General features: G+C 35.4%; 150 protein-coding genes and 1 pseudogene (2 of these 151 only partly in view). 75 read left to right on the forward strand and 76 right to left on the reverse strand.

Going from position 1 to position 109,156, the window contains the following annotated elements:
* Together ACXAEY_RS21915 and ACXAEY_RS21920 are read right to left on the reverse strand one after the other, a co-directional pair.
* A protein-coding gene (locus tag ACXAEY_RS21915; protein ID WP_474815144.1) for an acyltransferase crosses the window boundary here: on the reverse strand, positions 1-330 show its 5' end (the start). Its footprint begins 654 nt before the window's first position; 330 of the gene's 984 nt are visible here — the first part of the coding sequence; its start codon is at positions 328-330; its stop codon lies beyond the left edge, outside the window.
* Positions 331-496: 166 nt separating this feature from the next.
* Entirely contained in the window at positions 497-1,222 is a 726-nt protein-coding gene (locus tag ACXAEY_RS21920) for a nuclease-related domain-containing protein (protein ID WP_474815146.1), read from the reverse strand.
* A gap of 648 nt (positions 1,223-1,870) precedes the next feature.
* Between ACXAEY_RS21920 and ACXAEY_RS21925 the strand changes: the two genes are divergently transcribed.
* Positions 1,871-2,266, forward strand: a complete 396-nt coding sequence (locus ACXAEY_RS21925) for a hypothetical protein (protein WP_474815148.1) — start codon at positions 1,871-1,873, stop codon at positions 2,264-2,266.
* Positions 2,267-2,337: 71 nt separating this feature from the next.
* Here the strand turns inward: ACXAEY_RS21925 and ACXAEY_RS21930 are convergent, their stop codons facing one another.
* Entirely contained in the window at positions 2,338-2,571 is a 234-nt protein-coding gene (locus tag ACXAEY_RS21930; protein ID WP_474815149.1) for a hypothetical protein, read from the reverse strand.
* 152 nt (positions 2,572-2,723) lie between these two features.
* Between ACXAEY_RS21930 and ACXAEY_RS21935 the strand changes: the two genes are divergently transcribed.
* The gene (locus ACXAEY_RS21935) at positions 2,724-3,365 is read left to right on the forward strand and encodes a hypothetical protein (protein ID WP_474815151.1); all 642 of its coding nucleotides are present in this window, start codon (positions 2,724-2,726) and stop codon (positions 3,363-3,365) included.
* A gap of 305 nt (positions 3,366-3,670) precedes the next feature.
* On the opposite strand, the gene ACXAEY_RS21940 is transcribed toward ACXAEY_RS21935, so the two are convergent.
* Positions 3,671-4,015, reverse strand: coding sequence for a hypothetical protein (locus ACXAEY_RS21940; protein WP_474815153.1), 345 nt, complete (start codon positions 4,013-4,015; stop codon positions 3,671-3,673).
* A gap of 316 nt (positions 4,016-4,331) precedes the next feature.
* Here ACXAEY_RS21940 and ACXAEY_RS21945 point away from each other — a divergent pair, with 316 nt between their 5' ends.
* The 5 genes from ACXAEY_RS21945 to ACXAEY_RS21965 all read left to right on the forward strand — a co-directional run bounded on the left by ACXAEY_RS21945 (position 4,332) and on the right by ACXAEY_RS21965 (position 6,505).
* On the forward strand, positions 4,332-4,619 hold the full coding sequence (locus tag ACXAEY_RS21945; protein ID WP_474815154.1) for a hypothetical protein: 288 nt from the start codon (positions 4,332-4,334) through the stop codon (positions 4,617-4,619).
* Positions 4,620-4,878: 259 nt separating this feature from the next.
* Positions 4,879-5,091: a hypothetical protein gene (locus tag ACXAEY_RS21950; protein WP_474815156.1), complete on the forward strand. Its 213-nt coding sequence runs from the start codon at positions 4,879-4,881 to the stop codon at positions 5,089-5,091.
* A 143-nt stretch (positions 5,092-5,234) separates the two neighbouring features.
* Positions 5,235-5,576: a hypothetical protein gene (locus ACXAEY_RS21955; protein ID WP_474815157.1), complete on the forward strand. Its 342-nt coding sequence runs from the start codon at positions 5,235-5,237 to the stop codon at positions 5,574-5,576.
* A gap of 130 nt (positions 5,577-5,706) precedes the next feature.
* Positions 5,707-6,147, forward strand: coding sequence for a hypothetical protein (locus ACXAEY_RS21960; protein ID WP_474815159.1), 441 nt, complete (start codon positions 5,707-5,709; stop codon positions 6,145-6,147).
* 124 nt (positions 6,148-6,271) lie between these two features.
* The gene (locus ACXAEY_RS21965; protein ID WP_474815161.1) at positions 6,272-6,505 is read left to right on the forward strand and encodes a hypothetical protein; all 234 of its coding nucleotides are present in this window, start codon (positions 6,272-6,274) and stop codon (positions 6,503-6,505) included.
* Between the two features lie 627 nt (positions 6,506-7,132).
* Here ACXAEY_RS21965 and ACXAEY_RS21970 read toward each other — a convergent pair.
* Positions 7,133-7,759 (reverse strand): hypothetical protein, encoded by a 627-nt coding sequence (locus ACXAEY_RS21970; protein WP_474815163.1) that lies wholly within the window; start codon positions 7,757-7,759, stop codon positions 7,133-7,135.
* 245 nt (positions 7,760-8,004) lie between these two features.
* Between ACXAEY_RS21970 and ACXAEY_RS21975 the strand changes: the two genes are divergently transcribed.
* The 3 genes from ACXAEY_RS21975 to ACXAEY_RS21985 all read left to right on the forward strand — a co-directional run bounded on the left by ACXAEY_RS21975 (position 8,005) and on the right by ACXAEY_RS21985 (position 9,780).
* Entirely contained in the window at positions 8,005-8,661 is a 657-nt protein-coding gene (locus tag ACXAEY_RS21975) for a hypothetical protein (protein WP_474815165.1), read from the forward strand.
* A 174-nt stretch (positions 8,662-8,835) separates the two neighbouring features.
* Positions 8,836-9,177, forward strand: coding sequence for a hypothetical protein (locus tag ACXAEY_RS21980; protein WP_474815167.1), 342 nt, complete (start codon positions 8,836-8,838; stop codon positions 9,175-9,177).
* Positions 9,178-9,399: 222 nt separating this feature from the next.
* On the forward strand, positions 9,400-9,780 hold the full coding sequence (locus ACXAEY_RS21985) for a hypothetical protein (RefSeq protein ID WP_474815169.1): 381 nt from the start codon (positions 9,400-9,402) through the stop codon (positions 9,778-9,780).
* A 220-nt stretch (positions 9,781-10,000) separates the two neighbouring features.
* Here the strand turns inward: ACXAEY_RS21985 and ACXAEY_RS21990 are convergent, their stop codons facing one another.
* Positions 10,001-10,735, reverse strand: a complete 735-nt coding sequence (locus ACXAEY_RS21990; RefSeq protein WP_474815170.1) for an ATP-grasp domain-containing protein — start codon at positions 10,733-10,735, stop codon at positions 10,001-10,003.
* 345 nt (positions 10,736-11,080) lie between these two features.
* Here ACXAEY_RS21990 and ligA point away from each other — a divergent pair, with 345 nt between their 5' ends.
* The 6 genes from ligA to ACXAEY_RS22020 all read left to right on the forward strand — a co-directional run bounded on the left by ligA (position 11,081) and on the right by ACXAEY_RS22020 (position 16,710).
* A complete protein-coding gene (gene ligA, locus ACXAEY_RS21995; protein WP_474815172.1) occupies positions 11,081-13,120 on the forward strand; it encodes an NAD-dependent DNA ligase LigA in 2,040 nt (679 codons plus the stop codon).
* A gap of 121 nt (positions 13,121-13,241) precedes the next feature.
* Positions 13,242-13,553 (forward strand): hypothetical protein, encoded by a 312-nt coding sequence (locus tag ACXAEY_RS22000; protein ID WP_474815174.1) that lies wholly within the window; start codon positions 13,242-13,244, stop codon positions 13,551-13,553.
* Between the two features lie 486 nt (positions 13,554-14,039).
* The gene (locus ACXAEY_RS22005) at positions 14,040-15,059 is read left to right on the forward strand and encodes a hypothetical protein (RefSeq protein WP_474815176.1); all 1,020 of its coding nucleotides are present in this window, start codon (positions 14,040-14,042) and stop codon (positions 15,057-15,059) included.
* Between the two features lie 80 nt (positions 15,060-15,139).
* Positions 15,140-15,340: a hypothetical protein gene (locus ACXAEY_RS22010; protein WP_474815178.1), complete on the forward strand. Its 201-nt coding sequence runs from the start codon at positions 15,140-15,142 to the stop codon at positions 15,338-15,340.
* A gap of 194 nt (positions 15,341-15,534) precedes the next feature.
* Positions 15,535-16,455: a hypothetical protein gene (locus tag ACXAEY_RS22015; RefSeq protein ID WP_474815179.1), complete on the forward strand. Its 921-nt coding sequence runs from the start codon at positions 15,535-15,537 to the stop codon at positions 16,453-16,455.
* Between the two features lie 45 nt (positions 16,456-16,500).
* Positions 16,501-16,710, forward strand: a complete 210-nt coding sequence (locus tag ACXAEY_RS22020) for a hypothetical protein (RefSeq protein WP_474815181.1) — start codon at positions 16,501-16,503, stop codon at positions 16,708-16,710.
* Between the two features lie 295 nt (positions 16,711-17,005).
* Here ACXAEY_RS22020 and ACXAEY_RS22025 read toward each other — a convergent pair whose 3' ends face one another.
* Both ACXAEY_RS22025 and ACXAEY_RS22030 read right to left on the reverse strand, forming a co-directional pair.
* Entirely contained in the window at positions 17,006-17,320 is a 315-nt protein-coding gene (locus ACXAEY_RS22025; protein ID WP_474815184.1) for a hypothetical protein, read from the reverse strand.
* A 52-nt stretch (positions 17,321-17,372) separates the two neighbouring features.
* Complete coding sequence (locus tag ACXAEY_RS22030) at positions 17,373-17,546, reverse strand: hypothetical protein (RefSeq protein WP_474815186.1); 174 nt, start codon at positions 17,544-17,546, stop codon at positions 17,373-17,375.
* Between the two features lie 396 nt (positions 17,547-17,942).
* On the opposite strand from ACXAEY_RS22030, the gene ACXAEY_RS22035 reads away from it, so the two are divergent.
* The 8 genes from ACXAEY_RS22035 (at position 17,943) to ACXAEY_RS22070 (ending at position 22,218) form a co-directional block, all read left to right on the forward strand.
* Entirely contained in the window at positions 17,943-18,422 is a 480-nt protein-coding gene (locus ACXAEY_RS22035) for a hypothetical protein (protein WP_474815187.1), read from the forward strand.
* Positions 18,423-18,494: 72 nt separating this feature from the next.
* Positions 18,495-18,680 carry a hypothetical protein gene (locus tag ACXAEY_RS22040; protein ID WP_474815189.1) on the forward strand — a complete coding sequence of 62 codons (186 nt, stop codon included), beginning with the start codon at positions 18,495-18,497 and terminating at the stop codon, positions 18,678-18,680.
* A 149-nt stretch (positions 18,681-18,829) separates the two neighbouring features.
* Positions 18,830-19,012: a hypothetical protein gene (locus tag ACXAEY_RS22045; RefSeq protein ID WP_474815191.1), complete on the forward strand. Its 183-nt coding sequence runs from the start codon at positions 18,830-18,832 to the stop codon at positions 19,010-19,012.
* Positions 19,013-19,432: 420 nt separating this feature from the next.
* Positions 19,433-20,131, forward strand: coding sequence for a hypothetical protein (locus tag ACXAEY_RS22050; protein WP_474815193.1), 699 nt, complete (start codon positions 19,433-19,435; stop codon positions 20,129-20,131).
* Between the two features lie 76 nt (positions 20,132-20,207).
* Entirely contained in the window at positions 20,208-20,459 is a 252-nt protein-coding gene (locus ACXAEY_RS22055) for a hypothetical protein (protein WP_474815194.1), read from the forward strand.
* Positions 20,460-20,638: 179 nt separating this feature from the next.
* Positions 20,639-20,845, forward strand: a complete 207-nt coding sequence (locus tag ACXAEY_RS22060) for a hypothetical protein (RefSeq protein WP_474815195.1) — start codon at positions 20,639-20,641, stop codon at positions 20,843-20,845.
* 2 nt (positions 20,846-20,847) lie between these two features.
* Positions 20,848-21,357 carry a hypothetical protein gene (locus ACXAEY_RS22065; protein ID WP_474815197.1) on the forward strand — a complete coding sequence of 170 codons (510 nt, stop codon included), beginning with the start codon at positions 20,848-20,850 and terminating at the stop codon, positions 21,355-21,357.
* 45 nt (positions 21,358-21,402) lie between these two features.
* Positions 21,403-22,218, forward strand: coding sequence for a hypothetical protein (locus tag ACXAEY_RS22070; protein ID WP_474815199.1), 816 nt, complete (start codon positions 21,403-21,405; stop codon positions 22,216-22,218).
* 223 nt (positions 22,219-22,441) lie between these two features.
* Here ACXAEY_RS22070 and ACXAEY_RS22075 read toward each other — a convergent pair whose 3' ends face one another.
* Positions 22,442-22,963: a hypothetical protein gene (locus ACXAEY_RS22075; protein WP_474815202.1), complete on the reverse strand. Its 522-nt coding sequence runs from the start codon at positions 22,961-22,963 to the stop codon at positions 22,442-22,444.
* Positions 22,964-23,221: 258 nt separating this feature from the next.
* Between ACXAEY_RS22075 and ACXAEY_RS22080 the strand changes: the two genes are divergently transcribed.
* From ACXAEY_RS22080 to ACXAEY_RS22110, 7 genes are all read left to right on the forward strand, one after another.
* Complete coding sequence (locus ACXAEY_RS22080) at positions 23,222-23,401, forward strand: hypothetical protein (protein ID WP_474815203.1); 180 nt, start codon at positions 23,222-23,224, stop codon at positions 23,399-23,401.
* 314 nt (positions 23,402-23,715) lie between these two features.
* Positions 23,716-25,005 (forward strand): GntP family permease, encoded by a 1,290-nt coding sequence (locus ACXAEY_RS22085; protein WP_474815205.1) that lies wholly within the window; start codon positions 23,716-23,718, stop codon positions 25,003-25,005.
* A 37-nt stretch (positions 25,006-25,042) separates the two neighbouring features.
* On the forward strand, positions 25,043-25,819 hold the full coding sequence (locus ACXAEY_RS22090; protein ID WP_474815207.1) for a 3-hydroxybutyrate dehydrogenase: 777 nt from the start codon (positions 25,043-25,045) through the stop codon (positions 25,817-25,819).
* A gap of 293 nt (positions 25,820-26,112) precedes the next feature.
* A complete protein-coding gene (locus ACXAEY_RS22095) occupies positions 26,113-26,295 on the forward strand; it encodes a hypothetical protein (protein ID WP_474815209.1) in 183 nt (60 codons plus the stop codon).
* 51 nt (positions 26,296-26,346) lie between these two features.
* Positions 26,347-26,634: a hypothetical protein gene (locus ACXAEY_RS22100; protein WP_474815211.1), complete on the forward strand. Its 288-nt coding sequence runs from the start codon at positions 26,347-26,349 to the stop codon at positions 26,632-26,634.
* Between the two features lie 386 nt (positions 26,635-27,020).
* Positions 27,021-27,326 (forward strand): hypothetical protein, encoded by a 306-nt coding sequence (locus ACXAEY_RS22105; protein WP_474815213.1) that lies wholly within the window; start codon positions 27,021-27,023, stop codon positions 27,324-27,326.
* Positions 27,327-27,383: 57 nt separating this feature from the next.
* Positions 27,384-27,560, forward strand: a complete 177-nt coding sequence (locus tag ACXAEY_RS22110) for a hypothetical protein (protein ID WP_474815215.1) — start codon at positions 27,384-27,386, stop codon at positions 27,558-27,560.
* Positions 27,561-27,659: 99 nt separating this feature from the next.
* On the opposite strand, the gene ACXAEY_RS22115 is transcribed toward ACXAEY_RS22110, so the two are convergent.
* Both ACXAEY_RS22115 and ACXAEY_RS22120 read right to left on the reverse strand, forming a co-directional pair.
* Positions 27,660-27,953, reverse strand: coding sequence for a hypothetical protein (locus ACXAEY_RS22115; RefSeq protein WP_474815217.1), 294 nt, complete (start codon positions 27,951-27,953; stop codon positions 27,660-27,662).
* Positions 27,954-28,203: 250 nt separating this feature from the next.
* Positions 28,204-29,127: a DUF6612 family protein gene (locus tag ACXAEY_RS22120; protein ID WP_474815219.1), complete on the reverse strand. Its 924-nt coding sequence runs from the start codon at positions 29,125-29,127 to the stop codon at positions 28,204-28,206.
* 343 nt (positions 29,128-29,470) lie between these two features.
* Between ACXAEY_RS22120 and ACXAEY_RS22125 the strand changes: the two genes are divergently transcribed.
* The 11 genes from ACXAEY_RS22125 (at position 29,471) to ACXAEY_RS22175 (ending at position 36,003) form a co-directional block, all read left to right on the forward strand.
* Positions 29,471-29,911, forward strand: coding sequence for a hypothetical protein (locus ACXAEY_RS22125; RefSeq protein WP_474815221.1), 441 nt, complete (start codon positions 29,471-29,473; stop codon positions 29,909-29,911).
* A 330-nt stretch (positions 29,912-30,241) separates the two neighbouring features.
* Positions 30,242-31,045 carry a DUF6843 domain-containing protein gene (locus tag ACXAEY_RS22130; RefSeq protein ID WP_474815223.1) on the forward strand — a complete coding sequence of 268 codons (804 nt, stop codon included), beginning with the start codon at positions 30,242-30,244 and terminating at the stop codon, positions 31,043-31,045.
* Positions 31,046-31,218: 173 nt separating this feature from the next.
* Positions 31,219-31,872, forward strand: a complete 654-nt coding sequence (locus ACXAEY_RS22135; RefSeq protein ID WP_474815224.1) for a hypothetical protein — start codon at positions 31,219-31,221, stop codon at positions 31,870-31,872.
* 53 nt (positions 31,873-31,925) lie between these two features.
* Positions 31,926-32,603 (forward strand): helix-turn-helix domain-containing protein, encoded by a 678-nt coding sequence (locus ACXAEY_RS22140; protein ID WP_474815226.1) that lies wholly within the window; start codon positions 31,926-31,928, stop codon positions 32,601-32,603.
* Between the two features lie 196 nt (positions 32,604-32,799).
* A complete protein-coding gene (locus tag ACXAEY_RS22145; RefSeq protein ID WP_474815228.1) occupies positions 32,800-33,351 on the forward strand; it encodes a hypothetical protein in 552 nt (183 codons plus the stop codon).
* Between the two features lie 84 nt (positions 33,352-33,435).
* Positions 33,436-33,984 carry a hypothetical protein gene (locus ACXAEY_RS22150; protein WP_474815230.1) on the forward strand — a complete coding sequence of 183 codons (549 nt, stop codon included), beginning with the start codon at positions 33,436-33,438 and terminating at the stop codon, positions 33,982-33,984.
* 108 nt (positions 33,985-34,092) lie between these two features.
* Positions 34,093-34,440 carry a hypothetical protein gene (locus ACXAEY_RS22155; protein ID WP_474815232.1) on the forward strand — a complete coding sequence of 116 codons (348 nt, stop codon included), beginning with the start codon at positions 34,093-34,095 and terminating at the stop codon, positions 34,438-34,440.
* A gap of 88 nt (positions 34,441-34,528) precedes the next feature.
* The gene (locus ACXAEY_RS22160; protein WP_474815235.1) at positions 34,529-34,780 is read left to right on the forward strand and encodes a hypothetical protein; all 252 of its coding nucleotides are present in this window, start codon (positions 34,529-34,531) and stop codon (positions 34,778-34,780) included.
* 408 nt (positions 34,781-35,188) lie between these two features.
* On the forward strand, positions 35,189-35,371 hold the full coding sequence (locus ACXAEY_RS22165; RefSeq protein ID WP_474815237.1) for a hypothetical protein: 183 nt from the start codon (positions 35,189-35,191) through the stop codon (positions 35,369-35,371).
* Positions 35,372-35,384: 13 nt separating this feature from the next.
* Complete coding sequence (locus ACXAEY_RS22170) at positions 35,385-35,552, forward strand: hypothetical protein (protein ID WP_474815239.1); 168 nt, start codon at positions 35,385-35,387, stop codon at positions 35,550-35,552.
* Between the two features lie 175 nt (positions 35,553-35,727).
* A complete protein-coding gene (locus ACXAEY_RS22175) occupies positions 35,728-36,003 on the forward strand; it encodes a hypothetical protein (protein ID WP_474815242.1) in 276 nt (91 codons plus the stop codon).
* A gap of 23 nt (positions 36,004-36,026) precedes the next feature.
* Here ACXAEY_RS22175 and ACXAEY_RS22180 read toward each other — a convergent pair whose 3' ends face one another.
* Positions 36,027-36,779, reverse strand: a complete 753-nt coding sequence (locus tag ACXAEY_RS22180) for a WecB/TagA/CpsF family glycosyltransferase (protein ID WP_474815244.1) — start codon at positions 36,777-36,779, stop codon at positions 36,027-36,029.
* 169 nt (positions 36,780-36,948) lie between these two features.
* Here ACXAEY_RS22180 and ACXAEY_RS22185 point away from each other — a divergent pair, with 169 nt between their 5' ends.
* The 3 genes from ACXAEY_RS22185 to ACXAEY_RS22195 all read left to right on the forward strand — a co-directional run bounded on the left by ACXAEY_RS22185 (position 36,949) and on the right by ACXAEY_RS22195 (position 38,446).
* Complete coding sequence (locus tag ACXAEY_RS22185) at positions 36,949-37,440, forward strand: hypothetical protein (protein ID WP_474815246.1); 492 nt, start codon at positions 36,949-36,951, stop codon at positions 37,438-37,440.
* 429 nt (positions 37,441-37,869) lie between these two features.
* On the forward strand, positions 37,870-38,097 hold the full coding sequence (locus tag ACXAEY_RS22190; RefSeq protein WP_474815248.1) for a hypothetical protein: 228 nt from the start codon (positions 37,870-37,872) through the stop codon (positions 38,095-38,097).
* A gap of 7 nt (positions 38,098-38,104) precedes the next feature.
* A complete protein-coding gene (locus ACXAEY_RS22195; protein WP_474815249.1) occupies positions 38,105-38,446 on the forward strand; it encodes a hypothetical protein in 342 nt (113 codons plus the stop codon).
* Between the two features lie 18 nt (positions 38,447-38,464).
* Here the strand turns inward: ACXAEY_RS22195 and ACXAEY_RS22200 are convergent, their stop codons facing one another.
* From ACXAEY_RS22200 to ACXAEY_RS22245, 10 genes are all read right to left on the reverse strand, one after another.
* Positions 38,465-38,776: a hypothetical protein gene (locus tag ACXAEY_RS22200; RefSeq protein ID WP_474815250.1), complete on the reverse strand. Its 312-nt coding sequence runs from the start codon at positions 38,774-38,776 to the stop codon at positions 38,465-38,467.
* 192 nt (positions 38,777-38,968) lie between these two features.
* A complete protein-coding gene (locus ACXAEY_RS22205) occupies positions 38,969-39,280 on the reverse strand; it encodes a hypothetical protein (RefSeq protein ID WP_474815252.1) in 312 nt (103 codons plus the stop codon).
* 206 nt (positions 39,281-39,486) lie between these two features.
* Positions 39,487-40,557, reverse strand: coding sequence for a tyrosine recombinase XerS (gene xerS / locus ACXAEY_RS22210; protein WP_474815254.1), 1,071 nt, complete (start codon positions 40,555-40,557; stop codon positions 39,487-39,489).
* A 91-nt stretch (positions 40,558-40,648) separates the two neighbouring features.
* Positions 40,649-40,927 (reverse strand): hypothetical protein, encoded by a 279-nt coding sequence (locus tag ACXAEY_RS22215; protein WP_474815256.1) that lies wholly within the window; start codon positions 40,925-40,927, stop codon positions 40,649-40,651.
* 189 nt (positions 40,928-41,116) lie between these two features.
* Positions 41,117-41,383, reverse strand: coding sequence for a hypothetical protein (locus ACXAEY_RS22220; RefSeq protein WP_474815258.1), 267 nt, complete (start codon positions 41,381-41,383; stop codon positions 41,117-41,119).
* A gap of 21 nt (positions 41,384-41,404) precedes the next feature.
* Positions 41,405-41,638: a hypothetical protein gene (locus ACXAEY_RS22225; protein ID WP_474815260.1), complete on the reverse strand. Its 234-nt coding sequence runs from the start codon at positions 41,636-41,638 to the stop codon at positions 41,405-41,407.
* A 353-nt stretch (positions 41,639-41,991) separates the two neighbouring features.
* A complete protein-coding gene (locus ACXAEY_RS22230; RefSeq protein ID WP_474815261.1) occupies positions 41,992-42,402 on the reverse strand; it encodes a hypothetical protein in 411 nt (136 codons plus the stop codon).
* A 148-nt stretch (positions 42,403-42,550) separates the two neighbouring features.
* Positions 42,551-43,564, reverse strand: coding sequence for a hypothetical protein (locus tag ACXAEY_RS22235; RefSeq protein WP_474815263.1), 1,014 nt, complete (start codon positions 43,562-43,564; stop codon positions 42,551-42,553).
* Between the two features lie 74 nt (positions 43,565-43,638).
* Positions 43,639-43,932 carry a hypothetical protein gene (locus ACXAEY_RS22240; RefSeq protein ID WP_474815264.1) on the reverse strand — a complete coding sequence of 98 codons (294 nt, stop codon included), beginning with the start codon at positions 43,930-43,932 and terminating at the stop codon, positions 43,639-43,641.
* A gap of 49 nt (positions 43,933-43,981) precedes the next feature.
* Positions 43,982-44,185, reverse strand: a complete 204-nt coding sequence (locus tag ACXAEY_RS22245) for a hypothetical protein (RefSeq protein ID WP_474815266.1) — start codon at positions 44,183-44,185, stop codon at positions 43,982-43,984.
* Between the two features lie 289 nt (positions 44,186-44,474).
* On the opposite strand from ACXAEY_RS22245, the gene ACXAEY_RS22250 reads away from it, so the two are divergent.
* The gene (locus tag ACXAEY_RS22250; protein WP_474815268.1) at positions 44,475-45,725 is read left to right on the forward strand and encodes an RNA-guided endonuclease InsQ/TnpB family protein; all 1,251 of its coding nucleotides are present in this window, start codon (positions 44,475-44,477) and stop codon (positions 45,723-45,725) included.
* 65 nt (positions 45,726-45,790) lie between these two features.
* Here ACXAEY_RS22250 and ACXAEY_RS22255 read toward each other — a convergent pair whose 3' ends face one another.
* Positions 45,791-46,195, reverse strand: a complete 405-nt coding sequence (locus tag ACXAEY_RS22255) for a hypothetical protein (RefSeq protein ID WP_474815270.1) — start codon at positions 46,193-46,195, stop codon at positions 45,791-45,793.
* A 160-nt stretch (positions 46,196-46,355) separates the two neighbouring features.
* Here ACXAEY_RS22255 and ACXAEY_RS22260 point away from each other — a divergent pair, with 160 nt between their 5' ends.
* The 3 genes from ACXAEY_RS22260 (at position 46,356) to ACXAEY_RS22270 (ending at position 49,850) form a co-directional block, all read left to right on the forward strand.
* Positions 46,356-47,528: a hypothetical protein gene (locus ACXAEY_RS22260; RefSeq protein ID WP_474815272.1), complete on the forward strand. Its 1,173-nt coding sequence runs from the start codon at positions 46,356-46,358 to the stop codon at positions 47,526-47,528.
* A gap of 173 nt (positions 47,529-47,701) precedes the next feature.
* Complete coding sequence (locus ACXAEY_RS22265) at positions 47,702-48,808, forward strand: hypothetical protein (RefSeq protein ID WP_474815274.1); 1,107 nt, start codon at positions 47,702-47,704, stop codon at positions 48,806-48,808.
* A gap of 460 nt (positions 48,809-49,268) precedes the next feature.
* A complete protein-coding gene (locus ACXAEY_RS22270) occupies positions 49,269-49,850 on the forward strand; it encodes a 3'-5' exonuclease (protein WP_474815275.1) in 582 nt (193 codons plus the stop codon).
* A gap of 203 nt (positions 49,851-50,053) precedes the next feature.
* Here ACXAEY_RS22270 and ACXAEY_RS22275 read toward each other — a convergent pair whose 3' ends face one another.
* The 8 genes from ACXAEY_RS22275 to ACXAEY_RS22310 form a co-directional block, all read right to left on the reverse strand.
* Entirely contained in the window at positions 50,054-50,227 is a 174-nt protein-coding gene (locus ACXAEY_RS22275; RefSeq protein WP_474815277.1) for a hypothetical protein, read from the reverse strand.
* Between the two features lie 116 nt (positions 50,228-50,343).
* On the reverse strand, positions 50,344-50,583 hold the full coding sequence (locus ACXAEY_RS22280) for a helix-turn-helix domain-containing protein (RefSeq protein WP_474815279.1): 240 nt from the start codon (positions 50,581-50,583) through the stop codon (positions 50,344-50,346).
* 39 nt (positions 50,584-50,622) lie between these two features.
* Positions 50,623-51,159, reverse strand: a complete 537-nt coding sequence (locus ACXAEY_RS22285; RefSeq protein ID WP_474815281.1) for a hypothetical protein — start codon at positions 51,157-51,159, stop codon at positions 50,623-50,625.
* Positions 51,160-51,412: 253 nt separating this feature from the next.
* Complete coding sequence (locus ACXAEY_RS22290) at positions 51,413-51,673, reverse strand: hypothetical protein (protein WP_474815283.1); 261 nt, start codon at positions 51,671-51,673, stop codon at positions 51,413-51,415.
* Positions 51,674-51,755: 82 nt separating this feature from the next.
* Positions 51,756-51,965 carry a hypothetical protein gene (locus ACXAEY_RS22295; protein WP_474815285.1) on the reverse strand — a complete coding sequence of 70 codons (210 nt, stop codon included), beginning with the start codon at positions 51,963-51,965 and terminating at the stop codon, positions 51,756-51,758.
* Between the two features lie 32 nt (positions 51,966-51,997).
* Positions 51,998-52,345, reverse strand: a complete 348-nt coding sequence (locus tag ACXAEY_RS22300) for a hypothetical protein (protein WP_474815287.1) — start codon at positions 52,343-52,345, stop codon at positions 51,998-52,000.
* Between the two features lie 216 nt (positions 52,346-52,561).
* The gene (locus tag ACXAEY_RS22305; protein WP_474815289.1) at positions 52,562-52,825 is read right to left on the reverse strand and encodes a hypothetical protein; all 264 of its coding nucleotides are present in this window, start codon (positions 52,823-52,825) and stop codon (positions 52,562-52,564) included.
* Positions 52,826-52,854: 29 nt separating this feature from the next.
* The gene (locus tag ACXAEY_RS22310; protein WP_474815291.1) at positions 52,855-53,208 is read right to left on the reverse strand and encodes a hypothetical protein; all 354 of its coding nucleotides are present in this window, start codon (positions 53,206-53,208) and stop codon (positions 52,855-52,857) included.
* A 207-nt stretch (positions 53,209-53,415) separates the two neighbouring features.
* Between ACXAEY_RS22310 and ACXAEY_RS22315 the strand changes: the two genes are divergently transcribed.
* Both ACXAEY_RS22315 and ACXAEY_RS22320 read left to right on the forward strand, forming a co-directional pair.
* Positions 53,416-54,213: a nucleotidyltransferase domain-containing protein gene (locus ACXAEY_RS22315; protein WP_474815292.1), complete on the forward strand. Its 798-nt coding sequence runs from the start codon at positions 53,416-53,418 to the stop codon at positions 54,211-54,213.
* Positions 54,214-54,406: 193 nt separating this feature from the next.
* The gene (locus ACXAEY_RS22320) at positions 54,407-55,498 is read left to right on the forward strand and encodes a hypothetical protein (RefSeq protein WP_474815294.1); all 1,092 of its coding nucleotides are present in this window, start codon (positions 54,407-54,409) and stop codon (positions 55,496-55,498) included.
* 187 nt (positions 55,499-55,685) lie between these two features.
* Here ACXAEY_RS22320 and ACXAEY_RS22325 read toward each other — a convergent pair whose 3' ends face one another.
* The 4 genes and pseudogenes from ACXAEY_RS22325 to ACXAEY_RS22340 form a co-directional block, all read right to left on the reverse strand.
* Positions 55,686-57,668, reverse strand: a complete 1,983-nt coding sequence (locus tag ACXAEY_RS22325; protein WP_474815296.1) for a hypothetical protein — start codon at positions 57,666-57,668, stop codon at positions 55,686-55,688.
* A 931-nt stretch (positions 57,669-58,599) separates the two neighbouring features.
* Positions 58,600-58,746, reverse strand: a pseudogene (locus tag ACXAEY_RS22330) (RDD family protein); the annotation flags it as partial.
* 62 nt (positions 58,747-58,808) lie between these two features.
* Positions 58,809-59,255: a hypothetical protein gene (locus tag ACXAEY_RS22335; protein ID WP_474815298.1), complete on the reverse strand. Its 447-nt coding sequence runs from the start codon at positions 59,253-59,255 to the stop codon at positions 58,809-58,811.
* Between the two features lie 617 nt (positions 59,256-59,872).
* Complete coding sequence (locus tag ACXAEY_RS22340) at positions 59,873-61,204, reverse strand: poly-gamma-glutamate hydrolase family protein (RefSeq protein WP_474815300.1); 1,332 nt, start codon at positions 61,202-61,204, stop codon at positions 59,873-59,875.
* Positions 61,205-61,403: 199 nt separating this feature from the next.
* Here ACXAEY_RS22340 and ACXAEY_RS22345 point away from each other — a divergent pair, with 199 nt between their 5' ends.
* The 4 genes from ACXAEY_RS22345 to ACXAEY_RS22360 all read left to right on the forward strand — a co-directional run bounded on the left by ACXAEY_RS22345 (position 61,404) and on the right by ACXAEY_RS22360 (position 62,510).
* Positions 61,404-61,715: a hypothetical protein gene (locus tag ACXAEY_RS22345; protein WP_474815302.1), complete on the forward strand. Its 312-nt coding sequence runs from the start codon at positions 61,404-61,406 to the stop codon at positions 61,713-61,715.
* A gap of 189 nt (positions 61,716-61,904) precedes the next feature.
* A complete protein-coding gene (locus ACXAEY_RS22350) occupies positions 61,905-62,039 on the forward strand; it encodes a YodL domain-containing protein (protein WP_474816515.1) in 135 nt (44 codons plus the stop codon).
* The gene (locus ACXAEY_RS22355) at positions 62,023-62,211 is read left to right on the forward strand and encodes a YodL domain-containing protein (protein ID WP_474815303.1); all 189 of its coding nucleotides are present in this window, start codon (positions 62,023-62,025) and stop codon (positions 62,209-62,211) included. Before ACXAEY_RS22350 ends, ACXAEY_RS22355 begins: the two co-directional genes overlap by 17 nt.
* 137 nt (positions 62,212-62,348) lie before the next feature.
* Entirely contained in the window at positions 62,349-62,510 is a 162-nt protein-coding gene (locus tag ACXAEY_RS22360; RefSeq protein WP_474815306.1) for a hypothetical protein, read from the forward strand.
* A gap of 247 nt (positions 62,511-62,757) precedes the next feature.
* Here ACXAEY_RS22360 and ACXAEY_RS22365 read toward each other — a convergent pair whose 3' ends face one another.
* From ACXAEY_RS22365 to ACXAEY_RS22380, 4 genes are all read right to left on the reverse strand, one after another.
* Positions 62,758-63,150 carry a hypothetical protein gene (locus ACXAEY_RS22365; protein ID WP_474815308.1) on the reverse strand — a complete coding sequence of 131 codons (393 nt, stop codon included), beginning with the start codon at positions 63,148-63,150 and terminating at the stop codon, positions 62,758-62,760.
* A gap of 139 nt (positions 63,151-63,289) precedes the next feature.
* A complete protein-coding gene (locus ACXAEY_RS22370) occupies positions 63,290-63,556 on the reverse strand; it encodes a hypothetical protein (RefSeq protein ID WP_474815310.1) in 267 nt (88 codons plus the stop codon).
* Positions 63,557-63,730: 174 nt separating this feature from the next.
* On the reverse strand, positions 63,731-64,090 hold the full coding sequence (locus tag ACXAEY_RS22375) for a hypothetical protein (protein ID WP_474815312.1): 360 nt from the start codon (positions 64,088-64,090) through the stop codon (positions 63,731-63,733).
* A 214-nt stretch (positions 64,091-64,304) separates the two neighbouring features.
* Entirely contained in the window at positions 64,305-64,559 is a 255-nt protein-coding gene (locus ACXAEY_RS22380) for a hypothetical protein (RefSeq protein ID WP_474815314.1), read from the reverse strand.
* Between the two features lie 264 nt (positions 64,560-64,823).
* Between ACXAEY_RS22380 and ACXAEY_RS22385 the strand changes: the two genes are divergently transcribed.
* Positions 64,824-65,165 carry a hypothetical protein gene (locus tag ACXAEY_RS22385; protein ID WP_474815316.1) on the forward strand — a complete coding sequence of 114 codons (342 nt, stop codon included), beginning with the start codon at positions 64,824-64,826 and terminating at the stop codon, positions 65,163-65,165.
* Positions 65,166-65,258: 93 nt separating this feature from the next.
* Here the strand turns inward: ACXAEY_RS22385 and ACXAEY_RS22390 are convergent, their stop codons facing one another.
* Positions 65,259-65,876 (reverse strand): M15 family metallopeptidase, encoded by a 618-nt coding sequence (locus ACXAEY_RS22390; RefSeq protein ID WP_474816517.1) that lies wholly within the window; start codon positions 65,874-65,876, stop codon positions 65,259-65,261.
* Positions 65,877-65,999: 123 nt separating this feature from the next.
* On the opposite strand from ACXAEY_RS22390, the gene ACXAEY_RS22395 reads away from it, so the two are divergent.
* Complete coding sequence (locus ACXAEY_RS22395) at positions 66,000-66,419, forward strand: hypothetical protein (RefSeq protein WP_474815317.1); 420 nt, start codon at positions 66,000-66,002, stop codon at positions 66,417-66,419.
* Positions 66,420-66,518: 99 nt separating this feature from the next.
* On the opposite strand, the gene ACXAEY_RS22400 is transcribed toward ACXAEY_RS22395, so the two are convergent.
* From ACXAEY_RS22400 to ACXAEY_RS22420, 5 genes are all read right to left on the reverse strand, one after another.
* Entirely contained in the window at positions 66,519-66,788 is a 270-nt protein-coding gene (locus ACXAEY_RS22400; RefSeq protein ID WP_474815319.1) for a hypothetical protein, read from the reverse strand.
* A gap of 120 nt (positions 66,789-66,908) precedes the next feature.
* A complete protein-coding gene (locus ACXAEY_RS22405; protein WP_474815321.1) occupies positions 66,909-67,448 on the reverse strand; it encodes a hypothetical protein in 540 nt (179 codons plus the stop codon).
* Between the two features lie 200 nt (positions 67,449-67,648).
* Positions 67,649-67,819 (reverse strand): hypothetical protein, encoded by a 171-nt coding sequence (locus ACXAEY_RS22410; protein WP_474815322.1) that lies wholly within the window; start codon positions 67,817-67,819, stop codon positions 67,649-67,651.
* A gap of 39 nt (positions 67,820-67,858) precedes the next feature.
* Positions 67,859-68,104 (reverse strand): hypothetical protein, encoded by a 246-nt coding sequence (locus ACXAEY_RS22415; RefSeq protein ID WP_474815325.1) that lies wholly within the window; start codon positions 68,102-68,104, stop codon positions 67,859-67,861.
* 49 nt (positions 68,105-68,153) lie between these two features.
* Positions 68,154-68,366 carry a hypothetical protein gene (locus ACXAEY_RS22420; protein ID WP_474815327.1) on the reverse strand — a complete coding sequence of 71 codons (213 nt, stop codon included), beginning with the start codon at positions 68,364-68,366 and terminating at the stop codon, positions 68,154-68,156.
* A gap of 295 nt (positions 68,367-68,661) precedes the next feature.
* On the opposite strand from ACXAEY_RS22420, the gene pruA reads away from it, so the two are divergent.
* The 4 genes from pruA to ACXAEY_RS22440 all read left to right on the forward strand — a co-directional run bounded on the left by pruA (position 68,662) and on the right by ACXAEY_RS22440 (position 72,195).
* Positions 68,662-70,260: an L-glutamate gamma-semialdehyde dehydrogenase gene (pruA, locus tag ACXAEY_RS22425; protein ID WP_474815329.1), complete on the forward strand. Its 1,599-nt coding sequence runs from the start codon at positions 68,662-68,664 to the stop codon at positions 70,258-70,260.
* Positions 70,261-70,328: 68 nt separating this feature from the next.
* The gene (locus tag ACXAEY_RS22430; protein ID WP_474815331.1) at positions 70,329-70,541 is read left to right on the forward strand and encodes a hypothetical protein; all 213 of its coding nucleotides are present in this window, start codon (positions 70,329-70,331) and stop codon (positions 70,539-70,541) included.
* A 107-nt stretch (positions 70,542-70,648) separates the two neighbouring features.
* On the forward strand, positions 70,649-70,831 hold the full coding sequence (locus ACXAEY_RS22435) for a hypothetical protein (protein WP_474815333.1): 183 nt from the start codon (positions 70,649-70,651) through the stop codon (positions 70,829-70,831).
* A 182-nt stretch (positions 70,832-71,013) separates the two neighbouring features.
* Positions 71,014-72,195, forward strand: coding sequence for a NupC/NupG family nucleoside CNT transporter (locus tag ACXAEY_RS22440; protein ID WP_474815335.1), 1,182 nt, complete (start codon positions 71,014-71,016; stop codon positions 72,193-72,195).
* A gap of 119 nt (positions 72,196-72,314) precedes the next feature.
* Here the strand turns inward: ACXAEY_RS22440 and ACXAEY_RS22445 are convergent, their stop codons facing one another.
* Positions 72,315-72,560, reverse strand: coding sequence for a hypothetical protein (locus ACXAEY_RS22445; protein WP_474815337.1), 246 nt, complete (start codon positions 72,558-72,560; stop codon positions 72,315-72,317).
* Positions 72,561-72,651: 91 nt separating this feature from the next.
* Positions 72,652-74,367 carry a competence protein CoiA family protein gene (locus ACXAEY_RS22450; protein WP_474815339.1) on the reverse strand — a complete coding sequence of 572 codons (1,716 nt, stop codon included), beginning with the start codon at positions 74,365-74,367 and terminating at the stop codon, positions 72,652-72,654.
* Positions 74,368-74,833: 466 nt separating this feature from the next.
* On the opposite strand from ACXAEY_RS22450, the gene ACXAEY_RS22455 reads away from it, so the two are divergent.
* Positions 74,834-75,250, forward strand: coding sequence for a helix-turn-helix domain-containing protein (locus tag ACXAEY_RS22455; protein WP_474815341.1), 417 nt, complete (start codon positions 74,834-74,836; stop codon positions 75,248-75,250).
* Positions 75,251-75,327: 77 nt separating this feature from the next.
* On the opposite strand, the gene ACXAEY_RS22460 is transcribed toward ACXAEY_RS22455, so the two are convergent.
* From ACXAEY_RS22460 to ACXAEY_RS22475, 4 genes are all read right to left on the reverse strand, one after another.
* Positions 75,328-76,287 carry an HNH endonuclease gene (locus ACXAEY_RS22460; protein ID WP_474815342.1) on the reverse strand — a complete coding sequence of 320 codons (960 nt, stop codon included), beginning with the start codon at positions 76,285-76,287 and terminating at the stop codon, positions 75,328-75,330.
* A gap of 25 nt (positions 76,288-76,312) precedes the next feature.
* A complete protein-coding gene (locus ACXAEY_RS22465; protein WP_474815343.1) occupies positions 76,313-76,654 on the reverse strand; it encodes a hypothetical protein in 342 nt (113 codons plus the stop codon).
* Positions 76,655-76,917: 263 nt separating this feature from the next.
* The gene (locus ACXAEY_RS22470) at positions 76,918-78,378 is read right to left on the reverse strand and encodes a hypothetical protein (RefSeq protein WP_474815345.1); all 1,461 of its coding nucleotides are present in this window, start codon (positions 78,376-78,378) and stop codon (positions 76,918-76,920) included.
* A 508-nt stretch (positions 78,379-78,886) separates the two neighbouring features.
* Positions 78,887-79,066, reverse strand: coding sequence for a hypothetical protein (locus ACXAEY_RS22475; protein ID WP_474815346.1), 180 nt, complete (start codon positions 79,064-79,066; stop codon positions 78,887-78,889).
* Positions 79,067-79,275: 209 nt separating this feature from the next.
* On the opposite strand from ACXAEY_RS22475, the gene ACXAEY_RS22480 reads away from it, so the two are divergent.
* Positions 79,276-80,643 (forward strand): phage lytic cycle repressor MrpR family protein, encoded by a 1,368-nt coding sequence (locus ACXAEY_RS22480; protein ID WP_474815348.1) that lies wholly within the window; start codon positions 79,276-79,278, stop codon positions 80,641-80,643.
* A 14-nt stretch (positions 80,644-80,657) separates the two neighbouring features.
* Positions 80,658-80,882, forward strand: coding sequence for a hypothetical protein (locus ACXAEY_RS22485; protein WP_474815349.1), 225 nt, complete (start codon positions 80,658-80,660; stop codon positions 80,880-80,882).
* 518 nt (positions 80,883-81,400) lie between these two features.
* Here ACXAEY_RS22485 and ACXAEY_RS22490 read toward each other — a convergent pair.
* From ACXAEY_RS22490 to ACXAEY_RS22500, 3 genes are all read right to left on the reverse strand, one after another.
* A complete protein-coding gene (locus ACXAEY_RS22490; protein WP_474815351.1) occupies positions 81,401-81,679 on the reverse strand; it encodes a hypothetical protein in 279 nt (92 codons plus the stop codon).
* Between the two features lie 857 nt (positions 81,680-82,536).
* On the reverse strand, positions 82,537-82,881 hold the full coding sequence (locus ACXAEY_RS22495) for a hypothetical protein (protein WP_474815353.1): 345 nt from the start codon (positions 82,879-82,881) through the stop codon (positions 82,537-82,539).
* 156 nt (positions 82,882-83,037) lie between these two features.
* Complete coding sequence (locus ACXAEY_RS22500) at positions 83,038-83,358, reverse strand: thiol-disulfide oxidoreductase DCC family protein (protein WP_474815354.1); 321 nt, start codon at positions 83,356-83,358, stop codon at positions 83,038-83,040.
* Positions 83,359-83,665: 307 nt separating this feature from the next.
* On the opposite strand from ACXAEY_RS22500, the gene ACXAEY_RS22505 reads away from it, so the two are divergent.
* Positions 83,666-83,827: a hypothetical protein gene (locus tag ACXAEY_RS22505; RefSeq protein WP_474815356.1), complete on the forward strand. Its 162-nt coding sequence runs from the start codon at positions 83,666-83,668 to the stop codon at positions 83,825-83,827.
* A gap of 307 nt (positions 83,828-84,134) precedes the next feature.
* Positions 84,135-84,401 (forward strand): hypothetical protein, encoded by a 267-nt coding sequence (locus tag ACXAEY_RS22510; protein WP_474815358.1) that lies wholly within the window; start codon positions 84,135-84,137, stop codon positions 84,399-84,401.
* A 111-nt stretch (positions 84,402-84,512) separates the two neighbouring features.
* Here ACXAEY_RS22510 and ACXAEY_RS22515 read toward each other — a convergent pair whose 3' ends face one another.
* Complete coding sequence (locus ACXAEY_RS22515; RefSeq protein WP_474815359.1) at positions 84,513-84,797, reverse strand: hypothetical protein; 285 nt, start codon at positions 84,795-84,797, stop codon at positions 84,513-84,515.
* 248 nt (positions 84,798-85,045) lie between these two features.
* Here ACXAEY_RS22515 and ACXAEY_RS22520 point away from each other — a divergent pair, with 248 nt between their 5' ends.
* Both ACXAEY_RS22520 and ACXAEY_RS22525 read left to right on the forward strand, forming a co-directional pair.
* Positions 85,046-85,702, forward strand: a complete 657-nt coding sequence (locus ACXAEY_RS22520) for a hypothetical protein (protein WP_474815361.1) — start codon at positions 85,046-85,048, stop codon at positions 85,700-85,702.
* Between the two features lie 100 nt (positions 85,703-85,802).
* Positions 85,803-87,257, forward strand: a complete 1,455-nt coding sequence (locus ACXAEY_RS22525; RefSeq protein ID WP_474815363.1) for a cell wall-binding repeat-containing protein — start codon at positions 85,803-85,805, stop codon at positions 87,255-87,257.
* 69 nt (positions 87,258-87,326) lie between these two features.
* Here the strand turns inward: ACXAEY_RS22525 and ACXAEY_RS22530 are convergent, their stop codons facing one another.
* From ACXAEY_RS22530 to ACXAEY_RS22545, 4 genes are all read right to left on the reverse strand, one after another.
* Positions 87,327-88,487, reverse strand: a complete 1,161-nt coding sequence (locus ACXAEY_RS22530) for a hypothetical protein (RefSeq protein ID WP_474815365.1) — start codon at positions 88,485-88,487, stop codon at positions 87,327-87,329.
* Between the two features lie 183 nt (positions 88,488-88,670).
* Positions 88,671-89,282 carry a hypothetical protein gene (locus ACXAEY_RS22535; RefSeq protein ID WP_474815366.1) on the reverse strand — a complete coding sequence of 204 codons (612 nt, stop codon included), beginning with the start codon at positions 89,280-89,282 and terminating at the stop codon, positions 88,671-88,673.
* A 35-nt stretch (positions 89,283-89,317) separates the two neighbouring features.
* The gene (locus ACXAEY_RS22540) at positions 89,318-89,515 is read right to left on the reverse strand and encodes a hypothetical protein (RefSeq protein WP_474815367.1); all 198 of its coding nucleotides are present in this window, start codon (positions 89,513-89,515) and stop codon (positions 89,318-89,320) included.
* 221 nt (positions 89,516-89,736) lie between these two features.
* Positions 89,737-90,246, reverse strand: a complete 510-nt coding sequence (locus ACXAEY_RS22545) for a hypothetical protein (protein WP_474815369.1) — start codon at positions 90,244-90,246, stop codon at positions 89,737-89,739.
* 666 nt (positions 90,247-90,912) lie between these two features.
* Between ACXAEY_RS22545 and ACXAEY_RS22550 the strand changes: the two genes are divergently transcribed.
* On the forward strand, positions 90,913-92,193 hold the full coding sequence (locus tag ACXAEY_RS22550) for a ribonuclease H1 domain-containing protein (RefSeq protein ID WP_474816520.1): 1,281 nt from the start codon (positions 90,913-90,915) through the stop codon (positions 92,191-92,193).
* A 141-nt stretch (positions 92,194-92,334) separates the two neighbouring features.
* On the opposite strand, the gene ACXAEY_RS22555 is transcribed toward ACXAEY_RS22550, so the two are convergent.
* From ACXAEY_RS22555 to ACXAEY_RS22580, 6 genes are all read right to left on the reverse strand, one after another.
* Complete coding sequence (locus ACXAEY_RS22555; RefSeq protein ID WP_474815371.1) at positions 92,335-92,586, reverse strand: hypothetical protein; 252 nt, start codon at positions 92,584-92,586, stop codon at positions 92,335-92,337.
* 41 nt (positions 92,587-92,627) lie between these two features.
* Entirely contained in the window at positions 92,628-93,272 is a 645-nt protein-coding gene (locus ACXAEY_RS22560) for a hypothetical protein (protein WP_474815373.1), read from the reverse strand.
* 195 nt (positions 93,273-93,467) lie between these two features.
* Positions 93,468-94,367: a hypothetical protein gene (locus ACXAEY_RS22565; RefSeq protein WP_474815374.1), complete on the reverse strand. Its 900-nt coding sequence runs from the start codon at positions 94,365-94,367 to the stop codon at positions 93,468-93,470.
* 232 nt (positions 94,368-94,599) lie between these two features.
* Positions 94,600-94,962: a hypothetical protein gene (locus ACXAEY_RS22570; RefSeq protein ID WP_474815376.1), complete on the reverse strand. Its 363-nt coding sequence runs from the start codon at positions 94,960-94,962 to the stop codon at positions 94,600-94,602.
* Positions 94,963-95,037: 75 nt separating this feature from the next.
* Positions 95,038-95,442 carry a GNAT family N-acetyltransferase gene (locus ACXAEY_RS22575; protein WP_474815378.1) on the reverse strand — a complete coding sequence of 135 codons (405 nt, stop codon included), beginning with the start codon at positions 95,440-95,442 and terminating at the stop codon, positions 95,038-95,040.
* Positions 95,442-95,657 carry a hypothetical protein gene (locus ACXAEY_RS22580; RefSeq protein WP_474815380.1) on the reverse strand — a complete coding sequence of 72 codons (216 nt, stop codon included), beginning with the start codon at positions 95,655-95,657 and terminating at the stop codon, positions 95,442-95,444. Before ACXAEY_RS22580 ends, ACXAEY_RS22575 begins: the two co-directional genes overlap by 1 nt.
* A gap of 446 nt (positions 95,658-96,103) precedes the next feature.
* On the opposite strand from ACXAEY_RS22580, the gene ACXAEY_RS22585 reads away from it, so the two are divergent.
* The 3 genes from ACXAEY_RS22585 (at position 96,104) to ACXAEY_RS22595 (ending at position 98,282) form a co-directional block, all read left to right on the forward strand.
* Positions 96,104-96,421, forward strand: coding sequence for a hypothetical protein (locus ACXAEY_RS22585; RefSeq protein WP_474815382.1), 318 nt, complete (start codon positions 96,104-96,106; stop codon positions 96,419-96,421).
* A gap of 562 nt (positions 96,422-96,983) precedes the next feature.
* On the forward strand, positions 96,984-97,469 hold the full coding sequence (locus ACXAEY_RS22590; RefSeq protein ID WP_474815384.1) for a hypothetical protein: 486 nt from the start codon (positions 96,984-96,986) through the stop codon (positions 97,467-97,469).
* 102 nt (positions 97,470-97,571) lie between these two features.
* Positions 97,572-98,282, forward strand: a complete 711-nt coding sequence (locus ACXAEY_RS22595; protein WP_474815386.1) for a DUF6060 domain-containing protein — start codon at positions 97,572-97,574, stop codon at positions 98,280-98,282.
* Positions 98,283-98,456: 174 nt separating this feature from the next.
* Here ACXAEY_RS22595 and ACXAEY_RS22600 read toward each other — a convergent pair whose 3' ends face one another.
* On the reverse strand, positions 98,457-98,879 hold the full coding sequence (locus ACXAEY_RS22600) for a hypothetical protein (protein ID WP_474815388.1): 423 nt from the start codon (positions 98,877-98,879) through the stop codon (positions 98,457-98,459).
* A gap of 175 nt (positions 98,880-99,054) precedes the next feature.
* Here ACXAEY_RS22600 and ACXAEY_RS22605 point away from each other — a divergent pair, with 175 nt between their 5' ends.
* From ACXAEY_RS22605 to ACXAEY_RS22615, 3 genes are all read left to right on the forward strand, one after another.
* Positions 99,055-100,197 (forward strand): hypothetical protein, encoded by a 1,143-nt coding sequence (locus tag ACXAEY_RS22605; protein WP_474815389.1) that lies wholly within the window; start codon positions 99,055-99,057, stop codon positions 100,195-100,197.
* 258 nt (positions 100,198-100,455) lie between these two features.
* Positions 100,456-101,745 (forward strand): MBL fold metallo-hydrolase, encoded by a 1,290-nt coding sequence (locus ACXAEY_RS22610; RefSeq protein WP_474815391.1) that lies wholly within the window; start codon positions 100,456-100,458, stop codon positions 101,743-101,745.
* A gap of 1 nt (position 101,746) precedes the next feature.
* Positions 101,747-102,007, forward strand: coding sequence for a DUF3006 domain-containing protein (locus tag ACXAEY_RS22615; RefSeq protein ID WP_474815393.1), 261 nt, complete (start codon positions 101,747-101,749; stop codon positions 102,005-102,007).
* 90 nt (positions 102,008-102,097) lie between these two features.
* Here the strand turns inward: ACXAEY_RS22615 and ACXAEY_RS22620 are convergent, their stop codons facing one another.
* From ACXAEY_RS22620 to ACXAEY_RS22665, 10 genes are all read right to left on the reverse strand, one after another.
* Complete coding sequence (locus ACXAEY_RS22620; protein WP_474815395.1) at positions 102,098-102,367, reverse strand: hypothetical protein; 270 nt, start codon at positions 102,365-102,367, stop codon at positions 102,098-102,100.
* Between the two features lie 590 nt (positions 102,368-102,957).
* Positions 102,958-103,383: a hypothetical protein gene (locus ACXAEY_RS22625; RefSeq protein WP_474815397.1), complete on the reverse strand. Its 426-nt coding sequence runs from the start codon at positions 103,381-103,383 to the stop codon at positions 102,958-102,960.
* Positions 103,384-103,547: 164 nt separating this feature from the next.
* Complete coding sequence (locus ACXAEY_RS22630) at positions 103,548-104,405, reverse strand: LysM peptidoglycan-binding domain-containing protein (RefSeq protein WP_474815398.1); 858 nt, start codon at positions 104,403-104,405, stop codon at positions 103,548-103,550.
* A gap of 157 nt (positions 104,406-104,562) precedes the next feature.
* Complete coding sequence (locus tag ACXAEY_RS22635) at positions 104,563-104,754, reverse strand: hypothetical protein (protein WP_474815400.1); 192 nt, start codon at positions 104,752-104,754, stop codon at positions 104,563-104,565.
* Positions 104,755-104,769: 15 nt separating this feature from the next.
* Entirely contained in the window at positions 104,770-105,621 is an 852-nt protein-coding gene (locus ACXAEY_RS22640) for a hypothetical protein (protein ID WP_474815402.1), read from the reverse strand.
* 345 nt (positions 105,622-105,966) lie between these two features.
* Complete coding sequence (locus ACXAEY_RS22645; protein WP_474815404.1) at positions 105,967-107,349, reverse strand: hypothetical protein; 1,383 nt, start codon at positions 107,347-107,349, stop codon at positions 105,967-105,969.
* Positions 107,350-107,463: 114 nt separating this feature from the next.
* Positions 107,464-107,841: a hypothetical protein gene (locus ACXAEY_RS22650; RefSeq protein ID WP_474815405.1), complete on the reverse strand. Its 378-nt coding sequence runs from the start codon at positions 107,839-107,841 to the stop codon at positions 107,464-107,466.
* Positions 107,842-107,972: 131 nt separating this feature from the next.
* On the reverse strand, positions 107,973-108,347 hold the full coding sequence (locus ACXAEY_RS22655; RefSeq protein ID WP_474815407.1) for a hypothetical protein: 375 nt from the start codon (positions 108,345-108,347) through the stop codon (positions 107,973-107,975).
* Between the two features lie 17 nt (positions 108,348-108,364).
* Positions 108,365-108,541 carry a hypothetical protein gene (locus tag ACXAEY_RS22660; protein WP_474815409.1) on the reverse strand — a complete coding sequence of 59 codons (177 nt, stop codon included), beginning with the start codon at positions 108,539-108,541 and terminating at the stop codon, positions 108,365-108,367.
* Positions 108,542-108,551: 10 nt separating this feature from the next.
* Positions 108,552-109,156, reverse strand: the end of a protein-coding gene (locus ACXAEY_RS22665; protein WP_474815411.1) for a hypothetical protein. 613 nt of this gene lie beyond the right edge of the window; the window shows 605 of its 1,218 coding nt (coding positions 614-1,218); its start codon lies off the right edge, out of view; its stop codon occupies positions 108,552-108,554.

Below are 109,156 nucleotides of genomic sequence, written 5' to 3' on the forward strand. Positions count from 1 at the left end.
AAGAAAAGTTCGTAAAAAGTCTTTGAAATTAAGGTCTTCTAGGACGAAATCCCGTTTGAACATATAGTAAAAAATGCTCCAAGCGACAAATGGAAGGACTATTTTAGATGTTCTTTTTGAAAGGAATCTATTAATGGACTCATCTTTATTAAGAAGTAATGCGCCACTTATCATTAAAAATAAAGGTACGCAAAATCTCGATATTGAATCAAAAAAATTGCCTACATACCAATCATAGTTAAATGGTTCATGTAGGAAAGGGGCTGATACGTGGATCATTAACACGCCGAGTATTGCTAAAAACCTTAGTTTTATTATAGATGCGCTCATGTATATATCCTCCAATTCATTAGCTGCAGTTCTTTTTTTAGTGCTAATGAATTGAGAATATAATCAATAAGTCCTTTTTTATTTCTTAACCTTGGTTATGCAAAGAGGTGAAGCCACTAAGCGCTTCCCTACCGGATAAAGTAATAAAAAGTGCTTTGTTTTTTAGTTATCTCTTATATTGGTTTATTGCATTAGTAATAGATTGTACTTCATTTCGATTCAAACGCCTTTTTGGATTAATTCCGTTTAACAGATAGTCTAACAAGTCCTCTGAACTCGCGTACAATGGATAATTCTCATCCTTAACGTGAAGTTCTGTATCTCCGCTTGAAAAGTAAACACAACCTTGCACCCATACGTTATGACCCGACTTTTTCAACATAGAAGCGAGGCGATAAACATGAGTAGAAACTTGTCTAGAAGGGTGATAGTGTTCCTTCGATTTACCTGAACGACTTACCTTTAGAACAGTTTTTCCTGAAGTAGAAGGGCGGATCTCTCCATTCCAGTATTTTGTTTCAACTATAAATATACCTGTGGGACCTACTACTATATGGTCAATTTGGCTTGCTCTATCTTCAAAAGTAATTGTGGCATCAGAGATAACCCGATATGTATCAGGTAAGGTCTGCAGAACATTTTGTGTTAGCAGCTCGCCCAACTTGCCAGCCTCTGATATTTTCAACTTCTGTTTAAATTTGTTCCTCTTAGAGGTAGTTACAAAATTAAATAGATACCAGGGTATAAGGAGGAGTAGGTTCGATGTAATAAGGACAGCAATGACGCTGATGAACAAAAAAACAAATGAATACCAAAAGTACCTTTTTATCTTTCTCTTGATTCTGTTTATTTCACTTTCGAGTGAATTTCCGCCTTTTTCGAATGTAGCCAAATTTTGATCACCTCCATAAGAAAAATTTGAATAATAATATCTTTTGCAAAAACAGTTTAGTGAAGTAAACGAACAAAGCAAATTTATTCACTTTACTATACTAACGCAAGATAATCTCTTATTATCGTGCGTTTAAATAATGAAGTATAAATTGTTTAACATCTCTGCAAAAAATAGCAAGCGTAATGGAAATTTCTTACTAATGTATGTTTTTGTTTCGAAATCCGAAACTCTTGAAGGGGGTTTATAGACGCTTTACCACCTTGTCTAATGGTATTAGTCATGAAGGAGTTATTTTTTAATACAGAGCTCACAAATAGCTTCTAAAGACATCGAGCATAATCCATCCATGAAGTGATTAGATTTTTTGCCCAACATGGACCTTTTTGAATCGTTTCTTGTAAAGTGAACTTCCAACTGGTTGTTTGGGAGGTAGGTTCGTGTCTTAATTAAACAAAAGAGGTTTATTTGGAGATTCAACATTTTCGCCTGAATTTTCCCTCAATTACACTTATACACTAATCTGATGTTTATCCTATATAAAAAAATGAAAGTGCTGCGCAATAATAAAGAAACATATTTTAATTCAATATATATCTGTAGGATGTATAATTTAATAAAAGATGAATAGACATTGGAGGATATTTAATGATAACTAAATTGAGTAAGAAACCATCAGAACACAATATTGAAATGGAGTATTCAGTAATTGACAATGATCCTAATGTATTCGTGGATATTAACGGGAATGTTTTAGGGTATATTTGGTTCAACATAATTGATAAGGATATGTATGTTGAAATGATTGAGATGGTGAATAAGGAAGAAGGTTTGGGAACTGAAGCCGTCCGCTTCTTATTTGAAAACTTTGATATAGAAGTAATTAGCGGGAATGTCTTAGGAGAATCAGGGATGAGAGCGTATTGGTTCTGGGAGTCATTGGGCGGAAAAATGTCGTATCCAATGGATGAGGTAGAAAACAATATTGTGACCGAATGTTACTTTAGGTTAAATAGAAATGAGTGTTCTCTTAATCTTAGATAAAGAAAAAAGGTCAGTAATCGTAAAAAGACACCTTTATATATTAAGGTGTCTTTAATCATTTAATATCTTGACTAGAATCTTCTTCTAGGCAAAGAGAATGCGGGGAATACCAGAGAAGACCCTACTATAACCTGACATTCTTTGCCGTCTATCTCTGTCTTTTTCAACTGTCCACCAGATTGTTCGACTATTGATTTCAAACTAACTTGGGATTCGCCTTTCTGTTTCATATTCACTTCTTTATCAATATCGGGGTAGTCTCTGTAACCGGATTCGATAAATTTTTCAAATGCTCTTTTGCTCATTTCAATCACTACTTTCGTTTTTTTTAATATACTTGCATTTAGTGTTCTGTCAAATCAGAATTTTGGGATGTTACTTTCCTGTTCACTTCGTTCTATTAAAACAAAAAGGGTTGGTATTCTAGTTGTTTAAGTGAAAAAAGAGGGGGTAATTTATGAAGATAAATGAAGTAATTGAAGCGGGTAAATTTTCTATTACTGAAGTGTACCATAATTTCGTAATACCTGGGGATATTTTAGGGACTGCTACAGGGTTTTTAGGGGTGGCATTAATGAATATGTTGTGTTTTGCACCTTATATTCTTATATTAATCATTATAAGAGACCTTAAAAAAGATGATGATGATAATTTTAATCCACGTATTCTTGGATCTGTAATGTTCATTTTATCTATAACATTGGTAATATTACTGCAGTTTATGTTTATAAAACTTCCACCACTTGTTGAGAACGGTATAGAAATGGAGAAATGGAAAGAGCAAAGCATATATCCTTTCATTGAACAACTTCCTGTTCAAAAACAAGAATTAGAAGCGATAAAACGTATTGATTCTGCTAACAATCGCTATTTCAGTGAAGTGAGTAATGCAAATTTCATTCCAGTTAGTGTCATATATGCAGATAGTGAAGGGAATGGAAGAACATTTGAATCTGAAGTATTGATTAAATATGACGTAACAAATGGGACTCCTTATATGACATTTAAAGAATTCAATAAAAGTTTGGGTAATGGAATTGAGCAAGGTATAGTCAATCCTGTGATTCACTTGCCAAAAGGTTACTACTTCAATCAGTAATACTTTACAAATTTAAAAAGGTTACCCAAAAAATAGTTTACATAATAATTTTATGGTGTATTTGATGTAATTTGAAATTTTTAATCTTAGATAAAGAAAGATATATATATAAACCATAAAAAAGACACCCTAATTGAAGGTGTCTTTAATCTTTATAAAATTTTGTCTAGAATCGTCTTCTAGGGTTCCATTACTTGATGAAGGTTACCTATTCTATCAATTTTATGTACTGAAATTACCTTCTAGTGACGAAAAGGTTAGGTATCAAGGGACCCTACTATATCCAGTCACTTTCGTCATTCAATTTATAAGTTTTCGGTGTAGTCTGGTAAAAAACCTAATATCATCAAGATCTCTTCTGCACGCTCAATAATATTCTCCAAAGAACCCCATAGCTTTTCGTCTACGCTGTAGCTCTCAATTAAACCTAGTGCGCCATACGAAGCTTGATGAACCGTATAGAAAGTATAGCCAAGCGGCTTAAATTGCGTTTTGTTTTTTTCTCTCACTTCGAGTTGATAAACAAAAAAATCCTCTTTATCAAGATGGCTTGCTAATTTATGAGGAATCGCTTTCTTATGAATGCGGAATACAAGGTTATCATGAATTGCTGCAGCGTCATTTCCAGCATAATACCAATCTAGCTCCATAGAAACCCTCCTTTATCAATTACTTTAACACTATAGTAGTCCATATTGATTTGCAATGGAATTTCATTCTTTCATATGTCAAAAACGAATGCGAGAGAAGAAGAAGGATTGATTATTAGCCATAAGATTTTCATATTTTGAAGGGGAATTCTTACTATTGTTTGTTAAATTGAGTTCCTTTAAAAAACAACTTATGGGTAATAAGATTAATCATACTCATTAATTTATCACAATGGATATTGTATAATGTTGTTAATTAAATATTTTTATCGCATGTTCAAATTCATTAATTATTTAACAAAGGGGGAGTACATAGATGTTGGAAGGAAGATCATTCCCATGTACAAAGGAAGTTTGGCAAGGGGAAGAATACATTAACATGGAGACTAAGGATTTTGTAGATCTGTTTAAAACCTATTGTAGCTATACTAGAATTCCTGAGACTGTTGTAGATGAATGTTTTAATCGCTACAACAAAGCAGTAAGTATTAAAAGGACAAGAATTAAAAACAAGAAAGCAAAGCAAGCCTTGAGAATCATGATTAATGTGATGCTTGGAGCAGATAAATACAATGAGCGCAAAGAAGTTAAAGTTGTATTTTAAACTAGTATAATGGTCATTTAATACAAAGGTGGGTGGCACTGAAAGAAATGCTCCCAAATTTTTTGGGAACTGGATATAGCCATACATTTTAGCTCTATGTGATCTTGCCAGGTGATGATAGTTGGTGAAACGGCTTTAGACAGGATGAAGGTTTTAAAGTATTGTGTGGGTGTTCGTTATATAAAAAATTATTGTCGGATGGAGTTATTGGACTGTAGAAATGCATAGGTTTCCCAACTGGAATATAGGAGTTTTGCATATGATAAAATTTAAAAACTCAAAAGAAGTCGCTCTAGCCTTTACGATAACATCTATATCTAAAATCATAAATGCAGAAGAAAAAGAGGTATCGTCTAGATACTCAACGCATTTAGATAAGTTAACTGTAGTTCAATTGCAGCATTTAGTTAGAGATATACAAAAAGAAGATACCATAAAAGAGATTGATCACTTGATCAAAAATAATAATTAATAGATATATATATATATATTGTACGGATGCAGGTGCTAAGGCACTTTGTATCCGTATTTATTATTAGGAATTGTTTCCCGCAATTTAAAAAATGATATTAAAATAAATATAGATAATAAAAAAAAGTTCTAGGAGTGAGTTGTGTGGAACAATTTGTAGCTTTGATTAGAGAAAGGTATTCTGAAAATGCTAAATGGGTAGATTACTTTGTTGTGAATAATTCTAATAATGCGGAACAAGACTTTAGAAACGCGGTCAAAGAGTATTTGCATACGAAGGAAGGTCAAAAAGATATCAAGATGACCTCTGAAGATTTTAACTGGGGAGATGCTATGATGCACGTTCCCGATAATATATGGAGAAACCACAATATCAAACCGGTCTATCAAGGTGATAAGGTTGTTATAGGTGAACAGTTGGAAATCATTGTTGACCAAGACGAAATTCTAATACCAGAAGATTACTATGATAAAGAAGAAGAATAAATGTAACCTTTTAGCCAAATCGAACAATATGGATTTGGCTATTAAAATGCTAAAACCATATTTCCTGGTGAATCTTTTCCTTATTAAGCTGTAACGTTTATAACTATTAAAAAGCAGGGAGCGATTTTGTATGGGTTCAATGTCAAGGTATAGTGCATTAGAACAGGTGAAAGAAAAATATGGTGAGGAAATAGTAAGTTCTTACAAACCAAAGCTTATTGGGAAGACAATTACTCAAATGGCTAACTTCGAGATCGATCTTCATCTTAAGTACGATGTAGAGTTAGATGATGGAAGTGGTTATAATGTACATGATAGATGGGCTACAGAAGAAGAAGCGCTTACGAATCAAGAAGTTTTAGAGGATGAAGAAGACATGACAGTAAGAGAATATTTTACTCACCGTCTACAAAATAAGGTAATAGAAAGTTTGAAAGTTGATTTTGAGCGAGATGATGAGTTGTATTTAATGGCGTTTGTAGAGGGTGGGGGATGTCTTCAAATCCCTTTAGGGTATAACCCTGTACTAGGTGAGGTTAGTGGATTCTTGGAAGAGTTTATTAGCTCTTGAAGAGAAGATGCCGTATTATATTTTTGCTATATTGATTAACATGATTTGTTGATTGAATTGGATTATTCGTTTTGATACAATTATTGAGGTATTGAATTACGAGGAAATTTAAGGGGTGTACAAGTTGGAATTAAAGGCTAGATTTACTGAGTTAAATCAAGAGTACGGTTACGGTTATGTGATTGGAGAAAAAAATTTCGGTGATATTGAAGAGAGTGCTGCACATCAAAAAGCGGCTGAATACAGAGATATGCTTGCTGAAGTAAGAAATACTGAAGTGTCCTACGTTTTAGAAAGTGAAAACAAGACAGTATTGGCTTATTTAGATCTAAAAGATAAGAAGAAAGTAACTGTGTAGAGGCGAATTTCATTCGCTTCTTTTTTTTCAAATGCACGCAAATGTTAGAAGTGATTTTGAGCTCTGATTCAAAAATCACCATAGGTCATAAAAAAGAAATTAATTTCATTTTTGTATGGAAAAAGATGAATACTTTCAGATAATCAACAATATACAATTCAAATTAATGAAAAGCTTATTTATATCTAAAAAAATGACTTTCAAAACTACGAAAATGTGACTTCAAATGTTTGTGTTTTGGATAATAGAAAAGACGCCTCGTCGGAGGCGTCTTATTTCTATTTGCTGAGACATCAGCTGGGCGGTTAAGGAAGGATTTCTTAATCCGTAAGACCGTTAATCCCAGGTTTTATAGATACTTAATTTTTGAATCCTATCCATACAGGATTAGGTTTTTTGAACTTTTAAAGTAAGAAGTCTGACCTTTGATGGATGAAATTTAATTGTTGATTTTTAAGCTTTTCAAACAATTTATCTCCTATAAGTACATTTAGCCAATGTGCTAAACTTACCATACGAATGTTATCCTCTAAGGATCTGTAATTAGTTGCCGAGGAGATGCCCGCTCCTCGGTTCGGGAAGAAAGTTCTCTTATTCAATGCCCCAGCAAATACTATTCAACTCATATTAATCAACAATTGTAATCTTAGTAACTGAGTTGCTTTCGCTTAGAACTGTATCTACTTCCTCTTCAAATGTCTCAATATCTCTTTCCATTTCATCAATAACACTGATTACACCAATGGGATCAATGATGGAAGTCTTCTCATCTTCCCAGAAATGTTCCTTGTACTGGTCGATGAATTTCATATCGCTTTTCCCTTCTTTTGAAAGGATTTGATTGAGATTAGACTGAAGTTTTTCTGAAGCGTACTCGTTATTTCTATGAGTTCTATTCTCAGCTGTAGAGTAGTCATATTTAAGCTTTTGAAGTAGAGCCTTTTCGAACCCAATATAGTTTTTTCTCTCAATGGCATCGGCAACTGTCATTTTGATACCTGAAATTTCTACAGGAGTTTTAGCATTAGATTCTACAATAGCAGTCTTAATACTTTTTCTTCTGCTCATAAGATCGTTTATGGATTGAAGAGTTTCTTTGGCGTTGTTCTTAAACTCATCTTCGTTCTTAAATTGGCGCGGTAATCTGTCGTCCTTTTTCATTGCATGGACAAAGAGACCATCATTGATTTTCTTAGTTACTCTCGCATCGAGAGTCTTAAGCTCACGTAATCCTTTGGTAATCGAAATTTCCATAACAATCACTCCTAGAAGAAATTTTAAAGTCGCTAATAAATTTTTCGTATGCATTAACAAGGTGATAAAATGAACTTTGTTAATCTGATAATTGTTAATTACTAAGAAGTATCGATAATCCTTTTTACAAATTATTTTTTTCATATACGGTATTTAATAAACCTTATCGTTTTAATGGCAACAGCTTCTTTTTTCACACAAATCTCTTTATCAGAACTACACTATTTTAAAAGGGGGATAAAGACATGGATAACAAAATAAAAATCAATGAACTAACAACAGCATACGAGGTAGTGGTCGTAAATGACTCTTTTTCAAGAAGGGCTCTGTTCGGTGACACTAATAACGTAGGATGGGTTATTGTAGACAACCCTTATGAAGCATCAGTGTTTGAACTATATGCTGAGTGTGAAGGGTTCAATGGGATGTATTTTTTAAGCGATAGTCGCATGAAAGGGAGTTCTTTAGACCTTGTAGAAAGTATGATTATAGCTGAAGCTGGAGAAGAAAGTATTGATAAAAGCAAGAGAATCGAAGGGATATTCGTTATGCGCGGGATTGCTGCATTTGATGATTTGTTGCTGAAAGACCAAATAACCCTTAAAGAGTTGTATGGCGAAAAAGTACAATTATCATCCATCCTAAACCAACTTATATTGGAAGAGAGTTTTTCTAACCAAAAAGGTGATTCAGGTTCTGTTAACATTGATCTTTCTGTTTCTGTTGAAGGGGAGTACACTGATCTTAAAACCTATTCTTCGTATGTTCGATATAATGTTGTTAGAGAAGAAGAGGGGCATTGCGAAGAGCATTTATTTGAGTATAGTTTGACCGGGTTAATAGAAGCGTTAAAGAAATATAATGAGTTGGTCCGTAATTTCACTTTCGAAAAAGCTAGCTAATAATAAGGATTCGAGACTTCCTGTAAATGGGGAGTCTTTTTGTTTAGATGCGATGGTTAGCAGATCCTTGCTCCTAATGCGCATAGAAGATAACATAGATGTATAGAAACTTTTGAACAGATTTTATAAGTAATCAAATTGTTTGATAGATAAAGGGTAAAGGGGACAAAACATATGGGGATCGTAAGTTTTAAGGAGTTAAAAGAGAGAACTGAAGCTAAAGAATACGGACTAACTTTAGAACAATATAAGCTTTCAAAAGTGGTTTTGACTGCTGTAAAGAAGGTGACTGGGAAAGATATAACAGATTATCAGCAGAGCACAAAAGAAATTTTCGAGAATGATACTGAGAAGTTTAGACTAGTGATGGGAACTATCCAGCATAACGAAAAGGTGTTCTTATGGGAAGAAGAAATAGGATTAGGCAAAGAATTTGAAAAGCACCCTACCTTATTCTCCATTTATAATTTGTTTTATAATAAATACCTAGATGGGGATAAAGAAGTTCAAATATAACCTTATAATAGTATTTTTCAATTTCTAATGAGTTGGTGGACATTAATAACCATTTTTGTATAAATGCAAAAATGGTTAAACTTTTGTGACTTTACTGGAGTAATTACAATTATGTAATTACTCTTTTTTGTTTCTACTCAATGTCTAATACAAAACTAGTATTATTAACCCCAAATTTGTCCTTTTATATTATTATTTTAAAAAATGAGAGGGGTTTAGTAATTGAAAAATATACTAATCAATGGACTAAATAAGCACGCACAAAGGGATGAAAAAGAAGTAGAGGAACTCAAGATTGAGCAGGCTATGACTATCGAGGAATTAGATAAGTCATTTAGAGAAACTCCTGGACAAAATGTTCAATACTTCGCTTATTTAGTAGATCGGGGCTTCATTAGGTCTGATTTAAGGAAGTTGTATATAGGCAATCAAGAAATTGAGGATAAATCGATTGAAGTGCAAACTCTTAAAATGAAGAAATCAGGGCACAAAGATGACATGATAGCTAAAGTTCTCTGTCATCAACTAAGAGATAAGGTGCATGTTTCTATTCTTAATACACCTCTCATTGAAATGTATGATGAATTTAAGAAAGTTGTCTGAAGTTGTAATTGTAAGGCAGTCTGTAGAGAGTAAGCTAGATATGAAAATAAGTAGAATTAAAGAGGCTAATTGTGTATTAGTCTCTTTCTTTAATGTTTTTATCAATAGTGAATTCTAAATAAGGTGTTTTTGTAGATGATCTAAAGAGGTTTTGAGAGAGCGAACCTAGATAAGAAAAAACCTATCGAACAAGGATAGGTTTTTATAGGTGTTCTATATCTTAGATATTAATAGAAGCGTGATAAGCATTTAAGAATAATTCTTTTCCTAGTTTTTCCGATTGTGCATCTTGAAGAGAGAAGTTTTTGTAGTTTGGAACGCTTAGTTCTAAAACTTTAAACCCTTCGTCAGTTTCTAAAAAATCTACTCTACCGAATCCCATGCCAAATACATCATATAAAGAATTAGTTATATTTTGTAGTTCTGAGATAAGTTCGGGATTTGTTTCGGGTATCGCGACCGCTCCAGTTGATAAATTATGAGTTCCTGTAATAGGACTTTTGCTTTTAGATATTAAGAGTTTAATTTCGCCTTTGACCGCAAATGCCGAAAGTTCGTTAGGGTAATCTGAACGTGGAGATACGAAAGGTCTAATGGGTCCATCGTGATTATGGATCATGTTTCTAATGATTAATGGGATGGACCTTTCAAGTTCTGGAAAATATGTATGAGAGCCACATGTTGCTTGATTCCCTCTTAAGACAATCTTGCCGTTGTATAGCCTATATAGTCTTAACGCTTCTTCGCCTGCAAACTTCTCATTCATAGTACAATCAAATCCTTCAATGTGAGGGATGTTAAAAGTTTTAAGGATTTCTAACACAAGCAACTTCCTACTATTTGCTTTATTGAATAGTTTAGAATTCAGACCCAAATCAACCTCTTCGGGATTCGGTAAATCAATTCCCTCTTCAATAGCCCACTTCTGATTTAAATGTTTTTGTTCAATTCTCAATGTTATCACTCGCTTCCATTTAGTTTGGTACTACATCTTTATAAAGTTTAGATTGAATATGTCAAACATCATTTAAGCGGAAAACTCTATTAACGGTTGCTGTATAAACGTTTATATAAGAGACAAAACGGTATAATGATTAACACCCATTAAGTCAAAGGGGATAGAATTTTGATAGACAATATAAATAATTTAGACAGCCTAGATAGAAAGAACATACTGGGCGAAGTGCTATTTGTTCAGAGGAACTTCTGTATTAGAATGTTAAAAAGTCACTAAGTTTTTTACTAACATGAATAATACGCATGTATAATTGTTCAAATAAACAATAAAGGGGAATTTACTATGAATATTGAAAACCGCTATCGTGAACTAGTTAAGGAAATTACAGATCTGGATTACCATTATTACACGTTGGATAATCCTAAGGTGACGGATAAAGAGTACGATGATCTCTATAATGAGCTACTTGAAATTGAAAAGGATAATCCAAGTATCGTGGTTCAAGATTCACCTTCTGCACGAGTTGGTGGACCTGTTTTAGAAGGGTTCGAAAAGAAAGAGCATACTGTTCCTTTGTTGAGTCTTGATAAAGCGAACTTCTTTGAGGAAGTCTATGATTTTGTTGCTAAAAGACAAAAAGGTATTTCGTTGCCTTTGAGTTTTTCGTTGGAACAGAAAATGGATGGACTAGCGATAGTTTTAAAATATGTAAACCGTAAGTTTGTTGAAGCGCGTACCCGTGGTACTGGGGATATTGGGGAAGTGATTACTGATCAAGTAAGAACCATCCGCTCTATTCCGATTACTATTCCATTTGACGGCGTAGTCGAAGTACAAGGTGAAATTTTCATGGATAAGAAACGGTTAGAAGTGTACAATGCTTCCTTGTTAGAGCAATTCCAAGTTGCAAAAGAAGAACTAGAACAAGATGGAATTGTTGTTGAAGGAAAAGTCTTAGAGAGGTTACGAGAAAAATATAAAGCTCTTAATGCTAGAAATGGTGCTGCAGGAGCTGTGAGAAACCATGATCCAAAGGTCACTTCAAAGAGACCTATCGATGCTTTTTTCTACGGTGTGCCATACATTGAAGGAAGAGACTTTAATACGCAAGAAGAAGTGATGGAATTCTTAAAAGAACAAACCTTCAAGACTAATCCATATTTCTATGTTTGCAAAAACGCTGATGAGATCGTAGAGAAGTTGGAAGAAATGACTAGTATTCGACCAAACCTGAATTATGAAATCGATGGAATGGTTATTAAGGTGAATGAAATGGGTGTGCGTGACGAAATCGGTTGGACTTCTAAGCACCCCAAGTGGGCTGTTGCCTTTAAATTTGAAGCTGCTGAAAAAGTAACAGTCGCTCTAGGTGAAGAGTGGTATGTTGGTAGAACAGGGAAGCAAACTCCTGTATTCGAAGTAGAACCCGTTGAGTTTGACGGAGTAGTTGTACGGAAAGTAACAGGTAACAATATGGGTGACATCATCCGTAAAGGTATCTTAGTCGGTGGAGAAGTAGTCATTAGAAGAAGTAACGATGTGATTCCTGAAATATTACATGCGGTTCCTGGTACTGAAGGGAGACAAGTAGTAGCTCCTGAGGTATGTGGCTCTTGTGGTTCTCCTGTAATTGAAGATGGAGCTCATCTATACTGTTCGAACCAAATCGACTGTCCCGCTCAAACTATGGGTCGATTCATTCACTTTGCTTCGAGGGAAGCTATGAATATCGATACACTGAGTAAGAAGACAATCGAACAATTGTATGAGGCTGGATTAATCGTTCGATTGCAGGATCTGTACAATCTTCAAGAAGAAGATCTGCTAAAATTAGACCGCTTCGGGAAGCGTAAAGCTGAGAAGTTATTAGCAGCTATTGAGAAGTCGAAAGAAACTCCTTTCCAAGCTTTCATCTATGCTTTAGGTCTTCGGAAGGTTGGAAAAGGTACTGCGGAAAGATTATTGAGGTATTACGATAACATCGATGAGATCCAAAGTGCTACAAAAGAAGAATTGATGAACATCGAAGATATTGGAGAGTTTGTAGCTCAATCCCTTGTTAGCTACTTCCATAGTGAAGCCGCTAGAGAAGAGATTGAAGAATTTAGAAAGATTGGTATTAAGTTAGAGCAAGAAAAGAAAGAAGTTACTAGTAATGCTTTTGAGGGTCTGACGTTTGTTATTACTGGTAGTTTCGAAGGTAGAAACAGAAATGACATTAAAACCTTTATTATTGATAATGGAGGTAAGGCTACTGGTAGTGTGAGTAAAAACACTGATTACCTGGTTGCTGGTGAAAAGGCAGGTTCTAAGATGAAGAAAGCAGAGGATTTAGGAGTATCTGTAATCTCTCTAGAACAATTAGAAAGTACAAACATTTAATGATCGAAGTGAAGGTGCTACACCTTCACTTTTTTTGTGTTCCAGAAGGAATGAAATAGTCCATTATTTACTTTACAATCCTAATAATTGTGAAATAATATTAAAAATTTGGAGGTAGAGCATGGATAATAAACACAATCAAATAATGAATTATAAAAGTGGCGATGTACGATTGCAATTGGAACATCAAGGAGTGGAAGATGAAAGAGCTAAATACAATTTCGAAGTTACTATCATTAATAGTGATGTTACGTTCTCTTCTACAGATGGATATGAATGTCCGGAATTTTGGACTGAAGAAAAAATTGCTGCAGATATAATAACGTGGGCGTTGTATAGTTCAGATGATGCTGAAAAATTCTTTGATGCTGTTGTTCAGGACGAAAAGAATACTAATGATGATATTGTTTTAGTAGAAAAGTTAAGAGACTAAGAAATTGAATTAGAATGGGTTGGGGGCATATCGCTTCCAACTATTTTATCGTGTTTTTTTAAAAAAGTTTTTTATTTATTACTCATGACATCGTCAAAATGCATCGTTTTCTATTTATTATCTGTTAATTTAATAATAAAGCGATATACAAAATAACCCATGCCACTCAGACCAACAATACCGGTATATGGAGAATAGATATATTCGTCTAAGTAGAACATGCTATATACAAAGGTAAAGTAACAAGTAAGTAATCCAAAGATAATTTTTCCCAGAAGATACCCTCCATTCTTTTTTTATATAGATTAAGTTGCGAAAATGAATCATTTCTCCTCTAGAATCGAGAATACAGAGGAATATAGATATTTATCTATTGGTTTTGAAAACGATAAAATTCTACTATTAACTTAAAAAAGTCTTTATAAATTTCCCGCTCCTCGAACTAGGTATTAGAATAAGGACAAATACAAATAAAGGGTGATTATAATGGGACACAACATGTACATTAAAGCAAAAGAAGAAGCGAACTTGGTTGATTTAAATAATAAACTGGAACAGTTAGATAGTGAAAATCGTTTCTTACTAGAAGAAGACAACCAGTTATGGTTAGATGATATTAATAACAATAAAAAGAGTCCGCAAAGGCATTTGAAACCTCAAGACAGAGACCTGTCAATGGAAGAGTTGAAAAGTAGGTTTAAATCATGGACTGAAGTAGGTGTGTTATCTACTGACCTATACTTCGGAAGGACTAGCGAGAAAGAGATGAAGCTGTTAGCGAAATTCATCTATAACAATGAAAGAGATATTGAATACATTACTTCAGCTGATATGCTCATTGAAAGAGGTCATGTAGATAAAAAATATCATCGCTTGTTAATCGATAAAAACTACCAGGAAGATGAACCAGAAAAGCTGCCTATGGAAGAACAAATAGTCCCCACCATTAAAGGCGGGATATTACTTTGCAAATCATTTAGCACTAAACCGTTTTACGTAACGTTTGGGAAGGTAGATAAACCTGCATTTTTGAAAACGAAGGTCTACAAGAATGACCTTTATAATGAAATTTATAAAGACCCTCAAGGGTTCTCATATCTACTATTACCGCTCAATGACTTTTCAGAAGGATTTGGGGAAAAAGTATATGAGTACGCTTGGGAGTTAGGTTTAAGAGAGGAGCCTCATTTCTTCTTAAGCTATGTATATAACTACTCATTTTCTTCAGTAGAGTACGTAAGTGAAAGGTTTAAGTCCTTCTACTCAACAAAAGAGAGAGAGGAAAGACTTGAAGATACGGTGAAAATATTAGATCCGCATTTAAATTTGGTTGCAAGTAGTAAAATTAAGGCAAAAAAGGGCAAACTAGTATTAGAGGGTCACGAAGATAATCAGGTCATTACTACAAAATTAGACCTAATTAATGCATTGATACTTAGTCTTAAGGAAGAAAAAGGTACGTTATTTGGATATGATCCTGACAAAAGAAAATTGATGTTTTTATAAAAATAAGAAGACATGGGGAAAATATAGAGAGAACCAGCAGTTGGTTCTCTTTTAGTTTTCATCTTAGGGTGGGTGATAATATGAGGTTAGACACTATACTTATTAATAACAACTATGAGATTCCAGCGAAATGGACAGCTATGGAGCAAAGAGTATTAAAGGAATCAATGGTTAAACATATGTCTGATAAAAAAGACTTTGAGGAATTTAATTATCAGATGGCGATCTGTACTGATGTCCAATTCGGAAAAATGTGTTCCAGGTTAGCTTTGAGAAAATAGTAAGATAAATAATCTTTTTACAGGAGATATACTTGTAATTAGTGTGCGTGAGTTCGGTAAAAATGGTGGATTATCGTTCTCTTTTTTTATTTTTAGGGAGTTTTGAAATGATGATTTTGAAGAAAAAAATCCTGTTAAAGCAGATGGCTGATAGAATAGATAAAACGATTTGGTTGAAATAGGAGAGGATACACATGACGAAAATAGAAACATTGATGAACAGAGTGGAAAAAGCTAAGCAGAGAGTGGAAAAGAAAAAAGCCACAACCCAGAAATACAAGAAGCAGATTGAAAAGAAAAGGCAAATGTTAGAGGACAAGGGGATTGATATAGAACGTCTTAAAGAGTTTAAATCAAACCCTGATGGTGGACCGAGTCAACACTATTGGGATATTAGTGAGTACGAGTATAAAGTTAGGGACGCTGAAGAAGCAGAGAAAAAACTGTTAGACGAAGAGCTTACTCTAAGTAATTGGCAAGAGAAGCTAAAGAAGGAAGAAGAGAAAGAAAGATTTATTTACGTTCAAGCGCCACAGGTATTATTAGATTTTCTACAGAATTGGAAAGCTTATGCTTTTGATTGGTACATCAAGAGGTATAGTGACTACCAAGAATTAAAAATGAACATTAAAAAGGAAGTGCGCGAAGCTAAGATTGAATGTATCAAAACAACGCCTGAATACGCATATTATTTAGATGATAAAGGGAGCGTCAGCGAGGATTTCGTTCGTGGATTTGTGATTAAGGGTCCTATGGAAGAATATTTGCGTGAACGTGAACTTGATTCGACTAGCATAGGAGAAAGAAAGTTTAAATTCGCAGGTGCAGCAGTTCTGCAAATGGATAGTATAAGAAAAGAAGAAAAAAGGTTAGAGTGGCTTGAAGATACACTGGAGAAAGAAAGAGAAGTGAAACTATTCAACCTGATTAGCCGAATAAATAAGACGGTAGGAACGATAATAGACGCTTCTCATTTGGAAGTAGGTGCAGATGGTGATTTGAATGGAGTGATAACTGGAGAAAAGGGAAAGGTTAGAGTCCAGACCATAAGTGCAGGTGGATTCAATATCCAATGTTTTCACTTTAGAACGCTTGTGCATAAAATTAAAGAGTGAGCCACTCTCTATTTACTATTAAAATCTTTATAGGAGGGGAAAAATGTGAAGATTGTTCCTAGTCCATATTACAAATGTGATTATTGCGATACTACTTCTGAAAAGCCTGATTTCAAGTACACTGATAACTCAGGGGTCGATAACCAATGTTACGATATGTGCTCAGAAAGATGTAAAGATAAGCATGTTGAGTATCTTAAAACACAATTGACAGAAGGTGAATTAAAAGACCATTTAGAGCATTGTTGGTTTTAAGTGGGTGAAAAGACACCAAAAATTTATGACGTTAAGAAGACCTTTTAGGTCTTCTTTATTTATCGGCGTAGCCATCTAGTTTAAAGCCTTTTTTAATATTTCGTAGGTTGTCTCGTCTAGGGGGATAATTCCGGACTCTATCTCCATTAAAGTGTCGATTGGAATGTTTGTCTTATTAGAAAGTTGATACAGGGTTAATTGAAGAGCTCTTCGTTGTCTCTTTATACTTGCTGCGTAGAACGCTTGCTTTTGGATAAACTCAGTTCTATTAGAACCGAAAATTTCGGTATGTTTCTTAGACGCATCGTCCATTTGCATGATTCTCCCTCTCTAAGTCTAAGATTTCGATCTTCTTTTTCGCGCCACTCATTGACTCATAGTCATCTAGCACATGAGTGTAATCGTAACCGTCTTGATAAGGATGGAAGCTACTTGGATGACCGGAGTAACTAAAAGCAAGGCGATCGTATTTATCCAATTTATAAAACATTGTTCTGTTGTCTGTTACTTTTATTATTTTTTTGCTAAAGAGAGCGTTGATCCTGTCTTCTCTCGATGGGTTTCCTTCAATGACAGTAAAACGTTCTTTAATTACTTCTTTTTTCTTCATCGAACCGCTCCTTTATAAGAGTCTGTCCTCACAAAATGTAAACTAGTGGGTCTTATTCATCAGGGTCCTTCCTATACCTCACGGACTGCATAGCCATATTCATTCCTTTTGGCAAGAAGTCCATAACATAATACCCTTTTTCACTCATTACTTTTCTGTGTTCATTGTATTCCTCCCAATCCTCATACGAATATATCTCCATTTCCATGCGGTCTAATAATTTCATAATATTTCCCTCCTAAAAAATCTATCTCGATATCTTTCTCTTCCCTTGGTTCCTACTAAGTCCTTAATCATAGTTAATATCCTAAGGACCTTCTTTTTGGTATACATTCTTCTTCAGCTAGCATAATGTAGACCTGGAGGAAGACCTTTATATACATTTATAAGAAGTTCCCTCCTTATTGTACCTTAGTCCTTACTCCTTATCGCGCTCAACGTATAGCAACCTTTACGAACACTCTCTAATTCATTGTTTTTATGTCTGAATCTTTTAAATACATCTCCCGCTATCCTGGTTCTATACATGGTTTAATTGTATTCTTATATAAAGACCTTTTAGTTTTAACCATTTACATAGGAGCATTGTATAATGGAAAAAATATGAAGGAGTGGTACTCAAATGACCATTACAAAACACAAACTATCAGAATACGTGACTAAGACAGATATCGTGATATGTATAGGAGATCACACGATGGCTAGCCATACTTTTTATGAATATAAGAAGAATGCTATTAAGGAATTGCATGCAGAAGTGAAAAAACTCGCTAAAGGAATGAAGAAGCTGAATCCAAACCTTATTGTCGGAAGGGGCTATACAAAAAAGGAAATAGACTATTTAAATTTCAAATTAGAAACCGCATACAAAAGGGAAATAGATGAATATAAAGATATAGTCGAGACGCTCACTTTTCTAAAAAATGAACAAGTGACAAACATTCAAATGAATAGCTTCACAAGCATTTCTAATCGCTATGGTAGGAATGGCTCCGATAGTTTTCTTAAGTTCAAGGATGTCAGAGATACTGTATATGACTTAGAAAGGCTTAAAGAAACTTTATTAAACGAGGGAGGGGAACTTCGGAGAATTGTCGTTTAAGAAAGTTATTTAGAAGTGAATTCAATTCTATGTATTCGTGTTGTAATCTGACATTGAAGGAGATTGTTCGAATTGTTTAGAGTAAATTATATGGACACACTTTCACCAAAACAAATTGAGGTTTTAGAAAAATACGGATTTAATAGAGATTATCATTCATTCAACATGTTTTCAGATGCTCATGATAGGATGTACGAAAATAGATTTGAAAACGGAGATTATTTCTTATATAGGGAATTGATGAAAAGTGGAAAGTAAAGTTATATAGGGTGACTTGATTCACCCTTTTTTATTTTGATTTTTTAGGGAATTCGTTTTTATCAGTAAGAGTGATAAAATAGCAATTGTGTTTAATTTTAAAAGGTAAAATTGCACGATGAAACGCTGTTAGTTAGGGGAGTTCCGAGATGAAAGAAATGATATTTATTGATAAAGGTACTGAAGAGGTATTAGTAATTGATGGGGTTGTCATACGGGTTGATCAGCTCACAGCCGGTCGTTTACTAGAACTCCTGAAAGAACATAATAAAATTGATATTTCTTTGGTTTCTTATGATGAATACGTTAAGTCAAATGAAGATGTTCGCTAATAAAAAAATAACTCAACCCTGCTAAATGAAAGCTGGGGAGAGTTATTTTTTAAATACACTCAGCATCGCTAATCGTAAGCGAAGAAAAATGTATCCATGTACTAGTTTAACCATATTCCAATCATAGCGTGTATTTGTTCCGTGTCAAGATTGTAAGGATCATACAGTGTGTATTTAGCAAAGTTCATTATGGAGATTCATAGGTAGTAGCTAGAAGGTTCTAACTTCACCAGAGGAGGAAAGTGCATTATTGAAATAGAAATGTAGAACATAGGTGAGTTAGCGCAATAATAATAACTATACATGGTCAATAAAAGGAGATGGCGAAGAATACTACTCAAGTTTTTATTATCAAAGTTGGATGGAGAAAATGAGACAAAACGCAAAAAGTTAGAACGTAACTTAGCGGGATATATCTTATTGTGTTTTTCTTTTTACCAGCTGTACTTCACCTTGTTTGGAGACTATACAGGATACGAAAGTTATTCTCTTTTGTTAAAAATCATCTTTACGCCTTTAGCGTACTGTATGCTAGTTGCCGGGGTAATCATTCTTGCTAGGAATTCATTGGACAAGCGCCCTATTTATGCATTTGTACGTGCGCTAGTATTCTTTACAGAGCCTTTCGTTTTTATATACCATATCTATGCCGTAATTTCTTTAATTCTCATTCCTCCAATGTATTTGCTCTTTATTTATCCTCAAAAGGTTCTATACAATTTTGAAACCATTTCATTAGGGACGTACACTATGATTTCCTATTTATTGTTGGTGGTGGGATTATCACTCTTCTCTTATTTTATGAATCATCCGATTAAGTTTGTAGTGTTGCTTCTCGTTAAGAATACAGAGAGGAAACATAGAATTGCCTCGTTTCTTGAAGATACTAAAACTACCAGGGTTGCGTCGTATTTGTTCATGGTCGTTGTGTACATCACATATAATATTCAAACCTTTTTATCTCTCGACTATGAAGGGGTAAAGATAATTCCATTTGATTTTTGGGTAAACTTAGATAATGTGATCAAAGAGGCATTAGTTACTTTTGTTGCCATCGATGCGATCTATCAATTATTGATTAGTTCAAAGGGGAAGCGGGTAAAAGGGGGTAGGGTGTAAGTTAGCTCATTGCCTAGCTTGCTCTTAAAGGTGTGAAATTACGAGTACATATGATATCAAAAGAGGGGTGTTATTAATGAGTGTAAAAGAATATGAAGTAGTAGAGATGGATATATATAATCAGGATAAATTTATTAAGAATGTTCCTCATAAAGTGGTCACCACTCCATCAGGTACCATAGAGTATCGACATTCCCTTGAAGTTGTTTATCGGATAGCTGCTATATGTGATCATTTAAACCAAGTTGGGAAGAACGAATTTGATTACAAAGAAATAGAAGATTACCCAGAAGTTATAAATAAATTAAAAGAAGCGAAGTACATTTAATTATGATATTAAATCACTGGATAGTTAGTCCATTATAGGGCTGATTATCCTTTTTTTATGTCATAATTATGTTATTCGGATATGCACAATCGTTTGGTGTAGAGGAGGTTTCTAGTATATTTTCAACCGCTCCTGGTGAGGCGAGTTATAATTGGAAAAAATCTAGGAGTGGATGATCTATGCGAACAAAATCTGGTTTCGTAAAACGTGTGAAATTATTTGTTGGGAAAGCAATATGTAAATTGAAGAAGAGGCACAAGATTTCGGAAAGTGCCCACGAATGTAAGCGTTGTTCATATGTTCGAAAGGCTGTAAAAGAGAATACAGTTGGGGAATCGAACAAGAACTTCACTCTTTACCACCAAGATAAGAAGAAAGGGTTGTAACAATGAATAAGGTAATGATTTTTGTAGCTGCTATTTCTATCCTAGTAATTTTGGGATGTAGCGGAGGAACAGAGGAGAAAATTGAAGAATTGAGAAACGAAGCGGACCAACTTAGGTCTGAAGGGAAGATCTTAGAAGCTACGGAAGCATTGAAAGAAGCGAATGCTTTGGCTCGTGGTGAAGAATATGAGCGGGATGAAGATCCCCAAGCAACGATGGAGCAAAAGTATGAAGACAATTTCTCTTACATTGATATCACGAACACATCTGTAGAGTACGGGGATATAAATGGTAAGGTTGTTGGCACTATGAAGAATAACCACTATAAGAATTTGAAAGGGTATTTCGGTATCATCTTTTATAAGGATGGTGAAGTGATTGAAACCTATACCGCTCCTATCCCTGGTGAAGAAGGGTTGGTGCCAGGTGTAGAGGCTGAGTTTTCTGTTTCTATTAACCAATTCGAATATGATTCATACGAAGTCAAGGGTAGGACGGTAGTAGAGAACTAAGTACACGTTGTACTGAAACACTAAAAACAAAAAAGGAGAGTGTTCATGGCACAAGATGCGATGTACCACATCACAAAGGATATTTCATTGTCCGAACAACTATTCACTCCTCGTATTCCCGCTAATCGGAGGAATGATGAAGATGCGACTATCAAACGAATTTGTGTTGCTCCTGCTATTGGTGATTGCATTAAAGCTTTCCCAGGCAGACATGACATAGTGTATCACCTTCGTTATAACAATACACCTCTGTTTATTTCTGTATTTCCCTTCAAGAATTATAACGCTGACTCGGTACGTTCCCCGCACGATATTCTTCCTTCAGTCCCCGATGCGATAGAAAACAATGAGCATTGGCTTCTCGAAACAATCACCAGCATGCCATTCTTATGCAAAATTAAATCATTGAGTTTTGAGCACTGGTCGAAGACAACTTGGACTGCTGTTGGTGACATTATTGACCTTCAATTGGAACGAGATATAGAAGGTTACGATCGTATCGAAACCGCTACTTTTTATCATAAGCAGTATTATAGGGAGTTCAAAACAGCCTGTATGGAAAACGGAATTCAAGTCTTAAATACCCAAACAAGAAAAGAGAGAATGCGATATTCTGTGGGTTATAATGGCACACGAAAACTCTCAAGCAAGGTTTATGCTGTTAAGAAAGTGAAATATCAAATCCCTGCCGGAAGAACAGCAAAACGTGTATGGAACGCAATATTTAAAGAGATGAAAAAGAACGAAAAAAAACACATTGTATATCCTTACGATGCATTTCGTGACAGAGACCATAGGAGAGAGTCAACTGAAACGAATATAGGATCGTTTGTTTTAAATGAAGACGAAATGCCATTTTAGAACAAAAGTAATTTCATGGATTTTTCACCATATCTGTACTTGGATGAAGGTAAATATAGGTTATATAGATTAGAAGAAGACAATCAGTAAGAAATTATAATAGATGAGAACCTGACTTTGTTAGGTTCTTTTATAAAACGTTAAATGTTAGGGACGAAGCAATTCTATTTTTGATTAAAAAAGATCTCTAAATGAATAGAGATCCTTAATGACTTATTTGCATTTATTTGTTCGCAGGGATGAAGCCAATATTCTTGTAGAGGTGATCGTGTAACTCATCGGTCATGACATAAACATCTTCTTCTTCACCTTTGTCATTAACTCTTTTGTTGCCGGTATTAATAGCATTTTTCTTAGAGGTATATACATCCACGTTTTCCCCTTTTTCATTCTTTCCGACTCCGGCATAAACAGCAATTTCTTTTAAGTCATTTAGTTCTTTAAGGACTTCTTTCTTGTATTCTTCCGCTTCTTTTTCCGTTTGGAAGAAGAGGAAACGATACTTTTCATCATTGCTTATGTCTTCTATTAGCAATTTGAACTTTTCAAAGTCATCCATTGTGTCCCAATCAAGGTCTTCTTCACGAAGCTCTACGACCTCTTTAAAGCCAATATAGTCTACTAACTCTTGGAATGTATATGTATCAATGAATTCATCGAAGTTCGTTTTATTATTGAATTCCTCGCCTACAAATGCTTTGTCATCGAAGTAACCACCTACAAATACCTTCTTGTTGTTGTTCATTATTACATACCTCCGAATTTTTCATTATTATAACATCTATTCTGTCTTTGTAATGTTTAATAAATACATATATCAGTAGTATTATAAAATTATTGGTAATGAAGAAGACAGTTGTGCTGTGTATGCTGCTTATAAGAAAAACAGAACCCATGATATTGAATATAAAGAAGGCTGTTAATTAATGATTTTAAACAAATCTCAACTTTCAATGGTACACTTTATAAAACAACAAACGTTGGAATAGGAAGGGATCTTATAATGAACCAAACAATCAAAAAAGCTGTTGTCTATGCTCGCTTTCAAAAGAATAAAGAAATAGAAATGGTGGAAATGAATTTAGAAACGAAGCCTTACCCAAAACAACAAAGGATTAATTTAGAACTTAAGCTAGAGCAGCTTAAAGAAGAGTTAGAAGAGTTTAAATCCATTCAACTATAAAGAGAATGCACGGTTCTGATTTAATATTTTATTACCGTAAGGGATTCTTTCTCGAATGGGCTCTCTGATGTCATTATGAGATTAAGAAAATAAGATTACTAAGTGGTGCATATGCATCACTTTTTATTTTGTTAAAAATTATGAAATTTCTAACAAAAATTTAATTCTTTACAATCTTGAAATTTGCTTTATACGAGGTGAAGCAACAACAAAGAGGTGCGAGTGAAAAATCTTTTAAAAATAGAGCGGATAAAGAGGAAATTATTTTTCAGTATGCAAAATGAATAAGGCTCGCCATTTTTAGGAGGTATACCATGTTAATTATTGTATTTGGACTTATTTTACTTATGGTGTTGGCTTACTACGGTATGTCAATTCTATGGATCGCGCCTCTGGTCGCTGGAATCGTAGCGTTCTTAAGCGGACTAGATGTGCTATCTACATTTACAGAAACATATATGGGTGGATTCGTAGGGTTCACCAAAAGTTGGTTCCCAGTATTCTTACTAGGTGCTATTTTCGGTAAAATCATGGAAAACACGGGTGCTGCGAAATCTGTTGCATCCAAAATAACAGCGTTAATCGGTGGTAAGAGAGCGATACTTGGAGTTCTCGTTGCAGGTGCAATTTTAACTTATGGTGGGGTAAGCCTGTTCGTCGTTGTATTTGCTCTATATCCTATTGCACTATCCTTATTCAGAGAAGCAAATATCTCTCGTAAGCTATTGGTTCCTACGTTCGTATTAGGGTTGTTTACATTTACTATGACGGCTGTACCAGGTACACCTCAAATTCAGAACCTAATTCCAATGGAATCGTTTAAAACTACACCAATGGCTGCACCAATTATCGGTATTGTTACCGCTCTAATTATGGCTGTAGGTGGATATTTGTGGCTTAAGCGTAGAGAACGTATCTTGACTGCGAAGGGCGAGGTATTTATAGAACCGCAAAGCGGTCCTAATGACAAGGAAGATGAAGAGGAAGTTAAGCTTCCGCATTGGTTGGTTTCTCTTCTTCCGCTAGCGACTGTGGTTATCTTCCTGAATCTATTTAAGGTAGACGCTGTTGTTGCGTTGCTTGCGGGTATTATCGCGGCTATGGCACTTAATTTCAAAGCATACAAGACCTTTACTGGAGCCATCAACGATGGAGCAAAAGGTTCTGTACTAGCAACGATCAATACTAGTGCTGCAGTTGGTTTCGGAGCGGTTGTAACTGCTTTACCAGCTTTCCAGAACGTAACAGACATTCTATTGGGTATTTCAGATAACCCGCTCATTTCTGAAGCGTTAACTATTCAGATCCTAGCGATGATCACTGGTTCTGCATCTGGAGGTATGGGAATTGGGCTTGAAGCTCTAGGTAGTACATATTACGAATTAGCATTGTCGACCGGTATGAGTCCAGAGGCGTTCCATAGAATCGCATCTGTGGCAGCCGGAGCTTCGATATTGCCACATAACGGCGCATTATTAACTCTGTTTGCCGTAACAGGTATGACGCATAAAGACAGCTATAAGGATGTAGCGGTGGTTGCACTAATCATTCCATTCATCGCTGTAGTAGTCGGTATCATCATGGCGTCTGTAGGTATTCTTTAATATCAAGAATTTTTAATTATACATGGGAGGGATTTATTTGGTTAATGATCAAGTAGTAGTGATTACTGGTTCTGCAAGAGGAATCGGTTTTGAAATTGGGAAGCGTTTTGCGGAGAACGGTGCTCGTGTTGTTCTCTCTGATATTAATAAAGAAGGCGTTGAGGCTTCAGCTAAGGAACTAGTTGACCTTGGTTATGAATCGATTGGGATTAAGGCTGATGTTACAAAAGAAGATGAAATTAAAAACCTTATCGAAACAGCTAAGTCTTATTATGGTAGAGTCGATACCCTAATTAATAATGCGGGTCTTCAACATGTTTCTCCTATTGAAGAGTTCGCGACTGAAAAGTATGAGCTCATGATTAAGATCATGCTTACAGCTCCATTCATTGCAACGAAGCACGCATTCCCTATCATGAAAGAACAAGGCTTCGGACGTATTATTAACGTATCGTCTATCAATGGTCTGATTGGATTTGCAGGTAAAGCTGCTTATAACAGTGCGAAACATGGTGTGATCGGTCTAACGAAAGTAGCGGCTCTTGAAGGAGCGGCTGAAGGTGTGACTGTTAACGCAATCTGCCCAGGTTACGTTGATACTCCACTCGTTCGTGGTCAAATGGAGGACTTAGCTAAAACGCGCGGTGTAGCTCTAGAAGATGTTCTTGAGGAAGTTCTTTACCCGCTCATCCCTCAACGTCGTCTCCTACAGGTGAATGAAATTGCTGATTATGCAATCTTCCTTGCAAGTGAGAAAGCGGCTGGAGTTACTGGTCAAGCAGTTGTTATGGACGGTGGATATACAGCTCAGTAATTTAATAGCTTAATCTAATAAGTAGTTCAGTTTTGGAGTGCAAAATCAATTTGCGTCCTTAATTGGGCTACTTATATTTTTTTACATTTAAAATAATCATACTCATTCGCTATATAGATGAAAGGTTATAAGGAAGGATGGAGAAAAATAAAATCACATTACTCTATTTAAAAGTTTCAGAATGTCGGAGCTGCTATGATGCAAATTTTAACCAATCATCTTTTGTTCTGCTATACTTTTGGAGATTAGAAGAGATTGATAAATCATAAGAAGAATTTGAGGGGAGAAAAAGGATGAGCTTTAAACAAGGAGATATTATACAATATTGCGATGAACTATTTGAAGTTGAGCAAAACTACGGAAGAAGTGGTTCTGTTTGGGAAGTGGATTCAGATTATAAAAGAACAGGTGTAAAAGTATCTAACTTTAGATGGGCTTGTTATGGAGAAGAATGTACATTAGTTAGACCTGCCTAAATAGCATAGAGAGAAGAGATCAATATTGTGCAAAAAAAGGAGTATGTTCAGATGATAAAGTATTTCAATGGTATCCCAATTATGATAGAAAACACAATTACAACAGACAATAAAGAAGAAAAGTATTACATCAGCTACAATCCTTCTAGAAGAGATTATGGAATAGATACAACAGCTTTAGTGATAAACATTGGAGATAATGAAAGACAGGTATTTTATATACTAAAGGGTAATCATTCAGAACAATATGAAGCCTGTAAAGACTTAAAAGAATGTATTAGTTATTTCGTTAATAATAAAGAGTCTATACATCAATTTAGTGATGCACTTGAGCATTAATGTTTCAATGTGTTACTGAACAATCCGAAGAGAAAGTTAAGCAAATTAAAAACCACAAAGAACATAATTTCTTTGTGGTTTTCTTGTTGTTTCGCTAGTCATTTTAGGTGGTGAAAGCGTAGCTATTTCATTTACTATAACTTCATTGGTGCCATATTACATTTATCATTGGGTGGAAAATGACCCACCTTGGTCCGCATTGATAAGAGGCTTGGTGGGTTCTGTTAAATTAATAATATTTATTTGCGTAAATAATGTCAATAAAATTCAGAGTGTGAATCAACATTTTATAAGAATTCGTACTTACAGCAAGGTGTGTTTTCCCGTCAAATGAAATTTCTAGTATACTTGTGAAGGAAACAAAAACATTATTGGGGGGACCAAGTATGTCAACGATTAGCGGTACCAAGGAAATTCCACTTACAGAGGGGTTATTACACCTTATTATATTGGTGCAGGATTATGATAAGTTCCAATTATCAAAACGAATTTATAATAAAGCTCACGGGAAAGAAATTCCTCAAACGGATAAGGAGACGGAGCTATTCTTTTATTCTCTAGATAAAGAAGTATTGAATAAGTATGGTCTATCAAAAAACATTAGTTCTTACCGAAAAGTTATGAATTATGTAGTTACACCTGAAATGCAAGCTACGCTATTTGAAGATTTGCCTAAGCATTTTACTTTTTAATTTCTAAATCGAAATAATGTCTTAGCGAAATCACAAACAAGGTTTATGGAGGCTAAAATGAGTAATTCGTTCAGGTTGGATTTGGTAGCGAAAACGTTAAAAAGAAATGGGGAGAAGGGTTTAGAAGACCTTCTAAGTCAAAAGACAGATAAAGAGTTATTAGAGTTTCACAAAGCAATAAACATACCTAAAGAGCTAGTAAATAAAGAGATTAACAAACGCGATATTCTTTAGCATAAAAAAGTCTACTACTAAGTAGACTTTTTATTTTGAAGAAAAAATCCTGTTGTACAGAATGTATATTCTTTGGGCTCTCCTCTTCATCATTGTTACCTACCATATCGTCTTTTCTTTTTCTTTCCATAGTAAGATTTTGTTATAGATTCCTAAGAGAACAAAAATAATACCAAGTGGAAGCAAAACATATTTCAGCATAACTAACCCTAAATAATCATCCATTTCAATCATAAAGCACATTGCTGTTATACTAATAAACAGTAGCATTGTTACAACTTTAAAAAGTAAAATCCCTCTAACTTTTTTCAATTCAAAAAACAAACAAATATTTAGGATCAGGTTTACAATTCCAAAAACATAAAATGGTGTATATTCAATTATAGTATACAAGTTTTGCCTCCCTAGATCTGATTAATGAGAATGAATCCTTCTAGATTAACGATTCCTCTGACTGAATTGATTCTCATTCCATCTTATCATATTAATTGCAGGCAAAAACGAGTATTGATTATGATGTCCGTTTAAGTACCATTTTGCTTTAACCATGTGAAGAGAATGGGTCTTTCTATCCCTGTTAAGTCCACAAAAAACGCACCGATATCCCATTGGATTTGATGCGCTTTTTGCTTTTTTTAGTTTATTAAATATGGGCTTTCCGTCTATTGATTACTAATATGCTACCTCCGAGAGCGATTAATGCTAATCCACTTAAGGCGAGGGTAGGGTATTGTGTAGCTGTATCAGGCAACTTATCGCCTTCTTTCATTGGTTCCAAGGGCACTGCTGAATCAAGCACCTCTTGAGGGATGGTGATTGTACCAACTTGGTTGTAATTGCTAATCGACATCTCCAATGATTGTTTCATGCTCATAGTTTCATCTTCGATTTTCAATTCCATATCTATATCCATCATTACCTGTTTTACATAATACGTTTCTTTATCAATGGTTACTTTATAGTTAAGGGTGTTAACCGTGATCTGTTCCATGAGACCTTCCATAGGAGCAGAACCTTCATTCCCTGACATGTTCTGTGTAATCATCTTCATAGACGCTTCTAATAATGTTTTCCCATCTCCTTCATACGTCAACACGTATGAATCAGCTGCTTCTTCTACCTTCATATCTTTTCCAAGTTCTTCTGCTTGAGCCATTTGTCCTTTTACAGTCGACATTCCTTGGAGTTGCTCTAGATCCTGGGTGAGTTCTTCGGGCATTTTAATCCAACCTTTTTCAGGATCTTCTTGATAAAAGCCTTCTTCGGTCCAGTAGGACTCAAGTGAAACTTCTCCTTGTTTAGGTGATGTAGTCGTCATAGTTTGATGCATTGCAAAAGGTTTTAACGTGATGTCTGCTTCTGTTTGGCTGGATATCATCATTGATTCTCCCTCAATAGGGCTAGACTGTTTTGTGTTCGTCTCAGTAGAATAACTCTCCACTTTCGTCATCGCATCACTAGACTTTGCTAGGATATCCGAGGCGCTCATTTCGTTCGCAGAAGTGTGAAACGGAGCTCCTACAAAAACAATGGCTGCTACTGATAGAGGGGCTAGCTTCTTTAACATCCAAACACTCCAATTCGGTTATTTGGTAAAAGAAAGACAGAGAAATAATGTGGCAATAAGATATGTATGGTGCTACCGGATGAGGCACTTTAATTTCCAGTCCCTTTGACCTATTCCTTATTTTCCCAAGTGGTTCAAAACCAAACATTTTTTTACAATTCATTATTAAATGAAGCTAGTAGACTGTCTCTTTTACGCCGAAAATCCCGCTCTAACAATTATAATAAAGTGTTTTAGTGACCGGTTCTCTTCTGGTGAATAAAAGGGTCTGAAGGTATTTTTACTATGCTTCGGATTTTCAAGTATAGTTTCTAAGAGTAATAGGAGAAGAGGGGGGGAATTTATGAGAAGTGATTTAATAAGAATAGCTGGGATCTATGGAATGCTTTTTATTATCAGTTTTCCTGTTTTATGGATCTTATATCTCTTTGTATTTACTATGGCATTAGGAGGAGATGAAGGTAGCGGCAACTTCACAGGTTTGTTTGTAATGCTGGTGTTCCTTGAACTCTCTATGATTGTTATAGCTTTTGGTTTGGCTAAGTTAATTACACACGGGAAGAAAATGATTTTACTACTTGTATCTATAGTGGGGGTTTTTTTCTTCCAGGTGTTATTGGTTGCTCTGCTTGTTGGGTATTTAAATCATTTGCTTAAATCCTATAACAAGAAATGGTTGACCATATTATATGGAGTGATGGCTTTTGTTCCGCCAATAGTATTAGCTTTATTAATGTATGACACAGGGAATGAAGGGTATTTCATGTCGTTTTTAGGTATGTAAAAAAGGGGAGTAGAAGTAATTTCCTTTGCAATTTCTCATCTAAAAGTATTTGAACCGTATGTTTATTAGCAGACTTTCACTATATCTAAGTCTGCTTTTTTATTGGTCAGGAAGGTCGTTACAGAAATTGTATAAAACTGTTTTTATATATGATAAAATTAATGTGAAGTAATTCACATTCTTTCATAATACAAAAGGTTAAACGGGGGGAGAAAGCTTATTAAATCAAAATTAATAACCGCAATGTATTCTATTTCTATTTTAGCAGTTTATTTAATAATCTCGAAAATACTAATCGGGGATACCTCTTTTTTCGAAGTTATGTTGCTCGTGCACATTGTAGTTGCTAGTGCGGTAGGTATTATTATCTTTATTGTGCCGCTATCTCTATTGTCTGATTGGGTTTCTGAAAAAGTGCCTACATATCGTTTTATAATAGCTTCTCTTATACACCTGTCATTAGCTGTTACTACACTCTTTTTGCTAGAGGGATTCTACATTTATGCGCTATTGGCGGTGTTAGTGTTCTTCGCATGTGATGAGTGGCGAAACCGAAAGGATAGGGTATTAAATCGTAAATCGTTAGTAAGAAATGGCTTGTCTGCAATCGTTATGGTGGTAGGGTTATTGGGGATTTATCAGATGGATTGGCTCTCTGGGGTTTATCAAGCTGATCTCGAAAAAACGACAGACAGGAAATATCTAATTCCAGAAGGTTATCAAGGGGCTATTCTAGTCAATTATGATGTATCAGGAAAACCTAGTTTGCCACAAAAGAATGGTGAGACAATTGTTCGCATTTCAATAAAAGAACATGAAAGTTTCGATTTTAATGAGGATATTGTGTATGGTGAGGCTACTACATCTTCCTCAGAACCTAAAGGAAAATTACAAGATACCTTCTATTACGTTAATAGCAAAGGGGAACAAAAAAGAATTGATAATATCTGCATCCACCGAAGTGGAGCGGGAGGGTTCCAGTCTAATAGCGACCAGGAAATGAATTTCGAAACACTTCAGGTGACAAAGACTGAATGTGGTGAAGAGTTTATCATTAACGGCAATGAGTTTTATGGTAAACAAGAGTCAGAAGTTGTTGACAGTCTCTTTTCCCGCTTTTTAAGTAAAGAGTAGCTAAATAGGAGTGATTTATTTCCTACCTGAAGTAATGATAAATTAAGTGATTAATGAAAGTGTTTTCTGGTGCGGGAAACACTTTTTTTAGTTCCATGAGAAGTTGCTATTCCATGAAAGGAATAAAATAGTATGATGAATATGAGTTAAACTATATGAATCGGGGTGCTTGCATGGAGCGGGAACAATATTTTAATTTAATTACTACATTATCAAATTTATCAAGAGAGATGGTCGTTGACACGATCGATGATCGACGTAATTTTCCTGGGGAAGATATGCTACTAGTAGTATTTGATATTTTCCCAAGAGCTAAATCGTTTTTTAATATTCCTGATTACCATAAAACTAATGATAGAGAGCAATATAAAGAAACGGTCAGGATTAATCTAAAGCACTTTTTGGTTAGCCGATACAAAAAATGGTTTAGTGGAGAATATGAAGAGGCGGGGAATGTAATCCTAAAGTCATTATTCGAACCGAACAGTCCTGAAGCGCTATTAAACCTATCAGACACGCTTGCTACTCGTTATAAGGAGCCAACAAGTAAGACTGATGATGTTAAAATCATATTTGCGGACATTTTTAATCATTGGCTAACTTACCTCATTCATAATGAGGTTCCAGAGGAGTATCAAGGACCTAAAACCATAGAAGTTCCAGCGCAAGAGAAGAGGAGTGTAGTTGCTACCGCTAAATCCTCTCATCAAGAAACGGCATACTCTTGGGAAGCGGGTATAGATGATGGAGATGATTATCGAGATGAAAGTATCGAGTTTGATGATGACGGCTCTAATTGGGCTTATAACGAAAGACACGATGATTAGTAAATTATTTGAATCAGCTTTATATTATTGTAGTTAGAATGTGGGGTAATTTTATGAAGAAAAGAATGGATAAGACCGATCAAGAAATACTACGAAGACGCTTAAAAGAAAGACGTCTCTTTTTAAATATGACCTATCAAGATTTAGCATCGAAAACTGGCATCAGCAAATCTTCTATACAGCGGTATGAAACGGGAGGAATTAAAAATATTTCATATGATAAGATTTTTTCCTTATCAGAAGCATTAGAGGTAAGACCTGAATATTTTACTGATTTGACTAAAGATTATACTGGAGAATCTGCTTTTGAAGTGAAAGTGATTAAAAAAGAGGATAGATCGCAACATCTAGATCATATTAAAGATTTCGAGGAAAGAGCGATCAGGTATATAACCCCAAACTTAATTTCACAGGGATATAATATAGAACGGCACAGTCATGGCTCTGTAGGAGATATTGTTGCAACTAAGGGGAAGGAAATATGGCATATTGATTTCCTTTATACGAGAGATGTAAGTAAGTATCCAACTGGAATGGGGATGGGGAGGCAACAGCTTCTACTAAGGTTTGGTAGGCTGTCTGTATATAGTAAACCGATTACAAAATACTCGATAGTTATGGATAGACGTGTATTAGCAGAGCAATTCATTCAATTTAAACCTATACATTTAGACATTGAGGCTAGTATTATTATTTTACGAGGAACCGATTATGAAGAATTGCATTTCTAGAAAAAATTAATAACACAAATAAGCCCGCCAAGCCATTAGGCTCAGCGGGTTTTATTAATGTCACCAATTAATCCCTACTAAATGAATCCGGGTTCTTTTTTTATGGACAAAAAGGGATTGGTATTTTCACTCAAGTCATGTAATGCAGCCTATAATTTCATTGCAACTAAATAAATTCATAAGGAGCGAACAAAACATGACAAACAAAAAACAAGGTGTACTTGTAGCGCTAGATCCTATTAAGGTAACTGTAGAGAATACTGAGGATCAGCAATTACTGATTAAACGAGCGCAAGAAGCTGTTGCTCAAAAAATCAAAGAATCTTTTCCTATAGCGAAATACAGTCTTGTAGAAGAAGACGTCTTGTCCATGAATGAAGTCATTCAAGGAATGGTCGTAGAAGCTAAAGGAAAGCCATTGATTATTACTCACAAGACTAAAAAGAATGTTCGAGCGGTCATGAAAGGTAATCAATTGTTATCTGGACCGCCAGCAGCTTTCAAGAAGAGTAATAAGTCATACAAAGACGCTTTTGTGCCTCGTAGAGTAATGCAAGGAATGGAAGACTTCTTTACTGAGGGTGATTGTGGTTACCTAGAGGTAGAAGGTGAAAGAGTTCCAGTAGTTATTGGGGCTACGATAAGAGAAAAAACTAAACTTTACAGATTAGATAAGCTAGGGACAGAGTATACAGCTTCTCAAAAACAATTGGAACAACTGTTTTTCGATAGTTTGGAAGCTAAATAATTAAAGGTTAAAAAGGAAGTTGTGGTAATCTATTTTGTCGCTTAGGGAATTTTTAGAATAAGGAATAATTAAGGAAGTGAATCAATGAAGGGCTTTGAGGAAGGTATTGAGATCCTGTTTAATTACATTTACAAAGAGGGGTCTCTTAATTTAGAAGAACTAAATGAAGATGTTATTGAATACATTAAGGGGTTTAGACCTCCATTACCTGCAAATGAATTTCCTGAAGATTTTCCAGATGACCGTGGTTATGACGGTCGGTCCTTCGACTTGTATCGAGGACTTAGTTTTACAACAGAACAAGACTATGATCAATTCATAAAAGAAATCAATGAAGGGGTTTACCGTTCGAACCGCCCTTCGTCTTGGAGTTTATCAGACGCCGTTGCTGAGAGGTTTGCAAAAGGAGCTTCTACTAAAAATAAAGACGTGTATAAAGGGGTTGTGGTAAAGACAGAACGAGTAAGATTAGAATCCATCCTCTTTGCTACAATGAGGCTTCATCCCGAGTTAGAATTTGAATTTGAGGAGGAGTTATCTGAAATAGAAAATACAAAACTACATTCATTGCACGAAGAAGAGTTTGTATTGATGCCTGGAGAATACGAAGTGACCGTTTTACAAATCGATTGAGCGTTGTTGATTGAGACCTATAAAATCAACTTGATCAATTTGTCTTTGATGCAGTGTAAGAAGAGCTTAGAAATCTTTAACAAGTAAATTCAATGAGGGGTTTGTTTAATGAAATTAGGCGCGATTTTATCTAAATACGAAGTTGTGCAATTTGTTCATTCGATTCATTACAATAAACAAGATTTTGAGGAAGGAAACATAAGAGAAAACATCGAGGAATACGACAACTATCAGGTTAGAGAAGTGAGTATGGACTTAGTAGAAGATCCCCAATACTATGTTGATGAAGAGGTTATTGAAGAGAATATGGAGAAAGAAATCTCAACTATGCCACCCATTGTTTTAGGCTTTTACGATGATGGGGAGTTTCAAACAATTGATGGTGGGCATAGGGTAACGATCGCTAAAATAAAGGCTGCAGGCTCAGTAAAAGCATTAGTGGCTATCAAGGGATAAATGAATAACAAGGACCACAAGTGTATAGTGTAGATTATTCATTATCAGGTATTAGAGTACCATCACATCAAGGAAAGGAAAAGATATTATGACACAAACACAAACGTATTTAAAAACCTTTTTCGACGAAAAGGATATTCCATACAAACAATTTGAAATCGAGCATGACGGGATAAAACACTTTATAGATAACGAAGTCGTTATCGAACACATTTTAGCAGCACCGACGAGCGAGCAAGAACAAATCGCACCAATCCTTCGCAAGTTAGATTTTCTAAATGGTGACATTAATCATTTCTTAGAACATTTGGCGCATGGATTGGTAGCAAACAATTTCTAGAATGAGAGGAAAGGTAATACTACTTAGTGGTGGAAATACTTTGGTGACGAGGTATTTCAAGCAATTATGGTCTTTAGGTATTTCAATATAGCGGTTTAAATAAATTAGATATTAATAAAAAGAGAAGTCATAGTTCATGTGGCTTCTTTAATTTTATTTAAAAAAGAGTTCTAATTACGCTGTTTATTTGCTTTTCTGTGAAGGAAAAGTGCGGTTTTTACGGGCAAGTACCATAGAATTAAATGAAACATCATACAACAGTGCTAGCTGAAATTGGTATAATTAGTAAAGACAAATCATCTGCTCTTTGAAGAGTAATACGGCAGGCATTATCTAAGTGGAGGTTGTTAATAAGAGTAATAACTCTTGAAGGTTGAAGACTATCATCTAGTGAGGAGGTTTTTTCCGATGGATGTTCATAAATTCTATGATGCATGCTGCTATAACTGCGGTAATTGGTATACAAGTTCGTTTAAAGCACTTCTAGGAGTGAACAAAAAAGAAGCGATTAGGATTATGAAAGTAAATGGCTGGAGAGAAGTAGATGGAAAAACCTATTGCAATAACTGTGATGAAATAACAATACGATAAGGGGTTATCTAGTTTGGATAAGATAGAGAAAGCTATGAAAAAGGCTAAATTTTCAATAGAGGTTGAAGGTGTCGTTGTTACAGATGAAATGAGTGAACTTGTGTATAAATATCTCTCAGGTGAAATGACTGATGAAGAATATGAAAGAAAAGCTCTTGAGTTAACATTGAGACGTACCTAAAGAAAGTCAATACATGAAACTGATTCAACAAGGTAGCTTGTGCTAAAACAGCTACCTTTTTTTGTTGCAAATAGCTTTATTTCTAATGTGTGCAAACCAAGTGCAAATGAGGGATATTTCAAAATATTTAAATAATGGTATAATTTAGTGGTACTAACTTGAAAGGGGTTTGGAAATGGATGATAAAATTACAGTGAATGTGGGTAAGGTTTCAACACATCTATTTCAAATGAAGAAGGGGGAAAGTTCTAGACTTTATGAAATATGCATTGGTTCACTAGGAAATGAAGAAAGTACAGAGTCGAAGTATTTAGTGAAGACTTCTTTACTTGAACTGGGCGGTCAACCTGATTCCCCACATAACTATTGGGAAAAATCAGATGCAAAGACTGAAGAGCAAGCACTTAAGAAAGAGCAAGATAGACTTTATAAACTTTACAAAGAACTTTGATAAAAACCAACTGATCGTAATGATCAGTTGGTTTTATTAAGAGTTGTCTTTTGCTTCATAAGATTATAAAAGAATACTGGGTGACCGATAAAATTGCGTTTCCAAAGGCGTTTTGGGTCCTGTGCCATTCGATAGAGCCATTCCATACGGAGTTTACGGTACATGAGAGGGGCTCGTTTAACTGTTCCAGAGCAAAAATCGATTAGTCCTCCTACAGAAAAGGTTACTGTACAGGATAGTTTTTCGCGGTTTTTCGCAATCCATTTTTCTTGTCGTGGCATACCGAATCCTACTAAAAGAATGTCAGGTTTCTTGCTATTAATTTCTTGGATTATGTCATCACAATTATTGTGATCAAAGTAACCGGTATGAGCTCCTACGAATTCAACATTTTTATATTGTCTTTGCAGCCGCTCCATTGCAAGCTCAGCAATACCAGGCTTTGCTCCAAGTAGATACACCTTGTGAGTTTGGTTATTGTCGTGGAAATGCTGGAATAGAGCGGGAATAAAGTCTGTCCCATTCAAATTAGCTTTATATTCGAAATCGAAGACTTTTGCTCCTATCTCTATTCCAATACCATCATTTAAAATCAAATGGCTACTATTGATCGCGTTTCGAAATTCTTCATCTTGCTGAGCTAAGTTATAACCGTGATTATTGATGAAGCTTACTATGCTTTTCTCTTTGTTCTCTAATTGGTTTGATACAGCGTTTATAGCTTCTCTCATTGTTAAAACATGCGTTTTAACGTTGCCTAACCATTTCTTTTCCATCCATTTTCCCCTTAAAAACGTATTTTTGAATTCATTTGAAATGAAAACGATTACGTTTTATTGATGGAAAAAATGATTTTTCCCTTCATAGGGAATTTGTGTAATTAAGTAATTAAGGGGGAACAAGAAAATTGAAGTAAACGAAAGAAAATCTTAAGGAGGATGGAGTATGAATGGAGAAATTGGAGAACGGGTATTACATGATTTCTACGGGATCGGAACTATAGAGAAAAAAGGGGAATATGATGATTATCTTGTATCGTTCGATAATGGTGACTCAGAGACGGTCCTTTCACACCTAATAGCATTTTTAGGGTTTAAAGAGGACTCTTTTAAGTCTGATCCATACGGAGACCGCCATGAGTATAAACTTCCTTACAACGAGAGTAAGGTTTCTAGGATACGTCATGTATTAGAGGAATATGGGTACTCGTCGAATGCAGATTTTAGCAAAGGGAAAACGTTTGATATTAACCCTCCCGACAAAGATTATGTGAGGGTAGCGGATGATGGGTGTGGTGTCTTTTATTTATGGATACCTGAACATGATCAAATGTTCAATCCTGATATTATCGAATCGTATATCGAAGAATTGAAAGAAGGGAAGGAGTTGCTGGAGAAGATTAATGCTATTGTATTTGAAGATATTAATGTCACATGAATCAACATACAAGAATAATCTGCATGTATAGCTTTCAGACGGGATGTATTTGAAACGTTAACTTGTTTAAATTGAGAATAAAAAAAGGAATTGGTCTAGTGACCAGTTCCTTTTCATTATTAAATTCTTAATAAAAACATGACTGCCATTATAAGTTATGTGGGTGTAACGCTCATGACGTTGGCAGCCATGCAATTTTAGTTTGTGCCAGTTTTCAATTTTTATTAATTGTATTTGTTCATATCATAATCTATTGCTATTGTTGTTGAGATGCTGGCTCTTAAACCATAGGATGATTTGTCCGTATGAGGCTAGGTTTCCTATCCCTGTATTTTATTACATTCTAGATATGTACAATATTTTTATTGCAAGTACATAAGCTTAATAGTAAGAGTTACTTGTCTTTAGCAAACATAGGAGGGTACTACTATGGTCGATCTTCTTGTAGTTTCTTTAGCCGAATTAGATCGTATAAACAGGAGTGAAAGTGGCTTATTACAGGATATTTTTAGAGATTATGAATGGAGTCGATTATCTATAACTACTCCCAACAAATTAAAAGAAGCTTTACGTAATGATTCGAATGTCAATTATGCAAACATCCAGTTAGTGTTTGATACTGCATTGTTCAATCAACAAGTACACGGAAGGATATAGCGTCGATATGATTTTGTGGGGGCTTTTATTATTAGTCGTTTGTTTTGTGATATTAGCATGTGTTAATGATGTAATGGTATATAAGAATAAATGGACATTAGAGGAACAGGATTGGTCTTTCACTAACGAGAACCAACCCTATTCATTTGACATGGATTCGAGTGGAAGTGACATTGTCGATGATTATGAGAGTATTGAAGAAGAGTACACTAGATATGAGCGGGAGAGAGAAGAGGTTGAACTTACTGCGGATTTTATAAGGGAATACAGTAATTATCAGGAGCAAGAAACAGAGCAGTTCCCTAACGAAAGCTTTGTTAAGACAGGTAACAGAGATATAGTTGATTAATTTACATGGTCAATCTAATCATTTCATTTTAGTTATTTTGAGAGACTGTCCGATATAAGAAGATTTCTTGGGTGTTTCTCCAATGAGTATCCCAATTTTCTTATCGTACAAAATAGGGTCCATCAATTTCCCGAACCGTTCTACTTTTTGAACATAAAACTCTTCTTCGTTATCTCCTATTGTGGCTAGATCACCAATACTAACAAAGTTCGCCACTTCTTCGTAAGCTGCACCTTTGTTATCTGAGATGACTGTTAAACCTTCCACGCGAAAACAAAGGACCGTGCCGACATTTGTAATTGTGAATGCGTCCTCAATGAGGTAATTCATATGCAATCAACCCTTCTAAATTTGATATTTAGTATATGAGTCTATATTTCGCACAAATGTTAACTCATCCTTTTTTAAGTGGAAACGATATTCTTCAATGAGATGAATACAAAAAAGAGATTTGGAAGAATAAGTTATGCCTGAATTATAAAAAGCGCCCTCGATAACGAGAGTGCTTTTTTAAATCGAAATTTACACTTCTTTATATTCGTCTAACCCTTGTTTGCTACGAAGTAACTTCCAAAACAAATCTCCATCAAAGTCAGCTTCAATAAATGTATCGATCATAACTTTTGCGCCAATCACTGATTCGGACCATACTGCGCCAGGCATGGCATTATAACCATCTTTGACAACCACATAACCTTTTTTATAAGTATTTACATTACCATGTGGATATCTACCAAAATCTAATTTAGGTTTAATATGATAACCTTTATACTCAAGATCAATGTTTGGGACGTTAACTAAGCCGTTATTAACTAGTTCTGCTCTTTTTACCAAATTGTCATCTCCTTATAAATGAAGTATTTCTAAAAACAATATAACACATAACTTTAAATGTGGATGAATAAAGAAGTGAAACTGAATCGATATGTTTACGAGGTGCGAGTATTTAATTTATTGAAAGTGCTTTTTGAAAATAAAAAACAGGAGATATGGTTCCAACCTCCTGTTTTTCAATAATGTTTCGATGATTGAAGGATTGCTCATTCGTCCATTTCATCCAAAGAGTCTTTGATTAGTGTATCGCTTATATGAGCATACTGAGAGGTCGTTTGAACGGAGCTGTGCCCTAGTTGGGTCTGCACTAATAGTAAATTATTCGTCTTACCATAAAACTTCGTAGCAAAGCTGTGACGCAACATATGAGGGCTTAACTCAGGTTTGCCAAAATGCTCAGCGTATTTCTTTACCATCTTTTGTACCGATCGTTTATTCATTGGTGTAGGCTTCTTGTCATAAATAGCTACAAAAAGCGGGAAACTAGGATCCTCCTGAACGGTAGGTGCGTTGAAACGTTCAGTTCTCACTTTTAAATAGTCGTCTAAGTCTTGTTGAGCCTTATTTGAATAATATACAGCGTCTTCTTTGTCGCCTTTTCTAATAATAGAGAGGATGCGATTAATTGTATTCGTATCTTTCATCGTTAGCTGCACTAGTTCTTCTATACGGATGCCCGATCCTAAGAAAAGGGAGATGATAGCAGTATCTCTTTCCCGATTCTGTAACCACCAATTCTTTTGACGTGTACTTAATTCTAAATCACCAAATCCTGAGGCTACAAAGTCTCTAAATTGGCTATTTTCATCATCCATTAATATCTTACTTCGAATCCGATTCGCTTTTTGGCTTGGCGTGACCTTCACTTCTGATAGTTTCACTTGTTCCAATATATTTCGAGTAAGATAAGGTTTTCTAGTTGCTCTATCTTCTGTTTGAGATAGATATCTAAATAGTGTTTTTAAAGCTGATATCTTGCTATTGACAGTAGATTTTTTATTATTGAGATACGTAGATAAGGTACGCCGATAGTCTTCAATATCGTCCCTGATTAGGCTCTCCAGTGAATCAATAGTTATATCCTTAGGAGATTCGGCATCTGTAAGTCCTTCACTCATTAACCATTTAAAGAACGAATCGAAATTCCGTAAATACGATAGTAATGTAGTGGGGGAAAGGGTACCTTCATTGTTTTCTACAAATTTGATGACGAAATAGGGGTAGTGTTCCAATCGTTTAATTAGTGTCTTCTTATCTCGTTCTCTTTGGGATAGCATGGAGCACCTCCAGTTAATTCTAGGATATACCAAAATACAAGTGAGAAAAAGCACCAAAAAGGCGCTTTTAACGTGTTTAATTAATTCTGGGTTATAAACCTAGCATTCCAAATATATGTTGAAAGAGGGGGAACACAGGTAACAAATAGAGGAGTAGAGCTGACATTTGTTCCGCACCTTTTTCTGTATTCTCTAGCTGGCTAAGAGAAGAGAGGGCAAAGCCCGCATATAATGAAACGCTTAGGATAAACATGATTAACTCGGAATACGGGAAAGGTGGAATTAGAGAAGAGAGGAGTACAATAATAATTACCTCTACAATAATTGCCTTTCCTGATAGTTTTATGTAGTTTGATGATGTATGCGACATTTAAATCCTCCTGAATTGTGTTTTACATATAGTAATCAAAGAAAGGAGGATGTCAATTCATTTTTTTAGTTTACATAATATTATTATGTAAACAATTTGCATTATTTTTTCTTTTGTCTCATTATCCAGAGATTACCTAGCAAATGAGACACAAAAGAAAAAAATGACCTTTTGATAAACGCAATATTATCACTCATTCCAAGCTAGAATTTTAGCTGCAGCCTGAGATTTTTCCATTTTATTATCGACATAAAGAAGGGCGATATCCAACCATTGTTGGTCATCAAATTGTCTATCTGCAGGCATTTTAACAAACGCTCTTATGCTTTTCCAAATGATACTTGCTACACCTACGTAACTTCCGATCTCAATATTCAGTTCTGCTAATTTATTCTCTTCTTCGTGAATTTCTTTAAATTGTTGTAACAGGGCTTCTACCGCTTGTTGATCGTTCATGGTAAAACCTCCAGGTTAATATTATTGTTTTCCTGCCCAGCCAGAATTGTATTTTATCATCAAGTTAATACTTACCGAATCTAAATAAGGGATTAAATCGTCACTTTCGTTATCGAGATTGCTAGCCACTTGCCACAGGTCATCACTGACTTCTTTAATTACGGTTTTGACGGGTAGTTCGCAATATGTAGAAAGAAGATTAATACCGAAGTTGTATCGTTTCGTGATCATTTTCTTTTTAAGTCGTTTCTTCAATGTGATTAGCTCCTTTATAGAAATGCTAACAGAAGTTCTTAAATACGATTATATCATGCGTGTTGTCCCTACAAGTTCTTAGGTAATCTATTTTCTATATAACAGTTCATTAAATTTATATTATGTGAACAGTTAGGAGAACTGAAAAAATAAGAGTGGAGATTGTCGACCTCTCCACTCTCAAGACTTTGTTGATCAGGAATGGGACTTCACAGATCAGGATTGTTATTAGATATGTTGAGCATGGAATACTTCAACAATTGGCACAAGAATGATTATATCAAAGCAAATCATATGTTTCAATTGAAAAATTAAATATTAATAACAAAAAATATTTTTTAACTAAATTTGTTTTACTTTAAAACGTTTTTAACGCCGGTTATCATACTGATTATCCTAGGCATGTTGTATTCTAAGCATACGTCGTAAACTTCATCAACATGGTCCCCGAAAAGTTCTAACGCAGGTTCGTAGTAGTTAGTAATGTCTCTTTCGTAAATGCTCCTTACTTCGTCATCCTGTGCAGACTCTCCAAAATATGCATTTTTGTAGGATTTATAGCTTGGCGGTCCTCCAAAGTCTTCATGAACACATAAAAGCTGTTGGATCACACCGGTAGTATTTTCTTTTGGATCCTCGTCACTTTTGTAAATAAAGTGTTTAAGACGGTTATCAAACTTGATAGTGACTTCCCATACCCCCTCCTCCGCTCTTTCTGAAGTCATCTCGACACGGGAAAAGAAGTTTTCTTTGGTTACTTTCACTGTTGAGGGCTCCTTTTCTTAGATAATGTATTAATTAAGTACATTCTATGTAGTTCTCCCTATACCTTCCTAACAAAAAAACCAAGTTATATAGAGATATAACTTGGTTTGCTATTCTTTATCTGGGCTTGTAGTAAAATTTATATGATTAAATGGTCCCTGCAGTTATAAGAAATTCTATTTCCTTTTCGTATGTATTACAAGTATACGGAATCTCAAATAAAGGTATATTATGCAATTGCGCGTAATTACGTTTTAATTCGTCATTCTTTACTTGAGACTCATATTTTGAAAGACCGCCGAACTCAGCTACAGGCTTATAATGCTGTTCACCTTGGCATTCAATAAGACTTTTAATACTGTTATCTGAACCGAGAACAGCAAAATCATAACGCAACAAATTTTTATGCCCTACACCATATAAGTCCTGAAACCCTACTTCAACTCTATATGATACATTATGTTCTCTCAGTATATTTATAGTTCGCCATTGAAATGATGAAATGTTGTGACAGTCACAAAAAGCATTACAATAATATCCATCTCTCGCTCTAGATCCGTAGGCATCAATTTTTATCTCAAACTCTGATGATTTAAATTGATATTCTTTGCCACACAGATAACAACGACATTGATATAACTTGAATACTTTAAAGCTTCCCCCTTTTTTCTTTCGCTTATCAGAAATAATAGGTTGTTCCTCATAACTATCATCAATACACTTTAATATCTCTAATGATTCGTGTATGCTATTGGAATAATCAATGTCATAACTTTTATCCTTTACCCTGGGATATGAAGCTAATCTCTTTTTCTCGCGCTCTTGCTTTAACGTACAATTTTTTTGTTCTCCTATCTCTCCAAGCCCTTCACAATCTCTCCATCTCTTAAAAAACAAAGCTTCTTCTTTCAAGTAAACTTTTCTTCCACATTTACATTGACATTTGTATTTCTTTAGAGACTTACTTTTTTGTATCCATTTATCAAAAGTATCTACTGATTCAAAATTATTATTTCGGTTTTTCTCCCCATTAATAAACTTTTGTTTTTCTTGTTCTAATCGGTATATCTCTTTTTTAACAACTTTTTCTTGGTATTCTTCAAAACCCCCTATTATAGTAAAACATCCGTGTTTTGTTCCAATGGGCAATGTGTTTTCCATCTACATCAACACTCCTCAATTAATAATAAGATTTACACTTATAGTGCATTAATTCGCTTTCCTCCATTATCCATCTAAATGATGTGAGTGCCATGATTGTTTAGAAGCTTACAATTTGTACCGTATTTGGGTTTCAACGCACCTTTAAACTCTTTTTCTTCGACTTCTGGAAATGCTCTTCTCCATAATTCATATACATTATGATTTTTTGTTTCTCCGTGCTCGTTCTTTAGTTTCACGATATGGAATCCGTAATCGTCTCTACACCTTGCCATCGGACGATTCTGAGATAGTGAAATGATTTTACCTGACATTGTCACTTCGTATCGATTTTTATACCCTAGAATTTCTCTTCTGACCTCTTCCATTGGTTAACTCCCTATCCGTTAATTTTATTCTAACATTACTCATTTACCCTTACATTGGTACGCCGTAGTTCTCAGCGAAATGCTCCAAAAAATCCACTAAAAAAGCTTCGAAATCCTCGTAAAAATTCGGATCGTTCTCCATTCCTGAAACGATCTTCTCTATGTCTTCTTTAGACAGACCTAATTGGGAAAGACTTTCACCTTGTTCTAGTTGAAACTTCATGAATGTTCTAAATGCTGTTCTTGTATCCATTGTTCCTCTCCTCTCTTATGCTTAATTAGAAAATGTTATTTATGGTAGTCCCCTGATTTTACCACACCTAAGAGGTTTCTAATCGCTTAGCAATAGTAATGTGACCTATTCACCTACCGAATTAAAAAAGCCCAATTATGTATGAATTGAGCTTGCTTACTATTTGCCTGTTTATGAATTAGGAAAGAACACCCGTGATTTTCAGTCATGGGATGAATTTCCGCCGGTTAGCACATTTGAGACAAACACACGTTCCTTTGGTAATATATAGCTAAAGGTGGTGTGAAAAATGAAAGAGAAAAAGCAATACGGCATTCAAAAAGAGTATTTGAAGTTAAAATCTAAAAAAGAATATCTTGCTCTTCGTAAGCTCGTTCATTTAAGTAAGAACATGTATAACGTGGGCTTGTATTCTGTTCGACAACACTTCTTCAAGACCAACACCTACCTTCGGTATAGTAAGAACTACCACGAGTGTAAAGGGAATGAGAATTACAAACTGATGGGTACAGCTGCAGCACAACAAACCCTAAAGAAAGTCGATGAGAATTTCAAAAGCTTCTTTGGATTGCTTAAAACGCCAGGATGTAAGGCGCGTATTCCTAAATACTTAGACAAAGAAAGTCATTTCGAATTAAGTTATCCTCAGTTCAAATACAAAGATGATGGAACATTCAATGTCCCTGTCTCTACTGTATTTAAAAGAGAGTATGGAAACATAAACATTCGATTTCCTAAAAATTTGAACCCGAATAAAATAGCCGAAATCCGTATTATTCCTAAATATAATGCTCATTACTTTGAAATTGAGTATGTATACGAGGTCAAAGACCTTCCGGAGGTTCACCTCGATTCAAATGAAGCATTAGCAATTGATTTAGGGATTAATAATTTCTGTTCAGCTATCGACACCCTAGGTCACTCTTTTATCATTGATGGTAAACGAATTAAGTCTGTTAATCAGTGGTACAACAAAGAAAACAAACGATTGCAGTCCATCAAAGACAAACAAAATATCAAACATCTCACAAACCGTCAGGTTTGTTTGTTGAAGAAACGAAACAACATTTTACGCGATTATTTAAACAAAACAACTCACTACATTATCCACTACTGTTTGGATAATGGAATCGGTAAATTGGTTGTTGGGCACAACATCGGATGGAAGAAGAATAGTAAGATGGGCAAACGTTCAAATCAACGTTTTACACAAATTCCTCATAGTCAATTGATCAGTAAATTGGCATCTATGTGCCAACGATATGGTATAGAGTTTGTAAAACAAGAAGAATCCTATACATCTAAAGCTAGTTTTCTAGATTCTGACGTCATTCCAGACTTCCACGAGGAAAGAATGAAAAAATACACCTTCGCAGGAAGGCGTATTAAACGTGGTTTGTACAAGACGATGAAAAACATACTAGTCAACGCTGACATCAATGCTGCAGCTAATATCCTTAAGAAAAGTAAGCATAATATCTCTATGGATAAAATGTGTAGGGGGCTTTTGGCAGTCCCAGCGAGAATTAGAATCGCGTAAGCGATCATTATTTTTTGTTCTCGTAGAATCTCGTTACTTCAGTGACGAGTAGTTCAATAACCATGTTATTTCTTGTTCTCATAAATTTCTAATACTTCGCCTCTACCTGATATAAATTCGATCGTTATCTCTTCGTTATTATATGAGGTTACCGGCAGTTTAACTTTAATGGATTTGTTTTGTCTCCCCTCACCCAAGAACCTTTCGTGCACTGAAGCTTCATCGATGCCTTCTCTTATTTCATCGACTATATATGCATTTGAGGGGGTTTTCTCCAACTCATCAATCAATTCTCTTTGTTTCGTTAGCATATTGAACATGTCATCAAAATTAACTACCTTTGTTTTTATATGAACCTCTTTGTTGTTTTCAAATGAGTAATATTTTGTGTAAGCTACTATATTCTGTATGTTTGCTAATATAACAATAAGAGCAAAAAATCCAGATATGATAAAAACCCGTTTTTTCACATCTTTTCCCCCTTTCCGCTTAATTTTATCATTAGAAACCCTCGCTATCTAATTTTTCCAATCCATAGCTTCGCTTGGAAAAACGGTATTTTCCAATAATAACTCATATTTTGTGATAAAATTTTTAAGTAATAGAATACATAGCAGGAAGGGAGTTTCTATGAAAAATATTACTTCTCCTATCAGGGATGTCGAAAAACTAACTTTAGAATTATATGAACAACAAAAAATAAGTCAAAACCATTATAAGAGTTTAGAAACATTAACAGAAAAGGAAGTTTACTTGTCATTATACGATGATGGACTCATTCCTTTGAGTGAAGTACCTCAACATTTTCGGGAGAAAGGAAAGAAAGAAAGTCCTTTACTCTCTAACTCCAAACGAGAAAACAATAATGTATTGAATAAGTTAAAATCTTTGTTTCGTCAGAAGAATGAACAATCAGAAAATGCTTTACCTGAAGGTTATGATCGTGCTCATGCAGTGCTCAAAAACTTGTGGGGTAAGAAAAAAATCACCCTAGAAGAATTCAAAAAGAATAACCTGTTGTCAGAGAGTGATATGTACCTCTCCTTATACGATGATGGTTATCTCAGCAAAGAAGAAGTTCCGTCTTATATTCTAAAAAAGAAAGATGAGTTAATTGAACCTTATGGATATGATGAAGCCTTTCAAGAATTGAAAGATGCATATGATAAAGGTTCAATTTCATATGATGAATTCTTTGAATTAGATCAATTGCATATAGGGGCATTACGGGAAGCACTGCATTATAATCCTAAAGTGGATTATCAAGATATACTTGTATTAAAGCGAGATAGAGAAGCTGCGGAAGCTAAAAAGTGGGAGGAACAAGAGGTTAAGCAAAAACCTACTCCTACCCCCTCCCCTTCTACTGCTGTTGGAAATGAATCCTCTAATCATGTCTCTGATAAAAAAGGGAAAGAGATCAAAAAACCTGATGGTTATTCTAACGCCGTGCCTGTTTTAAAAAAGCTATATGATAAAGAATTACTATCTGATGCGGAGTTTGCCACTTATCATAAACTTCCCCTTAAGGATATGTATCAAAAATTAGTTCGAGATGGCTTAATCGGAAGTAATGAAATACCTTCAGAGTACAAAATTGAAGAGAAACAAGTGGATGTTAAAGAAAATAATGATGAAGAACAGGAAGAAGTTAAAGAAGAACGTGTAAAAGGTGCTCAAAGTAGTCGTGTCGTTACTGATTTTGAGTTGAAGTGTTGGATAGAATCTTCTCGAAAGAAGAGATTTGAAGGGTTAATAGTAAGAGGAGTTATGTCAGAAGAAGACATTCCAAAAACTAAGTAAAAGATGAATAACGGAAAATAATCCATAATTTTGGTGAGTGTGCAGTCATGCGGACTCACCTTTTGTTTGAGAGTTAAGAAGTTAGAGGTACTAAATAGACTTTTGGAACTTCGATACATTTTTTGTGATAAAATCTTAAAGCAGAAATACTACATAGCAGGAAGGAAGTTACTATGAGCAACGGAAAGCCAATGGGTTACGAAAAGATGCCTCCTAATATTAAGAGGTTATGGGATGAGGGAAAACTCACCAAAAATCATTTTTTAAGTTTGATGACTATGACTGATCAAGAAATGTACACTTCATTATACAAGGAGGGTTATTTAAAGAAATACGAAATCCCAATAATAAAAACAAAAAAAGTCCAAGAACCTCAAAAAGAGATTCACGAGAAAAAGAAAACTTCATTATCTGAAAAAGTTGAATCTAAAACTATAAATACAATAAAAAAGCTTAAAAGTTTGGTTCGTAAGAAAAAGGTTACTAATGGGTTAGTAAAAGGTAAGCCCTCTAGATACCGTCATTCTCATCCAGTTTTAAGGGATTTATGGGATCGTAACAAAATAAGTGTACTTAAATTTCAAAATTTAGCTTTATTAGACGAGAAAGAAATGTACGTGTCTTTGTATAAAGAAGGATATATAAGACAACAGGATGTTCCTTCTAAAGTATTTCAAGAAAATAATGTTCACAAGTTCGCTGCGTTTAGAGATGTTAATGAAGCTTCTTCTGTTCCTAAGGATAAGGAGACAAAGGAATACCGCTCCAAAACTTATAAAGAGGATACTGGTAAGAAGTTCAAACATGATAGTGGTGATGAGGAGGCGTACGAGCCTAATCCTTTCGCTGAAAGTGTTCTTATTGAATTGTTAGAAGAAGGCGAAATTACAATAGAGGAATTCGAAGATTATGATAGTCTGGATCATGAAACTATGTATGAAAGATTGTTGGGCAATAACTTGATTGAAGACTTCCAAATACCACCTGAGTACCTCATTGTAGATGATCCAGAAAGGCAAGAAATCCTTAGGAAAATGAACTATGATGATGCTATGAATGAAATGTTCGATAAGAAGCCTTCTGAATATTATTATGCGGATTCTATATTACAGAATCTCTATGATTCGGGGGATATTGATAGTAGTGAATTAGGTCGTTTGACCAGCTGTTCGGATTTTGATATGTATGAATCCTTGTATGAAAAAGGTTTAATATCTTGTAATGATATTCCAAATGAGTATGTAGATAGTATTTGTCCTGAACCTACTTTTTTTATATGATATAGACATTAATAATTGCGCTTAACGTAGAGTTAAGCGTTTTTTCCTTTTTTTGAAAACGATATGATAGTGAGTCCGTTAAAAAGGATTAAAGCAGAATCAGGATGTTCATCGTTGAGGGTAAGATTATCACAGGTTCACAATACAAAAAAGATAATAAGTTTTCAAATCTAGCAAACTGCCTAACGATGTTTTAGAATTTACTTATTCTCACCTTGATATTTGGCAACCAGCAAAAGCTTTTGTTCTCTATGTTGCTCTTACTAATGAAGGGTAGCGTATCATCCAAATTTATAACATTAATTCACCCAGGTATTATGAAGCGAATTTGAATGGTTTTGTTGAGGGAATTGAGGCAATGAGTTTTCCTTCTAACTAAAACAAGTTACTTATGAGCTTTGCAATATGATATATGGTGAACCGATTTCTCTTTTATAGGGGATAAAATAGGAGGATCTACATGAATAATACCATCTTTACAATAATTGATTTCGAAACAACTGGTCTTGATTCAACGAGTGAACAAATTACAGAGGTAGCAGCACTTAAGATTGATGAAAATGGAATTGAATATGGGTCTTTTCATACTTTTGTACGGCTCACTGAAGGTCGTAAACCCTCTCCCTACGCTAAGGTAACTGAAGAGGAATGTGCTACTGGAATGGATGAATCAGAAGCCCTTTCAGCGCTAGGTGCTTTTTGCAAAGATACATGCGTCGTTGCACAATATGCACCTTTCGATTTTTCATTTGTAAAAGAGCACTTTCAGCCGAAAGACTTTATCTGCACACGTACCCTGACATTCATGGTTGAACCAAAGGAAAATCCTAGTCTGGTTCCGACTTGTGAACGAAATGATATTAAGGTTTTAAACGCCCATCGAGCGATGGATGATGTATTGATGACCAAACAAGTATTTTTAATGCAAAAACCCAAAGCTGATATTAAAGATTTTGACTATCACAATGTAATCGTTGATTTCAAGAAGAGACCTCTTGTATTTGCTCCTGAAAACGCCAGGATAATCGTCGAAACAGATTAACAAAGAGGACTTATTGTCACCTATACATAGGAAAATACAGAAAAAAGCCACATCTCAAACCTAAACAGTTCAGGACGTGGCTTTTTTCTTTTCACATTATTTAGTTATTGCCAACTAGTTTTAAATTGTGACATTTGAGTTCTGTAAAAAAGAATCTCATAGGTTGAGACTCTTTTTTGTACTTATCTATTAGGTTCGACTCTTTAGGTTTCTGCATTAAGTTCAGCGATTTCTTCGACAACTTCTTCGGTTATGCCGGTCTTTTCAGAAACTTCCTTTACTGAATATCCATCCTCAATTAACTTTAGTGCTCTGGCTCCAAGTAAAAGGTTTCGTAGCGTTTCCTCCTTTTGAAACTTTTCGAACACTCTTCCCATTCCAAACACCTCCCAGCAAAATAACTAGATAGCTGAATTGCTGTCTTTCTCTAATAGATCGGGTACACTTTTGTGGAAACACTACGTTTCTTATCGCTTTCTCTTTTGCTAAATGATTATATTTCGATCTTTCTAATGCCCCCGAAACTATGATCGTCATGGTCATTATTAATGGACTGTTCTTCCTGTTCATTCATCCACGTCTCCAGGCTATTAACTCTGAATAAAACTCTTTTGCCTGCTCTAATGTGTGGTACCTTGCTTTTCTTGGCTAGGTCTAATAGAAGGTGGTAGCTTATACCTAAGTATTCAGCAGCTTCTTTAGCAGTAAGTGTAGTCCTGATGGGTGAGCTCATTGGTAAATCCTCCTTGAATTGTGGATTACTAATTCAGAATTACTGGATAGCTGAATTACTGTCTTTCTCTAATGGATCGGGTACACTTTTGTGGTAACCTCTGTATTTCCTAATCGTTTTCCCTTTCGCTATCGAGTGGTTTTCTCCCCGCTCCATATCAACCCAATTAATAGTCCCAGTTAATTCATAATTCTTCGGTAAGAGAACCCTTCTTAAGATATAATTAAGCCGTTCGTGTGAGAAAAGACTGCTGTCTTTGTTAAAATGAATTAGTTCTCTTCCATCGTCACTTGCTTTCCACGGGCACCAAAGACGGGGTTGTATGCATGGAGGGTTGTTGTATTCTTTGATGTATTTTTTATATTCTGGCTTTTTCCTATTCCACCCCTCGCCCTCAACAAAGAATTCACCGTCGACTCCAAGCTCTTCATAGGTCTCAAAGCCATCTCGGACTAACATATCGACATCGTATTTCATTCTTCTAGTTCTTCCAAGTCCGTTTATCAATCGTTTAGTATTCTCGTCTAGTGGTTTGTTTAACTTCATACTGCCGCTTACCCATTCCATATTACCCAATGGTATCCCTCCCTTTTATACTAAAGAGTGTTGCCATATTATCACTCTGTCATTCTATGAATTAGATATTTTTTCCTGCTATAAAAGGTGTTTAGTATGTGATTTAGGTTTTACAGTTATGAAACTAAAAAAGAAGAAGAACCTCATAAGAGATTCTCTTCGGCATTTAATTTCTGCTATTTTTAAGCGGCTTTTGAATCTGAGTTAAGACATTCAAGATATTGGTTACTAAAGTCCTTTTAACATTACTGTCTTAAACCGGGGTATTCCAATCTCTTGAGAATTCTCTATATTCTTTCATGTTCTCAAATATCACATAGTCAACTCCCCCTAGAAATTCGGCGAGCTCTTCATAGGAAGCTTTTTCGATCTCATCAAAGTACGGATCGTCTTGTTCTAAGTCCTCCCACATCCCCGCTAAAAAGCCTTTTGCTTCATCGAGTGTTTTTTCTTGTAAATCTTCTAGGTCTTGAAGGTCTGCAACGATATATAGTTTTTCTGTTTTAATAGTCATAATTTGATCTCCGTTCTATTTTTTTAGTCATGTTTCAATACAATGTTAGTCATCGTTTGTTATCCCTTATTATAATGTGATATTAGTTGTTAATTGGTGAATACCTGACAAACTTGCCATAATACTCAAAGTCCTCATCGGTGGTATTGTGGATGCTAGCGCCTTCTTTTAAACGGCGTTTGCTCCCGACATCTTCAAAACCTCTATCATACATATCTTCGACGTGCTCTTCCCTCTCCTGTTTGTTGTCATAAGTGTACTCTTCCATTTCATAACCGGATATTTGTTTCATTGTATAGTGCTCCTTTCAGTTATCGATTTAAGTTAAAATTTATCGCAGTATTCCCTGTACACAGCAAGTGCTTCAACTAGCATGTCATACAATTCATCATGGTGGCTGTCTGGTTCATGTTCTCCGTTAACGCTTTCTAATCGATAAACCCGATAAAGCGGTCTATAAAGATTGTCTTTATTCACTTCCTCGTTATCAGCATGAAGTTGTAGAGTAATCTGATCACCAGACCTGCAGCTATATGCTAATAGGTCTTCACTACCTTCAAGAAGATCATTAAGATTATTGGTCATGCTCCTCTCAACTTGTAGCTTGAGTTCGTGAATAGATAAGATTGATTCCTGTTCTGATACTACGTCATTCTTCATAACTTGGTGCATTGGAATTCTCCCTTCGTTTTCACCTTTGTGATTTTATTAATTCTAAAACACTTCTCTGTTTGTAGGGAAAAAACGAGTGGGTTTCGAAAGATTACTTGTTTTATAGAGGTGTAGTTAATTGTGACAACAAAAAAGCAGGTATAACCTCAAAAGGTTACCCTGCAGTAGAATTTATTTTCACTTTCTTCTTTACTATCCTTAGTACGAACGATTTGATTAAAAGGCTGTTGTAAATATAAATATGGCAATTACTAAGCCTATAATCCAAACACATCCTAATCCTTGAAAAGCGTCCCTTCTATACTCATCACTTTCATTTTCAGTGTCTCCGTACTTTACCATTGCATACGTTATGAAGATCAATCCTCCAATGATTAAAAATGGAATGAGGAAGATGCCTCCACTTAATAGAAATAGAACAAGCATTAGAGGGATAACCCACAATATAAACCAGGATTTCATACAACCTTCAAAACCCATAATAGCCTCCACACATTATTTTTTTAATATCATGCACTTATTGCTCTTCGCAGTGGTCTGTAATGGTAATCTTCTGCTCGTTGATAGAACTCTTTTTCTAAGTCATAACTCAATCTATTATTGGAAGCGGTGTTTTTCGCGACCAACTTGTTAAATAGAATGTAGTTATTTTGATTTACAGGGACAATATCGTACTCCCAAAGATCCAGAAACTCCAAAGCTTTATTAACTGTATCAATAGTATCGGTATATGGCTCTTCATCATTAACGGTTAGTTCAGCCAAATACTTAGCAATGCCAACAATTCCGTCCATTCCTTCAATACTGTCGTCCCTGAAACAATTTTTGGATACATCGAATACTAAACCGTAGAATTTTTCCATAATAAAATCTCCCTTTTTCTTTTTATGTTATGTCCTAAAGATTATAAAACAAATTTTCTTCTTGTTTATAAAAAGAGTTAATTATACTCCATAAAGTTCAGACGGGATAACAATTTCCGTTATCTGAGAAAAAGCACACGTTCATAGTAGTTTGTTTTCCTGTTTTATATAGTATGATTTGTATAGAAATAGAAATGGGGGATGAACGTGCAAGAACACATTTTAGAAGTGATCAAACAAACGGAAATTGACCATGATATTAAAATTTTGTATGCGTGTGAGTCTGGAAGTCGAGCATGGGGCTTTCCTTCTAAGGACTCGGATTATGATGTTAGGTTTATTTATATTCATAAAAAGGATTGGTACCTGTCCATAGATCAGAAAAGAGACGTCTTGGAAATTCCTCAAAGAGACAAATTATCCATTCCGGTTCATGACCTGGTTGATATGAGCGGTTGGGAACTAACGAAAGCGTTAAAACTATTCCGCAAATCAAATCCACCGCTACTTGAGTGGTTGCGCTCCAACATTGTTTACTACGAAGCGTTCTCTACAGCTGACAGAATGAGAGGATTTAAAGATACAATCTTCTCTCCTACCTCTTGCTTGTATCATTATCTCAATATGGCGAAGGGTAACTTTAGAGAGTATCTTCTAGGAAGCGATGTGCGAATCAAAAAATATTTCTATGTATTGCGTCCAATACTTGCTGCTAAATGGATTCAAGAGCACAACATGGTGCCTCCCATTGAGTTTCGTGAGCTTTTCGATGGTGCTCAAATGAGTTCTGAAATACGTGAAGAAGTGGAAACTTTGTTAGTACGGAAAATAGCGGGAGAAGAATTGGATATCGAACCAAGAATTGATGTGATTAATAACTTCTTGGAAAAGGAGATCAAACAACTTGAGCAGTATACTAAGAGTTTGGATTTTGAGTATGAGGATCCGACTAACAAGCTCGATATACTCTTTAGAAGTGCTTTAGATGAAGTTTGGGGTAGCTAAATGACTTTAACAAACATTATAGATACTTGATAGTTTAGTTGGTTAGCGTTTATTGGACGAAGTTTACACTTTTAACTTATAATATCCTTATCAGGAAAGAAATGGCGGGTAGAATAAAACATCTGCATGAAGACATTACACGAGATGTTCTTTTATTTAAATCATTTCTTTACAACCATAAGGGGGAACATCAATGAGGAAAATCGTTCTATTAATCGCTGTACTTGTACTGGCTATCATGTCTGGATGTGGCGCAAGTAACAACACCCAAAAAGAAACGGCTGCTGATAGCTCAGCGAATAAAGAAATCGAAAAAGAGAAACCAGAAAAGGAAGAAGCAAATCTTGAACTTGTAAGTGCAGAAGAGGAAAAGAGTAGTTCCGGTGATGGGACTAACCTTTTATCATCTAGCGATTTCTCAGAGTATCTAGAAGTAAAAGTGATGGATACCGATGTAAAAGTGATGGATACTGAGGAATATAAAAAGGCGATGCATCCGTTAATTAAAGAAGAAAAAATCATCTCAAAGACAATTAAATTAGAAGGCGCTCCTGACTTAGACAGTCTCGATATTTTGACCTTAGAGGATGATATCATAGGGATTGAATACAACGGAGAAACAGCTAGGATTTCTAAAGTATCTTTTGACTCAGTTGAAGAAGGTATCGAATACGCGAATCAATTACAAAAAGAATTTACTCGGGAAGAAGCTAAGCAACTCTTAGAAAATTTCTATAAGTATATAGGGAAAGAAAATTACGAAGAAGCATACAAATTAATCGGTAGCCCATGGAGTGATGAAATTAGTTACTCAGAATTTGCTTCAGGGTATGAAAACACTACTAAACTTTCTTTTCTGGTGGATTTTATAGAACAATTAACTCCTAAGGATATGATTGTACATGTTGAATTGACATCTACAGAAAACAAAAATGGTGCTGTAACCAAAAATACCTTTGATTTAGAATATGAAGTTGAGAAGCAGGAAGGACAGTTAAGCATCATTAGTGGGAGTGGGGAAAAGTTAAGTTCTTATGTAGTCAATAATGGTAAATGGGATTATGAGAAATGGGAATCCGCTAACACTGACGAAAAAATGATTAAGGTCGCTAGGACTTGGGAAGAGCATGTTTATACTGATCCTACTGCAGCAAAATCAGACGAAGTATTGTCTGATACTGTTAGTTATATAGATGATAACTATAGTTCTTTCAAGGAATCTTATAGTTCTATCGATGAGTTAATTATCGCAGTCTATGACGATCCCGAAATTTATTCTTATTAATGTGTTTTACATATCATCCAAGATGGTATGAGGTGAAAAAACAAGTTAATTAATAATTTAACTCATTCAAGATGTTAAAAGAGCCATCATAACTTTTGATGGCTCTTTTTGTAATCTATAGACTTTCTTCTGTAGGTGGATGTGAAGGGGGTGGTATCTTATCATCGCCTAAGAGTGGCTATCAACCTTAACATCCCCAGCCGTCAGGTAGTTCCTTTTCGCATTTCTCGGTAGGATCGTAGTTGCTTAATTCAGGAGAATCGAATGAGTTGATTATCATGCTTTCCACCGTCTCCTCGTTGTTCACGATTTTATCACGCTTATCATCTATAAGCATCGAAACCGATACTAACACCCCATTACCTCTTGGGTTATATCCATGTCTCTCCCACGTTCTAGCAATTTTGTATAAGCGATTTTCTAGGGTGGCATTATCCCATTGTTCGATCGTCCACTTATCTTCGTTAAGAGGCATTTCGTTGGATAACAAAACCTTCCCCTTTCCTTCACTAATAACAAAAGTATTGTTCTGAACGACAACATCGTATTCTACTTCAAACTTCTGCTTGGTAAGTGTGTCCTTTGTTTCTGTATCGGAATCAAGTCCTCCGGTGACTTTAATATGATTATCAGATACCTTTTCTGAGCGTATCACCCAGAACTGCATGGCTGTAGTATTGGAGTATCCTGAAGCGAATGTTTGGTAATCCATTTTATTTCTCCAGGGAGTTCCGATCAAATTATAAGCTGATTTGTAATCTTGGTTAATGATATGTTCATAAAACGTTTTGACAAGTTTCTCCGCTTGTGAAGAACTTAAAATCTTATCAGGTTGCTCGATTTTTAATGTAGCAGCATCCTTACGTGCTTCTTCAACCGTATTATATAATTTATGGTCGAATTCATAGAGTGTAAGATCATTATACAGCACACCTAATACAGCGTCGCGAAGTTGTATGATGTCCATTTTTCCAGGATCTCCGTGTATCATCGTGTTGAGGTCTACAGTATCTACATAAATAACCCACTTCTCTTCTTCGTAGCCTTTTAGCATACCTTTATATTCGTAGGTTAAATGAGTGCCTCCTTCGCCACCTGTAAGGTATGGATAAGCTTCGTCATCAGTACCGATAAGCTTTGAGGTATCCTCTTCATTAACCAAGCTCGATATATCTTTTAGTTCTCTTGATAATTCATTAAACAACTCCGTCTTCTCTTCTTTTTCCTTGGTTTCAAAAGCCTTTAAATCGGTATAATATTTACTCACTAGGGCTTTAGAGTAATCTGGATAGATGAGTGGTTCCTTCTTGTTCACTACTAGATAGATGTCATAGATTAAATTCCTTAAATTTTGCTGCACTTTAATTCCTTCGTCTCGGGAATTATCTGTTTTTACAACAGGGAGAACACTATGAAGTTCAGCTAGGTTGAAGCCGTTACGTAGTCGCATTTCATTCCTTATCCTTTTAAAGAACGATGTTTTAACATTATCTTCAGCGTTTAACAAACCTCCGTCGTGGAAATAAACGAAACCTGTAATATCTCCTAGTTCTCTATCCTCATATGGAAGAAGGATGTATTTCCAATGTCCAAATTTTAAATCCTCAGTGCTTTCTGAAAATACAGCGTATGTTAATATTTTCATTGTCTCCGAAGAGGCGTTATTACTTCTGTAAAAGAATTCAGTAGTCTCAATCCAAGCATCGAGGGTACTCTCCACTTTTTCAGACGCCTGAATGTAATCGTCTACTCCTTTTAAAGCTAATTGTTTTTTATAATCAAGTTTTTCAACATTTGTTCCTTTTAATAACCTTCCAAAACTAAGTTCCACTCCAAGTTCAAACCCATCATCAAATGCTGCTTCTAAAACCGAGATGTCATCGTCCCCCATCCAAGCTTTAAATGCAGCGTCACCGCCTGGTAATTGTTTCAGTGCATTCATATAAGCGATTGTCTCATCATCCCGTAGAACAACTCTCCATGTGTCTGGTTTGTCTGATAATAAGTTGTTATATTCTACTGCGATACCGGTCTTATTCAGTAAGTCATAATCCGAAATCTCCTCTTCTTTTGTCTTAGACTCGTTAGCATCGGTTTCCTTAGAAGCATCTTTACTACAAGACGTTAGTATCAGTAGAGACGTGAACAAAACCAACAAAAACGTTCTCAATAAATCGCCTCCTGTTTATTGTTTGGTGTAAGGACTGGAGTTCATTGTTCAAGTTCCCACAGAAGATTAACCAAGTACATATTCGCTACAAAAATATCAAATCCCCTTAAAATATCTAAAATATGTAAATTATATTGGGTTATTACGAAAAATTAATACCATACATATTCAAAATTGATTCGAATACACTTCCTAGGTCTATGCCAAATAGTGTTGTTATAAGGATTGTAAGAATGGCAATTAGTATTGCATAATTAATGATATTGCCTGACCCTTTAAAAAAATCTTGAGTAAATCTTTTTGCGTAATTCATGAAACCCCCCCTTTTATATTGATTAGGTTCATCGCAAAATGAATAACACTTCGAATTTTCTTTTTGCGAAGTTTGCGGGTATAGGGATCAAAAAAGACCTTCCCGCATATCAAGGGATAGGTCGTCATAGCGATATTTATAAAGATGTTTAGGAGAAGGAAAAAATTTATTTTTATTAAATTTAGAATTGAGGTGATATTAGTGGATTCATTCGTATATTGGTATCTGGAACTCCCATATCTTAATAGGTTTTTGTTTATCATTGCAGTGGTGGTAATCTATAATGTGGTCAAACTGGCTTCGAAGAGGATGATCAACAAAAGCAATCGAAGTGAGCAAATTTATAGAAGGCTTACTATTATTAAGAGAATTTTGGAGGTTGTAGTATGCATAGGTGCAGTTTGGTCGGCATTCATGTATTATCAACTGACAAATAACTTATGGTTCTCATTGTTCCTAGGTTTAATAATTCCGGTTCTTATATCTCTAAACTATGTTCTAGGTAACCACCAAAGGAAACTTCTCCTCAAAGAAGGATGAAGTGCTCATAGCGGTAAAAATAAGCAAACGTATATCTAAAGACCCCTAGGATAAAAACCTAGGGGTCTGTTTTTAGAACTATTTAGTTTTGATCACTTGAGTTCCGGCAATAAGGTCATGAATAGCCCGATTGTCATTTCTTAAACCGACCATAAAAGCACTTACAATGACTCCTAATGTGAGGATATAAAATATAGAACCGACAATTTCTCTTTTAAACATTGTTTCACTTCTGCAACTCCTTTGTCTCTCCAAATAGCACCTTAATTGCTTGGTATGTAGATTGGTTATTCGAATTTCAGAATCGTCATTCTGTAGATCAGGAAGACCAGGACTGAGACGACAGAGAACAGCACGGCATACACATGAACCTGCAAAATCATGATTTCCTCAAAGGAAGGGAAAAACAAGACCATGATCCCCATTTGTGTAACAAAATATAGAGTACCAATGCCTACTAGACCAAAGAATTCATTTTGTAACCGCTCAAACCAATTTTTCGGTTTCCAATCCCAGTCGTCCCCTAAGAACTCATTTATTTCATACCAAATTAGTGATGCGAAAAGAATGGATAATAGGATGATAATAGCAAAAGCAGTATAGTTTGTATTATTCTCGTTAGATAAATCATACCTAAAAAATTCTTGAACGATGGCATACATACAGGTGAATGTAGAAAAGCATAGTAGCGCAAATCTGAACTTCTTTTCCATGTCGATAGCAAACTTAGACATCTTTACGTATTCCCTCCTTCACTAATTGAATAATCTTTATGGTCATATAGTTATTATTCTACTAATTGCATAAAATTTCAATCATATCCAAGATATGAATATAGTAACAAGTATGAAATCAGTTTAAGTAGTAAATGGGTGAATGGGTACATAAAAAGAAGAGCTCACCGTTGTATAGGTTTGCTCTTCTTCTCTGCACAATTATGTAGTGTTTTGTGTTAATAAAAAAGGTTAATCTAGATGAAAGTACCTTCTCATTGAATTCATAAATCGTATTTTATAGATTGTGTGGAATCCAGATCGTACTGTATTCATGAATCTCATTCTATAGATTGTATGATAAGCGTACCGCTTTGCTCTGATTTCACACTCTTTCCTCTCGCCGTGAATCTTTATAAGCTCGCTTCGTTTATCTTTCACAAGAGTTCTATATAGATTTTTCTCAAAATCATTTAGCTTGTGCCAATTATATAGCTTCATCGTCAACACCTCAATTTAAAATTACATTAAAATATATGTTTTTATTATATCACAAAGAAAAACACTGAAAATGTATGATTTTAAATCATTAATAAAACGGTCAATGGCAAATGCCTATGACCGTTTTTGTATAAGAGTTACTGAGGTATGCTTCTATAATCCGCAATACTCTTAAATAAATAACCTCCGTGAGCATATGCTTCTTGACCATTTATTAGTACCTTGTACCATTCGGTTGAATCATCGATCACCTTAATTGTATCGAACTCATATATGTGTCCAAGCTTAGGTGCGTCAATTGTTGGTTGCTCACGAACATTTAGATACGTGTTCACACCACCAACAAAATGAGTAACGATGTTTGCGAGAGTGCTATTATGTACATAGCCGGTTACACCGGAATACATGACCTTATAATATGATTGATCCTTATTTAGAATTGTGACCTTCTCACCTTTTGGAACAGTGGTGAGGACTGAATCATCAATCGATGGACCACTTCTCAGATTTGCATAAGTATTAACATCGTGAACCGTCAGCTCTTCCACTTCTGTTTCTTCGTTCTTTTCAATATACGGTCCATAAGAGAAACCGATCACTCCGTTATATGAGACTACGCTGTAATCCTGGTACGTGTCATAAACAGTGGCAGTGTCTCCTAGAGGAATGTCCCCTACTTTACGAGAATTAAGGTCTGGTTTGATACGAATATTTAAGTGCTGATTAACGGTAGTTACTTTTCCTGTAGCTGGACCAACATGAATATCTTCAATCTTTTTGTCGTATTCAGAAGCTGCTCTTTCAATTGCTCCTACAAAATCATAGAAAGCTTGCGTTTTATTTCCATTTCTAGAAATGTGACGACCATCATCATAGAATGACTTTCTAAGAGCGGTTGAAAGTTCAAGTTGAACCCCTGCTTGTAACCCTCCGATGTTTGCAAAGTTATCTGGTTTTACACCTGCTAAGTGAGATTCAGCATCCGCTACAACAAACCCTGCAGCTACTAACTCATCCTCTACGATCTTTCTTAGTCCTGTGTTTAAGCCGCCAATTTGTACATAAGGATTATCCATGTCGTAGAAACCATGAAGTGTAATCCCTGTTGTTGTTGCATGGGCTAGAGCGTAACCTAGTGGTTCGTCAAAGTTAGTAGATGTTATGTGCATTGGCTTGAGATTATTTTCGTCTACTTGATAACTTAGTAAAGATTCAAAAGTGTACGTGCTATAGTTTGTTCGTTCTCCTAGTTCTTTTACTATGTCTTCTGTGCCACCTTCAATGTTGCCACCGTGTATTGCGCTAAAAAGGATTGTTGAATCATCCAACTCACCTGACACTTTGTAATCCTCACCCTTAACAAAATCTTTTCTTAAATCTTCATATGTAGAATATTTATCTTCTGCTTCATATTGACTCGGAATCAATAGAACGCACATTAATGCTATTAAACTAGTAAAATACTTCAAACTCCTATCACCTCCTACCTTTTCGTTAAGCGATAAGGAGGCGATACCTCCATTAGAGCGGATGAAAAAGAGGAGAGTTTCCTGCTTGTTTTATATTTCATACCTCCTAATGGTCTAAAAATTAGATGACTTTTCACCGCTAGAGAAGATTTGATTTATAATTTCAGCAAGAAATAAACTAAAACATGGAGGTTTTACTATGTATTACACTGCAAACATCGAGGGATTTGGAAATGTAAAAGAGAAGTTGAAAGAAATCGGATTAGAATTAAAACCCGCAATAAAGGTTTCAGAAAGTAAAAAAGAAAATTCGAAGTTCGATTCCTTATTTTGTGTTGTCTACAAAGGGGTGGGAATTTCGTATATCCGTATTAATGAAAATAGCACTTTCGACACGATCGATTTCTTAAACTTCCCTTCTTCTTTCCGGTCACATATGAAGAATCTATCACTGGAAAAAGTAATGGATGTTTTACAGAGTGTGATTACGAATAATTTTAAATCTGCTTAAAAAATTCGCCATTAATCAAAGAGCTAATAGATTTGTTCTATTAGCTCTTTTATCGCAAAAAGTTTCGAGGCGAACCCTCTAGATAGAGGTATAATAATAGATTTATTTAACCACGACCTGAATTCCGAATTATAATTTGTGCAAGAATAGAACTAATCCATTTTAAAAGGGAGCGGATGTAGTATGGCAATGAAGTATAAAGTCCATCAAGTAAAAAGGAATCTGACTAGGGAAGTTGGATTTATGGGATTGGAAATGATGAAGGCTGTAGACCTAGAGGTGAGTCTGGATAACTACGACCTGGTATATGAGGGGGAATATTGAATCGAAAAGCGCTACGGATGCTACAGTAGTCTTAGAGGAGCTTTACACTAAATTCAATGTTAATCACCCTCAAGATTTTCAGGGTCGCTCAATGAGCGTGTCAGATATCGTAGAGATCAATAATGTGCATTACTATTGTGATTCTTTCGGTTGGAAAGAGATCGCATTATGAGGGTGTAATGACGTAATGCTGTAATGATTTTTCATTACAATGAAATTTCATAAATCACTACTGTGACTGTGTTTTTCACACTTATAGAAGTAATGATTTTCATTACTACCAAAAATAATAAATAAAGGATGGATATTATGAAAAAAAGAGAAACCCACAAAGTAACATTCTCAGATGGATGCGTTAAGTATATAGATTGGTTAGATCATGCGGACAAGTATGCAGAAGACAATGATTTGTTTGTTGCTGATATTGAAAGTGCAACGGTTAATGTTGACTTAATTGAAGGTAAAGATTGAAATAGTAATAAACGATAATTTTATAAAATGGATTTTTAATATGAACATAATATCTTCATATTAAAAATGCATGTGTAAAGGTGTTTAAAAACGTCTAAAGTTGAAAATATAAAATTTAGCTAATAGATTTTTTCTATTGGCTTTTTTTTTATTGGTTGAGTAGAAAAAAGACACAACGACTTTTACGTCATTATGCCTAGTTTGATTATTTAATTTCCTAGGTTTATGTTCCAATAATCTATAAGTATTAGACTACACAGGAATCAAATTCAACTAATTTACTGAGCGAGGACAATATAAATGAAGTCTCATTTTCTAATTTATCACAAAGTTCTTCTTTGCTATTAACAGTCTCGATCCACTCATAGTGGTCGTAATGCTCCGTTAATTTTAACGCAAGACTTCTATTGCTATGTGGCGCAAGATTGTATTTCTCACGAATAAAGTTTTTTTCTTCTTTATCATAATCTTTAATTTCAGCATCTACATACTTCAACTTGTATTTGTTGTCTGGTAGCGGTTCAATCACTACAAACATGTAATTGCTTTCACTAATTTTCTGACTCCACTTATTCTGTTCTACAATTTTCCAAGTAATTGGTCTTTTAGGGTTTGCTGCTTTCTTTTGTCTCCAATTCATAACTTTCATCCTCTCATCATTTGTTTATCTTAATCTGTATAATAATAATTGATTTCCATTTTTTAAGTAAAAAAAGCATTCCCTTTTAAGGAAAAATGCGTAGAAAATCTATTTCAAAGTAAAAAAAGGGGATTATCCCCTAAATTAAACTATCCTCCAAGTAAGCGAATGCTGGAGTGTTGTCTCCTACCCACGCACCTAATACGTTATAACTAAAATAGTCCAATGCGTCCTCTTCTGTCATTCCCTCGTCTATCACCAAGATTTCTATACACTTTCTAGCATCGTACAAAGCGACCATCATACCGCAGCGTTGCACATAACCGATCAGTGCATCATCGAACCCATCTGCAAATAAAGCTTCCTCTAACACTTCTGCTATCTCTTCTCTTGAAACGTTACTCAAACCTATCACCCCCTAAATCTTATCAATTATAGGTGACATCGAGGTGTTTGTTTCAAAATAGGTTGTGTTTTTTAATAATCGAAAATTACTGAGTTGTTCTTTTTTAATGTAAGGAACAAAACGACTTACAAAGTCTACATTAATTCCCAAATAAAAAAAGCTGACTACAATTAGTCAACTTGAACTTGGGGATTCTATTTCTCGCTTATTAACAACTTCATTCTTTTTTAATTCTACCAAGTATTTTTTCCCACATCCATTAACTCTGTAAAGGTGAGCAGGCGTCTTATCATCCTCATTAATAACAATAGATGTAGCTTCGTCACAATGATTAAAATGAGCGAAAATTGCTTCCATGTTTTTGTTATTCTCGCTCCCCTTTATGTAGATAGGGGTAAAAATTACAGCAAAAGAAATGAAGAAGATCAAACTACCTATTGTCGTTTGGGTAATATTTTGTTTGAACACTATTTGATAGACCGAATATATCACCACGGAATAAGATAAAAATAATATGAAAAGCATCGTCTTCAATAAAAACCCTCCACTTTTTCTTTATTATAACATGCCATTTCCCTCTCATAATTCAAACACAATTCTTCATTCTAATGGTTATCTCCAATTTATTTCGGGTTCGTAACTTTTCCTAGGTGCTATCTGCTATGTTGCGGATTAGAAACTAGATTTTGATGAAGAAAAAAACCGCTATGACGTTAATGCGTATAGCGGTTGTTGCTTAAAATGTCGTTTATAAATACTGGTGTTGGTTCGGTCCACTTTGATTTTGTAGTTCCAACAATAAATCCAGGTTTATTGAAGTTTTGTTTTTCTTAGCAAACTGACCAACTATTATGATCGGAACTTGGACTTCTAAATTGTAGTCCCCTGTCTTCTTCAGAGAAGCTTCTTGTAATTCTTGTCCTTCAAACGGAGCTCCTGAGTTTATGGCATTGACGATAAAACAAAACACCTCTTCATTTACATAAACAGTCATATAAACCAATTCTATTCCTCCTCTTAGTTGATAGTGGTTGGACTGATGATGATGATGGAAAGATTTAAGTACAATTGAGTTGGATTACTATTTTATTTTAAGCCTAAAATTGGTTTGTTGGTGGATAAATTTCCAATGTTTAGTGAAAGTTGTATTATTTGAACCTAGACTAGATAGTTTATGTCCCCATAGTATTTTCACTTTTGTTTTTCTCCTATCGCCCATAGTAAGTGCTACAATTTTTAAAATGATTTTACTTATGGAGGAATGCATATGAGTTACAAAACAGTTAACAAACTTTCAAGTAAGGCAACAGACGCATCTTTTCTCAAATTTAAGAATTGGGAAGACTACAAGAATTACACACCAGATTTTCACGAACTAAAAGTTTCAGATAAAATTGCAATTAAAGGTTGTAAGGAGACCTGGATTGTTGCGAACAACGCACTATATCCAACGAAAATATCAAGGAACGTTTACCTCAAACCTACAATTACTATCAATGATGAATCGGGTTTTTATGCTGCGATCCTTAGAGAGGATATTGAGACCATTTTTGAGAGTGAGGAAGATGAAATGATTTTTAAAAGTGGTGGGCAGTTCAGCCTATTCTGACAGTAAATTATTGAAGGGCAATCATTTGCCCTTTTTCTAATGAAATTTATGCAGAAATAAAAAAACACAAGGTAATCCTTGTGTTTAACTATTTCATAAATCAAGAGAGTCGTAAAAGGCGGTATTTCCGGTAGCCTTGCCCCACCATCTGTTTCCATAATCCCAATGGAACCATGCTAGAGGGTTATTGGTGAAGCCAGCTTCGCTCATAGCATGGAAGAGGATTCTCCTGTTTGACCTAAGTTCTTTATCTTTTTCGCTTAAGCCTCCATCTTCGAACTGTTCGTAATGCAACGAACTCTTATTCTGAGGCGCGCTGTGGCTCAACTCAGTGCCCATATCCAGGACGTTATCGTGATTATCGGCTAAAGATACATCGACACTTCCTCCGGTCATATGGGCGATCTCTGAGATGTCTTTGACTTCCTCATTTCGAATGCCTTCAATCAGAGCCTTTGGTGTGTAAGTTTCCCAGACAACCAACTTGTAACCTTCAGGGAGGTTGTTAGCCGCTGTAACCACCTTGTTTTTTATAGTCTCTCTGACAAAAGACCTCTCAATAGATCCTTTCTTCCCTTCTTTGTAAGCTTTTGAAAACACAACTAATTTATCAGGGCTAACATCGTTTAGTAAAACGAGCTTTTCGCCATTTTCACTAACCTTAACATCACTTACATCACTAACCATCGGGATATCTGGAATCTTTTTCATCAAAATATACACCTCCTAAAAAAACACTTACTTAGTATAATCTCTTTTAGATATTTGTGGGAATATACCAAATCTTTTCCGTAGTTTGATAACATAGAAGAAAATAAGAAGGGAGATGTATGTATGGAAAACTCACTTTTTAATGGGAAAGAGTATATTTTTAGAGATGTGATTCGTCTAGGCGATAATCGCAGGAAAATTCTAGAGCGTTCTAATCAGGATACTAGCCCTACTCAGGTCGGTGACTTTCTTTCGGAAGATCGTGGAATGGAAAGTAGACAAATAAGAGATGAAATCGATTCATATTTGAGAGGTCTCGAATTAGAAGATATAAAAATGCTCCATGTTGTTATGTATATTGGTCGTGATCAAGACCATCTAGAGTCTGATGATCCTGAAGAAACCTATCGAGATTATCTTGAGAGTTTAAGTTTTAACGAAGCAGAAAGAGATATGGAAATCCGACAGTTTTCCGGAAAAGTACCTTATCCTAACTACTTAAGGAATGGTCTTGAAATTTTAAAGGTTGATATAGGTAAATAACAAAACCCCAAGACAGGTAATACAAGCTTCCTGTCTTGGGATTTATATTTGTATTTGCAAAAACAATAAGGTTTTGTGAATTTCTAACGTTTCGCGTTCTTAATTCAGGACCGCCCCGTTGTCCATTTTAATAATTTCATTCGCGATGATAAATTTAACAGCTGTGATAGCCTCGGATACATCTTTAAATTCTGCAGAGTGTATCTGGGAAACGTATACATGGTCATGTTCGGTATAGAATGAGAAGCCGTTCCACTCGAAACCAGTAATCTTGAGATTATCAAGTTCAGATGATGCCCACTCAATAAGGTCTTTTGTTTCTTTTTCCAATTGTAAAGTTCTTCTCATAGAATCATAAGAATTATACACATCAAGCACCCTTTCTTACGGAATAAAAACAGTATGTCCAAGAGATCTGAAGTTTAACAAGAAGTAGATTAGAGTTGCTCTTGAGATGTAAGATGTCTCTAGAAGAAATACTGTAGGCATCTATTCGTATAAAATTCCCTCATGTAGCGGTACATCTAATAATGCACTTTTGTTCCATTTGTACTTAACTAACAAGCTACACGTATCTAATTGGTGGTTTAACAGTTGCATTCTCCTTCTTACGCCAACTTCATCGTGAAGATTATTTCTTATCCATTCCGAATATTCCTTAGTCTGCACTAAAATCCCCTCTGCTGCTTCTGGTATTGCGTTATTTAAGATCTCTTCAAAAGTCTCTAGGTCTGAATCTAATATTTTGCCCCTTGTTTTAACTTCCCGATCGGTGGAATTTCTCTTTCTCATGGCGTCTAATTGCAATTTTATATCTCCAATAATCATGTCTACTACATCCTGCATCAAATTGGCACAAGTAACTGTATTCTCATCTAATTGAGAAGATTGAGATGATAACAACTTAAGTTCTGCGTTTTCTATTTCTGATTTTGATATTTCCTGCATACGTGCATGAATCTTAACTAGTTTTTCGTCTTCTATTTCTAACTCTACAAGTTCTTGAAAAAGTTCGTACATTCCGTACATTTCAAGCACCCTTTCTTAACGTAATAAAAATAGTATGTCCTAGATTTTCAGGTTTAACCAATAACAGTGAAGGGTTGAACTTGAGCTGTTAGACGATAATATAAATCAAAAACCCCAGGCAGATAAGAATAAACAGACCGTCTGGGGTTTTTCTAGATTATATGTAATTTTTCAAAAAACAATATGTTCTTCTGTACCTATTAGTCCTTTCTGGACTGAATGTACAAACTTACAATATGAGCAATATATAATCGGTGATTGATGATATCTTCTTCAGAACCATATCGTAGTGTCCAAGCCATCTCTTCTGCTTTAGATGGTATTGGTTTCCCGTTTTCTATTTTGTACATACTTTCTTTAGGCTGTGCCATCTGTTCCTCCTAGATAGTTGTCTTCGTTTCTTACCTTTATTACGTTATATAAGATTTAACAAAGTTAATCTGGTGGTAAGCTTCAGATATCGCTCGGTTAATGGCTACAGGGTCATTGTTCGATACCCCAGTCTTCTTATAATTGAAGAACCCCACTTCTCTTGCCCACTCTTCAGGTGTTTTCGGTTTGATAATGTTATTCCACGCTTGTAGCATATAACAGACTTTCATTTCTAGGGTTAGGGATTGAATCTCTTCTTCGTTTAACCTTCTTGTATTCTTCATTTTGATCAACCTTTCTAACATCGATTACTATTTAAGACGATTCACTCTATCACATTTTTATCCAATGTTCCGTTGGTTGAGCGGATTGTAATTTTGTTAGTGAACCGATATGTACATAACTAAGTTGATTCGTATGGTCGCGTACCATCACTAAGTCTTGATCACAGTTTGGGCAAAAAGATACGAAGTTGAACTCACACCACTTCATATCATCGATAGCTTTGTATGTATTACAAACACAGCAAGGTTTAGAATCTCTCATGTAAATAGACTCTCCTTTAGGGGGTTTATTGACGTTATGTTAGTTGTTCAGCAAGGTTTAATTACCGTGAAATACCTTACCTTTTATTATTTAGTCAAGTTTATCATAGTATGGAGAAGTTTTCTTCTATGATTTTATTATTTTATATTTTTTAATGTAATTTATAAGTTTAATAAACCGGCTTATATCGACACTTGGGCATAAGTTTACAAACTATAAGAGGGTTCCTATTCTTTTTAGGCAATCGGGTAAATGAAAACGTTTACTTAATTTAATAAAAAGGGAGCGATCTTATATGAAACACCTATATACATTCGAGAATGAACCGTTTGTTAATTTTGAAAATCCGCAAAATAAGAGAGAAATTGAAGACCACCTAAATAATGTCCAAGCTAAACTCGGGAGTAAGTATCCTCTAGTCATTAATGGCGAAAGAATCGAAACGGAGAAATGCATCGAATCACTAAATCCAAGTAAAAAGGATGAGGTAGTCGGTTATGTTTCAGCAGCTGGAACAAAAGAAGCAGAGCTTGCCCTTGAGGTGGCTACGGATACGTTTAAAACGTGGAGTAAAGTCCCAGCTAAAGAAAGAGCGCGTTTTTTGTTTGAAGCTGCTCGTGTTATGCGTGAGAGAAAACACGAATTCACTGCATGGATGATTTTTGAATCGGGTAAGAACTGGCTTGAAGCTGATGCTGATACTGCAGAAGCAATTGACTTCATGGAATACTACGCTAGGCAAATGCTAGATCTTGAGAATCCTGAACCACTTATTAAGATCAATCCAGATGTAGATCCATTTATGTATCGACCACTTCCCGCTGAAGATAACAAGTTAGAATACATCCCGCTCGGTGTTGGTGTTATTATTCCGCCGTGGAACTTCCCTCTTGCTATCCTAGCTGGTACTGTGACAAGTGCTATTGTGACAGGGAATACCGTTATCCTTAAACCTTCAGAACTGACATCGGTAATTGGATATAAGTTTGTCGAACTTATGGAAGAAGTAGGTCTGCCTAAAGGTGTGATTAACTTCCTACCTGGATACGGAAGTGAAGTTGGTGACTACTTAGTAGATAGCCCAAAGACAAGATTTATTAGCTTTACTGGTTCTAGAGCTACTGGTACCCGTATTTACGAAAGAGCGGCTAAGGTTCAGCCCGGGCAAAAATGGCTGAAAACTGTCGTTGCTGAGATGGGTGGTAAAGACGGTGTAGTTGTAGATGAAACAGCAGATCTTAATCAAGCTGCAAAGGATATTGTAAGTTCTGCATTTGGTTTCCAAGGTCAAAAATGTTCTGCAGGTTCAAGGGCTATCATCGTAGAGAGTGTTTATGATGAAGTAGTCGAAAAGGTGCTAGAAGAAGCTAAGAAGCTTGTGATGGGACCTGGCAAGGATAACTATGTCATGGGACCTGTGTCGGATCAAAAGTCGTTTGACAAAGTTATGGGCTATATTGATATCGGAAAGAACGAAGCTGACCTTCTATTAGGTGGGAATTCAGGAAGTGATGAGGGTTATTATATTGAGCCAACTATATTTGGGAACGTAGTGGAGACTGCTCGTATTTTCCAAGAAGAAATCTTTGGACCTGTACTAGGGCTTACAAAAGCGGTCGATTACAAAGATGCGATTAGGCAGTATAACAATACTGAGTACGGTCTTACTGGAGCCTTCCACTCTACCAATGAAGGTCGTATTGAAGAAGCACTTGAAGAGATGCAATGCGGAAACCTCTATATTAACAAAAAGTGTACAGGAGCTCTTGTTGGCGTTCATCCATTCGGAGGTTACAACATGAGTGGCACGGATTCCAAAGCGGGTGGACCAGACTACCTACTCTACTTCACTCAGCCAAAAATGAAGACAAGAAAGCTCTCTAACCCTTCATAACAAGCGCTAAAACAAATCAACGTTAAAATCTTGCATCAATAATTCAACTTACATCGAGGGGCGATACTATGGATAAAACAGAATACAAACCCGAAGTGCCAAAATGGGTTGGGGAAATCCTTGAAAAAGAACGGAAAAAAGACGTATTAGCTTCGCTAGGATATGCGAAGAAATGGTCTCGGTGGAAAGAGAAATATTCTAGGAAGCTTAAATACGCAAGATTAAACGGTTGGATTGTTGAAGGTGGAAATGATAACGATTCAGTAGAAAAAACGAAGTAAATACGGAAAACATAACAGTTTCTTATATTGAAGCAAAGACCAAATAAACGATTGAGGTGCAATTCAGAGAAGAATTAGCACCTCTTACATCTGGACGGAGTGATTAAATGAACAATTATTTTGTAGTATTTCAAACAGAATGCGATGAAGCTGTCCCTAGAAATGCGGTTGTGGAATACCACACAGATATAACGGGTTGTGATGATATTAGAGATATTGAAAGCATTATTGCGAAAGAATGGTTTGCTGACGATAGAGGGATCGTCTTGCTTAACTTTAAAAAGCTCTAATTTTACATATCTGATAATTGAAACATTGAATTACGGTAACACGGAAGGCAAAAAAACGCTTAAACAATTGAGGTGCAGTTCTCATAGTATTCGCATTTCTAAGAACCGGATGGAGTATTCGTATAAACAATAATTTGATTACTTTATTTGATAATTTATTTTAACTAAAAGGAGATTAGCAAATGTCTATTTTAATTGGTATTTTCGGTATGTTACTTACATTAGGAGTTGGTTATCTTATCAGTAACGATAAACATAACATTAACTTTAAAGCGATAGGTGTTATGTTCGGTCTACAGATTGCTGTAACTCTGGTAATGTTTAAAACGACGATTGGAATGAAGATCGTTGAAGCTATTTCTAACGGAGTTACGAAGGTCTTAACTTTCGGTTATGATGGGATTGACTTTGTAGTCGGCGGATGGATTCCTGAGGGTACGACGGTGTTCTTTGTAAATGTTCTTATGCTGATTATCTTCACTTCAACACTACTGTCTATCTTGACTCATATCAAGCTGCTGCCGCTTGCTATCAAATATGTAGGTGGATTCCTTGCTAAAATCACAGGACTTTCAAAGGTTGTTACGTTCAATTCTATTAATTCTATATTCTTCGGTCAGAGCGAAAGTTTGCTAGCTATTAAAGGTCACTTGGATAAAATGAACGATAACAAACTATTCATTGTCTCTACTTCTGCTATGGCTAGTGTTTCCGCGTCCATTATGGGTGCATACATGACTATGATTCCGCCAAAATATGTACTGGTGGCTATGATCTTAAACGCACTTTCAGCTTTAATTATCGCTACATTGGTAGCGCCTATTAAGAAAACGGAAGACGAGGAAATTAACATTAAAGAAGTGTCAAACACGAAGTCAATTTTCTCGGCGATATCTGTTGGAGCGTTGGACGGTGGTAAGGTTGCGCTTATCGTAGGGGCTATGTTGGTTGCTTATGTTGGGCTTATTTCGATGATTGACGCAGGATTCATGGCTGTGATCGGAATGAGTTTCACTGAAATTCTAGGTTACATTTTCGCACCAATAGCTTTCTTAATGGGTGTTACTTCTGCTGATATGATTCAAGTCGGTTCTCTTATGGGTACGAAATTGGCAACGAATGAATTTGTCGCTATGCTTAAACTTCAGGCAATTATTGATACACTTTCACCTAAGTCTGTAGCTATCATTAGTACATTCTTGGTTTCCTTTGCTAACTTCTCTAGTATTGGAATTATCTCAGGTTCTATTCAGGCAATCAACGGAGCTAAGGCAGAAATTGTAGCAAAATTTGGTCTTAAATTACTCCTTGTTGCGACTATGGCTAGTATTTTAACCGCTACAATGGTAGGGCTGTTTTCTTAATAAGCACTAAAGGTAAAGTTGGTACTGTTTTAATAGAAATATATAAAATGAAAAAAGCGTGGAAAAGTTTTATAACTTGCACGCTTTTTTTAATGGATTTTTCTATAAAATTACCGTAATTATTCTTGGTAGTCCCAACGCTCAACTACACCTCTAGAATGAGTCCAAGAGCCATTACGTTCAATTCTGATAAGGGTGATTTCTACAACTACATAGTCATCACTTAATTCATCAGCGATAAAATCCAATGCCATTTGTTTGGAAGGTAAAAAGCAACTTTCGCTTATGTCCATGGTGTCATCACCTTTAACAAAATCATAGTAAACATCCTCTTGATACTGGAAAGCTATTGCAAAAAAAGTCATAAAGTAAGTCCATTCCCATCGTTTTAATCTTAGTAGAGATTATCTGCCTTTATTTTACCATTGTACTCATTATCTGTCTTTTATATGGGGGCTAGCGGATGTTATTCGTTGATAGCGATATATTTAACTCTTTTTCTACTTTAGCGGATAGTCTATTTATTACTTTGAGTTGTTTTTCTGACAAGACAAAGTTAGTTTTATACGTATTTGTAATGAATTTTTTGTCCCACTCACTCAATACATCCCCTAACGAACCCATAAGATTATTAATATATTCGATCTTTATTCGATAATCTTTTTGAAGTTCTGCTTGTTCCTCGATGTTATTTAACTTCTTAACAGCGCGTTTTTGATGGTCGGTTAAGAACCTAATCATTGCGCTCTTTAATAATTCATCTGATTTACTATCGGTTTTTATGTTTTTATAGTGAGGCAATATGGAGTCATCTTCTTCGAATCTTTGACTAGCCTCTTCTATGGAAATGGATAAAAGGATGTTATCCCATTTATCTTCGAATGGTTGAATCTCGTCTACTTCAATTGAGTAGTAATTACGCTTAAAAGATAGTTTTGAAAGTACGTTTATCATACATAATGCTGATATGTAAGCGTACAAAGGAAATGAATAATGAGCTGAGGTCAAGAAGGATTCGTTATTCGTTCTTTTTGCTCGAAAGACTCCTTCATTCATCTTCTTCCAGAATGCATCTTTAATAGTAGGTACAAATAGTTTTTTTGGTGAATATTGATTTTTGTTATAAATAAACTCATCATAGATCCATAATTGCCACACATAACTAGGGGTCATGATCAAATCATCATGCTCTACTTCAATATTGAGACATCCAGGTAGATGCTTATAATTGTGTTTGTCCATTAGTCTATTGAATAACAATTCTTCCTTTTTGGTTAGGTTGTCCTTATTGTGTAAGTCATGGTGGATTTTACGAACTCTTTCCCGCTTGGCTTCTTCCTTCGCTTCTATTTCATCTTTTCTTATTTGTGCTAATCTTTTCTCTTGCTCTGCCCTTTTTCTATTACGTTCTTCTTGTGCTTTTGCAGCGGCTTCTCGGTTATGGATAAGTGAGCGTTTAATTGAACTGTTCATCAAGAAATCTTCAAATTTCAATAGAGACTTCAAATCCATCACTTCTTCTCGTATGTGGAAGACTGTTTTAGAATAACTGCTATAAAAATTGAAATGATAAAGAGCTCTAAAACGTTCAGAAGTTGTATCGATGTAATAGACGTTCTTTTGGAATCTGTTAACGGCTATCTCCATTCCTCTGAATTTATGCAAGGCGTTCTCTTTATATCCCTCATCTTTAGACGTGTGATAAGAGTGAACGGTCTCTCCGAATATCCAGTAATCTTTCACTCCAGCTTTTTTATATAGCGAATGGCGCTGGTTCATTATTTCCTCTGAGATCGGAGAACATTGATACTCATATGCTTCATGACTTCCATCAGAATGAATCACCATTACGTCACTACGTTGGTTTGTTGCTTCCACTTTGTATTCAAGCTCCACTTTACTATATGGATAAATCTTTTCTAGTTGTTCTTTCAGCAAAATCTTCCCTCTTAAATGTTGAGGGCTTTCTGGTTCGGAGTAATCGTTAGAACATTCATATCCGTGTCTATGTGCGAAATGTTTTATCTTAATTTCTCCCGCCTTCAATTGAACAGGGTTGTTGCAATCAGGGCACATCAACTTTCTTTCTCTATCTAGTTCCCTGATTTTTAGAATTTCTTCTTCCGTGAAAGAATGAAATGTATTTCCTAAATCGTCTACTGCTTGTAACACCCAGTACACCTCGCTATGCAGTTTTATGATAGAACTTTGTGAATCTAAATATTGGGTAGCAAATTGTTTATTTGTCTCTATTGGTTTGTTCTTTTTGGTGATGACGATGAACCCTTACACATTCCATTAAAAATTTTCTCTTTTCAAAAGAGTGTTCGTCGCTTTTTAACTCAGATAATAGTTTTTTCGAATCAGCATTGATAAGTTTTTTTCCACCTAGCTTAATAGTAATCGCTCCTTTATATATGAGAGTAACGACCCCTTAAATGAAATTAGGTACAGGCTTATCACCTATATTATCACTGGAAATATTATGAATACAAGAATCAGCTAACTGCACTTTACATTAGTTGAATGACAATATTCTATTGGTTGGTGGTGTATGCAGGAATTTACTCAAGGGTAGTATAGTATCACGGTGTAATGGTACTATTATTTAGTGATTTAGTAAGTGGAGGGGATTCTGGTGAGGAAAGAAAAAGTATCAACAGTAATCGAAAATACAAATACATTGATGAATGAAGTCGTTCGTTCTACAGCTATGGTAATGAAAGATGCTCATATGGTTTGGAAGCTTGATGAGCGACTAAAAGAGCGTAATATGACTCAGAAGGAATTGGCTAACATTACTGGTTTGCGCGTAGGCACTATATCCGAATGGGTAAATGGGAAAATGAATAGTATTAATAAAGTACACCTGCTCTCAATAATGGCTGCTTTGCGCTGTACGAAGATGTCCGATCTTGTTGAAATAAAGTTACCTGATGACTTGTATTTGCAATTCGCTAAGCAGCGTGACGATTGGATGGAAAACCGAGAGATGCCATTACAACTAAAAGAAATGGCGAGGGAAAATTTAATAAAGATAAATAAATTAGATTAGAAAAATGAGGAGCGCCTATAGTAGGGCTCCTCATTTTTACTTACTCTTATTTGTTGGTCCCAATAATGATTGTTCGCTTAATACCTTGTTATCGATCTATTGCTTTTGCCTATATTGCAATCGCTACAAAGGGCTTGGAGGTTTTCGTATGTAGTAAGTCCTCCCAAGGAAAACGGGACAATATGATCAACATGTAGAATAACTCCTGACTGTGGGGATCGACCACACAATTTACATTCTCTGTCTCTCTCTAAAACTTTGAATCGCAATCCGAGCGGGATACTTCTGCTTGTTTTCTGATTCTTTACTTTTTCCGGTAGCATCTCTTCACTAGGTTCAGTGGGGATAGGTGAGGGTTGCTCCAGAGAGTAGGATGGTAAGGTTTCTAATTCATACCCTTTGTTACCCATAAAATGCCCTTTCAATAAGGAAATCATCAGAAAGTCTTTGATAAACTTTTCAGGGGACGTATTAAGGAATGACTGAGTTTTTGTATCGTAAACCCCTAATAGTAAGTCGTAGTTGTCTGTTACCTCAAAACCTAATCTAGTGAGAAGGTTACAAAAGATATCCCTCTTCAGTGCTCTGTGTTTCTTGGCATGGTCGCTTGAAGTTTTATACCTCTCAGAGAACTTGATTTTCCGCATGAAGAAAATAGATCCCTTGGCATCTTTTTCGGTGGTAAGGTTCATAGAAAAAATCTGACCTTCCACCCCATTGCAACGAGAAAATGAATTTATTCGGTAGTGTCCATTTAGGTTCTCGTATAGCTGCAGGGATAATTCAATCACACCATCCAAAATGTCAAAACTGTAATTGTGATTTTCACCAAGCAACTGGTATGTTTCGTGACTATACTGGAGAGGTGAAGAAATTCCTGACCTGCCCTGCAATGTGAAGTTACCTATGTTTAGATGGTTTTCTTTAAGTTTTACACTTTTTAGAATCGAGGAAAGGTCTTGTAAATCCTGAAATTTTCGATTCCTAGAGATTAAGATCGTATCCGAATCGAACGAATCGAATGGGTTGCCATCCATGTAATCAACCTCTCTACAAAATGTATTATTCCTCTGCTTTCGAAACTTTTAGCTTCTTTGCAGTAGATAATCGTTGAAGGATAAGGATGTTCTTTTGTATGTTTCTCTGATTTTTCTTAGAAAGCGAAAAGTATTGTTGGTATGTAATCCCTACTAAGAAGAGAAGACCCAATGGAAGAAGTAAATTTGTTTCTCCATTAACTAGATGGCTAATAAAGTTGTAAATCGAAATAGGTATAGCTAGTATTAATCCAAACTTTAATATGCGTAGGATTTTTTCGTTGAAATCATATTTTCTTCTTAAACTTTTTACCGAAAGTATAGATTCATCAATGGATTTTAATACGTTTCGCTGTTCTTGTAACATTTCATTCTCCTTTTAGTAGTTGGTTTCCTACTACAAATTTAATTTACTCGTTACTATGAGTGGTTCTAGAGTAGGTAGATATATTTGTTACTTTTCAGTATACCAAAACACTAGTTCGCAAAGATACATTACAATTCAGGTCTAATTGTCGAATAAAAAAGGATAATCAGCCTTATGATCGACTGACTATCCATTAATTATATGTGCCCATTTAGGAAGTGTAAGCTCTTATCAGGTGGTTATTCAGGTTAACCTTCTGAAAGCTAGTCTTCCAGTTCCCATGAGAAATCTTCAGTGTACAACTCTTCCTTAAGTATTTTATAATAAGCATCACTTTCTTCTGGGTACCAATTTTGCACTACTTTATAGTGATTTACAAAGTCTAGAAAATGTTGTTTTTGCTCAACATCAAAAATATCTTTGTACATGGTGGTTTCCCCTGTTTTGATATCCTCAACTGTCATGTCTACAGGTTCATCAGAAAAACCTAAGGTATCAAAGTCATCAAGAAGTTTTCTAGCATCAAGTCTGCGATAGTTTGCGTAATCATGAAGCATAGAGTACCAGTCTTCTTGTATCATTTCATGTCCCTCTAACTTATCTTCTTGGAAATGGAGAGGAATATCTATGTCTTCCACATGGAATGTAATGTTCCCAGGGTAGAACTCGTCGCTGCCAACGTCTATCCCTATCATTGGAATCCATTCACCGTCTTTGGTTATATTTTTCGCTTCGAGATCATCCATTTTTCTTGTGTCGGCGTAGAAACCTCGTACATCAAGACTGATATCATTCTCATACTCATCACCGCTATTGTAGCTTGCATCACCATAATTCATATGGTAAAAATGCATGGCTGTTCCAAAAGGTGTTGCTGGCATGTCGTCAACATAGTCCTTTAAGCGACTATATATGAGAAGGTTTTGATTTTCTTCTAAATATTTCGAGAAATAGTCATGTGAAACAAGGTTAAAGCCGTGCCTAACGGAGCCATAATCTTCGGTAATCAATAATTTATAGCCTTCATTGTTTAACGCTGTCTGAGCTTTTTTGTATATTTTGCTGCTCTCAGGTATCTCGCTCAAATAGGAAAGGTCTTCTTCCCCTAATTTGAACCTAACTATGTTCAGTAATTCTTGAGCTTTATTATATAGTTCTTTGTCCTGCTCTGACACTTCTATAAGGGAGTTATAAGCAGACTCATAGTGTTTAGATCTTCCTCCAGATGAAGCTTCATCGTAAAATTGCTTTCCTTTTGTAAACATGATTTCATCAATATACTTTTGAGCTTCTTTGTAATTCTCTTTGTCATCTTCTCTTACTGCATGAAAATGTTTAAGAGACGATTCTAGTTTGGATTCCTCATATAAAGTAAGTCCTCTTTGGAAAGACTCTTCTGATCCTTTCGCATACTCTACAGTGGTCTTGGCAGACATTAAATAGTCATCCATGAATGAGAATTTTTCTAAATGTTCGATTTGCAATAGGGCTCTATCAAAATCTTTGTCATCAATGTTTGCTTTTAAATTCTTTTTAACTGTTTTTGTGATACCTTTTTCGAATGCATCTTGATCTTCAATTTCACCTTTTGCTAATACCTTTTCATAGACTTCTACAGCTTCGACATATTCCTCTTTTTCAACTTTGTCCAAAACTTTGTCTTCAGAGGAACAAGCTGTAGCTACAACACTTGTTAAAACTAAACTCATCAATAATTTTTTCACGAAAATAAACACCCTTTCATTTTTTACCAAGTTTCAATTAAAATTTATTCATTATGTAGGATTAAGAAGAGTAAAATCATTAAAAGATTTATTAAAATATAAAATCACAACTTATTAACCCGGCTAAAATAAGACTTTTGTAGTATAGCAATGTTTTAATATTATTAAAAGTATGTTATATTTTTCCATAATATATTAAGAATAGAATATATATTAAAATCTATAATCGCTACGTTTTAATGTGAAAAGGGGTTTTAAATATAACGTGATAAAATTTGTTTTTTTGATATCCTAGCTTTTAAATTTGGTAGGTATATTTTTGGTTTGCTACCTGAAAAGAACTTGGAATAAACGCTTCTAAAACAAACAAAGTTTGTAAGATTCTCATCCGAAAAGGTGTCATCGAAGAATCATTTGAGGTACTACAAAAGGTGCGTATGTAACGAAAAAACCGCCCCCCATGAGGAGTCGGTTATTTCTGAATTTCCGTTAATCATAAACCCTATAATCAATGGGTCTTCTTTTTATTGTTATACATTTGAATGTATGCAAAGAAAGCAAGGGTAATAGATATAGAAATTTTAAAAGTAGAACTAAGGCTATTATCGATGATAAAGTCGAGAATCCAAGTAAGAATGTACGCATAGACTGCCACCATTAGTGCTTTTAAAAACAGTCTTTTATTCATCGTTATCCCTCCTTATGGGGCAATTCCCCTATTGGGAGGTACATCAATCATGGAAAAGATAGAGTTAGCAAGTAATCAATTGCAAAATAACCGAAATTCATCAATTCATATATAATAGGTTGGAGTTGTTTTAGTGTTTATTCAAAAAACGCACTTAATGAAAAGTGTGATTCTAACAATCAAATTAGGGCAAAAAGGAGATAGCATCGATGCAATTAACAAAAGATAAGCCAGAATCATATTACCAATTTGAATTGAAGCAAGTTTTCTTTGAGAAATATCCCACTGCTACACAACGCCCTATTAAGGTTCTTTTCAGGCATTTAGCGAAGTTTGAAAAAACCTACGGAAAAGACCTGCATTCTTTTACACCTGAAGAATTGGAGATGTTCCTAAAATCATTGAGGGCTAGAACTATAAGGAGTTTAGATAACACGCTATCGACAATTCATAAGTACATCCAATTCTCTGTTGAAGAAGGACATACTCTTCGCGAAGATAGCCCAATCAGTTTATTCAATTATAAAGAAGCAAAAAATAGATTGATTGATCATGATAATTCAGAGAATATGCTTTTTACGGAGAACGAAATAATGAGCATGGCGATGGAGACGGACAATGCGCAAGATGGGGTCATTATAGCTTTGATTTTTGAAGGGTTAAATCATAAGAATGCGTTTAATGAATTGGTCAATTTGAAGTACAAAGATGTAGATTTCAACAACCACGAAATTCACTTACCTGATCGGACGATTAATATATCTCCAGAGACTGCTACCCTAATTAATGATGCCTACAACCAGAAAAAGTACGTAAGCGTAAATGGGAAACAATCAAGGACATATGACATGAAAAAAGCAGGTTATGTTTTAAAGGGGATCAGAGGAAAGTCTCAAGTTAAGCCTCAAAGAATTAGCCAAGCCCTTATTAGGATAGCGAGACTATCCAACATAGATAATTTAAGAGCTACAACGATTTTATATAGTGGACAAAATCATTATGCAAAGACGCTCTTAAGTAATATTGAGACTGTTCATGCTATAACGAGACAAGAAATTAGAGAAGCTGCAGTTCGCACTCTTAATTACTTCGGTCTACCAGATAATAAGTCTGCGCAACACTATTTAATGTCTCGTATAGAAAACAATTTTGATGACATTCGACCTGCTCAACCAGAAAAGAATACAACCACAATAGATCGTTTAAAACGTAACCAGCTATTCGTAAAAGTTCTAAAAAAACTTTACAATCACACTTGCCAGGTGTGTCAATCAAACCTAACAGAGATTGAAGGTATCCCCTACTCCGAAGTTCACCACATTCGACCTTATAACGACTTGCATAAAGGTCCTGATGATGTCAGCAACTGTATTGTATTATGTCCGAACCACCATAAGTTATTTGACTTAGGGGTGATATCAATTGATCCGAGAGATGAACGATCATTGGTTCATTTGGACGAAAAGAATATTTTGCACGGACAAATTATTGATTTCAAGCATAGTGTAAAGGGTAATCATATTAGGTATGCTTATACTGAAGTATTCCTCCCTCGAAAGATTGAACTAAATCAATGAAAGGGGCACTAACAATGAAAATAAAACTGGAAAAAGAACCTCAAAAAGTGGATTATGACTTGTTTTCTGAATTCGCTCCAAACGTCAGTATGGAAATTGACTCAGGGTATCTGTTATTTTCACAAGAAGAACGGGAAAAGTTGTTTCTTTTGTTAGCATACAATCTGGGGACGACCAGAATAAGTGAGTTGCTTACAGAAAATAGCGGTACCGGTGATTTGACTGAATTAGATACGTAACTTCTTAATACGGTCCTTTACATACCGTTATATAAGGAATAAATACGATAATAGAATTTGTTATAAGCAAATGATTTCTCCAAATCATTTGCTTTTTCTCTTGATAAACACGTTTTCTTGTTTGGTGATGCCTAGTAAGGGTAAATCGTGATTAAAGTAATTGGTGTGGCGAACAGGGAAAACTTGTTTAAGGTAAACGAAAGTTCGTTACTAACAATGTGCGGGAGAATGGCGAACGGAGGTGAAAGATGACTTTTGGAAAAAAGTTTCTACTCATCTGGATGATTGTGATGGTTTTGATGACTATCGAGTATCTCATATTACCTGACAATGTACTGATTAAAGGGATAGCGTTGGGTTTAACAACAACAGCGGTTGTTACTGTAATTAATAAGATTTACCCTACAAAAAAGAAATCTAAATCCTGATTATAGTATTTATAGTTAAAGTTAATAATCGTTACTAAAGCCTCCTAATAACAAAAACCTCTTGCAATACGATGCAAGAGGTTTCGATAATTATAAATTTTCGTCAATAAAATCTTTTACTTCCTCGACACTATCAAACCAATCTGGTGTTTCGTCAGGTTGGTATCCTGTAATTTTATCAATAAATCCGAATCCTTGAAGGATTTCTGCATCAGGGTGGTCTACTAAAACTTCTTCCTTGTTCGAGTAGATGTCTCCATAGTATGGATTGCCCGTCTCCTTATCATCATTAGTGTATAGAGTGTTGGCGTAGTATTCTACGATAAGATAGTTATCCAGTTCTTCTACTACTGTTCTTTTTTTATTCAATTCATTCACTCCTAATTTTGTATTTGTATTCTCCCATATTTTAGACCTAATCTAATTAATGTGTAAAAAATCGCAAATCTCTTTAAAATGACTTTTGCAAAAATAAAACATCACATGCCACATCAAACCTAAAAAAGTTTGATGTGGCATGTGATGAACTAAATATGCTTTTTAACGGCTCTTCTAATGATTTTATTTGTCACTATTTGTGTTCTGACTAGTGTTTCTTTCTCTCTAAGTTCTTCTTCTAACGTCTTTATCTTAAAGTTGATTAAATAGTTGGCGAATTGCTCATAGTTTCTATTGTTTGTGTCCGGTACATCTCTATAAAGATTGGTCGTCCCAAGTTCTTTCCTAGAAACTCTAAGGAAGGTGAACTGGTTTTTAAATTTGGGGCATTTGTAAGTAAATCTATAGCAATAGTTATCCTCAATGGCATAAATCTGCAAACAGCGATCATTGCCTTCTAAAAAAACATGGAATTTGTGCCTGTAATATTTCATGCTTCCCTCCAATTTGTTTATATTTGCGTAACTGACCAGTAATTCTAAATTGTTGACTGGCTAGGAAATATTCTAGAACCCCTCCCTTTTTCTTCTTAGTAGGAACCTCCAAACCATTCTTATCTTAGGTACTACAGAAGATTAAGAAGTATAAACGAGAGTTAGTGAAATATTACGAGGCTATGGGATCCTCCTAGCCTCTTGCATATTCAGGTACATAAGACGTAAAGTGTGCTTGCCCTTCTCTTATTACTATGTTGCTAGCAAGTATTTCTTTCATCTCATCGATAAAAAATTAACCGTAAAAAAAGCAATCTAAAATATAGATTGCTTACGAGGTATTATTTTCTTTAATTACATCTTTTGACGATATTCTTCTAACTCTAAAAAGACTAATAAGTCATCAACGTCCTTATTATAAGCACGTCTAACTATTCCGTTGTTAAAACAGGTACGGCAAGAGGTATCATAGTAATTAATAAAATCGAATTTCGAACCGTTTCTTTTCCAGAACTCAACATGATTTCCTTTGCCAACAACCATTATTGAATATTGTTCGTTAGAAAATTTACATTTTATATTTGCATCGGGGTTAGTCTTTATGAAGTTTTTATAGTTCATTTTTTTAGCTCTACATGCTCTTTTGATCTTTGCTACATACAAAGTGTTCTTCACCTTTTTAGAAATGCTACTAATCATAAGAAAAACTCCTTTTAATAGTGTTTTTCTTTTAAATAACATCAATTAAATTATTGTCAAGTAGTAGAATAGAAAAGCATTTGACCCTAGCCCAATCAAAAAATAGGTATAAAGGTTGTTTGTGGCTACGCTGAGAAAGACCTGGTACATGTACAACTAGAGGAATCTTTTCTTCTGTTCTTTCGTCGGAAGCATGCACGCTTCTCTTTTCCCGAACCATTTGTATCGTCTTTTTGCAATGCCATCATATAACCGGTCTCGAATGACTCTAGGAAGGATATACGCAATCATAGACAGTCGAAATACCCCACCTAATCTTCTCGCAATATATAATGTTGCATATGACTTAAGAAGAGTCTCCCCCTCCCTAATGACGATAACGCTATCTGGTATTTCTTTTATATTTGCCTCTTCCAATAACTTTGAGGCAATATCAGACTGCAAAGAAGCAAAGGAGAAAACACCTTTTTTTATCATACTTAAACATAAATTTCACTAAGCCATTGCACATATTACAAACGCCATCAAACAGAATGATATTTTGCTCTTCTTTATCTTTCATGCTTATCACTCATTTCTCAAGTTACTAAGTTAAGACTACCATTTACATTATTAATATCATATGTTCCTCTTCTCTTTGATACGGATATACCCTTTTAAACCCACATCCATAGGTGTATGGCAAAATAGTTTTAAGTTACCATTTTTTACAACAAATTCATACATTACTTGGGGTATTTAATGGGATTTTGGAATAAGGTAGGTAAAGTAGTTGGTACCGCTCTTGAAAATAGCTCCTGAAGTGGCACATAAACTTCAGCAAGAATCTGCAAAACGAGAAGACGCTATGAGAAAAGAAGCAATGAAGAAGGTAGTGGAGAATGAGAAGAAATTGGAAGAGTTTGTATCGTGTTATGTCCAAATCATCACAAGATGTTTAATTTAGGAGTGCTTGCGATTGACCCGAGGATGAGCGTTCATTAATTCACCTAGATGAAAACAACTGGTTAAATGGGCAAGTTATTGATTTTAAGCATGACTTAAATTCGAAATATGTTCGATATAGCTATACTGAAATCTTTCTAACTCGAAAAATTTCCTTAGATAAATAGAAGTAAATAGATTAAGCCTCCTAAGGATAAAGGGGTTGTTTGTTATTATTTTTCTCAATTGCTATTATCCCATAGTACAATGATAGAAAATGATACAGCAAACGTTCTTTACGTTTAAAGTATCTATGAGGAGGCGCATTTATGTTTTCTGAAAAGGTTAAGAATAAACATGTCATTGAGATGCACAAAGGGAAGCCACATATTCGTACAGAGGTGACTTTTCTGATGCCGATTAAGGAACAAGACCAGAGTAAATATGAAGAACTTATGTTACATCAAAAGCTAGAACCGACCCTAAAATGGATGCTTGAGAAGGTCGAAGAGGATATTGGGGAGACATTCGAGTGTGATGTGGAATCAGTATATGTTGGATTAAAGAATCCATTTAGGAAAAGTAATAAAAGCTAATTCATAAATAGTAAGAGCAAATGATAGGTCATCATTTGCTCTTTTTTGATATGTGGAAGTTGGTGCGACACTGTGCTATTCTCGAACAAGTTTCAAGGATCATCCGAAACCTCACCCCTTCACTGGCTTTCCATTTTCATCGTACATTTTAGGGTTTGAAGCTGGTACATGCCAACCGAACAAGCTACCCTTCTTCATTGCTTCTGATTGAGCCTTTGATACATCGTATATTTCATTTAACACGTCTGGGTTGCGGTCTTTCAGTTCATCCTGTGGGAAGTAACCTCTTACTCCACGCTTGATTAATACCGTCTCACCAGTAGTTTCATACTTACAGAAGCATAACTCAGGCAGTCCGTCAAAAGTTTCTTCAACCTTGTAATTAGTGTTTTCCATTTTAAGATTCCTCCATTTTCGTATTAACATTTTCCATATGATTATTGTACATCTCTTCAATATTAATTATTTAGTTATTATACAGCTTTTGAATTTGCTTTTCATTAAGCTAAGCTGAGTGACTTTCTAACTCGTCAATTTCATCTTTCTGAGTAATCCCCTTTTGAATGAACATCTAACCTTATATGGTAAAATAGATATAAGTTACCATTTTTTACATCAAAACAATAATTAACGGGGGGTATTTGATGGGATTTTGGAGTAAGGTAGGTAAAGTGGTTGAAAAAGCGGCTGAAAAGGCACCTGAGGTAGCTTATAAGCTACAGCAAGAGTCTGCAAAACGAGAAGCTTCTTTAAGAAGAGAGGCAATGAAGAAGATAAATGAGAACGAAAAGAAATTACAAGAGTATGAGCAGTCCGGTCGAATGAAAGATCCTGAGTTTGCTAGAAAAGTTAAAGTGCAGCGTGAAAAAATAGAGAAAGCAAAATCCACATATAGTCCTTCAAACCATGAAGAGAAAAAGTACGGAGGTAAGACTGTAGCTCAATGGAACAGTGGATGGATATATTTAGGGAGATTAAGTTCGCTCACTTTAGACCAATTGAGTGCATATAATAAGAGTATAGGTTTATATAAAGGTGAGAAGAACGGAAAAATTGTTTATATTGGTAGAGCGATTGAACATAGCAATGGAGGCTTCAGAAAGCGTTTGAGAGACTATGTGAGAGATAGTGATAGCGGGAGAACGCATGGTTCGGGTCAAAAGATGAATGAAAATGCGGATGATATATCGATTTCAATTTTAGTGGTTGGTAATTCTCAAGAAGATGTTAAGACAGTTAAGGAACTTGAAAAAGCGATGATCCGATATGGAAAGCCTGGGTTTAACGTTCAACATAGGTGATCATAACAAGCAAATAAGCTATATAACATTTTAGAAAAGGGTGGAGGTGTATTTGGGTTTTAGTTTCATAATCTAAAAATAAAATAAGGGACGTGTATTTTTGGGGAAAATTTATTATTTGTTCATTGTTGCATTGTTACTATTCTCTCTTGGTTTCCAAGGGACTACCTATGCGAACTCAAACGATTCGGATAAGGCTAATGATACGAACATCCAAACATTAAACACTTCAGTTACCACAAGCCGACTTTCGGGCAAGAATAGATATGAAACGGCTATAAAAATTTCTCAAGATGGTTGGACTACTGCCGAAACAGTTGTGTTAGCAAAAGGTAGTGACTTCCCTGATGCTTTATCTGGGGCTCCCCTTGCATATAAAGAGAATGCTCCGATCTTGTTAACGGACACTAAAAGTCTAACAGGTGTTACGAAAGACGAGATTAAGAGACTTAAAGCGAAGAAGGTCATTATTCTTGGAAGCGAAGGTGCTGTTTCGAAAAGTGTTTCCAACGAGCTGAAGAATATGAACTTAGATGTGAAGAGAATTGGCGGAAAGAGTAGATATGAAACTGCCGCTCTTATCGCAAATGAACTGAACTCAAAAACGGCTGTTATTGCATACGGTAAGAATTTCCCTGATGCTCTTGCTATTGCGCCATATGCAGCTAAAAACGGAATCCCTATTTTACTAACTGCTCAAGATGAGTTACCAAGTGCATCTCGAAATGTTATTCAATCTATGGATAAAGCGATTATTGTAGGTAGCACTGCGGTCGTTAGTAAGAAAGTAGAAAGCAGTTTACCTGTTTCCTCTGTATCCAGGTATGGTGGTTCAGATCGATATGAAACTGCAAAATCCATAATCACTAATTTAAGATTAGGAACCGATAAAGCTTATGTAGCTACAGGTAGAAACTTCCCTGATGCTCTTGCTGGCTCAGCACTCGCTGCTAAAGATAACGCTCCTATACTACTAATAAACGATAGTAAAATTCCTGAATCTACTAAGAGTTTGATTCCTAAGTACAAGTCGTTTGGAATTATTGGTGGCAAAGGAATTATTGGAGAAGCGGTTGAATACCAACTAAAAGGTGCAAGTGACAAAGGGTGTGATAACCCTATTCACAATACATCGATGTATGCAGACCTATATAAAACCTTTGAGGAATTCTATTTTGGATGTTCACCAGAGTATGTAAAGAGCCAACTGGGTGAACCGGATAAAGTAATAGGTATGGAAACAGAATATGCATACCAATATGGCGATATTCAGTATAAATTCGTTCATTTCGAAGATTATGGTGTTGTAGGTGTTAATATTAAAGGTAAAAAAGCTTCCTCCTATTTCAGCAACTTTGATGAAATAGAAAAAGCTTACAACCCTAATGACCTTTACGCTTCGTACAATGCTGATCGTTATTATTCCAACGGTTCGTATGTTTTCACAGTAGATGATTCAGAAGATTATCAATCGGGAACATACCACTCTTACCACTCAAAGAATAAAAGTGGAAGTCCAATCTCTATGATCGATATCTATTATCGCTATTGGTAATAATACATGTTAGGTTGATAACGTTAAATAATCAAAACCCACAAGTTACAATAGCTTGTGGGTTTTATTTTACTGGCTGTTAAACTTTGAATGAATGAACGGCACAACACTTGTTGTTAAAATAACCATTACTAATAAGATGTAAATAGAAAATAAATCCGTAGCATGTAATACAATAATAATTAGCAAAAATGATATTCGAGAAATGCAAAGGATAACTTCTCTCCAAATTGTTATTTGTATGCGATGCGTCTTCCCCTTCCCTCCCAGTTGTTCATATTGTTGGGCGAAATAGTTTGTTCGGAAAATAAAGTTTCCAATCACCAAAAGTATATTCGGTATTAACAACCAAAGGTTTGATAAAGTTATAGATAACCCCAAGCCAATGAATGCCATTGATATACCAATGATCATCCAGGTTACTGGTGAGAGTGTTGACTTATTAAAGATTTTAATCATAAAGAAAACTAAAAGTGTATAAAAAACATTTAGACCTGCAACAAAAAATTTGTCTTCGGTTATTGTAAATGTAAAGTACATTAAGAATATTGTCTGAAATTCAGCAAACATACCTCCGAAGTAATAAGAATATGGAAGCAGCTTGATTTTATCCCCTTTGAACACTTTAAATATAGATAGATGTTTTTTAAAAGGATTAGTAATCTCACTCCTTTTGGGTGCGATGTCAGGCAAAATGAAACTTAATAAGAATAGTCCTACAGAAAAGAAGAACATAACGATAAATGTATTCTCGTAATCCAAAACTGATAATACAAATGCGAAGAGGAGCGGGATGAATATGTTTACCGCTTTTCTCCAAAAAGCGGACTGCTGAAAATACTCTTTAAATTCTTTTCCGTCTCCTAAGAAGGATAGTGCGAGTGTTATTCCTGCTGAGAAGATTCCTCTCATCAATCCATATATTGCTCCTGCAAAAGCAATCCAATGAAATGGATCCTCTATCGTGACGAAGGATAACAGGCTAAAAAGGATTAAGGAAAACACTGCTCCTACTCTCATCACAGCTTTTAAGTCTTTTTTGTAAAATAGATATGACCCACTTACATAAGAAAAACTCCACAATGAGAACATAAAGAAGTTAAACCAAACAAGGTCTAGAAGTTGTTTATTTTGGACCCATATGTATAAGTTTACGAATAGGTCTACAAATGTAAACACTACCGAAGTTGCTGTATTAAAAACTACCATGCGTTTTAAACCATTATTCAAAAAGTGATCCCTCCTTTTGCTTGCGTCAACATCCTAAACTGACGAATGATTTTGACCAAGAAAATGGAGGATGAATATTTATCAATGGTTATAGTTTTAATGGATTCGTTGTGAGGTGAAACAACAAAGAAAAAATCCGCATCTCGAACCTAAACGGTTTGTGATACGGATTTTAAATCGAATCTATTTTTCTACTTTTACTTTTTTCTCAAATCGTTCTCCATTTTGACCCTGTGGATTTCTATTTCGTAAGTAAATGGAATCTATTTTTTCTTCTTCTACGGTAGCTCCTACTATTAGTTCTACAGTCGCTTCTGGTTTGATATTTAAATAACCATTATTAATTAACTTTTTTTCTTCTGACAATTGATCTCCTGCATGTTTTACTTTATAGAATGGAATTTCTGTTAACTCGACGTCGGTTTCATTTTCAATAACCATATCTAGTTCAATTGAATCAACAGGTTTTCTTACTTCACTTGTTGTGTTGGTGTATGTTATTTTCCATTGCAACTGGGCGTATTCTTCTCTTAATAATCCATAATCCTCTATTAGAGTAGTATCCATTATTTCGTATGTTCCAAATTCTCCTTCATATGCATTATCATTCTTTTCTTCTTGTTGTGCGCATCCGAACAGTAGCAATAGACTGCATAACATCAATAACTTTTTCATTTCTTCCAACCCCTTAACATGTTCTATTGTTTTGAAATCTGCTACATCTTTTATAGAGTTAACTGTACGCTTGTTCCAGAGCAGAGTATTCTCGTTAACCATTTTACCATAAATCCCCATTCACTTTTTTTCGTTATTAGCTAAGTCACTATCGGTTATATATCATTTTCCCTCTTCTTTTTGTTGCTCAGAGTTAACAGCAAACCAGTAATGCCCGCTGAGAAGGAAGGTGCAATACTCCACGCAAGATAACCCCATTGTCCTGTATAGATAGATAGAAAGAGGAACATAATCGGAAAACCTACTAACACTGTCAAAGAAACAAAGAGTGCAATTTTATTATTAGTTGTCATGATTCACCTCCTGCAAGCTTCTGTAAATATAATTAAAAATGTATCCTTGGAATAAAAACTATGTAAAAAAACGCTAATAAATTAGTTCTATGTATACGTGTTTTTTATATGTTTTGGATATGCATTGTATATGTAAAGTATATTCTATATGCGTGTAAAGTAAGTGTTTCATTCTATATAAACAAAAGCTATAACAATTTGTTATAGCTTTTGGAATCACTTTATTCTAATTCGGTTGCTAGACTTACTGGTGCTAGTTCTACTTGTTTGTAGACCTCTGTCAACGTTTCTTGGGCTACATCAAAATGCTTAATATATTCTGGATGTTCGTTCTCTTCGTTTACGTTTTCCCATTTTTCGTATGCGGTTGAAAGTTCTGTAATCACTTCCTTCAGTTCACTCTCGAAGGGTTTTAGGTCCGATGGGATCTTCATATCTTTAATTGACTTTGAAATGTTTAGAGATGCTTCTGTGGCATGTTTCTTCGCCTCTTCTACTTCTTCTTTAGTTGGTGGCTCCTCTTTAGCTAATAGCTTATCGAAAGAATAAAGTGCAGCATCTTGCTTATTAATGGTCGTTGTTAACTCCATTTGCAGATCAATTAGAGCGCTTTTTACCTCTGTTTGGGAAATCGCCTCATTCTTCGGTTCTGTTACCTCTGTCTTTTCTTCTGAGCAAGCTGCAGTAAAGATCAACGATGCTGCGCCCAATGATAACATTGCTTTTTTCAAAAAAAATCACTCCTATTCGTTTAGTTTAAGTTCCTAAAATTCCCTTTTAACTAATAAGGAGAGACTCCTTTATTGAGTTTCTAATTTTTCGATAACTGATTCCATGCCGGATGGATGAACACACACCGTTCCATTTATAAATATATTGTAAAAAGATATAAAAAGTTATTTTTCGTATGTAAATTGTTCGCTTTTCCTTTTATAATATAGAAAGTTAATATATGAACAACAGTAGGAGGGTCTGACATGAAATACCTCAATGCGTTACATCGATTGGTCAAAACTAAGAGTCGTTTGGCAGAGATAGAGAATATAGATACGAAGACACCAGGCTGTATTGTAAGTTGTAACTGTGGGTACAGAAGAGATCATTCGTCAGAGTATGACGATCCCAGTACAGGTCTTTATTGTCTGAAATGCAGTAAGATCACTAAATTTAAGAATGTTAATATTGCCTAACATACAAAGAGCAATTTAAATTGCTCTCTTTTGTTTTTTAAGTTCGAGATCTATTCGGGTATGAAATTCGCTGCCATATCGTATTTGGTGACATGAGCATAATTTCGTAGTTGTTGTTTAATGCAACTACAACTAGGAGTTAATCCGAAAGGAGGTTTGAAATTGAAGAAGAATGATTCTACCGATTCTACTTGTTATGCGGTCCTTATGGGGAGAGAACCAGGTATTTACTATACGTGGGAAGAAGTATTGCAAGTTACTAAGGGGTTTTTAGGGGCGTCCGTTAAAAAATGCTCCTCTCTGGCTGAAGCTCAGGAGTTGCTTGGTGGAAAACGACGTAAATATTTCCGATTAGCTGAAGAAAAACAAACGGAAAAGTTATCAAATTTACATATGACGAGCATTTACACTGATGGCGGTTTCAATTATCATACGAGCGATTATTCCTATGCATTCGTAGCTGTTAGGAATGAGGCGATTGCTCATACTCAAAGTGGTCTAGGAGCCAATAAAGAAGCGGGCATTTCCTTAAAGAATGTAGCGGGTGAGCTTAAAGCAGTCATGGAAGCGGTAAAGTATGTTGCAATGAGTGGTGGGCGAAGCATGTTAATATACCATGATTTTAATGGTGTTAGGAAGCTTGTCACAGGTGAGCACAAGCCCAAGAATCCTTTTTCCAAACAATACAAGATGTTCATGGAAAAGTGGATTGAACACTATGGATTAAGAGTTGATTTCACTAAGGTTAAAGCACACAACGGAAATAGATATAACGAGATGGCAGATCAATTAGCGAAAGAAGCTCTTTTGAGAACTGATGGTAGAGCTCTCATAGGTGTCGAAGACGTTGCATACATCGCTAAATTGAGAAGGAAAGCGATAAAGATTAAGAAAACCATTGATTGCTTCTCTGGAAAGGGAAAAAGCAGGCAAAAGCTGCTGAGCTGTGGTGAGAATGTTTTTTTAAGTTATCGCCATATGTATTTAAATTATGATGCGGTGAAATCGGATTTAGGAAACTTTGTAGTTAAGTTCATAGAGAAGGCAAAAACCAAGGGTTTAACACTTTCCCAGGAACAAGCTTATCTCTTTTTTATTGTAAACGGGTTGAAAATGGAAAAACGTTATCAAAAGATCCTTATCAAAAAGAAAGCGAAAGTAAATGTAGCTAGAAATCGGCATGATAGTCAATACATAAAAAAATTAAAAGGCGAAGCTGTTTCGATTAAAAGCCCCGTTTACTGTTTTACTGTTGATGATAAAGACAGACAAAGATTAGTTAGTTATGGAATCTCAGTCTTTAATCATAAAAGGTATAAATACAACAGCTTAGGTTCTTTAATGCAGAACATTGATCTGTTGGTTAAATTGATGTTGAAGAAAGCCAATGAAAAAAACATCGATGTTACGGAAAAACAATGCTATTTATTTTTCCTAAATTACTCAGAAAAGATGGAAGTACGTTATCAAAAGAAAATATCGCGATAAGTTATGTGCTGCTGACAATGATAAGAAAAAGACACCGAATAATTTATATGCGGTGTCTTTTGTATATAGAGTATCAAATAACGGAGAAGCACATCTCATGGATCCAAGATCCATCTTTATCTATATCTTCCTCTTAAAACACTATTCTTTTGTTTCGGAGATAAGCGAATTGAATTCCTTTTCAGATATATGTTCGGAATACTTATAGAGAATTTTCGCTTCTTCCTTCTCGCCAGCAGCTATTGCTTGTTTAAGTTTGTTTAATTCGAACGTCTTCTCCTTTTTGAGGAGTAACTCATCAATTTCTTCTAAGAACAGCTCGCGTTCTGTGAGAGGCTCATTGAGATGAGAGTGTCTCTCTTTTTCTTGGTTAAGATTCGTTTCTTCAGACATGTTAGTTGTTCTCCTTTGGTCAAGATAGGGTATTTAGGTCTTTATGACGGTTTAACATAAATGAGAGTTTCTTTGCCGTTAAAGTTAGATACTTCATCGAATTTAACCACATAGAAGTCGGATTCAGGAACATCAAAAGCAATTCGTAAGGTACCGTTTTCTCCACCCTGCAATTCAAGACCATTAAAGTCTTCCTCTTGAGTGTAAGTGTCATAGAAAGGTTCTGTTTCAATCAATTCATCCTCGTCTGTAATGCCTGAAAAATCAGTGTACAATAACAATGTTTCCTCATCCCTAAGGTTCGATACTTTGAATTCCAACACTAAGAATTGATCATAATCTAATTCTTCTGAAACGATATCATTATGTGAAGCTGTGGTCGTATAACCGCCTGTTAGCTTTAATATTAACTCATCGTCCGATGTGAATGTATCACCTACGTGAACGAATTTATTTATGAGTTCTTGGTCGACACCCTTTCCTTCTCCCATTGCCCTTGTATCAATGATTGACTCACGTTCTTCTCTCTCTTTTTGTTTGTTTTCTTCTATTTTCTTTTCCACATCGCTAATCGCTTTTTCTTCTATGGATTGTTTGTTTCCTTCCGATAGTTGTCCCGTATCATTTGAGGAACAACCCGCAATAAAAAAACCTGCTCCTAAGAATAATATGAATAAGTGCTTCATTTATGGTCCCCTTCCTGCCTCTACTCGTTTGGTCACTTCGACAAGGGTAACATACTATTAGTGATCACTGAGCGAATTAAGTAATATTCGAAAAGAGTAAGAAACTTTAGATTTTCATCAAAATAAAAGATCACTCTCAATTTTGAGAGTGATCTAAAACTTCTAGTATCTATTACTAATCTCTGTTATAACTACTTATTTTAATATAGCGCCAGACATAAAACCTGATGTCGCTAAAGCTTCATTAACTGGGGTGCTCATAGTAGCGTTATCCGTATAGAAGGCATCTAATGCACTTATAAAGTAATATTCGTCCTCTGTTATAGTAAAACCGTTTTGGTCTAGGTTGTATAGAGCATTGGAGACAGCATGGAATTTCTGATTGTCCGTTAACGATACCCATTCGTTTCCTGTCATGCCATCAATGTAGGTTTCAGAGTCATCATTACTTGTAGAAGGATTTGATGTACTAGTAGAAGTGGATACTGCATTGGTTCTTGCAAGAGCTCCTTTGATCTCACCTGATGTAGTAATAATCGTATTCTTGATTGGTACTTCTATGTCCGTATTTGTTTCTGCTAGGGTAAGACCTGCTTTCTTTCCTGATGAAACCATGTCTTTATCTTGTTCGTCTAGAAGCTCAAGAATATTGTCGCTTGGTCTATCTCCTACCTCGCGGTCAATATTGAGGTTGATTCCTACAAACTCAAAAGTTCTCAGGTGTACTTCGTAAGTTGGAAATTCCGTTTCACCAACATATCCTAGCATTTCGTTTAAACTTCCGAATGTTTCAAAAAGGTGTCCGTACTTTTCATTATATTCCTCAAAGAAATCTACTAAGTACAGATATTGCTCACTGATTGGCATTTTAGTAAATTCTTGATTGAGCCTTATTGTTAAGTAATTGAGTTCATCTTCTGTTGTGTTTTCATGGTCAATGATATATTCATTAGACTCGACGTACTTCTCTCTGTCTTCTATAGTGGCTGGAGCATTTTTTTCTGATTCACTCATTTCTTGGTTAACAGCTCTTTCATTCACAGAACAGCCCATAACGGTTAGAAGAACAAATGTCGATAACAGAAGCTTTTTCACAAAGATCCCCGCTTTCCTCAGATATGGACCTTAACAGTGCGAAATGAATTGTTCCTGACTTATGGCAGCATAGCCCTTCCTCCTCAAATAAGATAAACTAATTATAATGCGAAACTATAAAGAATAATATGTAAATTTAGAAATTTAAAGACTGATTTAAAAATATATTTTTCCCATTAACTAAGAAAAACTCTGTCTAATACAGACAGAGTTTGGTTCGTTTATTGTCTTTCTAGCGTAAATGACGAATAACCAGGGTGATATCGTCGGAAATAGAATGAGATTCAACAGAATTAGCTTCAATTTTAATTGAATTATCATCTTTAGTGATCACAAAGTTGTAGGATATAAGCTGTTCATTCGACTCAAAATCTTTTTTAAGACTATTCTTTAAATCGACTCCTCCTTTCACGTAGTTGAAATTTTCACTTTTAGAAAACTCCCCATTTGTGTAAAAGCTGGATTCAGAATGATACACAGATAATACCTCTTCTGGGGGATAAGCTTCATCAATAGAACTTTGCAATTCACGTAAAACCTCTAAGAAATTGTCATAGTTATATTTTTCTGTTTTGTTATCCATTGTTTTTAGCATGTACGCCATCTCCTTTTATTGTGTTGTTGAGTTTTTCTTTTAGGTAGTAAATAATATTTTGTTGGTCCAAGTTCACTAATCAATAGTTTCCCTGACCATAACAGGATACGAACTTCTCTCTCCATGAATGATTTTAAAGTCAAATCCTTCGTACCAGTTCACAAGGTCGATTTTGTTGGATTCTGAAGTATCGGCAACTAATATAATTGCTTCGGCATCATGACTGCACGCTTCATCTATAAAAACACTTAATAAACTAGTTCCGATTCCTTCTCCTCTCTCTTCTTCGTTAACATACATGTTCTTTAGAATAGCGATCTTGTTAAATTGCTCTTGTATTAATGGAGCTGCTTCTGCAACACCTTGTTCGTCTAAATAGTTCTTTAACTGTGATTCTGTTTTTGGTTTTGTAACGTAACCATGAATTGATCCTTCGTCAATATTCTGATCAAGTGATATTTGTATTCTTTCTAGATCCATTAGGCACCCCTTTGTTCAACCAGTTTTACTTGATGAAACGATGGGAAGGTTTCGTCCCCAGTTTCTATCATTTCTTGCTGGTATTGTTGCTTTTCTTCTTCAGTAGCTGTTGAATCAAACAGTTTGATGAAGCTGCTAAAGCTATACGGTTCGATTAAGATTTCTTTACCTTCTCTCAATGTTTCCATATACATCGCCATTTTGTCGCTTGTCATAGTAGTGCCTCCTATATTGGGTTCAGATTTGTTTATATATTAAGCTAATTTTCATAATAAGGGTGAAAACAATGTCTACTAATTGTTGCATGAGACATAGAATGGGGATGGATAGGAAGGTTTTATTAAGTTTCCATCCATTGACCTGGGTGGTTCTGGGTGTATATCGAACAATCCAAATGCTTTAGCCTTTGATTGACCTTTAAAAGGTAAGAATAACAAAAAAAGACCTCCTCACACCCAATCAGTATTACAATGTAAGGTGGTGCAAACTGAAGAAAGAAACATAGCTTTGCAAGGAATGTTCCTGTTTATTTGACTCATTGTTTAATGCTACTTTATCAAATTAATAAACTATAAATCTGTGATTGTATCTATTAATTTAGGTATAAAACAGAGTTTTGTCGTTAAGGATGTTATTACTACTAACGAAGGGCGTGTATTATATGGCGAAAATCCACCTTGTAGACAATGTACAAAAAGTTGAATGGGAAGAACTCACCCCTAAAGAAGTAATTTTGGCAGAGAAAGCTTTAGACGCAATAATGATGAAAAATTTTGTTTCTTTTCATTATAAGAATGGAGATAAAGATGTGATCGTTAGAATGACTGGAGAGTTTCTTTTAAATGGGAGCAATGAAGTTTTTGATGACCTAGAGGATGTGATCTTCTGGATTGAACCTGCCATTAAAAAGACAGTTCGTATTTCAGCTTCCGGTCGTTATAATTACAGAAAAACTCTGGAAGTAAAAAAGGACGCATAACAATTGTTGTGCGACATTATGAAGATAGTAACCCATTGGTTACTATCTTCTTTCGCGTCCAAAAAACATAACTGACATCACCAGTCCTAGAATAATAGAACTGCCTTCTATCAATAATCAAATTTAATGATAGTGTATGTGTTATTTTTCTATTCCTCCCCTTCCCTTCTCTTTCTCTTTTCATTCTTTCTTTGTACTCTTTAAAATCTTTTTCTGTTTAGTGAGTCTTCGAGGGTCTTAATAAACTCGTCTGCATTACTTAATCGTTTTCGAGCTTTCTCAAGAAACACCATTTTTGCTTTATTAGAATCATTTGAAGTTATGTAAAAATGGGTCTCGTTTTGCAAGGAATGACTTCAGACTTTTCTTCTGAACTATCTACACGAACAATTAACTATACTACACACAAAACTCTAATATGATTCAACAATACTTTTCATATATGAGTCAAAGTCAATCACAATTCACCTAAAAATAAATATATTTTCCATAAGAAGGTAACAGCTTATACAGAAGCGAAAATATAATCCTGAATCACATAAAAACGGAAGGGGTTTATTGAATGAAAAAGGTATATGTATTGCTGTTAATGATGGTAATGATGGCACTCCTCATCGGATGTTCAAACGCTACCGAGGGGAATGAAGTGGATAAATCATTTCAAACTCGGGATGAAGCATTAGAATTCGGATTAGAGCAAGAGGACATACAAAAGGACGACATTCTTGAAATAATGGGTGTAGGTAATGTTGAACTCGTTATTTTTCGATTCGATGATCCAGACGGAGAGGGAATAACGATTGCAGAACTAGCCAATGAAGATGGGGAATATCAATGGAAAAGGAATCTTCAACGAGTAGTGTTAAAGTCCACAGACCAAACAGTAGGAAATCTCAATGTTAACGCTACTTTCCAGGTGAATTCCAATGAAGAGTATCATTTGTATTTAGGGTTAGCAGATAAAGAAAAAATGACAATCAACACACCTCAAGGTGAAGTCAGTCCTTCTATCAGCAATGGAATGTACTACTACATTTATTCCGAGTAACCCCTTGTCGAAATAAAGTTCATAATTGTCGAACTATTTATATATACAAAAGTCTTTCGGCAGATGATAATGTAATTATTAGGAAGAGGAGGCTAAATATGTATGTTGAAGAAAACGAAAGCAATTCTACTGTCCGCTGCACTTTCCATGGTTGTAACGATGTTTGCAGGTCCCGCTTTTGCAGAAGGTAACACAGAACAATTTTATGACCCCGAGTTCGATGCAACTATTACACCGTATGTTACAACGGAAAATGGGTTAGAACCAATTTCGGAAGAAGAATATGCAGCTTTATCAGAAGAGACCGTCGTCATAACCCCAGAAAGCGAACCTGAACCTGTCTTACCATTACCTAAATCAGGTAAAACTGGCGATGTAGTTTTGCCGGAGAGTTATCGAGAGTATTGGAGGTACGTAGAATCCTCGGTCACAACCTATACCGGAGACCCTATTCAAGTAACCTCAACAATCGATTGCACAAACAATACAAGTTGTACTATTTCTAAAAATGTCTCCTCAACCGTTTCTGCTTCTTATAGTGCCTCGGCGACTGCTGAGAAAGATGCTATTAGAGCGGGAGTATCCTATACATGGGTAAGTTCAGCATCAGATAGCAGTATATACACTTTTACACTCAAGAAAGGTGATAAGGGTTATATCGCCTTCAAACCAACAAAGAAAAAATCAACAGGCAAGCTAAAGAAATACTCAAACTGGGATGGCTATTTATATAGCAAAGACGCTTATGCAAGAAACCCAGTTAAACTAAGCAATGGTGAAGCTAAAGGGATCTATGTTTTCGTCAAACAATAAGCTAGTCTATTTCTTCTAAAAAAGAACATAAAAGAATTTAAAAACCTAACCTCAAAAGGAGCTATGCTACCTACTGAAGTTAGGTTTTCTGTATCTCTTACGTTTCTATATCTTGTAATCCTCGACTGTCATTTCATTACGAATTGCGATAAGTTGATAGTATACATAATGGTTCTATTCCTTCCCCTCTCTTTCTCTTTTCATTCTTTCTTTATATTCTTTCAACTCTTGTTCATAGTCCCTGTTGAGTGAGTCTTCGAGGATCTTAATAAACTCGTCTGCATCACTTAATGATTTACGAGCTTTCTCATGAAACGCCATTTCTGCTTTTTTAGAGTCACTTGCAGAAAAAATATGTTTGTTGTTAATCATACTTTCAGATTGAGCTCTTTCATGGATATGAGTCGGTAGTTCAACTTCAGTAGCTTCATACAATTTGAACTTAAGTAAAAATGGGTATCGTTTTGCAAGGGTCATATACTTCTCTATAGCTTCTGATTTTGTTTCCACTTCAATATAATGATCTTCTGTTTGCTGGTGGTCGGTACTCTCAGTTTGTGTACCCTTTTCTTCGGATACTCTCAAAATAAATGTCATAGTAGCTCCCCCCTCCTTTATGTACATAATAGCACTAGATTGTTAAAAACTGTTGGTTGAGCTCACCTGTATTCGGACACTATTCTTAGTACGAAACTATAATATGAATCGAACCAAATCCATAATATAACAGCAAGATTCAGGATAGACCTATGCTAGAATGAGAAAAAACAAAATGAAAGGAACGTTACAGTTGCCAAAGAAATCTGTACATTTAGATAAACAGGATGAGTGGAAACAGCTCTATAATGATGGGTGGTCATTCACTAAAATAGGGAATGAGTACAATGTTAATTATTCCACCGTACAACGAGTTTTAAAGGGCGTAATCGAACCCCGCCCTAAACAAAAATATGCTCACAAAGCGAAAGAATGGGCAGAACTTTACGAAAATGGGTTATCAACTAGGGATATTGCAGATAAAGAAAATGTTGATGTTAACACTGTAAGTAAGTATCTGAAAAAAGAAGGGGTTGATTTACGGACTCAAGTTGCCAAACCTTCTAAATTCGAAAAGGTTATTCCTGAGTGGGTAAAACTGTATGACAGTGGTTGGTCGTTACATCAAATAGCAAAGAAGTACGGGACTTACCCTCAGACGGTTCATTCTAAGATACAGGATAAAATTGAGATGCGAAAATACACTGAAACGTCTAGGAATTACTCAATTGGGAACTTACACTATTTGGATTCCATCGACGATCATAACAAAGCCTATTGGCTTGGAATTTGGTTTTCTACAGGCTTTGTCGCGAAGGAAACCGGTGGATACGTAGCAGCTCTTGTGGTGTCTGATAAGGATATTGATATCCTAGAGCGATTCCGCTCCGTCATTGAGTATGATAAAGAGATTGAGACATATAAGAATCAATATGGGTCAACTTCAGCCAAGTTTAGGATAACGAGTAAACATATATACGATACCCTTATCTCATATGGGCTTGAAAGTGGTAAATTAAGTACGTTAACATTTCCAACTAGGTTAAGTTCTGAATTCTATAACAGCTTCTTATTGGGATATTACGAAGGAAAGGGTTCTTGTTATCGGACGAAGACACAAAGTTCATCTGTGGCTATGGAGTTTTCTGGAACGAGTAAGATGCTAGCTCAAATAAAGTCTATTATCGAGGAGCAACTCGGAGTCGCCCTCTACTATGGATATTGTAAGACAAATCGGACTAAGGGTATAACAAGGAAGGTCACTAGCCTAAAAACCAAATCGAAAAATAATATCGAAAAGCTAGCTAACTGGATGTATAATGACGTGACTACTTATTCCGAAGAGCGGAATATCTTTAGAATATTAAAAGATGAATAGGGGTTATGCACTTATTCACTCATTTATTGATGGAGAATCATAATATTAATTAATTGGGGAGAAAATCATAACGGTCCACACCGTATGGTTTTCTTTTTTTGTTTCATATAAAGCAAAAATGAATCCTAAGACTAATTAAATTACTTATAAATTGTTAAAGCATAAATCCTTCCTTTTGATGTATTAGAATTAAGTGGTTTAAGTGTGAACAGTTAAGGCTGTTCCATGGTAAGATATGGGGAACCAAGGGGGAATAGGATGAAGAATAAATTAGTTGCTGCACTCTTTAGTTTCTACGCAATTTTTTTACTTACAGGGTGTGCAGAAGATACTGCGCCCGTCCAAAGTTCTGAACCAGAACCACAATCAGAGCAAGCAAGTGGTAATAATTCTGCCACAACAACTGATACTGATCAAGAACCAAAAGAAGAAAGTGCTGACACTGATAAGAATGATAGTAAGGCGACAAAAGAAGATGAAAGTAATAAGAATCTAAGTGGTCTTAAAGCTCATTTTATTGATGTTGGTCAAGCAGATGCTACGTTAATTGAGTTTGAAGATGAAGGTGAAGAATATGATATCCTCATCGATGCTGGAGATTGGAATGAACATAATGTAGTGAACTATTTAAATGAACAGGGAATTACCCAACTTGATATTATCATTGGGACTCACCCTCACTCTGATCATATCGGGCAAATCGAGAAAATCATCAATCAGTTTGATGTAGAGGAAGTTTGGATGTCTGGGGATATTGCAACCTCCCAAACATTCGAAGGGTTGATTGAGGCGATTGATAAACATGGTGTTGGGTACGAGGAACCTAGAGCTGGTGAAGAATATGAGGTCGGTCCTCTATTGATACAGGTGTTTAACCCTATAGAATCAAGTGGTGACCTAAACAACAATTCTATCTCGTTCAAAGCAATATATCACAATGCTTCCTTTCTCTTCACTGGGGATGTTGAAGAAGAGGTTGAAATGGAAATGGTGAACCGAGGGTACGATTTAAAAGCGGATGTATTCCAGATGGGACATCACGGGTCTAATACTTCAAATTCTCAAATGTTTGTAAATGCTGTTAGTCCTAAGATAGCCATCTACTCTGCAGGTGAAGGAAATAGTTATGGTCATCCTCATGATGTTGCTCTAAATCGTGTAACAGACATCGGAGCAGAATTATATGGAACAGACATTAATGGAACGATTATTGTAGAGACAGATGGAAACGAGTATAGTGTTACGACCAATCAAGATGGGAATATCACCCCTTCTTCAAGTGGTTCTACTGATTCCAAAGAGAATGAGATAGAGTCAGCTCCTGATGAAGAGTCTGAGCAAGCAACTAACTCATCTTGTATCAACATCAACAAGGCAAGCTCAGAACAATTACAAGAGATCACCCATATCGGACCTGCAAGAGCTGAAGAATTGGTTAAACTACGACCGTTTAGCTCTGTCGATGATTTGAGTAGGATAAATGGAATTGGACCTTCGAGGTTAAAGGATATTTCATCACAAGGCATTGCTTGTGTAGGAGGTAGTTAAAGTGAGAGCGGTTTTAGATCGCATTGAAGATAACAAAGCTGTGATCTTGGTGGAAAGTGAATCATTACAATATATCGTGGAAAAATCTAAATTGCCTGATGATGCAAAAGAAGGCGATGTTTTGGAAATTGAGGTTACTAACGATCAAGTTTCTTCTATTGCTGTAAACGAAGAAAAAACTGAAGCGACTCAAGCCTCTATTCAAGATAAGCTTAAGAATATGAAGTCCAAAAAGAAGGGCAGCAAGTTTAAACGAAAGTAAGTATTTTTTCTTTTCTGTATGAAATAGACAATTAGTCACTAGAAAGCCACACATAACCTTTGTTGAAAGGTTTATGTGTGGCTTTTTTAATTATAAATTCACTTTTAGAAGTTCAAGATTTCCCTTGTTCACTAAGAATTCGGTGTTCTTGGGTCCAGGAACCAATAATGAGCTTTCGAGAATGATGATGATTTTTTTGCTTATTAGGATCGCGACTGCATTTCTTACATCGCTTTCACTGTACCCCTGTATAATGCAAAGATTCACTACTTCGCCGACAGTGTAGAAGTGATTTTCTGAAAGGTTCTTATACAAGAAGTTACGTAGCTCGGAATTGATATCTTGGATGGTTTGATTCATGGGTGTTCCTCTTTTCTAATAGTTTCTATGGACAGTATAGGGGAAAACGAAAAAATTTCAAGGGAATTTCAGGATTGATATTGCTACAATTGTCTGGTCTTCCGATTCGACTTCAATACGAGATTTACTCGAAAAAAGTCACGTAGAACAAGGATAATGTATTGATGCGTCAGCGGATTGTTAACGGAATCACTTCGTATTGCGCGTTTGCTTCGGAATTGAATTGAAGTTAATCGTAAAAAGTTCAATATTTTAAAGAAAGTGGTTGACATCTGCTATTTAACAGCTTGATATGAATGTAACGATAAAGAAAGGAGGAAGTGATATGCGATTTCAGATGTTTCGTTGTCCTAAGTGTAGCTTTGAGTTTCGGCATGAAATGAAGCGGACTCGGTATGGTGGGATACCTTTTTATTACGGAAAATGTGGTTCGTGCCGAAGAGAAAACTACGTAGTATGTGTTTAAGAAGCCTATAGATGACTGAGACGCTTATATTAGTAATAAAGATGTGTCTTTATCAATCGCCTTCAAGCTTGTCATTAAAAAACCAAAGGAGAATTTTCCTTTGGTTTTCGTTCATTTTTAAATTTCACGATTTTTTAAATGGGCTCTCCCCTAATGGTGTATCAAAATAACGCGCATATAAAAGTTCGAGAAGGTGGAATCTTTGCTTTTTAGGAAGTTCATTAATAAGAACGAACATTTCTTCAGCCTTATTATAGGTTTTTAATTCTCCAAACCTAGCATTTAAGAAGTTAATAACGTGACCAAGTGTTTTATATTTATTTATTTTCACACCTAGCTCCGTGAAATGAATTTCCCAAGAGGCGTCTGGTGATTGAGCATGTACACCATCTTCATTCCTTGGGTAAGGTATAGTCAAATGGCACTCGCCATCCGGGGTATCAACGGTAACTCCGCACTTCATTGTATCATCTTCCATATACATTGCAGTTTTGCTATCCATGCCGGTTAATTCCCAAATTCGTTGTCTTAATTCAGTGGGGCTATCCATTTTTATATTGCCTCCTTTAGGTTTTTTTAAATCATATTACGGTTCTACTTCATTCTAACACGGTAATTATTAGTCAAAAGTAAAACATTAGAATCGAAAAACCGAAATAAATAAAAAAGCATCTATCAAAATTAGATAGATACTTTTGGAATTCAATATCTTTATTAGTAGTTAACCGAAGTTCCGTAGGGAACTTGTAAACGAAGGACTTCTCCATCGTTCATTGTAATTTCTAAAGTTGTCGGATCTACTGCATTAATAATTGCAGCATCCATAAGTAACAAATCTAAATTGACTTGTAGTTGATCGCCAATGATAACAAGATTGCTTTCCTTGTTATTCAATGACTTGAGCTCGCCGGTTACTGTGTTGAAGGTATCGGCTAAACTCCAAAGAGTGTCTCCAGGTTTAACAGTATAAATACCGATATCCTGAGAGTTGGTAGTGACAGCTTCTCCTAATACCGGTTCTTGAATATTCTCTTCTAGGTTTGAACCTGAAGGTAACTCAAGAACTTCACCAGGAAAAATAGTGTTTCCTGTTAGTTGGTTCTTACTCTTTAATGCTTCTACGGTAGTTTTGTACTTGATTGAGATGCTATAAAGAGTTTCACCTGAACTAACTGTATGATTCGTTGAAGAAGGATCTACGTTTGAATCAGCTGTTACTTCGTGTTGTTCATGTTTATGGTGAGTAGTCACTTCACCGTCTGGCTTTTCTGGTAGGTCGATGTCTTGACCAACATAGATAGTTGGAGAAGTCATTCCGTTAACCTCCAAAATCGTGTCGACATTTGTACCAGTATCTTTCGCTAGAGAGTAAACTGTATCTCCAGCTTTAACTGTGTGAGAAAACCCATTAGCTTCTACTATTCCTGTGTTTGCAGAAACTAGTATACCTGTCCCTAGCACAGTAGTAATAGCTACTTTTTTAGGTGTCTGTAGCATGTTCTTGCATGCTGTGTTCTTTTTAGCTGCCATTTTTTGTGCTTCAATTCTTTCTTTTCTTGTAGTGTTGATCATTTTAATTTCCCCTTTATTAGTTAGTTTGGTTTTATGTATTTTGCTAAATATAATCCGAATTGAGGGGAAGTCAACAAAGTTTTTAAAAAAGCCGATAAAAAAACAGTGAATTGGACCATGGTGGTCATTCACTGTTTTCCTTGGGATCATTTTGTTATTACATTGCTTCCTCGTCTAATCCGAGTAATTCCACTTCTTCGTGCCATTCTTTGATTTCTTGAGTAGAAATAATCAATGTGGTTTCTACGATAGAGTCCTTATCAATGCCTTGGATAGTCTTTTTATTCGTTACAACTACACTTTTTTCTCCTTCTCTTTTCACTAAATATGCCTTGATTTTTTTATACATAAGGTCACTCCTTTATTAATTATTGTTTGGGTTTTCTTTTTCTATACCTATTACCTTCATAGGATTGTATTCGTTCCCCTCGAAGTGCATTAATGTCGAACTGATTGAGTGTGAATCATTCTTAAAACGCTCCATTGCGTTACCAATAAAGATTTGTAGGTCTTCATTAGACATCGAGAGGTCAAGTTCACCTTGGGGAATATAAACAAAAACCATGTCTTTTTGAGGAATAGAAAAGATGAATTGTGTTCCGATATGTTCTCTAACCCAATCCGCCATAAAGAACTGATAGTTAAAGGGTTTATCTTCGTTATGATAGATCTGGACGGTCCCCGATTCTAGTTTTACTTCCTGAACCTTTTCAATCCAACCTTGACGCTTTAGGTTTTCATACGCTTTCTGTTTAACTACTTTTTCATCAATCTCTTCTGTTAATAACTCTGTTCCAATTGGGAAATAATACTCCTCCATACTAGCCATAAAAAATACAGAGAGGTCCACATAAAAATCCTCTTTAACGAAAGAAGGTGGCTCGGCATTGCTATTGGGTATTGCAGAGGCGAATTTCTCATTTCTGATTGTTGGATAAATTACATCCAGTAGTTTATCAATAGTAGGTTTTTCGCTAAAGTGACTATTAATTTGGGCTTCTATTGTTCTTTTGATATAGTTCATTACGCTTGTAAAATCACCCTCTTGTTTGTATCTCTTCCACATATTAGTTGTGTAAAATTGGGCTTTGTAATTACCTGATTCTAAGGCGATGGTGTAACTATCTATCATTTTAATATTATGAAAACCTTTGAGTTCTTCCTCTAAGAATTTGATACTACGTTCAGTAAACTCTTCTTGGGATAATAATTTCAATGTGTGTCCTCCTAATATTTAATTTGTTTAATGATTTTCGCAGAGTGCTCGGAGTTCATATCATAGGTTAAGGTTTAATCAATGACATCTCTTCTTAGTATCTCCTTACAATAGTACCTCCATACAATTACAACTATATCTGTATCCTATCTTCACGACAACTATTTGCTAACCAACAAGGAGTTATCAAAAAAAACAAAAATGATATAGAACACTTTTATTGATTAATGTAAAATGCTATTAAGTGTTAGAGGTTTAATATATTTAAATTTTTATTACTAGTATGGTACGTGAAATTTTTAGTTTATGTGTGAGTCGCTCAAAATGGCGACTTTTTGGGTTAATTTAGCCTAGTAATCCTAATTGGATTGCGGTGAATCGTACTCTTGTATAAATTAAGTTTTCATTGTGCTGCATTAAGTATTGGTATTTAATAGCGCTATCCTCTTCTATAATGTTGCTAACTACATGTGAAGTGGCGTCTTTACAAACAATGACAACATCATGCGAAATAGACGAGTTTTTTATATGAGTCGGACTTTTTTCGAAAGGGTCTAACCAAGTGACTTTACCGACTAAACCTTTTAAGAAGTTTACGTATCTGCTTCCATTTTTGTTGGTAACTAAGAGAACAGAAAAATCCCCTAAATACTGATAAGGATTTACTGAGTCATTTATGTAGTTAGTATCCTCGCTCTCTTTCTCTATTTTAGGAGGTGGTGATTCTTTGATGGTTTCTTCGATGACTTCGGTATTTTTGTAGCGAAAGAGTAAAATAACGCTTTCGCCCTCCGTCTTCTTAGCTTTATATGGAGTGTCCTCCTGTAAGTGTTTTGTTTTTGAATGCTCAATGGTGTACACATTATTTTCTAGATCAAGAAATGCCCACTCATTGTTCTTTCTAACTAGGTGACCGTATATAACATCGCTTGAAAAGTTTTCGATGGGTCTAGAAGTAGTTGAGATTTTCTTTTTGTGCATGTATTTAATATTCTTGCGGTATTGATTCGATAATAAAGGAACTTTCTCGTATTCGTATATATTGCTAAGGGTCATCATACTCATTAGGTATTCCAACATTTTAGATGGTGGGATACTATCTAGATATCGCTCCATTAATCTGGTGTTATGAATCTTTAATTTGTTATTTTCTTTTTGTAAGGTATTATTTTGTTCTTTTAAGGGCTGAGTGATCTTATTGATTTCTTTTTTAGATACCTTACTATCTTCTCTGGTCCTTCCAAGGTCCAGCTGCAACTCCTTATTCTTCTTAGAAACTGCTTGGTACTCGCGTTCCAAACTGTTGTTATTTGCCTCTAATTCTGCAATTCTCTTATACGAATCTTCCTTTATCATATGTTCGATTTCTTTTTTCTTGTCTCTCAATTTGTTCTCTAAATCTAGGATATGAATCTTTAATTCGCTTATTTCATTGGCTTGAGACAAGTTCTTTTTTTGCAGGGAATTTATTTCTTTATTTTTCATTGAATTGTTTTCAGTTTCATTTATTAATTGCCTCGAAAGTTTGTCCAACTTATTTGATAACTTAGTATTATCATTTTTCAATCGTATATTTTTGTTAAGAAGCTTTTTATATTGTTTATCACTTTGGGATAACGTTGATTCTGGTTCTGTTTGCTTATTAGTTTGGATTTTTTTCATCTTTTCAATCAGTTTTGTATTGTCTTTTTTGTTGAACCTGTTTTGAGTATTTCTGGATTTATTCATTAAAAAGCCTCCCTTACTAATAGGTTATTATTAGTGAGGGAGGAATGCAAGAAACTACCAACTAAGCTAAACATATACATAATATATAAGTATTATCGATCTATCGTCTGGCAATTAACCAATCTCTCTTTTCGCTTTTGTTCGCAAACGGTCCACAATCTCTTGATAACCCGATAAATTCCCCTTTTTTAATGTTGCGTAGTAGTTGATATGCTTCTGGGCTGCAGCAAGAGCTCCTAAGAAATGTTCCATTCCAAAGTCTTCTTTAATTTTTCCCAATAAGTATTCGTTTGTGGAGTTGTTGAAGGCTCTTTTATATTCTTCTCCGTTCATCATCGCGAGGAAAATCGTTATAAAAGCCTGAGCCGATCCTTCTGACATTCCAGTGTTCTTATTGATTTCTAGCTTCCCTTCGCTTCTACTCAAACGTCCTAGGTATACTTGTTTGGCTGTAGGATAGGCATCTTTGCTCATATCTAGAGTGATTTTCATACGAGAACCTCCTTGGTTGTGATATCAAATGAAAAGCATGAATTTCCGTTATAAGAAAGACATCCTACTACGCATAGGAGGATGTCTTTCTGTGATAAAGAAGATTTAGTACAGAGAAATTATAGAAGGTCTTACACTGTACTTGCTTTGATTGTTTTTTGGAAATCTGAAATATCGTCCTCGCTGAAGATGTTTGTAGCTAGTCGTTTTACGAAGTTCCAGTAAGTCTGGAACTCTTCATAATCATGACCTTGAGATTTAATAAATTCTACCAAACTTCCTCCAGTGAATATAAACTTTGAACGGACAGATATAGCATCCCAATACATATTCGCGCGTACATTTGTAGAAGTATCATTGTCTTTTACGCGCACAAAAATTGATAGAGGGCAACGAAGTCTCGGGTCTCCTTTTTCATGACCTGTCCCTTTTTCGCCTACATACATTGTAGTGATGTAATTCTCGTCTTCGAAAACCATTTCTTTGTTCGTGATAGTAAAGTGCATTCTCTATTCCTCCAGGTTTAATTATTGTGGAAAATATCGTTTTCTTTTTCTAGTTTTTTTTGCGCTGCTTGAGCTTCTTTTCGTTCCCTGAACTCAAGGACTTTAACTTTAGTTGACTCGGGATCTTTCTTCTTGGTTAACATTTTTACAAATACATCTTCTACCGCATAACACGCCTTTCGGTATAATCCCATTTGAATCCTCCTAAGAAATCATTTTTCTTGCTACATAAAACCGACGACCTAGCCAACCAAGTACAATCGCCAAAAATCCTGCGCTAGTTTGGGTGGTATCTTTTAATCTCTCAGCCTTATACTCATCATATCCAAGGGTGTAATGGTGATTAAAAATCTCTTCAGACGCTACTTTTTCATCAGCGATAACCAAATCTTCTCCGCTCCGACCTATGTTATAAGCTTCTGTCTTGATTTCCTCAACTTCCTCATTAGATTCGAAGCCTTCTTTATACCAAGATACATACTTTTCTTTTTCTAATTTCGGCTCTTTATAATTCAGCATAGAAAAGGCTGCTTTGTACCCTTGGTCAAAGTATTTTCTTTCAAGTATCTCTTGTCCTTCTTTAAAACCGTCTTTATACGCTTCTAAATAACTCTCTTTAATGTCAGTTGGTTCATTTGGAGAATCGTTTTCACCATCTTGCAAGCCAAGCGCATGAAACTCTTCCTCTTTCTCTTTATCTCTCTCGCTTACTGCACGATTAAAGCCTTCTTCGAAAGAAGATTTTAATGAGTCATGCTTTGAGTAGGTATTAGGTACAGAAAGTTCATCTTGTTTTTGACCAAGTTTGT

Source organism: Anaerobacillus sp. ABA4_114 (assembly GCF_056159065.1).

What these genes read in the sequence shown, in the direction of transcription:
- pruA (WP_474815329.1), top strand. Translation starts at nt 68,662, where the DNA reads ATGAAACACCTATATACATTCGAGAATGAACCGTTTGTTAATTTTGAA.
- ACXAEY_RS22390 (WP_474816517.1), bottom strand. Translation starts at nt 65,876, where the DNA reads ATGAAAAAGATTCCAGATATCCCGATGGTTAGTGATGTAAGTGATGTT.
- ACXAEY_RS22180 (WP_474815244.1), bottom strand. Translation starts at nt 36,779, where the DNA reads ATGGAAAAGAAATGGTTAGGCAACGTTAAAACGCATGTTTTAACAATG.
- ACXAEY_RS22275 (WP_474815277.1), bottom strand. Translation starts at nt 50,227, where the DNA reads ATGGGAAGAGTGTTCGAAAAGTTTCAAAAGGAGGAAACGCTACGAAAC.
- ACXAEY_RS22420 (WP_474815327.1), bottom strand. Translation starts at nt 68,366, where the DNA reads ATGAGAGATTCTAAACCTTGCTGTGTTTGTAATACATACAAAGCTATC.
- ACXAEY_RS22520 (WP_474815361.1), top strand. Translation starts at nt 85,046, where the DNA reads ATGGGATTTTGGAGTAAGGTAGGTAAAGTGGTTGAAAAAGCGGCTGAA.
- ACXAEY_RS22150 (WP_474815230.1), top strand. Translation starts at nt 33,436, where the DNA reads ATGAAGGGCTTTGAGGAAGGTATTGAGATCCTGTTTAATTACATTTAC.
- ACXAEY_RS22650 (WP_474815405.1), bottom strand. Translation starts at nt 107,841, where the DNA reads ATGAAAATCACTCTAGATATGAGCAAAGATGCCTATCCTACAGCCAAA.
- ACXAEY_RS22645 (WP_474815404.1), bottom strand. Translation starts at nt 107,349, where the DNA reads ATGAATAAATCCAGAAATACTCAAAACAGGTTCAACAAAAAAGACAAT.
- ACXAEY_RS22355 (WP_474815303.1), top strand. Translation starts at nt 62,023, where the DNA reads ATGAGGGGGAATATTGAATCGAAAAGCGCTACGGATGCTACAGTAGTC.
- ACXAEY_RS22140 (WP_474815226.1), top strand. Translation starts at nt 31,926, where the DNA reads ATGAAGAAAAGAATGGATAAGACCGATCAAGAAATACTACGAAGACGC.
- ACXAEY_RS22260 (WP_474815272.1), top strand. Translation starts at nt 46,356, where the DNA reads ATGAAAAATATTACTTCTCCTATCAGGGATGTCGAAAAACTAACTTTA.
- ACXAEY_RS22015 (WP_474815179.1), top strand. Translation starts at nt 15,535, where the DNA reads ATGACGAAAATAGAAACATTGATGAACAGAGTGGAAAAAGCTAAGCAG.
- ACXAEY_RS22385 (WP_474815316.1), top strand. Translation starts at nt 64,824, where the DNA reads ATGAGTTACAAAACAGTTAACAAACTTTCAAGTAAGGCAACAGACGCA.
- ACXAEY_RS22660 (WP_474815409.1), bottom strand. Translation starts at nt 108,541, where the DNA reads ATGGGATTATACCGAAAGGCGTGTTATGCGGTAGAAGATGTATTTGTA.
- ACXAEY_RS22460 (WP_474815342.1), bottom strand. Translation starts at nt 76,287, where the DNA reads ATGGATGGCAACCCATTCGATTCGTTCGATTCGGATACGATCTTAATC.
- ACXAEY_RS22120 (WP_474815219.1), bottom strand. Translation starts at nt 29,127, where the DNA reads ATGTTAAAGAAGCTAGCCCCTCTATCAGTAGCAGCCATTGTTTTTGTA.
- ACXAEY_RS22005 (WP_474815176.1), top strand. Translation starts at nt 14,040, where the DNA reads ATGGGACACAACATGTACATTAAAGCAAAAGAAGAAGCGAACTTGGTT.
- ACXAEY_RS22540 (WP_474815367.1), bottom strand. Translation starts at nt 89,515, where the DNA reads ATGACAACTAATAATAAAATTGCACTCTTTGTTTCTTTGACAGTGTTA.
- ACXAEY_RS22125 (WP_474815221.1), top strand. Translation starts at nt 29,471, where the DNA reads ATGAGAAGTGATTTAATAAGAATAGCTGGGATCTATGGAATGCTTTTT.
- ACXAEY_RS22310 (WP_474815291.1), bottom strand. Translation starts at nt 53,208, where the DNA reads ATGGAAAAATTCTACGGTTTAGTATTCGATGTATCCAAAAATTGTTTC.
- ACXAEY_RS22405 (WP_474815321.1), bottom strand. Translation starts at nt 67,448, where the DNA reads ATGTACGGAATGTACGAACTTTTTCAAGAACTTGTAGAGTTAGAAATA.
- ACXAEY_RS22395 (WP_474815317.1), top strand. Translation starts at nt 66,000, where the DNA reads ATGGAAAACTCACTTTTTAATGGGAAAGAGTATATTTTTAGAGATGTG.
- ACXAEY_RS22105 (WP_474815213.1), top strand. Translation starts at nt 27,021, where the DNA reads ATGTCAACGATTAGCGGTACCAAGGAAATTCCACTTACAGAGGGGTTA.
- ACXAEY_RS21940 (WP_474815153.1), bottom strand. Translation starts at nt 4,015, where the DNA reads ATGGAGCTAGATTGGTATTATGCTGGAAATGACGCTGCAGCAATTCAT.
- ACXAEY_RS22585 (WP_474815382.1), top strand. Translation starts at nt 96,104, where the DNA reads ATGGCGAAAATCCACCTTGTAGACAATGTACAAAAAGTTGAATGGGAA.
- ACXAEY_RS22060 (WP_474815195.1), top strand. Translation starts at nt 20,639, where the DNA reads ATGCGAACAAAATCTGGTTTCGTAAAACGTGTGAAATTATTTGTTGGG.
- ACXAEY_RS22580 (WP_474815380.1), bottom strand. Translation starts at nt 95,657, where the DNA reads ATGACAAGCGACAAAATGGCGATGTATATGGAAACATTGAGAGAAGGT.
- ACXAEY_RS22495 (WP_474815353.1), bottom strand. Translation starts at nt 82,881, where the DNA reads ATGATTAGTAGCATTTCTAAAAAGGTGAAGAACACTTTGTATGTAGCA.
- ACXAEY_RS22165 (WP_474815237.1), top strand. Translation starts at nt 35,189, where the DNA reads ATGGATGTTCATAAATTCTATGATGCATGCTGCTATAACTGCGGTAAT.
- ACXAEY_RS22655 (WP_474815407.1), bottom strand. Translation starts at nt 108,347, where the DNA reads ATGCACTTTACTATCACGAACAAAGAAATGGTTTTCGAAGACGAGAAT.
- ACXAEY_RS22335 (WP_474815298.1), bottom strand. Translation starts at nt 59,255, where the DNA reads ATGTCTAAGTTTGCTATCGACATGGAAAAGAAGTTCAGATTTGCGCTA.
- ACXAEY_RS22550 (WP_474816520.1), top strand. Translation starts at nt 90,913, where the DNA reads ATGGGGAGAGAACCAGGTATTTACTATACGTGGGAAGAAGTATTGCAA.
- ACXAEY_RS22010 (WP_474815178.1), top strand. Translation starts at nt 15,140, where the DNA reads ATGAGGTTAGACACTATACTTATTAATAACAACTATGAGATTCCAGCG.
- ACXAEY_RS22560 (WP_474815373.1), bottom strand. Translation starts at nt 93,272, where the DNA reads ATGAAGCACTTATTCATATTATTCTTAGGAGCAGGTTTTTTTATTGCG.
- ACXAEY_RS22600 (WP_474815388.1), bottom strand. Translation starts at nt 98,879, where the DNA reads ATGACATTTATTTTGAGAGTATCCGAAGAAAAGGGTACACAAACTGAG.
- ACXAEY_RS22475 (WP_474815346.1), bottom strand. Translation starts at nt 79,066, where the DNA reads ATGAATAAAAGACTGTTTTTAAAAGCACTAATGGTGGCAGTCTATGCG.
- ACXAEY_RS22575 (WP_474815378.1), bottom strand. Translation starts at nt 95,442, where the DNA reads ATGGATCTAGAAAGAATACAAATATCACTTGATCAGAATATTGACGAA.
- ACXAEY_RS21950 (WP_474815156.1), top strand. Translation starts at nt 4,879, where the DNA reads ATGATAAAATTTAAAAACTCAAAAGAAGTCGCTCTAGCCTTTACGATA.
- ACXAEY_RS22135 (WP_474815224.1), top strand. Translation starts at nt 31,219, where the DNA reads ATGGAGCGGGAACAATATTTTAATTTAATTACTACATTATCAAATTTA.
- ACXAEY_RS22195 (WP_474815249.1), top strand. Translation starts at nt 38,105, where the DNA reads ATGATTTTGTGGGGGCTTTTATTATTAGTCGTTTGTTTTGTGATATTA.
- ACXAEY_RS22245 (WP_474815266.1), bottom strand. Translation starts at nt 44,185, where the DNA reads ATGGATACAAGAACAGCATTTAGAACATTCATGAAGTTTCAACTAGAA.
- ACXAEY_RS22365 (WP_474815308.1), bottom strand. Translation starts at nt 63,150, where the DNA reads ATGAATTGGAGACAAAAGAAAGCAGCAAACCCTAAAAGACCAATTACT.
- ACXAEY_RS22160 (WP_474815235.1), top strand. Translation starts at nt 34,529, where the DNA reads ATGACACAAACACAAACGTATTTAAAAACCTTTTTCGACGAAAAGGAT.
- ACXAEY_RS22430 (WP_474815331.1), top strand. Translation starts at nt 70,329, where the DNA reads ATGGATAAAACAGAATACAAACCCGAAGTGCCAAAATGGGTTGGGGAA.
- ACXAEY_RS22220 (WP_474815258.1), bottom strand. Translation starts at nt 41,383, where the DNA reads ATGAACGATCAACAAGCGGTAGAAGCCCTGTTACAACAATTTAAAGAA.
- ACXAEY_RS22350 (WP_474816515.1), top strand. Translation starts at nt 61,905, where the DNA reads ATGAAGTATAAAGTCCATCAAGTAAAAAGGAATCTGACTAGGGAAGTT.
- ACXAEY_RS22305 (WP_474815289.1), bottom strand. Translation starts at nt 52,825, where the DNA reads ATGGGTTTTGAAGGTTGTATGAAATCCTGGTTTATATTGTGGGTTATC.
- ACXAEY_RS22155 (WP_474815232.1), top strand. Translation starts at nt 34,093, where the DNA reads ATGAAATTAGGCGCGATTTTATCTAAATACGAAGTTGTGCAATTTGTT.
- ACXAEY_RS22360 (WP_474815306.1), top strand. Translation starts at nt 62,349, where the DNA reads ATGAAAAAAAGAGAAACCCACAAAGTAACATTCTCAGATGGATGCGTT.
- ACXAEY_RS22570 (WP_474815376.1), bottom strand. Translation starts at nt 94,962, where the DNA reads ATGCTAAAAACAATGGATAACAAAACAGAAAAATATAACTATGACAAT.
- ACXAEY_RS22095 (WP_474815209.1), top strand. Translation starts at nt 26,113, where the DNA reads ATGAGCTTTAAACAAGGAGATATTATACAATATTGCGATGAACTATTT.
- ACXAEY_RS21925 (WP_474815148.1), top strand. Translation starts at nt 1,871, where the DNA reads ATGATAACTAAATTGAGTAAGAAACCATCAGAACACAATATTGAAATG.
- ACXAEY_RS22445 (WP_474815337.1), bottom strand. Translation starts at nt 72,560, where the DNA reads ATGACTTTTTTTGCAATAGCTTTCCAGTATCAAGAGGATGTTTACTAT.
- ACXAEY_RS22290 (WP_474815283.1), bottom strand. Translation starts at nt 51,673, where the DNA reads ATGACTATTAAAACAGAAAAACTATATATCGTTGCAGACCTTCAAGAC.
- ACXAEY_RS22030 (WP_474815186.1), bottom strand. Translation starts at nt 17,546, where the DNA reads ATGAAATTATTAGACCGCATGGAAATGGAGATATATTCGTATGAGGAT.
- ACXAEY_RS22500 (WP_474815354.1), bottom strand. Translation starts at nt 83,358, where the DNA reads ATGATAAAAAAAGGTGTTTTCTCCTTTGCTTCTTTGCAGTCTGATATT.
- xerS (WP_474815254.1), bottom strand. Translation starts at nt 40,557, where the DNA reads ATGCTATCCCAAAGAGAACGAGATAAGAAGACACTAATTAAACGATTG.
- ACXAEY_RS21930 (WP_474815149.1), bottom strand. Translation starts at nt 2,571, where the DNA reads ATGAGCAAAAGAGCATTTGAAAAATTTATCGAATCCGGTTACAGAGAC.
- ACXAEY_RS22025 (WP_474815184.1), bottom strand. Translation starts at nt 17,320, where the DNA reads ATGAAGAAAAAAGAAGTAATTAAAGAACGTTTTACTGTCATTGAAGGA.
- ACXAEY_RS22070 (WP_474815199.1), top strand. Translation starts at nt 21,403, where the DNA reads ATGGCACAAGATGCGATGTACCACATCACAAAGGATATTTCATTGTCC.
- ACXAEY_RS22480 (WP_474815348.1), top strand. Translation starts at nt 79,276, where the DNA reads ATGCAATTAACAAAAGATAAGCCAGAATCATATTACCAATTTGAATTG.
- ACXAEY_RS22630 (WP_474815398.1), bottom strand. Translation starts at nt 104,405, where the DNA reads ATGATCAACACTACAAGAAAAGAAAGAATTGAAGCACAAAAAATGGCA.
- ACXAEY_RS22610 (WP_474815391.1), top strand. Translation starts at nt 100,456, where the DNA reads ATGAAGAATAAATTAGTTGCTGCACTCTTTAGTTTCTACGCAATTTTT.
- ACXAEY_RS22215 (WP_474815256.1), bottom strand. Translation starts at nt 40,927, where the DNA reads ATGTCGCATACATCATCAAACTACATAAAACTATCAGGAAAGGCAATT.
- ACXAEY_RS22200 (WP_474815250.1), bottom strand. Translation starts at nt 38,776, where the DNA reads ATGAATTACCTCATTGAGGACGCATTCACAATTACAAATGTCGGCACG.
- ACXAEY_RS22085 (WP_474815205.1), top strand. Translation starts at nt 23,716, where the DNA reads ATGTTAATTATTGTATTTGGACTTATTTTACTTATGGTGTTGGCTTAC.
- ACXAEY_RS22345 (WP_474815302.1), top strand. Translation starts at nt 61,404, where the DNA reads ATGTATTACACTGCAAACATCGAGGGATTTGGAAATGTAAAAGAGAAG.
- ACXAEY_RS22410 (WP_474815322.1), bottom strand. Translation starts at nt 67,819, where the DNA reads ATGGCACAGCCTAAAGAAAGTATGTACAAAATAGAAAACGGGAAACCA.
- ACXAEY_RS22635 (WP_474815400.1), bottom strand. Translation starts at nt 104,754, where the DNA reads ATGTATAAAAAAATCAAGGCATATTTAGTGAAAAGAGAAGGAGAAAAA.
- ACXAEY_RS22555 (WP_474815371.1), bottom strand. Translation starts at nt 92,586, where the DNA reads ATGTCTGAAGAAACGAATCTTAACCAAGAAAAAGAGAGACACTCTCAT.
- ACXAEY_RS22510 (WP_474815358.1), top strand. Translation starts at nt 84,135, where the DNA reads ATGTTTTCTGAAAAGGTTAAGAATAAACATGTCATTGAGATGCACAAA.
- ACXAEY_RS22000 (WP_474815174.1), top strand. Translation starts at nt 13,242, where the DNA reads ATGGATAATAAACACAATCAAATAATGAATTATAAAAGTGGCGATGTA.
- ACXAEY_RS21935 (WP_474815151.1), top strand. Translation starts at nt 2,724, where the DNA reads ATGAAGATAAATGAAGTAATTGAAGCGGGTAAATTTTCTATTACTGAA.
- ACXAEY_RS22270 (WP_474815275.1), top strand. Translation starts at nt 49,269, where the DNA reads ATGAATAATACCATCTTTACAATAATTGATTTCGAAACAACTGGTCTT.
- ACXAEY_RS22055 (WP_474815194.1), top strand. Translation starts at nt 20,208, where the DNA reads ATGAGTGTAAAAGAATATGAAGTAGTAGAGATGGATATATATAATCAG.
- ACXAEY_RS22240 (WP_474815264.1), bottom strand. Translation starts at nt 43,932, where the DNA reads ATGGAAGAGGTCAGAAGAGAAATTCTAGGGTATAAAAATCGATACGAA.
- ACXAEY_RS22515 (WP_474815359.1), bottom strand. Translation starts at nt 84,797, where the DNA reads ATGGAAAACACTAATTACAAGGTTGAAGAAACTTTTGACGGACTGCCT.
- ACXAEY_RS22535 (WP_474815366.1), bottom strand. Translation starts at nt 89,282, where the DNA reads ATGGGGATTTATGGTAAAATGGTTAACGAGAATACTCTGCTCTGGAAC.
- ACXAEY_RS22280 (WP_474815279.1), bottom strand. Translation starts at nt 50,583, where the DNA reads ATGAGCTCACCCATCAGGACTACACTTACTGCTAAAGAAGCTGCTGAA.
- ACXAEY_RS22045 (WP_474815191.1), top strand. Translation starts at nt 18,830, where the DNA reads ATGAAAGAAATGATATTTATTGATAAAGGTACTGAAGAGGTATTAGTA.
- ACXAEY_RS22465 (WP_474815343.1), bottom strand. Translation starts at nt 76,654, where the DNA reads ATGTTACAAGAACAGCGAAACGTATTAAAATCCATTGATGAATCTATA.
- ACXAEY_RS22595 (WP_474815386.1), top strand. Translation starts at nt 97,572, where the DNA reads ATGTTGAAGAAAACGAAAGCAATTCTACTGTCCGCTGCACTTTCCATG.
- ACXAEY_RS21975 (WP_474815165.1), top strand. Translation starts at nt 8,005, where the DNA reads ATGGATAACAAAATAAAAATCAATGAACTAACAACAGCATACGAGGTA.
- ACXAEY_RS22485 (WP_474815349.1), top strand. Translation starts at nt 80,658, where the DNA reads ATGAAAATAAAACTGGAAAAAGAACCTCAAAAAGTGGATTATGACTTG.
- ACXAEY_RS21980 (WP_474815167.1), top strand. Translation starts at nt 8,836, where the DNA reads ATGGGGATCGTAAGTTTTAAGGAGTTAAAAGAGAGAACTGAAGCTAAA.
- ligA (WP_474815172.1), top strand. Translation starts at nt 11,081, where the DNA reads ATGAATATTGAAAACCGCTATCGTGAACTAGTTAAGGAAATTACAGAT.
- ACXAEY_RS22440 (WP_474815335.1), top strand. Translation starts at nt 71,014, where the DNA reads ATGTCTATTTTAATTGGTATTTTCGGTATGTTACTTACATTAGGAGTT.
- ACXAEY_RS22620 (WP_474815395.1), bottom strand. Translation starts at nt 102,367, where the DNA reads ATGAATCAAACCATCCAAGATATCAATTCCGAGCTACGTAACTTCTTG.
- ACXAEY_RS22185 (WP_474815246.1), top strand. Translation starts at nt 36,949, where the DNA reads ATGAATGGAGAAATTGGAGAACGGGTATTACATGATTTCTACGGGATC.
- ACXAEY_RS22075 (WP_474815202.1), bottom strand. Translation starts at nt 22,963, where the DNA reads ATGAACAACAACAAGAAGGTATTTGTAGGTGGTTACTTCGATGACAAA.
- ACXAEY_RS22035 (WP_474815187.1), top strand. Translation starts at nt 17,943, where the DNA reads ATGACCATTACAAAACACAAACTATCAGAATACGTGACTAAGACAGAT.
- ACXAEY_RS22235 (WP_474815263.1), bottom strand. Translation starts at nt 43,564, where the DNA reads ATGGAAAACACATTGCCCATTGGAACAAAACACGGATGTTTTACTATA.
- ACXAEY_RS22250 (WP_474815268.1), top strand. Translation starts at nt 44,475, where the DNA reads ATGAAAGAGAAAAAGCAATACGGCATTCAAAAAGAGTATTTGAAGTTA.
- ACXAEY_RS22080 (WP_474815203.1), top strand. Translation starts at nt 23,222, where the DNA reads ATGAACCAAACAATCAAAAAAGCTGTTGTCTATGCTCGCTTTCAAAAG.
- ACXAEY_RS22265 (WP_474815274.1), top strand. Translation starts at nt 47,702, where the DNA reads ATGAGCAACGGAAAGCCAATGGGTTACGAAAAGATGCCTCCTAATATT.
- ACXAEY_RS21970 (WP_474815163.1), bottom strand. Translation starts at nt 7,759, where the DNA reads ATGGAAATTTCGATTACCAAAGGATTACGTGAGCTTAAGACTCTCGAT.
- ACXAEY_RS21960 (WP_474815159.1), top strand. Translation starts at nt 5,707, where the DNA reads ATGGGTTCAATGTCAAGGTATAGTGCATTAGAACAGGTGAAAGAAAAA.
- ACXAEY_RS22320 (WP_474815294.1), top strand. Translation starts at nt 54,407, where the DNA reads ATGAGGAAAATCGTTCTATTAATCGCTGTACTTGTACTGGCTATCATG.
- ACXAEY_RS22190 (WP_474815248.1), top strand. Translation starts at nt 37,870, where the DNA reads ATGGTCGATCTTCTTGTAGTTTCTTTAGCCGAATTAGATCGTATAAAC.
- ACXAEY_RS22435 (WP_474815333.1), top strand. Translation starts at nt 70,649, where the DNA reads ATGAACAATTATTTTGTAGTATTTCAAACAGAATGCGATGAAGCTGTC.
- ACXAEY_RS22100 (WP_474815211.1), top strand. Translation starts at nt 26,347, where the DNA reads ATGATAAAGTATTTCAATGGTATCCCAATTATGATAGAAAACACAATT.
- ACXAEY_RS22295 (WP_474815285.1), bottom strand. Translation starts at nt 51,965, where the DNA reads ATGAAACAAATATCCGGTTATGAAATGGAAGAGTACACTTATGACAAC.
- ACXAEY_RS21945 (WP_474815154.1), top strand. Translation starts at nt 4,332, where the DNA reads ATGTTGGAAGGAAGATCATTCCCATGTACAAAGGAAGTTTGGCAAGGG.
- ACXAEY_RS22300 (WP_474815287.1), bottom strand. Translation starts at nt 52,345, where the DNA reads ATGCACCAAGTTATGAAGAATGACGTAGTATCAGAACAGGAATCAATC.
- ACXAEY_RS22415 (WP_474815325.1), bottom strand. Translation starts at nt 68,104, where the DNA reads ATGAAGAATACAAGAAGGTTAAACGAAGAAGAGATTCAATCCCTAACC.
- ACXAEY_RS22590 (WP_474815384.1), top strand. Translation starts at nt 96,984, where the DNA reads ATGAAAAAGGTATATGTATTGCTGTTAATGATGGTAATGATGGCACTC.
- ACXAEY_RS22065 (WP_474815197.1), top strand. Translation starts at nt 20,848, where the DNA reads ATGAATAAGGTAATGATTTTTGTAGCTGCTATTTCTATCCTAGTAATT.
- ACXAEY_RS22110 (WP_474815215.1), top strand. Translation starts at nt 27,384, where the DNA reads ATGAGTAATTCGTTCAGGTTGGATTTGGTAGCGAAAACGTTAAAAAGA.
- ACXAEY_RS22625 (WP_474815397.1), bottom strand. Translation starts at nt 103,383, where the DNA reads ATGGATAGCCCCACTGAATTAAGACAACGAATTTGGGAATTAACCGGC.
- ACXAEY_RS22175 (WP_474815242.1), top strand. Translation starts at nt 35,728, where the DNA reads ATGGATGATAAAATTACAGTGAATGTGGGTAAGGTTTCAACACATCTA.
- ACXAEY_RS22605 (WP_474815389.1), top strand. Translation starts at nt 99,055, where the DNA reads ATGAAAGGAACGTTACAGTTGCCAAAGAAATCTGTACATTTAGATAAA.
- ACXAEY_RS22145 (WP_474815228.1), top strand. Translation starts at nt 32,800, where the DNA reads ATGACAAACAAAAAACAAGGTGTACTTGTAGCGCTAGATCCTATTAAG.